This window comes from Aeromicrobium sp. IC_218 (genome assembly GCF_004336805.1).
GTDB lineage: Bacteria > Actinomycetota > Actinomycetes > Propionibacteriales > Nocardioidaceae > Aeromicrobium.
In genome coordinates this window covers 1-107547 of the sequence record NZ_SJXM01000006.1, presented here as the reverse complement: position 1 = coordinate 107547, position 107547 = coordinate 1, and the positions used below count along the sequence as shown (strand labels likewise).

Annotated in this window: 129 protein-coding genes, 2 pseudogenes and 1 riboswitch (1 of these 132 only partly in view); of the genes and pseudogenes, 60 read left to right on the top strand and 71 right to left on the bottom strand. The window is 72.1% G+C overall.

Translation table 11 applies throughout. The features are described from left to right. Positions 1–228 carry the end of a DEAD/DEAH box helicase gene (locus E0W78_RS09180; protein WP_131403574.1) on the top strand. It extends 1182 nt beyond the left edge of the window, so only the last 228 of its 1410 coding nucleotides appear in the window; the start codon falls outside the window, past its left edge; the stop codon is at positions 226–228. A 57-nt stretch (positions 229–285) separates the two neighbouring features. On the opposite strand, the gene E0W78_RS09175 is transcribed toward E0W78_RS09180, so the two are convergent. After that, positions 286–1062 carry a ParA family protein gene (locus E0W78_RS09175; protein ID WP_131403573.1) on the bottom strand — a complete coding sequence of 259 codons (777 nt, stop codon included), beginning with the start codon at positions 1060–1062 and terminating at the stop codon, positions 286–288. Between the two features lie 62 nt (positions 1063–1124). On the opposite strand from E0W78_RS09175, the gene E0W78_RS09170 reads away from it, so the two are divergent. The 4 genes from E0W78_RS09170 (at position 1125) to E0W78_RS09155 (ending at position 4165) form a co-directional block, all read left to right on the top strand. Beyond that, positions 1125–1880 (top strand): SDR family NAD(P)-dependent oxidoreductase, encoded by a 756-nt coding sequence (locus E0W78_RS09170; RefSeq protein WP_131403571.1) that lies wholly within the window; start codon positions 1125–1127, stop codon positions 1878–1880. Further along, positions 1877–2716 carry an alpha/beta hydrolase gene (locus tag E0W78_RS09165; protein ID WP_131403569.1) on the top strand — a complete coding sequence of 280 codons (840 nt, stop codon included), beginning with the start codon at positions 1877–1879 and terminating at the stop codon, positions 2714–2716. The genes E0W78_RS09170 and E0W78_RS09165 overlap by 4 nt, the downstream gene beginning before the upstream one ends. A gap of 142 nt (positions 2717–2858) precedes the next feature. Then, positions 2859–3470, top strand: coding sequence for a sulfite oxidase-like oxidoreductase (locus E0W78_RS09160; protein ID WP_131403568.1), 612 nt, complete (start codon positions 2859–2861; stop codon positions 3468–3470). Next, entirely contained in the window at positions 3467–4165 is a 699-nt protein-coding gene (locus tag E0W78_RS09155) for an FAD-binding oxidoreductase (RefSeq protein ID WP_242686290.1), read from the top strand. Before E0W78_RS09160 ends, E0W78_RS09155 begins: the two co-directional genes overlap by 4 nt. Here the strand turns inward: E0W78_RS09155 and E0W78_RS09150 are convergent. The 9 genes from E0W78_RS09150 to E0W78_RS09110 form a co-directional block, all read right to left on the bottom strand. After that, positions 4155–4565, bottom strand: a complete 411-nt coding sequence (locus tag E0W78_RS09150) for a hypothetical protein (protein WP_131403566.1) — start codon at positions 4563–4565, stop codon at positions 4155–4157. The genes E0W78_RS09155 and E0W78_RS09150 overlap by 11 nt on opposite strands. Before the next feature lie 58 nt (positions 4566–4623). Continuing rightward, positions 4624–4959 carry a TfoX/Sxy family protein gene (locus tag E0W78_RS09145; RefSeq protein ID WP_131403565.1) on the bottom strand — a complete coding sequence of 112 codons (336 nt, stop codon included), beginning with the start codon at positions 4957–4959 and terminating at the stop codon, positions 4624–4626. Positions 4960–4994: 35 nt separating this feature from the next. Then, on the bottom strand, positions 4995–5444 hold the full coding sequence (locus E0W78_RS09140) for a DUF4442 domain-containing protein (RefSeq protein ID WP_242686289.1): 450 nt from the start codon (positions 5442–5444) through the stop codon (positions 4995–4997). Then, a complete protein-coding gene (locus E0W78_RS09135) occupies positions 5441–6274 on the bottom strand; it encodes a PHP domain-containing protein (RefSeq protein ID WP_131403563.1) in 834 nt (277 codons plus the stop codon). The genes E0W78_RS09140 and E0W78_RS09135 overlap by 4 nt, the downstream gene beginning before the upstream one ends. Positions 6275–6279: 5 nt before the next feature. Further along, on the bottom strand, positions 6280–6873 hold the full coding sequence (locus E0W78_RS09130; protein WP_207392698.1) for a histidine phosphatase family protein: 594 nt from the start codon (positions 6871–6873) through the stop codon (positions 6280–6282). Then, the gene (locus tag E0W78_RS09125) at positions 6870–7904 is read right to left on the bottom strand and encodes a MaoC family dehydratase (protein WP_131403560.1); all 1035 of its coding nucleotides are present in this window, start codon (positions 7902–7904) and stop codon (positions 6870–6872) included. Before E0W78_RS09125 ends, E0W78_RS09130 begins: the two co-directional genes overlap by 4 nt. A gap of 84 nt (positions 7905–7988) precedes the next feature. Then, entirely contained in the window at positions 7989–8468 is a 480-nt protein-coding gene (locus E0W78_RS09120) for a general stress protein (RefSeq protein WP_131403559.1), read from the bottom strand. A gap of 73 nt (positions 8469–8541) precedes the next feature. Beyond that, positions 8542–9732: an acyl-CoA dehydrogenase family protein gene (locus E0W78_RS09115; protein ID WP_131403557.1), complete on the bottom strand. Its 1191-nt coding sequence runs from the start codon at positions 9730–9732 to the stop codon at positions 8542–8544. 81 nt (positions 9733–9813) lie between these two features. Then, the gene (locus E0W78_RS09110; RefSeq protein ID WP_207392697.1) at positions 9814–10692 is read right to left on the bottom strand and encodes a DMT family transporter; all 879 of its coding nucleotides are present in this window, start codon (positions 10690–10692) and stop codon (positions 9814–9816) included. A gap of 159 nt (positions 10693–10851) precedes the next feature. Here E0W78_RS09110 and E0W78_RS09105 point away from each other — a divergent pair, with 159 nt between their 5' ends. The 3 genes from E0W78_RS09105 to E0W78_RS09095 are packed head-to-tail and all read left to right on the top strand — an operon-like array spanning position 10852 to position 14776. Further along, positions 10852–11913: an alpha/beta hydrolase fold domain-containing protein gene (locus E0W78_RS09105; protein WP_131403555.1), complete on the top strand. Its 1062-nt coding sequence runs from the start codon at positions 10852–10854 to the stop codon at positions 11911–11913. Between the two features lie 56 nt (positions 11914–11969). Continuing rightward, positions 11970–14351 (top strand): FdhF/YdeP family oxidoreductase, encoded by a 2382-nt coding sequence (locus E0W78_RS09100; RefSeq protein WP_207392696.1) that lies wholly within the window; start codon positions 11970–11972, stop codon positions 14349–14351. Beyond that, positions 14348–14776, top strand: a complete 429-nt coding sequence (locus tag E0W78_RS09095) for a DUF1810 domain-containing protein (RefSeq protein ID WP_131403552.1) — start codon at positions 14348–14350, stop codon at positions 14774–14776. The genes E0W78_RS09100 and E0W78_RS09095 overlap by 4 nt, the downstream gene beginning before the upstream one ends. A gap of 63 nt (positions 14777–14839) precedes the next feature. On the opposite strand, the gene E0W78_RS09090 is transcribed toward E0W78_RS09095, so the two are convergent. Further along, on the bottom strand, positions 14840–16357 hold the full coding sequence (locus E0W78_RS09090) for an OFA family MFS transporter (protein WP_131403551.1): 1518 nt from the start codon (positions 16355–16357) through the stop codon (positions 14840–14842). Between the two features lie 176 nt (positions 16358–16533). On the opposite strand from E0W78_RS09090, the gene E0W78_RS09085 reads away from it, so the two are divergent. Genes E0W78_RS09085 through E0W78_RS09070 form a run of 4 tightly spaced genes read left to right on the top strand, consistent with a single transcriptional unit; the run spans position 16534 to position 19841 of the window. Continuing rightward, the gene (locus E0W78_RS09085) at positions 16534–17802 is read left to right on the top strand and encodes a CBS domain-containing protein (protein WP_242686287.1); all 1269 of its coding nucleotides are present in this window, start codon (positions 16534–16536) and stop codon (positions 17800–17802) included. Then, entirely contained in the window at positions 17795–18298 is a 504-nt protein-coding gene (locus tag E0W78_RS09080) for a DUF1003 domain-containing protein (RefSeq protein ID WP_131403549.1), read from the top strand. Before E0W78_RS09085 ends, E0W78_RS09080 begins: the two co-directional genes overlap by 8 nt. Positions 18299–18356: 58 nt before the next feature. Then, the gene (locus E0W78_RS09075) at positions 18357–19496 is read left to right on the top strand and encodes an Mrp/NBP35 family ATP-binding protein (protein WP_131403548.1); all 1140 of its coding nucleotides are present in this window, start codon (positions 18357–18359) and stop codon (positions 19494–19496) included. A 9-nt stretch (positions 19497–19505) separates the two neighbouring features. Continuing rightward, positions 19506–19841: a sec-independent translocase gene (locus tag E0W78_RS09070; RefSeq protein WP_131403546.1), complete on the top strand. Its 336-nt coding sequence runs from the start codon at positions 19506–19508 to the stop codon at positions 19839–19841. Between the two features lies 1 nt (position 19842). Here the strand turns inward: E0W78_RS09070 and E0W78_RS09065 are convergent, their stop codons facing one another. The 3 genes and pseudogenes from E0W78_RS09065 to sigE all read right to left on the bottom strand — a co-directional run. Then, entirely contained in the window at positions 19843–20196 is a 354-nt protein-coding gene (locus E0W78_RS09065; protein ID WP_131403545.1) for a DUF2200 domain-containing protein, read from the bottom strand. 29 nt (positions 20197–20225) lie between these two features. After that, entirely contained in the window at positions 20226–21077 is an 852-nt protein-coding gene (locus E0W78_RS09060) for a zf-HC2 domain-containing protein (protein ID WP_131403544.1), read from the bottom strand. Further along, positions 21077–21658: pseudogene (gene sigE, locus E0W78_RS09055) on the bottom strand (RNA polymerase sigma factor SigE); the annotation flags it as partial. The gene E0W78_RS09060 and the pseudogene sigE, both read right to left, overlap by 1 nt. 91 nt (positions 21659–21749) lie before the next feature. Between sigE and E0W78_RS09050 the strand changes: the two are divergent. Both E0W78_RS09050 and E0W78_RS09045 read left to right on the top strand, forming a co-directional pair. Then, on the top strand, positions 21750–21971 hold the full coding sequence (locus E0W78_RS09050; protein ID WP_131403542.1) for a hypothetical protein: 222 nt from the start codon (positions 21750–21752) through the stop codon (positions 21969–21971). Between the two features lie 69 nt (positions 21972–22040). Further along, positions 22041–22694, top strand: a complete 654-nt coding sequence (locus E0W78_RS09045) for an O-methyltransferase (RefSeq protein WP_242686286.1) — start codon at positions 22041–22043, stop codon at positions 22692–22694. Here the strand turns inward: E0W78_RS09045 and E0W78_RS09040 are convergent. After that, a complete protein-coding gene (locus E0W78_RS09040) occupies positions 22691–23035 on the bottom strand; it encodes a hypothetical protein (protein ID WP_131403541.1) in 345 nt (114 codons plus the stop codon). The genes E0W78_RS09045 and E0W78_RS09040 overlap by 4 nt on opposite strands. Beyond that, positions 23035–23196, bottom strand: a complete 162-nt coding sequence (locus E0W78_RS09035) for a DUF3117 domain-containing protein (protein WP_019145023.1) — start codon at positions 23194–23196, stop codon at positions 23035–23037. Before E0W78_RS09035 ends, E0W78_RS09040 begins: the two co-directional genes overlap by 1 nt. A 98-nt stretch (positions 23197–23294) precedes the next feature. Here E0W78_RS09035 and E0W78_RS09030 point away from each other — a divergent pair, with 98 nt between their 5' ends. After that, the gene (locus E0W78_RS09030) at positions 23295–24014 is read left to right on the top strand and encodes an enoyl-CoA hydratase-related protein (protein WP_165570451.1); all 720 of its coding nucleotides are present in this window, start codon (positions 23295–23297) and stop codon (positions 24012–24014) included. 1 nt (position 24015) lies between these two features. On the opposite strand, the gene E0W78_RS09025 is transcribed toward E0W78_RS09030, so the two are convergent. After that, positions 24016–24666, bottom strand: coding sequence for a hypothetical protein (locus tag E0W78_RS09025; protein WP_131403539.1), 651 nt, complete (start codon positions 24664–24666; stop codon positions 24016–24018). A gap of 208 nt (positions 24667–24874) precedes the next feature. Then, positions 24875–25438 (bottom strand): hypothetical protein, encoded by a 564-nt coding sequence (locus E0W78_RS09020; RefSeq protein ID WP_131403538.1) that lies wholly within the window; start codon positions 25436–25438, stop codon positions 24875–24877. Positions 25439–25940: 502 nt separating this feature from the next. On the opposite strand from E0W78_RS09020, the gene E0W78_RS09015 reads away from it, so the two are divergent. Beyond that, a complete protein-coding gene (locus E0W78_RS09015; RefSeq protein ID WP_131403537.1) occupies positions 25941–27251 on the top strand; it encodes an HNH endonuclease signature motif containing protein in 1311 nt (436 codons plus the stop codon). Between the two features lies 1 nt (position 27252). On the opposite strand, the gene E0W78_RS09010 is transcribed toward E0W78_RS09015, so the two are convergent. The 4 genes from E0W78_RS09010 to E0W78_RS08995 form a co-directional block, all read right to left on the bottom strand. Then, positions 27253–27825: a DNA-3-methyladenine glycosylase I gene (locus tag E0W78_RS09010; protein ID WP_278249429.1), complete on the bottom strand. Its 573-nt coding sequence runs from the start codon at positions 27823–27825 to the stop codon at positions 27253–27255. Further along, positions 27822–28559 (bottom strand): TIGR00730 family Rossman fold protein, encoded by a 738-nt coding sequence (locus E0W78_RS09005; RefSeq protein ID WP_131403536.1) that lies wholly within the window; start codon positions 28557–28559, stop codon positions 27822–27824. The genes E0W78_RS09010 and E0W78_RS09005 overlap by 4 nt, the downstream gene beginning before the upstream one ends. Beyond that, positions 28556–29617 carry a succinyl-diaminopimelate desuccinylase gene (gene dapE / locus E0W78_RS09000; RefSeq protein WP_131403535.1) on the bottom strand — a complete coding sequence of 354 codons (1062 nt, stop codon included), beginning with the start codon at positions 29615–29617 and terminating at the stop codon, positions 28556–28558. The genes E0W78_RS09005 and dapE overlap by 4 nt, the downstream gene beginning before the upstream one ends. Positions 29618–29698: 81 nt before the next feature. Further along, the gene (locus tag E0W78_RS08995; protein WP_131403534.1) at positions 29699–30388 is read right to left on the bottom strand and encodes a VOC family protein; all 690 of its coding nucleotides are present in this window, start codon (positions 30386–30388) and stop codon (positions 29699–29701) included. 70 nt (positions 30389–30458) lie between these two features. On the opposite strand from E0W78_RS08995, the gene dapD reads away from it, so the two are divergent. Both dapD and E0W78_RS08985 read left to right on the top strand, forming a co-directional pair. Beyond that, the gene (gene dapD, locus E0W78_RS08990) at positions 30459–31406 is read left to right on the top strand and encodes a 2,3,4,5-tetrahydropyridine-2,6-dicarboxylate N-succinyltransferase (RefSeq protein ID WP_131403533.1); all 948 of its coding nucleotides are present in this window, start codon (positions 30459–30461) and stop codon (positions 31404–31406) included. Continuing rightward, entirely contained in the window at positions 31406–32233 is an 828-nt protein-coding gene (locus E0W78_RS08985) for a hypothetical protein (protein WP_131403532.1), read from the top strand. The genes dapD and E0W78_RS08985 overlap by 1 nt, the downstream gene beginning before the upstream one ends. Here the strand turns inward: E0W78_RS08985 and E0W78_RS08980 are convergent. Together E0W78_RS08980 and E0W78_RS08975 are read right to left on the bottom strand one after the other, a co-directional pair. After that, a complete protein-coding gene (locus tag E0W78_RS08980) occupies positions 32230–33024 on the bottom strand; it encodes an ABC transporter permease (RefSeq protein WP_131403531.1) in 795 nt (264 codons plus the stop codon). The two genes, E0W78_RS08985 and E0W78_RS08980, sit on opposite strands and share 4 nt — an antisense overlap. Next, positions 33021–33923, bottom strand: a complete 903-nt coding sequence (locus E0W78_RS08975; RefSeq protein WP_131403530.1) for an ATP-binding cassette domain-containing protein — start codon at positions 33921–33923, stop codon at positions 33021–33023. Before E0W78_RS08975 ends, E0W78_RS08980 begins: the two co-directional genes overlap by 4 nt. A gap of 191 nt (positions 33924–34114) precedes the next feature. On the opposite strand from E0W78_RS08975, the gene E0W78_RS08970 reads away from it, so the two are divergent. Then, entirely contained in the window at positions 34115–34933 is an 819-nt protein-coding gene (locus E0W78_RS08970; protein WP_131403529.1) for a methyltransferase domain-containing protein, read from the top strand. A 1-nt stretch (position 34934) separates the two neighbouring features. On the opposite strand, the gene dapC is transcribed toward E0W78_RS08970, so the two are convergent. Next, positions 34935–36032: a succinyldiaminopimelate transaminase gene (dapC, locus tag E0W78_RS08965; protein ID WP_131403528.1), complete on the bottom strand. Its 1098-nt coding sequence runs from the start codon at positions 36030–36032 to the stop codon at positions 34935–34937. Further along, positions 36029–36352, bottom strand: a complete 324-nt coding sequence (fdxA, locus tag E0W78_RS08960) for a ferredoxin (RefSeq protein ID WP_131403527.1) — start codon at positions 36350–36352, stop codon at positions 36029–36031. Before fdxA ends, dapC begins: the two co-directional genes overlap by 4 nt. A gap of 97 nt (positions 36353–36449) precedes the next feature. Here fdxA and E0W78_RS08955 point away from each other — a divergent pair, with 97 nt between their 5' ends. Further along, a complete protein-coding gene (locus E0W78_RS08955) occupies positions 36450–37403 on the top strand; it encodes a GNAT family N-acetyltransferase (RefSeq protein WP_131403526.1) in 954 nt (317 codons plus the stop codon). A 25-nt stretch (positions 37404–37428) separates the two neighbouring features. On the opposite strand, the gene E0W78_RS08950 is transcribed toward E0W78_RS08955, so the two are convergent. The 3 genes from E0W78_RS08950 to E0W78_RS08940 form a co-directional block, all read right to left on the bottom strand. Further along, entirely contained in the window at positions 37429–38133 is a 705-nt protein-coding gene (locus E0W78_RS08950; RefSeq protein ID WP_131403525.1) for a VOC family protein, read from the bottom strand. 64 nt (positions 38134–38197) lie between these two features. Further along, positions 38198–39166 carry a hypothetical protein gene (locus tag E0W78_RS08945; protein WP_131403524.1) on the bottom strand — a complete coding sequence of 323 codons (969 nt, stop codon included), beginning with the start codon at positions 39164–39166 and terminating at the stop codon, positions 38198–38200. Positions 39167–39256: 90 nt separating this feature from the next. Continuing rightward, positions 39257–39745, bottom strand: coding sequence for an SRPBCC family protein (locus E0W78_RS08940; RefSeq protein WP_131403523.1), 489 nt, complete (start codon positions 39743–39745; stop codon positions 39257–39259). Positions 39746–39813: 68 nt separating this feature from the next. On the opposite strand from E0W78_RS08940, the gene E0W78_RS08935 reads away from it, so the two are divergent. Further along, positions 39814–40308 (top strand): VanZ family protein, encoded by a 495-nt coding sequence (locus E0W78_RS08935; RefSeq protein WP_131403522.1) that lies wholly within the window; start codon positions 39814–39816, stop codon positions 40306–40308. Positions 40309–40450: 142 nt separating this feature from the next. Here the strand turns inward: E0W78_RS08935 and E0W78_RS08930 are convergent, their stop codons facing one another. The 4 genes from E0W78_RS08930 to mshB are packed head-to-tail and all read right to left on the bottom strand — an operon-like array spanning position 40451 to position 44044. Further along, a complete protein-coding gene (locus tag E0W78_RS08930; protein ID WP_131403521.1) occupies positions 40451–42253 on the bottom strand; it encodes a VanW family protein in 1803 nt (600 codons plus the stop codon). Then, on the bottom strand, positions 42250–42801 hold the full coding sequence (locus E0W78_RS08925) for a flavin reductase family protein (RefSeq protein WP_207392695.1): 552 nt from the start codon (positions 42799–42801) through the stop codon (positions 42250–42252). The genes E0W78_RS08930 and E0W78_RS08925 overlap by 4 nt, the downstream gene beginning before the upstream one ends. Further along, positions 42798–43139, bottom strand: coding sequence for a hypothetical protein (locus E0W78_RS08920; RefSeq protein WP_131403520.1), 342 nt, complete (start codon positions 43137–43139; stop codon positions 42798–42800). The genes E0W78_RS08925 and E0W78_RS08920 overlap by 4 nt, the downstream gene beginning before the upstream one ends. After that, positions 43136–44044, bottom strand: a complete 909-nt coding sequence (mshB, locus tag E0W78_RS08915; RefSeq protein ID WP_131403519.1) for an N-acetyl-1-D-myo-inositol-2-amino-2-deoxy-alpha-D-glucopyranoside deacetylase — start codon at positions 44042–44044, stop codon at positions 43136–43138. Before mshB ends, E0W78_RS08920 begins: the two co-directional genes overlap by 4 nt. Before the next feature lie 37 nt (positions 44045–44081). Here mshB and E0W78_RS08910 point away from each other — a divergent pair, with 37 nt between their 5' ends. Next, positions 44082–46163 carry a prolyl oligopeptidase family serine peptidase gene (locus E0W78_RS08910; protein ID WP_131403518.1) on the top strand — a complete coding sequence of 694 codons (2082 nt, stop codon included), beginning with the start codon at positions 44082–44084 and terminating at the stop codon, positions 46161–46163. Positions 46164–46180: 17 nt separating this feature from the next. Here E0W78_RS08910 and E0W78_RS08905 read toward each other — a convergent pair whose 3' ends face one another. Then, positions 46181–46465, bottom strand: coding sequence for a hypothetical protein (locus tag E0W78_RS08905; RefSeq protein WP_131403517.1), 285 nt, complete (start codon positions 46463–46465; stop codon positions 46181–46183). Between the two features lie 189 nt (positions 46466–46654). Between E0W78_RS08905 and E0W78_RS08900 the strand changes: the two genes are divergently transcribed. Continuing rightward, a complete protein-coding gene (locus E0W78_RS08900; RefSeq protein WP_131403516.1) occupies positions 46655–48220 on the top strand; it encodes an ATP-binding cassette domain-containing protein in 1566 nt (521 codons plus the stop codon). On the opposite strand, the gene E0W78_RS08895 is transcribed toward E0W78_RS08900, so the two are convergent. Beyond that, positions 48210–48866 carry a TetR/AcrR family transcriptional regulator gene (locus E0W78_RS08895; protein ID WP_131403515.1) on the bottom strand — a complete coding sequence of 219 codons (657 nt, stop codon included), beginning with the start codon at positions 48864–48866 and terminating at the stop codon, positions 48210–48212. The genes E0W78_RS08900 and E0W78_RS08895 overlap by 11 nt on opposite strands. Positions 48867–48967: 101 nt before the next feature. On the opposite strand from E0W78_RS08895, the gene E0W78_RS08890 reads away from it, so the two are divergent. After that, positions 48968–49417, top strand: coding sequence for a nitroreductase family deazaflavin-dependent oxidoreductase (locus tag E0W78_RS08890; protein WP_131403514.1), 450 nt, complete (start codon positions 48968–48970; stop codon positions 49415–49417). Between the two features lie 143 nt (positions 49418–49560). Here the strand turns inward: E0W78_RS08890 and E0W78_RS08885 are convergent, their stop codons facing one another. After that, the gene (locus E0W78_RS08885; RefSeq protein WP_131403513.1) at positions 49561–50844 is read right to left on the bottom strand and encodes an alpha-hydroxy-acid oxidizing protein; all 1284 of its coding nucleotides are present in this window, start codon (positions 50842–50844) and stop codon (positions 49561–49563) included. Positions 50845–50953: 109 nt separating this feature from the next. Between E0W78_RS08885 and E0W78_RS08880 the strand changes: the two genes are divergently transcribed. Then, entirely contained in the window at positions 50954–51541 is a 588-nt protein-coding gene (locus E0W78_RS08880; RefSeq protein ID WP_165570450.1) for a TetR/AcrR family transcriptional regulator, read from the top strand. On the opposite strand, the gene E0W78_RS08875 is transcribed toward E0W78_RS08880, so the two are convergent. Next, entirely contained in the window at positions 51538–51849 is a 312-nt protein-coding gene (locus E0W78_RS08875) for a cupin domain-containing protein (protein ID WP_242686285.1), read from the bottom strand. The genes E0W78_RS08880 and E0W78_RS08875 overlap by 4 nt on opposite strands. Positions 51850–52032: 183 nt before the next feature. Beyond that, entirely contained in the window at positions 52033–52788 is a 756-nt protein-coding gene (locus tag E0W78_RS08870; protein WP_131403511.1) for a phosphotransferase, read from the bottom strand. A 120-nt stretch (positions 52789–52908) separates the two neighbouring features. Between E0W78_RS08870 and E0W78_RS08865 the strand changes: the two genes are divergently transcribed. Further along, positions 52909–53169, top strand: a complete 261-nt coding sequence (locus E0W78_RS08865; RefSeq protein ID WP_131403510.1) for a GlsB/YeaQ/YmgE family stress response membrane protein — start codon at positions 52909–52911, stop codon at positions 53167–53169. Between the two features lie 54 nt (positions 53170–53223). Here E0W78_RS08865 and E0W78_RS08860 read toward each other — a convergent pair whose 3' ends face one another. Then, complete coding sequence (locus E0W78_RS08860) at positions 53224–54327, bottom strand: crosslink repair DNA glycosylase YcaQ family protein (protein ID WP_131403509.1); 1104 nt, start codon at positions 54325–54327, stop codon at positions 53224–53226. 48 nt (positions 54328–54375) lie between these two features. On the opposite strand from E0W78_RS08860, the gene E0W78_RS08855 reads away from it, so the two are divergent. Further along, on the top strand, positions 54376–54849 hold the full coding sequence (locus tag E0W78_RS08855) for a GNAT family N-acetyltransferase (protein ID WP_131403508.1): 474 nt from the start codon (positions 54376–54378) through the stop codon (positions 54847–54849). Between the two features lie 55 nt (positions 54850–54904). Continuing rightward, on the top strand, positions 54905–56125 hold the full coding sequence (locus E0W78_RS08850; RefSeq protein ID WP_131403507.1) for a YibE/F family protein: 1221 nt from the start codon (positions 54905–54907) through the stop codon (positions 56123–56125). Positions 56126–56318: 193 nt separating this feature from the next. Here E0W78_RS08850 and E0W78_RS08845 read toward each other — a convergent pair whose 3' ends face one another. From E0W78_RS08845 to E0W78_RS08825, 5 genes are all read right to left on the bottom strand, one after another. Beyond that, a complete protein-coding gene (locus tag E0W78_RS08845) occupies positions 56319–57461 on the bottom strand; it encodes an EAL domain-containing protein (protein WP_131403506.1) in 1143 nt (380 codons plus the stop codon). 3 nt (positions 57462–57464) lie between these two features. Continuing rightward, a complete protein-coding gene (locus tag E0W78_RS08840; protein ID WP_131403505.1) occupies positions 57465–57641 on the bottom strand; it encodes a DUF1059 domain-containing protein in 177 nt (58 codons plus the stop codon). A 93-nt stretch (positions 57642–57734) separates the two neighbouring features. After that, complete coding sequence (locus tag E0W78_RS08835) at positions 57735–58877, bottom strand: EAL domain-containing protein (protein WP_131403504.1); 1143 nt, start codon at positions 58875–58877, stop codon at positions 57735–57737. Beyond that, a complete protein-coding gene (locus tag E0W78_RS08830) occupies positions 58852–59028 on the bottom strand; it encodes a DUF1059 domain-containing protein (RefSeq protein WP_131403503.1) in 177 nt (58 codons plus the stop codon). Before E0W78_RS08830 ends, E0W78_RS08835 begins: the two co-directional genes overlap by 26 nt. A gap of 122 nt (positions 59029–59150) precedes the next feature. Further along, positions 59151–59456, bottom strand: coding sequence for a hypothetical protein (locus E0W78_RS08825; protein WP_131403502.1), 306 nt, complete (start codon positions 59454–59456; stop codon positions 59151–59153). Between the two features lie 203 nt (positions 59457–59659). Between E0W78_RS08825 and E0W78_RS08820 the strand changes: the two genes are divergently transcribed. Beyond that, a complete protein-coding gene (locus tag E0W78_RS08820) occupies positions 59660–60097 on the top strand; it encodes a hypothetical protein (protein WP_131403501.1) in 438 nt (145 codons plus the stop codon). An 85-nt stretch (positions 60098–60182) separates the two neighbouring features. Here the strand turns inward: E0W78_RS08820 and E0W78_RS08815 are convergent, their stop codons facing one another. Genes E0W78_RS08815 through E0W78_RS08790 form a run of 6 tightly spaced genes read right to left on the bottom strand, consistent with a single transcriptional unit; the run spans position 60183 to position 66900 of the window. Continuing rightward, positions 60183–61199, bottom strand: a complete 1017-nt coding sequence (locus tag E0W78_RS08815; protein ID WP_131403500.1) for a nitronate monooxygenase — start codon at positions 61197–61199, stop codon at positions 60183–60185. Between the two features lie 39 nt (positions 61200–61238). Next, positions 61239–61856 carry a maleylpyruvate isomerase family mycothiol-dependent enzyme gene (locus E0W78_RS08810; RefSeq protein WP_131403499.1) on the bottom strand — a complete coding sequence of 206 codons (618 nt, stop codon included), beginning with the start codon at positions 61854–61856 and terminating at the stop codon, positions 61239–61241. Between the two features lie 58 nt (positions 61857–61914). Next, positions 61915–62910: an agmatine deiminase family protein gene (locus E0W78_RS08805; RefSeq protein WP_131403498.1), complete on the bottom strand. Its 996-nt coding sequence runs from the start codon at positions 62908–62910 to the stop codon at positions 61915–61917. Beyond that, the gene (locus tag E0W78_RS08800) at positions 62907–63830 is read right to left on the bottom strand and encodes a nitrilase-related carbon-nitrogen hydrolase (protein ID WP_131403497.1); all 924 of its coding nucleotides are present in this window, start codon (positions 63828–63830) and stop codon (positions 62907–62909) included. Before E0W78_RS08800 ends, E0W78_RS08805 begins: the two co-directional genes overlap by 4 nt. After that, entirely contained in the window at positions 63827–65434 is a 1608-nt protein-coding gene (locus tag E0W78_RS08795; RefSeq protein ID WP_131403496.1) for an amidohydrolase, read from the bottom strand. Before E0W78_RS08795 ends, E0W78_RS08800 begins: the two co-directional genes overlap by 4 nt. Next, entirely contained in the window at positions 65434–66900 is a 1467-nt protein-coding gene (locus tag E0W78_RS08790) for an APC family permease (protein ID WP_131403495.1), read from the bottom strand. The genes E0W78_RS08795 and E0W78_RS08790 overlap by 1 nt, the downstream gene beginning before the upstream one ends. A gap of 128 nt (positions 66901–67028) precedes the next feature. Here E0W78_RS08790 and E0W78_RS08785 point away from each other — a divergent pair, with 128 nt between their 5' ends. Next, positions 67029–67622, top strand: coding sequence for a TetR/AcrR family transcriptional regulator C-terminal domain-containing protein (locus E0W78_RS08785; RefSeq protein WP_165570449.1), 594 nt, complete (start codon positions 67029–67031; stop codon positions 67620–67622). A 10-nt stretch (positions 67623–67632) separates the two neighbouring features. Here E0W78_RS08785 and E0W78_RS08780 read toward each other — a convergent pair whose 3' ends face one another. Both E0W78_RS08780 and E0W78_RS08775 read right to left on the bottom strand, forming a co-directional pair. Continuing rightward, on the bottom strand, positions 67633–68013 hold the full coding sequence (locus tag E0W78_RS08780; RefSeq protein ID WP_131403493.1) for a hypothetical protein: 381 nt from the start codon (positions 68011–68013) through the stop codon (positions 67633–67635). A 2-nt stretch (positions 68014–68015) separates the two neighbouring features. Next, complete coding sequence (locus E0W78_RS08775; RefSeq protein WP_131403492.1) at positions 68016–68399, bottom strand: hypothetical protein; 384 nt, start codon at positions 68397–68399, stop codon at positions 68016–68018. Positions 68400–68479: 80 nt separating this feature from the next. On the opposite strand from E0W78_RS08775, the gene E0W78_RS08770 reads away from it, so the two are divergent. Beyond that, a complete protein-coding gene (locus tag E0W78_RS08770; protein ID WP_131403491.1) occupies positions 68480–69733 on the top strand; it encodes a histidine kinase in 1254 nt (417 codons plus the stop codon). Further along, positions 69730–70395: a response regulator transcription factor gene (locus E0W78_RS08765; RefSeq protein ID WP_131403490.1), complete on the top strand. Its 666-nt coding sequence runs from the start codon at positions 69730–69732 to the stop codon at positions 70393–70395. The genes E0W78_RS08770 and E0W78_RS08765 overlap by 4 nt, the downstream gene beginning before the upstream one ends. 304 nt (positions 70396–70699) lie before the next feature. On the opposite strand, the gene E0W78_RS08760 is transcribed toward E0W78_RS08765, so the two are convergent. Next, entirely contained in the window at positions 70700–71137 is a 438-nt protein-coding gene (locus tag E0W78_RS08760; protein ID WP_131403489.1) for a hypothetical protein, read from the bottom strand. A gap of 139 nt (positions 71138–71276) precedes the next feature. On the opposite strand from E0W78_RS08760, the gene E0W78_RS08755 reads away from it, so the two are divergent. From E0W78_RS08755 to E0W78_RS08705, 11 genes are all read left to right on the top strand, one after another. Next, a complete protein-coding gene (locus tag E0W78_RS08755; protein WP_131403488.1) occupies positions 71277–71462 on the top strand; it encodes a hypothetical protein in 186 nt (61 codons plus the stop codon). A gap of 3 nt (positions 71463–71465) precedes the next feature. Then, complete coding sequence (locus E0W78_RS08750; RefSeq protein WP_131403487.1) at positions 71466–71996, top strand: hypothetical protein; 531 nt, start codon at positions 71466–71468, stop codon at positions 71994–71996. Between the two features lie 264 nt (positions 71997–72260). Then, positions 72261–73034 carry an ABC transporter ATP-binding protein gene (locus E0W78_RS08745; RefSeq protein WP_207392693.1) on the top strand — a complete coding sequence of 258 codons (774 nt, stop codon included), beginning with the start codon at positions 72261–72263 and terminating at the stop codon, positions 73032–73034. Further along, positions 73031–74890, top strand: a complete 1860-nt coding sequence (locus E0W78_RS08740; protein WP_131403486.1) for an ABC transporter permease — start codon at positions 73031–73033, stop codon at positions 74888–74890. The genes E0W78_RS08745 and E0W78_RS08740 overlap by 4 nt, the downstream gene beginning before the upstream one ends. A 232-nt stretch (positions 74891–75122) precedes the next feature. Next, positions 75123–75764, top strand: coding sequence for a hypothetical protein (locus E0W78_RS08735; protein ID WP_131403485.1), 642 nt, complete (start codon positions 75123–75125; stop codon positions 75762–75764). After that, a complete protein-coding gene (locus tag E0W78_RS08730) occupies positions 75761–76300 on the top strand; it encodes a hypothetical protein (protein WP_131403484.1) in 540 nt (179 codons plus the stop codon). The genes E0W78_RS08735 and E0W78_RS08730 overlap by 4 nt, the downstream gene beginning before the upstream one ends. Beyond that, a complete protein-coding gene (locus E0W78_RS08725; protein ID WP_131403483.1) occupies positions 76297–78672 on the top strand; it encodes a hypothetical protein in 2376 nt (791 codons plus the stop codon). Before E0W78_RS08730 ends, E0W78_RS08725 begins: the two co-directional genes overlap by 4 nt. A gap of 114 nt (positions 78673–78786) precedes the next feature. Beyond that, positions 78787–79596, top strand: a complete 810-nt coding sequence (locus E0W78_RS08720) for an ATP-binding cassette domain-containing protein (RefSeq protein ID WP_131403482.1) — start codon at positions 78787–78789, stop codon at positions 79594–79596. Position 79597: 1 nt separating this feature from the next. Continuing rightward, positions 79598–80365, top strand: coding sequence for an ABC transporter permease (locus E0W78_RS08715; RefSeq protein ID WP_131403481.1), 768 nt, complete (start codon positions 79598–79600; stop codon positions 80363–80365). 14 nt (positions 80366–80379) lie between these two features. Further along, the gene (locus tag E0W78_RS08710; RefSeq protein WP_131403480.1) at positions 80380–81153 is read left to right on the top strand and encodes a MerR family transcriptional regulator; all 774 of its coding nucleotides are present in this window, start codon (positions 80380–80382) and stop codon (positions 81151–81153) included. A 104-nt stretch (positions 81154–81257) separates the two neighbouring features. Beyond that, on the top strand, positions 81258–81524 hold the full coding sequence (locus E0W78_RS08705; protein ID WP_131403479.1) for a hypothetical protein: 267 nt from the start codon (positions 81258–81260) through the stop codon (positions 81522–81524). A gap of 207 nt (positions 81525–81731) precedes the next feature. Here E0W78_RS08705 and E0W78_RS08700 read toward each other — a convergent pair whose 3' ends face one another. The 4 genes from E0W78_RS08700 to E0W78_RS08685 form a co-directional block, all read right to left on the bottom strand. Beyond that, positions 81732–82697: an MsnO8 family LLM class oxidoreductase gene (locus E0W78_RS08700; protein ID WP_131403478.1), complete on the bottom strand. Its 966-nt coding sequence runs from the start codon at positions 82695–82697 to the stop codon at positions 81732–81734. 42 nt (positions 82698–82739) lie between these two features. Beyond that, a complete protein-coding gene (locus E0W78_RS08695; RefSeq protein WP_131403477.1) occupies positions 82740–83870 on the bottom strand; it encodes a hypothetical protein in 1131 nt (376 codons plus the stop codon). 70 nt (positions 83871–83940) lie between these two features. Beyond that, on the bottom strand, positions 83941–84867 hold the full coding sequence (locus tag E0W78_RS08690; RefSeq protein WP_131403476.1) for an alpha/beta hydrolase: 927 nt from the start codon (positions 84865–84867) through the stop codon (positions 83941–83943). A 42-nt stretch (positions 84868–84909) separates the two neighbouring features. Then, positions 84910–85494 carry an ATP-dependent Clp protease ATP-binding subunit gene (locus E0W78_RS08685; protein WP_131403475.1) on the bottom strand — a complete coding sequence of 195 codons (585 nt, stop codon included), beginning with the start codon at positions 85492–85494 and terminating at the stop codon, positions 84910–84912. 73 nt (positions 85495–85567) lie between these two features. Between E0W78_RS08685 and E0W78_RS08680 the strand changes: the two genes are divergently transcribed. Continuing rightward, positions 85568–86002: a hypothetical protein gene (locus E0W78_RS08680; RefSeq protein WP_131403474.1), complete on the top strand. Its 435-nt coding sequence runs from the start codon at positions 85568–85570 to the stop codon at positions 86000–86002. Then, on the top strand, positions 85999–86439 hold the full coding sequence (locus tag E0W78_RS08675) for a VOC family protein (RefSeq protein ID WP_131403473.1): 441 nt from the start codon (positions 85999–86001) through the stop codon (positions 86437–86439). The genes E0W78_RS08680 and E0W78_RS08675 overlap by 4 nt, the downstream gene beginning before the upstream one ends. A gap of 2 nt (positions 86440–86441) precedes the next feature. On the opposite strand, the gene E0W78_RS08670 is transcribed toward E0W78_RS08675, so the two are convergent. The 3 genes from E0W78_RS08670 to E0W78_RS08660 are packed head-to-tail and all read right to left on the bottom strand — an operon-like array spanning position 86442 to position 87519. After that, positions 86442–86645, bottom strand: a complete 204-nt coding sequence (locus E0W78_RS08670) for a hypothetical protein (RefSeq protein WP_131403472.1) — start codon at positions 86643–86645, stop codon at positions 86442–86444. Positions 86646–86692: 47 nt separating this feature from the next. Further along, complete coding sequence (locus tag E0W78_RS08665; protein ID WP_131403471.1) at positions 86693–87184, bottom strand: SRPBCC domain-containing protein; 492 nt, start codon at positions 87182–87184, stop codon at positions 86693–86695. Further along, positions 87181–87519 carry a metalloregulator ArsR/SmtB family transcription factor gene (locus E0W78_RS08660; protein WP_131403470.1) on the bottom strand — a complete coding sequence of 113 codons (339 nt, stop codon included), beginning with the start codon at positions 87517–87519 and terminating at the stop codon, positions 87181–87183. Before E0W78_RS08660 ends, E0W78_RS08665 begins: the two co-directional genes overlap by 4 nt. A 101-nt stretch (positions 87520–87620) precedes the next feature. On the opposite strand from E0W78_RS08660, the gene E0W78_RS08655 reads away from it, so the two are divergent. Genes E0W78_RS08655 through E0W78_RS08640 form a run of 4 tightly spaced genes read left to right on the top strand, consistent with a single transcriptional unit; the run spans position 87621 to position 90047 of the window. After that, the gene (locus E0W78_RS08655) at positions 87621–88199 is read left to right on the top strand and encodes a helix-turn-helix domain-containing protein (RefSeq protein ID WP_131403469.1); all 579 of its coding nucleotides are present in this window, start codon (positions 87621–87623) and stop codon (positions 88197–88199) included. After that, complete coding sequence (locus E0W78_RS08650; protein WP_131403468.1) at positions 88196–88987, top strand: SRPBCC domain-containing protein; 792 nt, start codon at positions 88196–88198, stop codon at positions 88985–88987. The genes E0W78_RS08655 and E0W78_RS08650 overlap by 4 nt, the downstream gene beginning before the upstream one ends. A gap of 3 nt (positions 88988–88990) precedes the next feature. Beyond that, positions 88991–89407: a DUF6069 family protein gene (locus E0W78_RS08645; protein WP_131403467.1), complete on the top strand. Its 417-nt coding sequence runs from the start codon at positions 88991–88993 to the stop codon at positions 89405–89407. A 58-nt stretch (positions 89408–89465) separates the two neighbouring features. Beyond that, complete coding sequence (locus E0W78_RS08640; RefSeq protein WP_131403466.1) at positions 89466–90047, top strand: hypothetical protein; 582 nt, start codon at positions 89466–89468, stop codon at positions 90045–90047. A gap of 7 nt (positions 90048–90054) precedes the next feature. Here the strand turns inward: E0W78_RS08640 and E0W78_RS08635 are convergent, their stop codons facing one another. From E0W78_RS08635 to E0W78_RS08625, 3 genes are read right to left on the bottom strand one after another with little or no spacing between them, the layout of a single operon-like run. After that, the gene (locus E0W78_RS08635) at positions 90055–90468 is read right to left on the bottom strand and encodes a VOC family protein (RefSeq protein ID WP_131403465.1); all 414 of its coding nucleotides are present in this window, start codon (positions 90466–90468) and stop codon (positions 90055–90057) included. Between the two features lie 26 nt (positions 90469–90494). Continuing rightward, the gene (locus E0W78_RS08630; RefSeq protein WP_131403464.1) at positions 90495–91550 is read right to left on the bottom strand and encodes a tocopherol cyclase family protein; all 1056 of its coding nucleotides are present in this window, start codon (positions 91548–91550) and stop codon (positions 90495–90497) included. Positions 91551–91597: 47 nt separating this feature from the next. Then, the gene (locus tag E0W78_RS08625) at positions 91598–92023 is read right to left on the bottom strand and encodes a universal stress protein (RefSeq protein ID WP_131403463.1); all 426 of its coding nucleotides are present in this window, start codon (positions 92021–92023) and stop codon (positions 91598–91600) included. 144 nt (positions 92024–92167) lie between these two features. On the opposite strand from E0W78_RS08625, the gene E0W78_RS08620 reads away from it, so the two are divergent. Continuing rightward, positions 92168–92464 carry a DUF2277 domain-containing protein gene (locus E0W78_RS08620; protein ID WP_131403462.1) on the top strand — a complete coding sequence of 99 codons (297 nt, stop codon included), beginning with the start codon at positions 92168–92170 and terminating at the stop codon, positions 92462–92464. Here the strand turns inward: E0W78_RS08620 and E0W78_RS08615 are convergent. Both E0W78_RS08615 and E0W78_RS08610 read right to left on the bottom strand, forming a co-directional pair. Then, positions 92461–93714, bottom strand: a complete 1254-nt coding sequence (locus E0W78_RS08615) for a threonine/serine exporter family protein (protein ID WP_165570447.1) — start codon at positions 93712–93714, stop codon at positions 92461–92463. The genes E0W78_RS08620 and E0W78_RS08615 overlap by 4 nt on opposite strands. A 62-nt stretch (positions 93715–93776) precedes the next feature. Beyond that, a complete protein-coding gene (locus tag E0W78_RS08610; protein ID WP_131403460.1) occupies positions 93777–94676 on the bottom strand; it encodes a macrolide 2'-phosphotransferase in 900 nt (299 codons plus the stop codon). Positions 94677–94724: 48 nt separating this feature from the next. Between E0W78_RS08610 and arr the strand changes: the two genes are divergently transcribed. Both arr and E0W78_RS08600 read left to right on the top strand, forming a co-directional pair. Further along, on the top strand, positions 94725–95150 hold the full coding sequence (arr, locus tag E0W78_RS08605; RefSeq protein ID WP_131403459.1) for an NAD(+)--rifampin ADP-ribosyltransferase: 426 nt from the start codon (positions 94725–94727) through the stop codon (positions 95148–95150). A gap of 113 nt (positions 95151–95263) precedes the next feature. Then, positions 95264–96151 (top strand): hypothetical protein, encoded by an 888-nt coding sequence (locus E0W78_RS08600; RefSeq protein WP_131403458.1) that lies wholly within the window; start codon positions 95264–95266, stop codon positions 96149–96151. Between the two features lie 10 nt (positions 96152–96161). On the opposite strand, the gene E0W78_RS08595 is transcribed toward E0W78_RS08600, so the two are convergent. From E0W78_RS08595 to E0W78_RS08580, 4 genes are all read right to left on the bottom strand, one after another. Continuing rightward, on the bottom strand, positions 96162–96986 hold the full coding sequence (locus tag E0W78_RS08595) for a formate/nitrite transporter family protein (RefSeq protein WP_131403457.1): 825 nt from the start codon (positions 96984–96986) through the stop codon (positions 96162–96164). A 279-nt stretch (positions 96987–97265) separates the two neighbouring features. After that, complete coding sequence (locus E0W78_RS08590; RefSeq protein WP_131403456.1) at positions 97266–97634, bottom strand: hypothetical protein; 369 nt, start codon at positions 97632–97634, stop codon at positions 97266–97268. 65 nt (positions 97635–97699) lie between these two features. Then, entirely contained in the window at positions 97700–98788 is a 1089-nt protein-coding gene (gene ychF / locus E0W78_RS08585) for a redox-regulated ATPase YchF (protein WP_131403455.1), read from the bottom strand. Between the two features lie 11 nt (positions 98789–98799). Beyond that, a complete protein-coding gene (locus E0W78_RS08580; RefSeq protein ID WP_131403454.1) occupies positions 98800–99342 on the bottom strand; it encodes a GNAT family N-acetyltransferase in 543 nt (180 codons plus the stop codon). Between the two features lie 53 nt (positions 99343–99395). Between E0W78_RS08580 and E0W78_RS08575 the strand changes: the two genes are divergently transcribed. The 5 genes from E0W78_RS08575 to E0W78_RS08555 all read left to right on the top strand — a co-directional run bounded on the left by E0W78_RS08575 (position 99396) and on the right by E0W78_RS08555 (position 102319). Continuing rightward, on the top strand, positions 99396–99833 hold the full coding sequence (locus E0W78_RS08575; RefSeq protein WP_131403453.1) for a hypothetical protein: 438 nt from the start codon (positions 99396–99398) through the stop codon (positions 99831–99833). Continuing rightward, on the top strand, positions 99827–100219 hold the full coding sequence (locus tag E0W78_RS08570) for a hypothetical protein (protein WP_131403452.1): 393 nt from the start codon (positions 99827–99829) through the stop codon (positions 100217–100219). The genes E0W78_RS08575 and E0W78_RS08570 overlap by 7 nt, the downstream gene beginning before the upstream one ends. A 22-nt stretch (positions 100220–100241) precedes the next feature. Beyond that, positions 100242–100601 carry an antibiotic biosynthesis monooxygenase gene (locus E0W78_RS08565; RefSeq protein WP_131403451.1) on the top strand — a complete coding sequence of 120 codons (360 nt, stop codon included), beginning with the start codon at positions 100242–100244 and terminating at the stop codon, positions 100599–100601. 190 nt (positions 100602–100791) lie between these two features. Continuing rightward, positions 100792–101862: a DNA recombination protein RmuC gene (locus E0W78_RS08560; protein ID WP_131403450.1), complete on the top strand. Its 1071-nt coding sequence runs from the start codon at positions 100792–100794 to the stop codon at positions 101860–101862. Position 101863: 1 nt separating this feature from the next. Next, on the top strand, positions 101864–102319 hold the full coding sequence (locus E0W78_RS08555) for a DUF6542 domain-containing protein (RefSeq protein ID WP_131403449.1): 456 nt from the start codon (positions 101864–101866) through the stop codon (positions 102317–102319). On the opposite strand, the gene E0W78_RS08550 is transcribed toward E0W78_RS08555, so the two are convergent. Continuing rightward, the gene (locus E0W78_RS08550; RefSeq protein ID WP_131403448.1) at positions 102316–102657 is read right to left on the bottom strand and encodes a hypothetical protein; all 342 of its coding nucleotides are present in this window, start codon (positions 102655–102657) and stop codon (positions 102316–102318) included. The genes E0W78_RS08555 and E0W78_RS08550 overlap by 4 nt on opposite strands. Before the next feature lie 118 nt (positions 102658–102775). Between E0W78_RS08550 and ggt the strand changes: the two genes are divergently transcribed. After that, complete coding sequence (gene ggt, locus E0W78_RS16855) at positions 102776–104614, top strand: gamma-glutamyltransferase (RefSeq protein WP_131403447.1); 1839 nt, start codon at positions 102776–102778, stop codon at positions 104612–104614. A 12-nt stretch (positions 104615–104626) separates the two neighbouring features. On the opposite strand, the pseudogene E0W78_RS08540 reads toward ggt, so the two are convergent. Next, positions 104627–105454 (bottom strand): annotated as a pseudogene (locus E0W78_RS08540) (4-hydroxy-3-methylbut-2-enyl diphosphate reductase); the annotation flags it as partial. Between the two features lie 150 nt (positions 105455–105604). Then, positions 105605–105789, top strand: a riboswitch (cyclic di-AMP (ydaO/yuaA leader). On the opposite strand from E0W78_RS08540, the gene E0W78_RS08535 reads away from it, so the two are divergent. Both E0W78_RS08535 and xseA read left to right on the top strand, forming a co-directional pair. Next, complete coding sequence (locus E0W78_RS08535; RefSeq protein WP_131403446.1) at positions 105790–106236, top strand: C40 family peptidase; 447 nt, start codon at positions 105790–105792, stop codon at positions 106234–106236. 83 nt (positions 106237–106319) lie between these two features. Continuing rightward, on the top strand, positions 106320–107547 hold a 1228-nt coding region (xseA, locus tag E0W78_RS08530; RefSeq protein ID WP_131403445.1), incomplete at its 3' end, for an exodeoxyribonuclease VII large subunit.

The following is a 107547-nucleotide window of genomic DNA, read 5'->3' as shown; positions in this document are numbered from 1 at the left end:
CGCGGCGGCAACGGTGGTCGTGACGGTGGCCGCGGCCGCTCCGGCGGCGGACGTCCGCAGGGCGAGCGCACCGACGCTCCCCGGACCGAGCGCGCCGAGGCCGGCGACCAGCCGGCCGGCGAGGGCACCAGCACGAGCGCACGACGTCGTCGTCGCCGCCGCACCCGCAGCGGTGCCGCGGTCGAGGGCGGCCAGCAGCCCTCCGGCGAGAGCACTCCCGCCGAGTAGCACCCCGCACGTGAGCGAGCCCCCGGACCACGCGGTCCGGGGGCTCGCTGCGTCAGGTCAGACGACGGCCGGCGCGGGCGTGCGGTCGACGAGCCGCGCGGCCACCGCCCGGTAGGCCTCGGCGCCCTTGTGCCGGGGCGAGGTGCCCAGCACCGAGCGGCCGATCGCCGGGGCCTCGGCGAACCGCACGGACTTCGGGATCGCCGGCTCCAGCACGTCCAGCCCGTAGGTCTCGCCGATCGTCTCCAGCACCGCGCGAGCGTGCCGCGTGCGTCCGTCGTAGGCGGTGGGCAGGACGCCGAGCACGCGCAGCCGGGGGTTCAGCAGCTGCTGGACGTCGTGGATGGTGTCGAGCAGCTGCCCGACGCCGCGGTGCGACAGCGTCTCGCACTGCAGCGGCACGATCACCTCGTCGGCGGCGGCCAGGGCCCCGACGGTCAGCACGCCGAGGGTCGGCGGGCAGTCGACGAGGATCCAGTCGTAGTCGGCCGCGACGGCGTCGAGCGCGACCGAGAGCCGGCGCTCGCGTCCCGTGCGTCCGACCAGCTGCTCCTCCGCGCGGGTCAGGGCGATGCTCGAGGGCAGCAGGTGGACGCCCTCGTCGGTGACGACCAGCGCCTCGGTGACCCGGTGGCGGCCGAGCATGACGTCGCCCGCGGTCAGCTCGACGTCCTCGGGGTCGATGCCCAGCGAGAACGTGAGGCCGCCCTGGGGGTCGAGATCGACCAGCAGCACCCGCAGCCCCCGCTCGACGAGCGCGATGCCCAGCGAGGCGACGGTCGTGGTCTTGCCGACGCCGCCCTTCTGGTTGGCCACGGCGAGCGTCGTCGTCATGGCCTCAGCATGCCACCGCCGGGTCCCGCCGCGGGGGTGTCTCGCCGTGGCATGCTGAGCGCATGCCCCGTGCCCTCGTCACCGGTCCCACGGCCGGCCTCGGCCGCGCGTACGCCCTCGAGCTGGCCCGTCGGGGCTACGACCTCGTGCTCGTCTCGCGCGACCAGGCCCGGCTGGACGCCCTCGCCGCCGAGATCCGCCGCGACCACCGCGTCGACGTGGACGTCCAGGCGGCCGACCTCGCCACGTCCGAGGGCATCGACCTCGCCGCCGGCCTGGTCCGCTCCAACGCCCGGCCCGTCGACCTGCTGGTCAACAACGCCGGCGCGTCGCTGGCCGGCTGGTTCGGCACCACCGACGTCGCCGACGAGGACCGCCAGCTCGACCTGCTCGTCCGTGCGCCGATGCACCTGAGCGACGCCGCGATCAAGGCGATGACCGGACGCGGCGGCGGCCAGATCCTCAACGTCTGCAGCGTCGCCGCCTGGACCCCGCGCGGCGCCTACTCCGCCCACAAGGCGTGGCTGCTCAACCTCACCCGCTGGATGAGCTGGCAGTACGCCGACGCCGGCCTGCAGGTCACCGCCGTGTGCCCCGGGTTCGTGCGCACCGAGTTCCACCAGCGCATGGGCGCGGACGTCAGCACGGTGCCGCGCTGGATGTGGCTCAAGGCGCCCCAGGTCGTCCGCGCGTCGCTGGACGACCTCGACAAGGGCAAGCCGGTCTCGGTGCCGTCGCTGCGCTACAAGGTGCTGGGCGCGCTGGCCCGGCACGCGCCGGCGCCGCTGGTGGCCCGCGCGGCGAGGCGGGGCCGATGAGCACGCCGCGCACGCTCCGCCTGCCCGAGCACGTCGTCCCGGTCACCCTGGCCACCGACCGCGGCACGTTCGCGGCGCTCGCCACCGAGCCCGAGGACGTCCCCCGCGCCCACGTCGTCCTGGTGCCCGGCTGGACCGGCAGCAAGGAGGACTTCGCGCCGCTGCTGCCGCTGCTGCGCGCCGCCGGGTACAGCGCCACGGCCTACGACCAGCGCGGCCAGCTCGAGACCACCGGCCTGCCCGAGGACGACTACACGCTGGCCGGGTTCGCCGAGGACGCCGTCGCGGTGGCCGCGTCGGCCGGCGCCGGCCCGGTCCACCTGCTCGGCCACTCCTTCGGCGGGCTCGTCGCCCAGACCGCGGCCGCGGCCCAGCCCGAGGCGTGGCGCTCGCTGTCGCTCCTGTGCACCGGCCCCGGCGCGCTCGGCGAGGACCCGCAGCGTCCGCTGTCGCACCTGGTCGAGGTGCTCGACCGCGACTCGCTCGAGGAGGTCTACGGCCAGCTGCAGGCCGCGCGCGGACGCGACGAGCAGCCCGCGGACGTCGAGGAGTTCACCCGGCGCAAGTTCGTCTCCAACGCGGTGGCCTCGCTGCGCGCCATGACCGTGCACCTGCTCGAGGCGCCCGACCTGGTCGAGGCGGCGCAGAAGTCCGGCCTGCCGGTGTTCGTGGCGCGCGGCGCCGACGACGACGCGTGGCCCTTCGACGTCCAGGACGAGATGGCCCGGCGCTACGGCACGCAGGTGCACGTCGTCCCCGACAGCGCCCACTCCCCCGCGATCGAGAACCCCGACGCGCTCGCCGCCGCCTGGCTCCCCTTCCTCGCCGACCACTGACCGTCCCTCACCCGAGCCCCGCTCCGCCGCGAACTGTGTCGAGTCGGACGGGGTCGGGCGTGATCGGACGTGCGGGACGTCACACATCGCGGCGGCGCGGGGCTGCGGTGAGCCGGACCCGGAGCGGTCCTAGGCTGGCCCCATGCCCGTGACCCGAGGCTTCATCGGACGGCGCCGCCCCGAGCGGCCCGACCGCCTGCCCCCCGGCCAGTACGACGCCGGCACCTCGTGGCCGACGCTCACCGCCGAGGTCACCCCGCACCTGGACCCCCAGGCCTGGACGATCGCCGTCGACGGCCTCGTCGAGCGCCCGACCACGTGGTCGTGGGACGAGGCGCACGCGCTGCCGCAGTCGACCTACCTCGGCGACATCCACTGCGTCACCACCTGGTCGCGCCTGGACATGACCTTCGCCGGCGTCAGCGTCGACACCCTGCTCGAGGCCGCCGGCCCGCTGCCCGAGGCCGCGTACGTCATGGCCCACTCGACCACCGGCTACACCACCAACCTGCCGCTCGAGGACGTCACCGGCGGCAAGGCGTGGGTGGCCTGGGAGGCCGACGGCAAGCCGCTCACGCCCGACCACGGCGGTCCCGCTCGCCTCGTCGTCCCGCACCTGTACTTCTGGAAGTCGGCCAAGTGGGTCACCCGGCTGGAGCTGATGGCCCGCGACCAGCCCGGCTTCTGGGAGCGCAACGGCTACCACGACCGCGGCGACCCGTGGCTCGAGCAGCGCTACCAGGGAGACCCGTGAGCACTCCGCCCACCGGCGGCTGGACGACCGGCCGCATCATCGAGAAGGACCAGCCCAGCGAGCGGCTGGTCCGGCTCCGTCTGCACGTCGAGGACCGCGTCGGGCACCTGCCCGGCCAGCACTACGTCGTGCGGCTGCGCGCGCCCGACGACTACACCGCCCAGCGCTCGTACTCGGTCGCGTCCGACCCGGACGACCCGTTGCTCGAGCTCGCGGTCGAGCTCATGCCCGGCGGCGAGGTGTCCGGCCACCTGCACGACGTGGCCGAGATCGGTGACGTCCTGGAGCTGCGCGGACCCATCGGCGGCTACTTCGTCTGGGAGGGCGAGCAGCGGGCCATCTGCGTCGGCGGCGGCACCGGCGTCGTCCCGTTCGTGTCGATGCAGCGGTACGCCCGCCGCACGGGGCAGGACGACCGGCTGAACGTCGTCGCCGTCGGACGCACCGGCAGCCAGCTGCCCTACTTCGCCGAGCTGCGCCGGTACGGCGCGTTCACCGCGCTCACCCGCGAGAACCTCGGCGACCGCGTGGCGTCCCCGCCGTACCCGGACGAGGTCGCGCCGCTCGTGGAGAAGGCGGAGGTCGCGTACGTGTGCGGCTCCCCCGGCTTCGCGACCTACGCGACGCGGCTGCTGCAGGAGTCCGGCATGCGCGCGGACGCGATCAAGGTCGAGCAGTTCGGCGTCACGGGCTGACGGTGGCGCGGCGCTTCTCGGCCCGAACCGTCAGGGCGATGGGGACGAGCGCGACCAGCGCCGCAAGCCCGGCGTAGGGGATGCCGAACGGTCCGAAGCCCAGCAGCCAGAGCAGCACCGTCGCCGCCAGCGTCACGCTCGCCGTTCCGATCGCGGTCCCGACCACGCTGTGCCCGCCGCGGGCCGCGTGCATCCACAGACCCAGGACGAGACCCGTCGGTGCGCTGACCACGATGCCGGCCACGGCGCCGACGACGCCGATCCATGCGACGGCCCCGAGACGCTCGAGCGGGCTGCCCGAGATGCCGCCGCCCGCGAGGATCAGGCCGCCGAGAAGCAGACCTCCCGCACCGCCGAGCGCCGCGCCCCAGCACAGCGCTCGAATCGTCATCCGCAGCATCAGACCGTCACGTCCCACGGGCACACCCTAGAGACGTCGGCGCGGGGCCGTGGCCGATCTACTTTTTCGGCGGGAGGCTGCGGGCGTGGTCGAGCCCGCGCGCGACCCACGCCTCGAGCTCGGCGTCGTCCTCGCAGCCGGCGGCGTCGACCCGCACCCACCCGCGCGTCGGCCGCCCGCTCATGACCATCGGCCCGGCGTGCGGCAGCACCGTCACCTCGTCGGTGTGCTCCGGCGGTACCCGCAGCATGAGCCCGCCCTGGCCGCTCACCGCCACCGCCATGTGCCCGTTCACCAGGAAGGCGAGCCCGCCGAACATCGCCTTCTCGGACGTGCCGGGCTCGAAGCAGACGAGCTGGCGCACCCTTTCGGCGAGCTGGAGGTCGTAGGCCATGCCTCCAGGGTGCACCCGGGCGGGGACAGCGGGGGTCAGCGCTTGCGGCGCACGTACAGCTGGCGGCGCAGCCGCGCGACGACCTCGCCGGACTCGTCGACCAGGACGTCCTCGAACCACGGCAGGTGCTTGTCGCCGTCCGCCGTCGCCTTGCGCATCGCCTCGACGTCGTCGGCGCCGAGCCGGAAGTGCCCGCGCACCGTGCCGCGTCCGGGCTTCACGAAGTCGATCGACGCCTGCTTGTCCCACACGACGTAGTCGGGGCCGAGCTGGCGCATCGCCATGAGCATGAGGAACGGGTCGCCCATCGCGAACAGCGAGCCGCCGAACGCGGTGCCGACGGCGTTGCGGGCCAGTCCGCGGACGCGCAGCCGGACGTCCACCGCGGTCCAGTCCGGCGCGATGCGCTCGATGCGGATGCCGGCGAAGCGGTAGGTCGGCCACAGGTTCATGACCAGCCGCTGCTGGTTCGCGCTGACGCTCACGCGAGCACGCCGGGCAGCAGGCGCTCGAGCTGCTCGGGGTCGGTCGTGTGGCAGCCCAGCGGGAAGCCGATCTTGCCCGTGCCGTGGTAGTCGCTCGACCCGGTGACAGCGAGGTCGAGGTCGGCGGCGAGGGCGCGCAGGCGGGCCCGCTGGTCCTCGTCGTGGTCGTTGTGGTCGACCTCGAGGCCGGCCAGGCCCAGGCCGGCGAGCTCGGCCACGGCGTCCGGGGTCATGACGCGGTCGGAGCCGCGCGACCACGGGTGGGCCACGACGGCGACGCCGCCGGCCTCGCGCACCAGACGGACGGCCTCGTGCAGCGGGGCCGCGTAGCGATCGACGTACGCCGGGCGGCCGGGCTTGAGCAGCGTGTCGAACGCCTCGTCGCGGTTGGCGACGACGCCCTTCTCGACCAGCGCGTCGGCGACGTGCGGACGTCCGGACGCGGCGGCGTTGCCCGACCAGCGGGCGACGTCCTCGGCGGTGACCTCGATGCCCAGCGCACCGAGCCGCTCCAGGATCAGCGGCAGCCGGTTGTCGCGCCCGTCCAGGACGCGCTGGAGCTCGGCCAGCAGCGGGCCGTGCGTGGGGTCGACCTCGTAGCCGAGCAGGTGGACGCTCTTGCCCTGCAGCTGGGTGGAGATCTCCAGGCCCTTCACGAGCCGGACGCCCACGCGGTCGGCGGCGGCCTGCGCCTCGTCCCACCCGACGGTCGCGTCGTGGTCGGTCAGCGCGACCACGTCGAGGCCGGCCCGCGCCGCGTTCTCGACCAGCTCGGTCGGTGAGTCCGTGCCGTCGGAGCGGTCCGAATGCGTGTGGAGGTCGATGCGCACGGGACTCAGGCTAGCGAGCCCGGGCGCGCCTGGTCCGGCGAGACGTTCCAGTGCCGGACGACGCGCTCGCCGCGGTCCTCCCCCAGCACCGAGATCGTGGCGGTGCTGAGGAAGAAGTGACGGCCCCGCTGCGGCGTGAGGCCGAGCCAGCGGGCAGCCAGCACGCGCAGCGCGTGGCTGTGCCCGAACACGAGCGTGCGCCCGCCCTCGGTCACGGCGCGCTCGACGACCCGGTCGAGCCGCGCGGCGACTTCGGCGGGCGTCTCGCCGTTCGGCGTGACGCCGTCCCAGACCGTCCAGCCCGGGTCGCGCTCGCGGATCTGCGGCGTCGTGATGCCCTCGTAGTCGCCGTAGGCCCACTCGACGAGGTCGTCGTCGACCTGCGCGTCGGGGAACCCGGCGAGCTCGGCCGTGCGACGCGCCCGCAGCCGCGGGCTGGTGTGCACGTGGTCGAAATCGACCAGGCCGAGCGCCGGACGCAGCGCCCCGGCGACCTCGACGCCCTCGTCGGTGAGGTCGAGGTCGGTCACGGACGTGTGCTTGCCGGTCGAGCTCCACTCGGTCTCGCCGTGGCGGACGAGCCAGATCTCGGCGCTCACCGCGGCACCAGCGCCCACAGGTCGAGGTCCAGCAGGACGCCCTCGGCGTACTTGCCGGAGTCGCCGCGCAGCGTCATCGACTCGTCACGCCCCTTGGTCGCCACCAGCCGCAGGCGCAGGGCGCCGACGCCCGGCGCGGACGTCTCGGCGGTGTCGAGCACCTCGGACCACGCGTGGATCGTGTCGCCGGCGTAGGCCGGGGCCGCGTGCGAGCCACCGTTGATCGCGGCCACGAGCTGGGCGTTGGCCAGCCCGTTGAACGACAGCGCGCGGGCCAGCGAGATGACGTGACCGCCGTAGACCAGGCGCCGGCCGTCGGGGCGGGCCTGGACGTCGAAGTGGACCTTGGCGGTGTTTTGCCACAGCCGGGTCGCCATCATGTGCTCGGCGTCGGTGAGCGTGACGCCGTCGACGTGGTCGATCTTCTCGCCGACCTCGTAGTCACCGAGCCGGTGCGGCTCACCCGCGGCGGCGACGTCGTAGCCGGAGAAGTCGAGACCCTCGGGCAGCACGAGGTCGGCCGGGTCGACGACCTTCGCGAGGTCGGGCACGACGGTCTCGGGCGCCGGGGCGTCCTGGTCGCGCTTGTGCACCATGACCCAGCGGACCCAGTCCAGCGCCACCTCGCCGCGCTGGTTCGTGGCCGTGGAGCGCACGTAGACGACGCCGGTGCGTCCGTTGCTGTTCTGCTTGAGGCCGATGACCTCCGAGCGGGTGCTGAGGGTGTCGCCGGGCACGACCGGGCGGTGGAAGCGGCACTCGGCGTAGCCCAGGTTCGCCACCGCGTTCAGCGACACGTCCGGGACGGTCTTGCCGAAGGCGACGTGGAAGGCGAGCAGCTCCTCGACCGGCGCGGGCGAGAGCCCCACGGACGCGGCGAACGGCGCCGACGACGGGATCGCGAACCGGGTCGGGTACAGCGCGCCGTACAGCGCCCGGTCGCCCTCGGTGATCGTGCGCGGCGTGGCGTGCTCGATCACCTGGCCGACGGTGAAGTCCTCGAAGAAGTTGCCCGGGTTCGTCTTGCCCATGGATGTCCTCACGCTCGCGGGTGTGCCCTCGTCATCCTGGCGCACGGACGTCCCGCGGTGCGTGTGGACCACCCCACACGCGGGTCAGAGATCGGTGGCGCGGTACCCGGGCAGCTGGCCGAGCAGCTGCTGGGCCTGCGGCAGGTGCTTGTGCTCGACCAGCACCTCGTAGCGCGAGGGACGGATCTGCTGCACCGAGCTGAAGTCGCGCCGACCGCGGGTGAACGCGTAGCCGATCGCCGCCCAGACCGCGCCGAACACGGCGCCGAAGGCGGCCGCGCTGGCCACGGTGCCCAGCCAGCTGCCGGGCTCGGCGAACAGACCGAGCAGCAGGCCGACGAACAGGCCCAGCCAGACGCCGGACGCGATGCCGGCCAGGATGACCCGGCCCCAGGTGAGCCGACCGGTGATGCGCTCGACCTGCTTCAGGTCGGTGCCGACGACCAGCACGTTCTCGACCGGGAAGTCGTGGTCGGCCAGGTGGTCGACGGCCTTCTGGGCGTCCGCGTAGTGCTCGAACGTGCCCAGCGACTGCGGGAACTGCAGGGAGAAGATCTCAGCCATGGCGCCACCGTAGACCCGGCGGACGACGACGGCCCGGCGGAGCGTGTGCTCCACCGGGCCGTCGGGACGGTCGTCAGGCCTTGTACTGCTTGAGCAGGTTGCGCCCGATGATCATCTTCTGGATGTCCGAGGTGCCCTCGCCGATGAGCATGAACGCGGCCTCGCGGTACAGCCGCTCGATCTCGTACTCCTTGGAGTAGCCGTAGCCGCCGTGGATCCGGAACGACGCCTCGACGACCTCGTTGCAGTACTCCGAGGCGAGCATCTTGGCCATGCCGGCCTCGACGTCCATGCGCTCGCCGGCGTCCTTGAGCCGCGCGGCCCGGACGACCATGGTGTGCGCGGCCTCGACCTTGGTGGCCATCTCGGCCAGGCGGAACAGGATGGCCTGGTGCTGGGCGATCGGCTTGCCGAACGTCTCGCGCTGCTGGGCGTACGCGATGCCGAGCTCGAAGGCGCGGTTGGCGATGCCGACGGCGCGGGCGCCGACGTTGACGCGGCCGACCTCGACGCCGTCCATCATCTGGTAGAAGCCCTTGCCGGGCTCGCCGCCGAGCACCTGGTCGGCACTGATCCGGTGCTTCTCCAGGATCATCTCGGTGGTGTCGATGCCCTTGTAGCCCATCTTGTCGATCTTGCCGGGCACCGTGACGCCCTGAGCCGTCTCGCCGAAGCCGGGCTCCTTCTCGACCAGGAACGTCGTCATGTTCCTGTAGACCGAGTCGGCGCCCTCGTCGGTCTTGCACAGCACCGCGACGAGGTTGGACGAGCCACCGTTGGTCAGCCACATCTTCTGGCCGGTGATCTCGTAGCCGTCGTCGGTCCTCGTCGCCTTGGTCGAGATCGCCGAGACGTCCGAGCCGAGCGACGGCTCGGACATCGAGAAGGCGCCGCGGACCTCGCCCGTGGCCATCTTGGGCAGGTACTTCTGCTTCTGCTCCTCGGTGCCGTGCTGCTTGAGCATGTAGGCCACGATGAAGTGCGTGTTGATGACGCCCGAGACGCTCATCCAGCCGCGCGCGATCTCCTCGACCACGAGGGCGTAGGTCAGCAGCGACTCGCCCAGTCCCCCGTACTCCTCGGGGATCATGAGGCCGAAGATGCCGAGCTCCTTGAGCCCCTCGACGATCTCGGTCGGGTACTCGTCCTTGTGCTCCAGCTCGGTCGCGACCGGGATGATCTCCTTGTCGACGAACTGTCGGACGGTCTTGAGGATCTCCTGCTGGATGTCGGTCAGTCCGTCGGTGCTCACAAGGCGTCCCACGAGGGCCTCCGCTGTCTGAGGGGTCGGTGCTCCGGCAGGTTACCGCCAGTTAACCGGCGCTGCCGTGCGGCTCAGGTCACATCACTCGGCGAGCGGCACCTCGGCCGGCTCGGGCCGGCGGGCCAGCGTGACCACGGCCAGGCCGGCGAGCATGAGCGCCAGCCCGACGTAGACGCCCCACGCCGGCGTCTGGCCCAGCAGCAGCGCGGCGAGCAGGGCGGCGCCGGGCACCTCGAGCAGGATGAACAGCGACACCACCGTGGGGCTCATGACCGCGAGCAGGTGGTTGAAGATCGAGTGGCCGCCGAGCTGGGCCACGACGGTCACGGCGGCGATGAGCAGCCAGTCCTCGGCGTCGAACCCGACGAGCGGGACGAGCCCGACGGCGCAGGCGACGGCCAGCGCGACGGCGCAGATGCCGTAGCAGACGAAGGTGTAGGCGGTGGTCGACAGCGAGCGGCGCACCGACTCCCCCGCCACGAGGTAGAGGGCGGCGAACATGCCGCCGAGCAGCGCGCAGAGGTCGCCGAGCAGCGCCTCGGGCGAGACGCTGAAGTCGACGCCCGACACCACGAGCACGCCGGCGATCGCGACCGCCGAGCCGAGCGCGACCGGACGTGCGACGGGCGTGCCCCGCAGCCGCTCGACCAGCACGACCCAGACCAGCTGCGTCGCGACGAGCGCCGTGGCCGCCGCGACGGACGTGAGGGTCAGCGCGGTGATCCAGGTGGCGAAGTGCAGCGCGAGCATGAGCCCGGCGAAGGCGGTCGTGCGCCACCCGCGGGCGTCCAGGGCACGCAGCTCGCCCCGGCTCCGGGTGAGCGCGAACGGTCCGAGGGCCGCGGTGGCCAGCGCCGTCCGCCAGAACGCGATGGCCATCGCCGGCGCGGCGGTGGCGGCCATGATCGGCCCGGACAGCGAGACCCCGACGACCCCGAGCATGGCGAGCAGCACGTTCACCGCCCCAGTGTGGGGCCGGACGGGCGGACGCCCGGCACGGGCCCGCCCGCGGACCTCTCATGTGACGCCCGACACGGTCGATGTCACCGTTCGACGGGCGACCGGCCCGTGACGGGTCTACCGTGACCCGGACGTGGCCCACGTCACGAGGAGGACGTCATGCGCAGCCGCACCCGCCGTCCCGCCACGCGCCCGGCCCACCTGCAGGTGGCCGCCGAGCCGGAGGTGGTGGTCGGACGCAGCCTGCGCTCGCGCGCGCTCGGACTCGGCCTGCGCACCACCGTCCGTCCGCTCCTGGACGTCTGGGCGCTGACCCCGTTCCGCGTCGTCCCGCCCAACGTCCTCGAGCACGGTGCCCGGCTGCTCCCGGTTCCCCAGGGCACGGTCAGCGAGCGCGTCGACCTGCCCGAGTGCCACGGCGAGTGGGTGCGCGGCCGCGACGTCCCGGCGGCCGAGCCCGGCGGACGCGTCGTCCTGTACCTGCACGGCGGCGGCTTCCTGTCCTGCGGGCTCACCACGCACCGCGGCCTCGTGTCGCGACTCTCCACCCGCACCGGCCAGCCCCTGCTGAGCGTCGCGTACGGCCAGATGCCCCGGCACTCGATCGCCGACTCCGTCTCCCACTGCGTCGCCGCCCTCGGCTGGCTGCGCGAGCAGGGCGTCCGCACCGAGGACGTCACCCTCGTGGGCGACTCGGCCGGCGGCTACCTCGCGTTCTGCGTCGCCCGCGCCGCGATCGACGCCGGGTGGGGCACCCCCGCCGGGGTCGTCGGCCTGTCGCCGCTGCTCGACCTCGACCCCACGCGCAAGCTCGCCCACCCCAACGCCCGCACGTGCCACACGTTCTCGGCCGCGGCCATCGCCCGGCTGATCGACCTGGCCGACCACGTCGACACCCGGCTCAAGATCACCGCTCCGCGGCTCTCGCCCGTCGACATGCGCCTGGACGACATGCCGCCGGTGCTGCTGCAGGTCGGCTCGCGCGAGGTCGTCCTGGCCGACGCCGAGCTCATGGCCAACCGGCTGCACGCGGCCGGGGTCCCGGCGACGCTGCAGGTCTGGGACGGCCAGGTGCACGTCTTCCAAATGGCCGCGTTCCTGCCCGAGGCCCGTCTCGCGCTGCACGAGATCGGCGAGTTCGTGCACTCCCTGGCCCGCCGTCCGGCCGCCTCGCGAGGCGCCGCACCGGTGCGCGTGGCCGCCGTCCCGCAGGCCGGCTGACTCGGGACGCGCCGACCCGGCCCGCACGTTAGCGTGGACGGCAGGAGGCGATTCCCGTGAGCGACGACCGCATCGACGAGTCCCAGCTGAAGGTCCACGACCCCAAGGACGCCGCGGCGGGGGTGACCGGCGTGCGCGTGGCGATGGAGCGCTCGCTGTCGCTCATGGGACCCAAGCGCTCGGCGCAGACGCTGCTGAAGCTGAACCAGGCCGACGGCTTCGACTGCATGAGCTGCGCCTGGCCCGACCCCGCGCCGAAGGACCGCCACACGGCCGAGTTCTGCGAGAACGGCGCCAAGGCGGTGGCCTGGGAGGGCGACACCGACCGGGCGACGCCCGAGCTCTTCGCGCGGCACAGCATCGCCGACCTCGAGCAGCACGACGACATGTGGCTCGAGCGCCAGGGCCGGCTCACGCACCCGATGGTCAAGCGCTCCGGCGGTACGCACTACGAGCCGATCTCGTGGGACGAGGCCTTCCGCGAGATCGCCACGACGCTGCGCAGCCTGCCCTCGCCGGACATGGCGTCCTTCTACACGTCCGGACGCGCGTCGAACGAGGCCGCGTTCCTGTACCAGCTGTTCGTCCGGGCCTACGGCACCAACAACCTGCCCGACTGCTCGAACATGTGCCACGAGTCCACGAGCATCGCGCTGCAGGAGTCGATCGGCATCGGCAAGGCGAGCGTGACGATCAGCGACGTCTACAACGCCGAGCTCATCATCATCGCCGGGCAGAACCCGGGCACGAACCACCCGCGCATGCTGTCCGCGCTCGAGGTGGCCAAGCGTCGCGGCGCCAAGATCATCGCGATCAACCCGCTGCGCGAGGCCGGCCTGGTCAACTTCCGCAACCCGCAGAAGCCGCGCGGCGTCGTCGGCCGCGGCACCGACATCGCCGACCTGCACCTGCCGGTCAAGCCCAACGGCGACCTGGCGCTGCTGCAGGCCATCGGCTCCCTGATCGTCGAGTGGGACGCCCTCGACCACGACTTCATCGACGCCCACACGACCGGGTTCCAGGACTGGGCCGAGCACGTGCGCCAGGTCGACTGGGCCCAGGTCGAGGCCGCCACCGAGCTCACCCGCGACCAGATCACCGAGGCCGCCCGCATGCTCGCGGCGTCCAAGGCGACGGTCTGGTGCTGGGCCATGGGCATCACCCAGCACCGCAACGCGGTGGCCACCATCAAGGAGCTGTGCAACCTCGCCTTCGCCCGGGGCGACCTGGGCAAGAAGGGCGCCGGCCTGTTCCCGGTCCGCGGACACTCCAACGTGCAGGGCGACCGGACGATGGGCATCTGGGAGCGTCCGCCGCAGAAGTTCCTGGACTCCCTGCAGGCCGAGTTCGGCTTCGACCCGCCGCGGCACGAGGGCCTCGACACCGTCGACACCATCCGCGCCCTCCGCGACGGCAAGGTCGAGTTCTTCATGGGCCTGGGCGGCAACTTCGTCACCGCCTCCCCCGACACCGACGTCACCCGCGACGCCATGCGCCGCGCCCGGATGACCGTCCACGTCGCGACCAAGCTCAACCGCTCGCACCTGACGTGCGGCGACGTGGCCCTGCTGCTCCCGACGCTCGGCCGCACCGAGAAGGACGTCCAGGCGTCGGGCGAGCAGATCATCACGGTCGAGGACTCCGTCTGCGCGGTCCACGCCTCGCACGGACCGCTCGAGCCGGCCAGCCCGCACCTGCGCTCGGAGGTCGCGATCGTCGCCGGCATCGCCGCCGCGACCCTCGCCGACACCGAGGGCGGCGCCGACCGCCTCGGCATCGACTGGCTGTCGATGAAGGACGACTACGACATCATCCGCGACCACATCTCGCGCGTGGTGGCCGGCTGCGAGGACTACAACGCGCGCTGCCGCAAGCAGGGCGGCTTCCTGCTGCCCCACCCGCCGCGCGACTCGCGCTCGTTCGAGACGGAGTCCGGCAAGGGCGAGTTCGAGGTCTCGCCGATCGAGGTGCTCAACGTCCCCGAGGGCCACCTCCTGCTGCACACGATGCGCAGCCACGACCAGTTCAACACCACGATCTACGGCACCTCCGACCGCTACCGCGGCATCGAGGGCGGCCGCCACGTGGTGTTCATGCACCGCGAGGACGTCGCCGCGCACGGCCTGGAGCCGGGCGACTTCGTCGACATCCACACGTGCTGGGAGGAGGACGACGTCGAGCGCTGCGCCGACCGCTTCCGCGTCGTCGAGTACGACGTCCCGCGCGGCACCGTCGGCGCCTACTACCCCGAGGCGAACGTCCTGGTGCCCCTGGACTCCACGGCGCTCAAGAGCAACCAGCCGACCTACAAGTCGGTGGTGGTGTGGCTGACCCCGTCGGTCCCGCACTCTCACGGGGGTGCCGAGGGCGGCGAGCAGGACCAGGTGCGCTCCGACGACTCGCACAAGACCCACCCGCAGCCCACGCACCTGTCGTGACCGACTCCTTCGACCTGCAGCGCTTCGTCGACGCCCAGGGCCGCGACGTCCACGACCGGGTGGTCGCCGAGCTCACCGAGGGTCGCAAGCGGACGCACTGGATGTGGTTCGTGTTCCCGCAGATGGCCGGTCTCGGCCGTAGCGAGACGTCGATGCGTTTCGCGATCAGCTCGCCCGAGGAGGCCGAGGCCTACCTCGCCCACCCCGTGCTCGGACCCCGGCTGGTCGAGGTGACGATCATCGTCCGCGACCTCGACCGGGCGCCCGAGGACGTCCTGGGGCCGGTCGATGCGCAGAAGCTGCACTCGTCCATGACGCTGTTCGCCCGCACGGCGGCCGACGAGCCGGTGTTCGGCCAGGTGCTCGAGCGCTGGTACGCCGGGTGCCCGGACGCGGCCACCGACCGGCTGCTCAGCCTGGCCTGAGGCCCACGGACGCAGCGAGCCCGCCCGAGGACGTCCCCGGGCGGGCTCGCTGCGTGCCGGCGGTCAGCCGAACAGGTCCACCGCCTTGGCCGCGGTCTCGTAGATGCCGTAGCCGAGCGGGATGCCCACCACCGCCCAGGCCAGCACGAGCAGCGGCGTGCGGCGGTCGACGTCGTGGGCCTCGACGACCTCGCCGTGGGTGTCGGTCGCCGTCGGCTCGACCCGGTCCGGCTCGTGGAAGCGGTCGGCCACCGGACGCACGAGCAGGTTGGCCACGAACCCGACCGCGAGCAGCGCGGCCATGGTCAGCAGCGCGGGTCGGTAGTCGGCCGCCTGCAGGTTGCCGGGCTCGCCGCGGGCGTCCAGGAAGCCGTTGACGATGAGCGGTCCGGCGACGCCGGCCACGGACCACGCGGTCAGCAGCCGGCCGTGGATCGCGCCCACCTGGAACGTGCCGAACAGGTCGCGCAGGTACGCCGGCGCGGTGGCGAACCCGCCGCCGTAGAAGCTGAGGATGATGCCCGCCAGCACGACGAACAGCACGACCGAGGCCGACCCCTGCAGGGCCAGCACGAGGTAGAGCACGACGCCGGCGCCGAGGTAGAGCATGTAGATCGGCTTGCGCCCGACGACGTCCGAGGTGGACGACCACACGAACCGGCCGGCCATGTTGCACAGCGACAGCACGCCGACGAACCCGGCGGCCGACGCCGCGGCCACGGTCGACTCGCCGTTCTCGCGGAAGAAGTCCTGGATCATGGGCGCGGCCTGCTCGAGGATGCCGATGCCGGCGGTGACGTTGCAGAACAGCACGACCCACAGCAGCCAGAACTGCGGCGTGCGGATGGCGTTGTTGGCGGACACGCTCTCGGTCGTCACGAGCGACTTCTGCTTGACGGTCGACGGGTCGAACCCGGCCGGACGCCAGCCCGGCGGCGGCACCTTGATCAGCCACGCGCCGAAGGACATGACGAGCAGGTGGACGATCGCGAAGGTGACGAACAGCTTGGCGACGGCGGAGCCCGACGCGACGCCGCTCGCGGTGTCGAAGGCGCTGTCGTAGCGCTCCAGCAGCCACGACGAGGCCGGGCTGGCGATCATCGCGCCGCCGCCGAAGCCCATGATCGCCATGCCGGTGGCCAGGCCCGGACGGTCGGGGAACCACTTGATGAGCGTGGAGACCGGCGAGATGTAGCCGATACCGAGCCCGATGCCGCCGATGACGCCGTAGCCGAGGTAGACCAGCCACAGCTGCTCGCTCACGATGCCGAGCGCCGCCACCAGGAACCCGGTCGTCCAGCACGCGGCGGCCGCGGCCATGGCCCGGCGCGGGCCGCCCGTGTCGACCCACGTGCCGAAGATCGCGGCCGAGACGCCGAGCATGACGATGGCCAGCGAGAAGATGAAGCCGATCGCGGTGAGCGAGGAGTCGAAGTGCTCGACCAGCGAGCTCTTGTAGACGCTGGTCGCGTACACCTGGCCGATGCACAGGTGGACCGCGAGCGCGGCGGGCGGGATGAGCCAGCGGTTGAACGTGGGTCCGGCGACCGTCCGGTCGCGGTCGAGCACGGCGAGCGCCATGGATGTACCCCCTAGGTGACGTGCGTCTCACCGTACGCACCGGTGGCCCGGTCGGCTCGTCGGGCGGGTCGCGGCGGGCCCGGGGCCGCGGCGGTAGGGTCGGGCCGGGAGCGACCGGCCGGCCCGGGACCTCCCGCGACCCGGTCCGCCCCCGTCCTTTCGCAGGAGGTCTGCTCGTGAGCACCACGCCCGGACGAGTCTTCCTCTCCCGCCTCGTGGGCCTGGCGGTCTTCGACCCCGCCGGCGATCAGGTGGGCAAGCTGCGCGACGTCGTCATCGCCGTCCGCTCGGCCCGCCAGCGTCCGCGCGTCCTCGGCGTCGTGGTCGAGGTGCTGGGCCGCCGCCGGGTCTTCCTGCCGATCACCCGCGTCACGTCCGTGGACGCCGGGCAGGTCATCACCACCGGCCTGCTGAACGTGCGCCGGTTCGAGCAGCGCCGCACCGAGACCCTCGTCTTCGGCGAGCTGCTCGACCGCACCGTCACGCTGCCCGACGGCACCACCGGCACCGTCTACGACGTCGCGATGGAGCAGGACGCGCGCCGTGACTGGTACGTCGGCCAGCTCGCCGTGCGCGAGGCCGGCAAGCGCTTCGGCCGCCGCGGCGCCAGCCACGTGGTCGAGTGGGACGAGGTGTCGGGCCTGTCGAGCGAGGAGCCCGGGCAGGGCGCCACGCACCTGCTGGCCACCATGGACGACATGCGCCCGGTCGACGTGGCCAATGCGCTGCGCGAGCTGACGCCCAAGCGCCGCACCGAGATCGCCGCCGAGCTCACCGACGAGCGGCTGGCCGACATCCTCGAGGAGATGCCCGAGAAGCTGCAGGTCGAGATCCTCGGCGTGCTGCACCCCGAGCGCGCCGCCGACGTGCTCGGCCAGATGGACGCCGACGACGCCGCCGACCTCATGGGCGAGCTGCCCGCGGCCACCGCCAACCACCTGCTCGGGCTCATGGACGAGGACGAGGCCGAGGACGTCCGCCGGCTCATGACGTACGAGGACCGCACGGCCGGCGGCATGATGACGCCCGAGCCGATCGTCCTGCCGCCCGACGCGACGATCGCCGAGGCCCTGGCCCGCGTCCGCGCGCCCGAGCTGCACCCGGCCCTGGCCAGCACCGTCTACGTGTGCCGTCCGCCGCTGGAGACGCCCACCGGACGCTTCCTGGGCGTCGTCCACTTCCAGCAGCTGCTGCGCGAACCTCCCTCCACGCTCGTCGGCGCCGTCGTCGACAACGACATCGAGTGGCCGCGCGCCGAGAGCAGCCTGGAGGAGGTCTCGAGCCTGCTCGCGGCCTACAACATGGTCGCCCTGCCCGTGGTCGACGACGCCGCGCACCTGCTCGGCGTCGTGACGATCGACGACGTGCTCGACCACCTGCTCCCCGAGGGCTGGCGCGAGAGCGAGACCCACGGCCTGGCGTCGAGGGCGGTGACCCGTGGCTGAGACCGGATTCCGACTCGACCAGCCGCGCGACCCGTCGCGCCGCCGCCTGCCGCGTCCGCGCGGGGGTCGCGAGACCTTCGGCCGCTTCGCCGAGGAGTTCGCCCGCTTCATGGGCACGCCGCGGTTCCTCGGCGGCATGACGGTGCTCATCGTCCTGTGGGTGCTCTGGAACCTGCCGGCCGGCCCCGACCGTCCGCGCTTCGACGAGTACCCGTTCATCTTCCTGACGCTCGTGCTGTCGCTGCAGGCCTCGTACGCCGCGCCGCTCATCCTCCTGGCGCAGAACCGCCAGGAGGCCCGCGACCGGGTCCAGCAGGAGCAGGACCGCCAGGCCAGCGCGCAGTCGCACGCCGACATGGAGTTCCTCGCCCGCGAGGTCGCCAGCCTGCGGCTGGGCATGGGCGAGGTCGCCACCCGCGACTTCCTGCGCTCGGAGCTGCGCGACCTGGTCGAGGAGCTCGACCGACGCCGCGACGAGGACGCCCCCGACCGCTGACCCGGGTGAGGTGACGCTGCCCTGAGGGCGTTACGCGCCGGTACGTACCATGGGGGCCATGGCTTCCGTCACCCGTGAGCAGGTCCTCGAGGCCCTCGCCACCGTCAACGACCCGGAGATCAAGCGACCCATCACCGAGATCGGGATGGTCGACGACGTCGTCATCGACGGCTCCAGCGTCACGGTCAAGCTGCTGCTGACGGTCGCCGGCTGCCCGCTCAAGGACACGCTGACCCGCGACACGACGAACGCCGTCACGAAGATCGCGCCGGACGCGCAGGTCACGGTCGACATGGGCGTGATGAACGAGGAGCAGCGCAAGAACCTGCAGGAGGTGCTGCGCGGCGGCGTCACCCAGCGCGACATCCCCTTCGCCCAGCCCGGCAACCTGACCAAGGTGTACGCCATCGCCTCGGGCAAGGGCGGCGTCGGCAAGTCCTCGGTGACGGTCAACCTCGCGCTGGCCATGGCGCGCAGCGGCCTCAAGGTCGGCATCGTCGACGCCGACATCTACGGCCACTCGATCCCCGACATGCTGGGCGCCGGCGACGCGCGTCCCACGCAGGTCGAGGACATGATCATGCCCGTGCCGCTGCACGGCATGAAGGTCATCAGCATCGGCATGCTCAAGCCCGCGCGCGACCAGGTCGTCGCCTGGCGCGGCCCGATGCTCGACCGCGCCCTCGTCCAGATGCTCAGCGACGTCTACTGGGGCGACCTGGACGCGCTCTTCCTCGACCTGCCCCCGGGCACCGGCGACATGGCGATCAGCCTGGGCCAGCACCTGCCCGGGGCCGAGGTCGTCGTCGTCACCACGCCGCAGCAGGCCGCCGCGACCGTCGCCGAGCGCGCCGGCACGATGGCCTCGATGATGCACCAGCGCGTCGTCGGCGTCGTCGAGAACATGAGCTACCTCGAGCTGCCGTCCGGCGAGCGCATGGAGGTCTTCGGCTCCGGCGGCGCCGAGCAGGTCACCAAGACGCTCGGCGCGCGGCTCGGCTACGACGTCCCGCTGCTGGGCAAGGTGCCGCTCGACGAGAAGCTGCGCGTCGGCGGCGACACCGGTGAGCCGATCGTCGTCTCCGACCCCACGTCGGTCGCCGCGCAGGAGCTGCAGAAGATGGCCGACCGGCTCAGCGGCCGCACCCGCGGCCTGGCCGGCATGCAGCTGGGCCTGGCCCCCGCCGGCCGCCTGTAGGCTCCAGCCATGTTCGGCATGGGATGGCCCGAGATCGCCGTCATCCTCGTGGTGGCGCTGCTCGTCTTCGGGCCGGACAAGCTGCCGGAGATCGCCAAGCAGGCCGGCCGGGGCATCCGCACCGTCCGCCAGATGGCCGAGAACGCCAAGAACGACCTGGGCCGCGAGATGGGCCAGGACCTCTCCGACCTCGACCTCGCCTCGCTCGACCCGCGCGAGGTCGTGCGGCGGACCTTCCTGGACGACGAGGCGTCGCCGACCAAGCCCCGGCTGAACCCGGACGTCGCGCTGCCGTCGGTGCTGCCCGTCGGCGCCCGTCCCCCGTTCGACGACGAGGCGACCTGAGCTAGGCCGCCGGGGTCCGCAGCACCTTCTCCAGCGCCTTGCCCTTGGCCAGCTCGTCGACGAGCTTGTCCAGGTAGCGGATGCGCCGCATGAGCGGGTCCTCGACCTCCTGGACCTTGACTCCGCACACCGAGCCGGTGATGAGCTCGGCGCCCGGGTTCAGCCGGGCCTCGGCGAAGAAGTCCTCGAACGTCGTGCCCGCCGCCAGGTGTCGCTGCAGCTCGTCGGCGTCGAAGCCGGTCAGCCAGCACGTCACCGCGTCCAGCTCGTCGCGCGTGCGTCCCTTGCGCTCGACCTTGGTGACGTAGTGCGGGTAGACGTCCGCGACGGCGGTGGTGAAGATGCGGTGGCCCATGGGGCCAGCCTAGGCCCGTGGACGACCGCTCAAGCGGCGTCGGAGAGCCAGCCGGCCATGCGTGCGAACCCGTCGCCCACCCGCTCGGGCACGCTCGGGTCGTCCGTCGCGACCGGCGTCGGCAGCTCGGCCAGGGTGCGGCCGATGCGGTCGGTGCCCGCGTCCGTCACCACCGTGTAGACGAGGCCGTCGGCGTCCCAGGTGAGGATCGTCGGGCGGCCGGCGCTCATCCACACCGGCGAGCCCGCGACCGTGGTGCGGGTGAATCCGCGCACGGCGGCCTCGCTCAGCGCGCCCTGCTGCTCGTACAGGTCGAGCCGGTGGGTGCCGTTGCCGTAGCTCAGCGCGACCGTGGACGCGTCCTGGCTGCCGTGCTCGCGGCGCAGGTCGCCGGCCAGCGTGTGGTGGCACGGCCAACCCTCGGCCGTGAGCCGCTCGGCCTGCACGTCGTCGATCGGGCTGCCGGTGGCCAGCACCGGGGTCGCGCTCGCGCCGGCGAACGCGGCGACGTACGCCTCGAACGGCGGCGAGACCTCGTCGACGCCGTCGTCCGGGGCACCGAGCGCGAAGGCGACGGCGAGCAGGGCCACGCACGAGCCGAGCACGCCGACCGAGACCCGTGCGGTGCGTGAGCGCCGCAGCCGTGACGACCACGGCTCGTGCTCGATGCGGGCGTCCGGGAGCTGGGCGAGCGACGCCATGAGGGTGTGCGGGACGGCCGGTCCCCCGGCCTGGCGCATGCGCTCCTTGAGCGCCTCCTGCTGGGCCACCGCCCAGCGGCACGGCTCGCACACCTCCAGGTGGCGACGGGCCGCCAGCGCCGCGGACTCGGGCAGCTGCCCGTCCACGTACGCGGCGACGTCGTCGTCCAGGTGCCCCATCAGACCTCGACCGGGCCCCCGACACGGGTGCGTCCGGCCCGCGGCGCGCGGTGCGCCAGGGCCTGGCGCAGCTGCGTGCGTCCGCGGTGGATGCGCGAGCGGACGGTGCCGAGCTTCACGCCGAGCACGTCGGCGATCTCCTCGTACGACAGGCCCTCGACGTCGCACAGCACGACGGCGACACGGAAGTCCTCGGACAGCGACTGCAGGGCGTTCTCGACGTCGGGGTCGAAGCCGGCCTCGTGCACGGACGTGTCCGGCTGCACCTCGCGCGAGAGCAGCCGCTCCTCGGCGCCCTCGGCGAAGCCGTCCATGCGGATGCGCGACCGGCGACGGGCGCGGTCGAGGAAGAGGTTCGTGGTGATGCGGTGGATCCAGCCCTCGAAGTTGCCCGCCTCGTAGCGGTCGAGGGAGCGGAACACGCGGACGAACACGTCCTGGGTCAGGTCCTCGGCGTCCTGGCGGTTGCCCGTGAGCCGGTACGCCAGGCGGTAGACGCGGGCGGAGTGCTGCGCCACCACGTCGTGCCAGTCGAGCGTCTGCGTCACGGGCTCCTGAACCTCGTTCATGGCCCGATCCTTTCGGGCCTTGCTGAGAGAACGCCGAGAGCCCGCTGATGGTTCCCTGCGGGAAAGCGCTCCGCGTCCGGCGGCCGGCCCCTAGTCTGCTGCGGTGAGCGACGACGCGCGACTGGTGACCCGGCTCCTCAGCATCGGGGGCTTCGTGGTGATGGTGCTCAGCGCCGCGATCCTCGAGAAGTCCCTCGACGACGCGAGCACGACCGGGGTGGCCTGGTCGCTCCTCGGTCTCGTGACGGGTGCGCTGGGCGTCGCCGTGGGCGTCGTCGTCCTCGGCATCACGCTGACGCAGAGCCGCGACGAGGCGCGACGCTGATCACCGGGCAATGTGTCCGGCACCGCGTGTCGCCCGTGATTCCAGGGCTGACGCGGGCCTAGTCTGGGCTTGACCAGACGAAGGAGCCCTCCGATCACCACGTCAGCCAGCCTCGAGCTCTCCGAGCGCCACGTCCCCGAGGACGAGCACCTCGCCACCGCACGCGACCGCGCGCGGCAGGTGGGCGTCACCCCGCTCTCGCAGGGCGCGGCCAGCACGCTCGCCCTGCTCGTCTCGACCCTGCAGGCTCGCGCCGTGGTCGAGGTCGGCACCGGCACCGGCGTGTCGGGGCTGACGATGCTGCGCGCGATGGCCGACGGCGGCGTGCTCACGTCCGTCGACCTGGAGGCCGAGCACCAGCGCCTGGCCCGCGACACCTTCCGCGAGGCCGGACTCCCGCCGCAGCGCTTCCGGCTCATCGCCGGCGCCGCCCTGGACGTGCTGCCGCGCCTGACCGACGGTGGCTACGACCTCGTGCTCATCGACGGCGACAAGGTCGAGTACCTGGACTACCTGGCCGAGGCCAAGCGCCTCGTGCGTCCGGGCGGCCTGGTCGTCATCGACAACGCGCTCTGGCACGACCGCGTGGCGGACGCCGACCAGCGCGACCCGGAGACGACCGCGATCCGCGAGACGATCGCCGCGGTGACGGCCGACGACTCGCTGCGCAGCTCGCTGCTGCCGGTGGGCGACGGCCTGCTCGTCGCCCAGCGCCTGGCCTAGCGCTCGAAGCGGGAGGCCGAGCGGAAGCCGCCGGGTCCGCGCACGACGGCGACGGTCTCGAACGGCTCGATGAGCACGGGGGCCGAGCCGATCAGCTTCGACCCGGGGAGCTCTGGAGCCTGCTGCTCCATCTTCGCCTGGAACTCGGCACGGGCGGACTCGCTGACGAACACGTACGTCCCCTCGAACCACTCGCCCTCACGGGCGCGCCAGGTCTTGAAGCGCAGGCCCTCGAGGGCTGCGAAGCGTCGGAAGGACTCCTCCTCGACGTACTCGCGCAGCGCCTCGAGGGTGCCGTCCGGCGTGCCGGTCAACGACCAGCGCACGGACAGTCCCAGCATCAGACGGCTTTGAGGGCGTCGCCGAGCGTGGCGGCTTCTTCGTTGTTGAGCTCGACGACGAGTCGTCCGCCGCCCTCGAGCGGGACACGCATCACGATGCAGCGCCCCTCCTTGGTGACCTCCATCGGTCCGTCGCCGGTCCGTGGCTTCATGGCCGCCATTGAATCCCCTCTCGTCCTGGCACCCCCGGTGGAGAGCGCCCGGCCTATTATCCCCCATGACCGTGTGACGCGGCCAACGGATCGTCAGGAGGCGCCCGGTGACCCACGAGGACGACGCGCTCGACGCGCGAGAGACGACCGGCGTGCGGGTGCTGACGGTTGCACGCGGCGGCGGGCTGGACGCGCTCGCGGAGGGGCTCCACGGCGTCTCCACCGACACCTCGGCGCGCTGCGTCGTCCTGACCGGCGACCTGGACCTGCCTGTCAGTGACGCGGCGGACGAAGCGGTGGTCCCGACCGTCGTCACCGCCCTCGCCGCGCTCCCCCAGCCCGTCGTGGTGGCGGTGGCCGGCACGGCGCGGGGCGCCGGCCTGGCGCTCGCCTGCGCGGCCGACCTGCGCGTCCTGGCGCACGACGCGTGCCTGGACACGGGCGTCGACGCCGACGCGCTGCCGCCGCTCGGCGGGCTGTCCTGGACGCTTCCCCGGCTGCTCGGACGGGGACGCGCGACGGACCTGCTGCTGCGTCCTCGCGTCGTCGGCGCCGGCGAGGCGCTCACGCTCGGGCTCGCGACCTACGTCGTCCCGGCTCCGGAGCTGGACGACGAGGTGCAGGCGCTCGCCGAGGAGCTCGCGGCCCGTCCGCCGCTGGCGGTGGCCGCGACCAAGCGGTCGCTGTCGCACGCGGCCGACGACGGGCTGGTGGGCACGATGCAGGTGGAGGCCCAGCGGGCGGCGATGCTGCGGCGCTCGCGCGACCACGCGGAGGCGCGGGCCGCGACCGCCGAGGGTCGTCCCCCGGTGTTCGAGGGACGCTGACTCAGGCCAGGCGGTCGGCCTGCTCGCGGCGCAGGACGTCCGCGTGCTGGGCGACGAGCTGCTCGCGCAGCTCGGCCTCGGCGCTCTCGATGGTGGTGAGCTCGGCCTGCAGGCGACGGACCTCGGCACGGACGCGCTCGAGCTCCGTGCGCACGGACGACAGCTCGGCCTCGGCCTGGACGAGCGACTCGCGCTCGGCGGCGAGCTGGGCGTCCAGCGCCTCGCTGCGCTTGCGCTCGTCGGCCAGGCGGGTGCGGGTCTCGTGGACGGCCGACTCCAGCGCGGTGACCTGCTCGACGAGCTTGGTCTGGCGCTCGACGCCGGCGCGGACGCGGGCGCCCATGGTCTCGGCGAACGCCGCCTGCTCGTCGGAGCGGGCTGCGGCGGTGCGGGTGTAGGACTGGGCGGTGGCGGCACGGTCCTGGGCCCACGAGCGGCGGACCTGGGCGGTCTCGTCGCTCAGCAGGCGCGCGGCGACCGAGCCGGCGACCACGGCGTAGACGACGGCGGCCACGAGCAGGCCGGTCGAGCCGGCGGAGATCGCGGCGACACCGACGACGGCGGCGGTCAGCAGCAGCGCCACCGCGGCGATCGTCCGGGTGGAGCGACGAGCACGACGGTCGGTGCGGGGGGCGTCCGAGGTCTTGGCCATGGCGCCAGGCTAGGCGGGCAGGACCGGTTTTCCGCGGAGGCGCGCGGGCGCCGGCGGTGCGTCGTCCACCTCCATCGTCGGCGGGCGGTGCGCAGGCAACCCTTCCGCCTCGGGAGCGGTGAGCCCGCAACCGCACGGGTCGTCCATTCGGTTGCGGGGTCACCGCTCAGGCGAGGGTCGGGCGGCAGGAGGCGCGGCGACCGGTCGGTCAGCGCAGCCAGCGGCTGTACTGGCCCGGACGACGGAACCAGTCGTGGCGGGTGCTCGGGTCGTCGCCGTGGTCGGTGTTGACCGCGAGCCGGACCCGCGTCGCCCCCTCGAAGCAGCTCATCGGGATGCGGACCCGGATGGTGTCGCGCGTCGGGCTGTACGCGTAGGGACGGCGACCGCCCAGGCAGGCACCCCAGTCCCCGTACACGTCCTCGGGCTCGGTGCCGGCACGTACGCGGAACCAGCCGCGGGCCGAGCCGGCCAGCCACTCGGCGCCGGGCACGGCGAACAGGTAGTCGGGACTGCGGGAGCCGGTGGTGTCGTAGTGGATCCAGAACAGGCTCTCGTCGTCCCGGCCCGGCCGGACGACCTCGCGCAGCCGGATCGTGGTGACGAGCCAGCGCTTGGACTTGTTGATCTTCACCCAGCGGATGTCGGCGTGGCTGGGTGCGTCGCCGACCCGGTCGCGGTACCGGACGCTGGTGGCGGCGTCGGCCGACGTCGGCACGGCCACCAGGACGGTGGCGGCGACGGCGCTGGCCAGCACGGACGAGATGCGCATGATCCCTCCCTCGGACGAGGCCGCCCCGGGCGGCCGGTGCAGATCATCCAGCGTAGATCCGGGCTCCGGGGTTCCCCGTCGGTCGGTCGTCGATGGTGCGGGGTTCTTGCCGGGGCGTAGGAATGACGACACGGTGGGGAGCGTGGCGGGTTGGTTCGTCGACTCGCGCGAGCCCGCTCCTTGAGCTTGTCGAAAGGAGCCTTGGTTGCGTGGTCGGCCCAGGGGCTCATGACGACGTGGTGGGGTGTGGGCGCCCCTGCGTTGTCGGCTCGCGCGAGCCCGCTCCTTGAGCTTGTCGAAAGGAGCCTTGAGCGGGCGGTCACCCGAGGGGCTGATGACGAAGCGGTTGAGTGCGTGCGGGGGTCGGCCTGTCGGCTCGCCCGAGTCGCGCTCGCTGAGCTTGTCGAAGCGCCGAAAACATCTTCGATTCCAGTGGATATCGCGTTGTTCCTGTCAGTCCCCGGAGGTAGACTAGAACAAACGTTCGACACGGGGGTTTCGGATGATCAGCGACCAGGTTCAGGCACTGCTGGAGGAGTCCAGCGCGCTCGAGCCCTGGACGCTGACCGACCGCGAGATCCGGGCCGAGCTGCAGGCCGCCGCCCAAGCCGCGTCCGCGCTCCAAGCCTTGACGGTGAAGCTGACGGCGGCAGCGGAGGGTCGAGGCCTCCCTCGAGAAGATGGCTGCACCTCCCCTGCCGTGTGGCTGGCCAGCACCACCAACGTGTCCAAGCGCGAGGCGTCCAAGCTGGTCTCGCTGACCCGGCTCGACCCGACACGTGGCGCCGCCACCCGCGAGCGGTGGGATGCCGGGCAGCTCACCACCGAGCAGGCCCACATCATCCTCAAGGCCCTCGACGCCCTGCCGGAGTGGTTCGTGGACGAGCAGCACGACGACGCCGAGGCCACCCTGCTGGAGCACGCTCGTGAGTTCGGCGCGGACGACCTGCGGCGACTGGCGAACCGGATCGTGGAAGTGGTCGACCCCGACTCCGCGGACGAGATCATCGGCGCGCAGCTGGAGCGCCAGGAGAAGCAAGCGTGGGACGAGACCCACCTGTCGATCACCCGCATGGGGAAAGGCCGCTCCAGCATCCGTGGCGTGCTGCCCGACGTGCAGGCCGACATGCTCAGGACCGTCCTCGAAGGCCTCGCCTCACCGCGACGGGACGGCGCGATCTTCCGCGACGTCGACGGCGACCACTCCGACCACGAGATCGGACGCCTCGACCACGCCCGCCGGATGGGACTCGCGCTGTGCGAGCTGGTCGAGCACCTCCCGCAGGATGCGTTCCCGAAGGCCGGTGGTGTTGCGGCGACCGTGACCATCTCGATGAAGCACGACGACCTGGTCCGCGACCTCGGACGGGCGATGCTCTCCACCGACACCGGGCTCTCCGCCTCCCAAGCACGGCGCCTGGCCTGCAACGCCCACCTGATCCCGGTCGTCCTGGACGGTGCTAGCCAGCCCATGGATGTCGGCCGGCAGAAGCGTCTCCACGAGAGGTCCCAGCGCATCGCCCTCGCCAAACGGGACGGCGGCTGCTCGTGGAAGGGATGCGACCGGCCACCCGGCTGGTGCGAGGCCCACCACCTCGTCCCTTGGAGCGAAGGCGGAACCACGTCCGTCGACAACGGCGCACTCTTCTGCTTCTTCCACCACCACCTGCTCCACGACTCCGACTGGTCAGCGCGCTTGGCGAGGGACGGAGTCGTCGAGGTCGTCCCACCACCCCGGATCGACCCTCAGCAGCGACCCCTGCGTCACGCCCGCCACGTCAAGCACCGACCGAGAGCGCTGGAACCCGCCTGACCTAGCCCTGGCGGACGACGCAGTCGGCGAGGTGGTCGTCGACCATGCCCGTGGCCTGCATGAGGGCGTACGCCGTCGTCGGTCCGACGAAGCGGAAGCCGCGCTTCTTCAGCGCCTTCGCCAACGCCGTCGACTCCGGGGTCACGGCCGGGACGTCGGCAAGCGTGCGCGGCGCGGGGTGGACGTCCGGGGCGAAGGACCACAGCAGCTCGCCGAACGGCTCGTCCAGCGCCAGGTACGCCCGGGCGTTCGCGATGGTGGCGTCGATCTTGGCCCGGTTGCGGACGATGCCCGCATCCCCGAGCAGCCGGGCCCGGTCGTCCTCGCCGAAGCCCGCGACGACGGCGGGGTCGAAGCCGGCGAACGCGGCCCGGAAGCCCTCACGCTTGCGCAGGATGACCGCCCACGACAGACCCGACTGGAACGCCTCCAGGCTCACCCGCTCGAACAGTCCGCGGTCGTCGCGGACCGGCCGGCCCCACTCGGTGTCGTGGTACGCCGTCATGTCCGGCGCGTTGCCCCACGGGCAGCGCAGCTCCCCGTCGGGCCCCGGCTCCGCTCCGCGCTCGGTCACGACTTCTTGGGGAAGGCCTCGAGCGCCTCCTCGACGTCGTCGGTGAGGACGATGCGGTCGAGGTCGGCGGCGACGATGTTGCCGGCCGTCAGCATGGTGCTGCGCATCCACTCGATCAGGCCCGACCAGTAGTCGACGCCCACGAGGACGACCGGGTACTCGGTGATCTTGTGCGTCTGGGCCAGCGTCAACGCCTCGAACAGCTCGTCCATGGTGCCGAAGCCGCCGGGCAGCACGAGGGCGCCGTCGGTGTACTTCACGAACATCGTCTTGCGCACGAAGAAGTAGCGGAAGTTGATGCCGAGGTCGACCCAGTCGTTGAGGCTCTGCTCGTGCGGCAGCTCGATGCCCAGGCCGACGGACGTGCCGCCGCACTCGGACGCGCCGCGGTTCGCCGCCTCCATGATGCCGGGACCGCCGCCGGTGACGACGGCGTAGCCGCGCTGGCACAGGCCCTGGGCGATCTTCTCGGCCATGAGCGAGTGCGGATCGTCCTGGGGCGTGCGCGCGGAGCCGAAGACCGCGACGGCCGGGCCGAGCTCGGCCAGCGCGCCGAAGCCCTCCACGAACTCGGACTGGATGCGCAGCACGCGCCACGGGTCGGTGTGCAGCCAGTCGGTGTCGCCGTGGCTGTCGAGCAGGCGCTGGTCGGTGGTCGTCTCCTTGACCATCTTGCGGCGCAACCGCACCGGGCCCAGGTGCGTGTCGCCGTAGGTCCGCTTCTCGTCGCTCATGCGCCCAACCACCTGTTCATCCGCTCCTCCACCTCTCGCAGCTGCGCCACCGGCACGTGCTCGTCGGCCTTGTGGGCGTACAGCGGGTCGCCCGGGCCGTAGTTGACCGCCGGGACGCCCAGCCTCGTGAACTGCGAGACGTCCGTCCAGCCGAACTTGGGCCGCACCTCGCCGCCGACGGCGGCCACGAAGTCCTGCACCGCGGGCCGCGAGAGGCCGGGCAGGGCGCCGGGCGAGGAGTCGGTGACCTCGAGCTCGAAGCCCTCGAACACGTCCTGGACGTGCGCGAGCGCGGCGGGCTCGTCGCGGTCCGGCGCGAAGCGGTAGTTGACCGTCACGCGGCACTCGTCGGGGATGACGTTGCCGGCCACTCCCCCGGTGACCATCACGGCGTTGAGCCCCTCGCGGTACTCCAGACCGTCGATGTCGACCCGGCGCGGCTCGTACGCGTTCAGGCGGGCGAGCACCTGGTGCGCGGCGTGGATGGCGTTCGAGCCCATCCACGAGCGGGCCGAGTGCGACCGCTCGCCGCGGGTGACGACGTCGAAGCGCATCGTGCCCTGGCAGCCGGCCTCGATGCCGCTGTCGGACGGCTCCATGAGGATCGCGAAGTCGCCGGCCAGCAGCTCGGGACGCTCGCGGGCCAGGCGGCCCAGGCCGTTGTGCACGGCCGCCACCTCCTCGGCCTCGTAGAAGACGTAGGTGACGTCGCGGCTCGGCTCGGTCAGGTGCGCGGCCAGGCGCAGGGCGACGGCGACGCCGCCCTTCATGTCGCACGAGCCCAGGCCCCATAGCACGTCGCCGTCGAGCCGGGAGGGGAAGTTGCCGGTGACCGGCACGGTGTCGAGGTGGCCGGCGACGACGACCCGCTCGGCCCGGCCGAGGTTCGTCCGGGCCACGAGGGTGTGGCCGTCGCGGACGACGTCCAGGTGCGGGGCCGCGCGCAGGACGGCCTCGACGGCGTCGGCGATCGCCTGCTCGTCGAAGCTCTCCGAGGCGATGTCGACCAGGTCGGCGGTCAGCGCGACGACGTCGCGCGAGGGGTCGAGGGAAGGCACGCCCTCATCATGGCAGCCGGTGCGGGGAGGCCCCGGCGGACGGGCTCCCTTCGACAGGCTCAGGGAGCGGGTGAAGCCGCGTCAGTCGTCGAAGACGCAGAACTCGTTGCCCTCGGGGTCGGCCATGACGGTCCAGTCGACGTCGTCGCCCTTCTCGCGCAGCACCGTGGCGCCCTTCGCGACGAGGTCGGCGACCGTCGCGCCGTCGACGAGGTCGACGTCCCAGTGGATGCGGTTCTTGACCGTCTTCGGCTCGGGCACCGGCACGAAGTCGAACGACTCGAACGGCACGCCCGGCGCGTCGTCGAGGTAGGAGTACCCCGAGTCGTCGTGGGTGAGGGTGCCGCCCAGGACGTCGGCCCACCAGCGCGAGATCGCGACGTGGTCGACGGCGTCGACGATGACGTCCTTGAGCCGGTACTCGGGCAGCTCCTCGTCGCGGTTCCACTCGAACACGCAGAACTCGTCACCCTCGGGACCGGCGAACACCGTCCACGGGAAGCGTCCGTCCTCGGTCAGCTGGTCCAGGTCACGGAAGTCGTCGAACGAGCGGCCCCAGACGTCCAGGTGCACGCGGTTCTTGACCGTCTTGGGCTCGGGCACCTTGTTCGGCCACACCGTGTGGTGCACCGACGCGCCGACGAGCTTCACGTCCTCGGGGTCGAGGTCGGGGCGGGCGGTCTGCAGGCCGAGGATGCGCGTGTAGAACGTGCCGCCCACGTGCAGGTCGTTGACGTCGACGCACAGGTCCTTGAAGGTCACCAGGCTCATGGGACGAACCTAGGCCGAGGAGCGGACCGACGCGACCGGTCCGTCGGGTCGGCCCGATACCGTAGGACGCATGACGGATGCTGCTGCGAAGACGGGTGCGTACGCCTGGGGCGTCGCCACGGTGACCGACGAGGGCGACGTGCTGGATGTCTGGTACCCCCAGCCCCACGTCGGCGCGCCGGCCGAGCACGACCTGCAGCCCGAGGGGCTGGACGCGCTCGAGGGCCGGGACGAGGTCCGGGCCGTCACCCGCGCGGTCGTGCACACGGTCGTCGACGACCTGTCCGCCGCCCCGGCCGACGCCTACGACGCCTACCTGCGCCTGCACCTGCTGTCGCACCGCCTGGTGAAGCCGCACGGCCAGAACCTCGACGGCATCTTCGGCCTGCTCAGCAACGTCGTCTGGACGACCGTCGGCCCCTGCGCCGTCGCCGACTTCGAGGCCACGCGCCTGCGCGCCCGGGCCGCCGGCCTGGTCGTCAACGTCACGAGCGTCGACAAGTTCCCGCGCATGACCGACTACGTCGTCCCGTCCGGCGTCCGCATCGGCGACGCCGACCGCGTCCGCCTCGGCGCGCACCTGGCGGAGGGCACCACGGTCATGCACGAGGGCTTCGTGAACTTCAACGCCGGCACGCTCGGCACCGCGATGGTCGAGGGCCGCATCTCGGCCGGCGTCGTCGTGGGCGACGGCTCCGACGTGGGTGGCGGCGCCTCGATCATGGGCACGCTGTCCGGAGGCGGCAAGGAGGTCATCTCGGTGGGCACCGGCTGCCTCATCGGCGCCAACGCCGGCATCGGCATCTCGCTCGGTGACGACTGCGTCGTGGCCGCCGGCACCTACGTCACCGCGGCCAGCAAGGTCACCCTGCCCGACGGCCGCGTCGTCAAGGCCGCCGAGCTGTCCGGCCAGGACGGCCTGCTGTTCCTGACCAACAGCGAGACCGGACGGCTCGAGGCTCGTCCCCGTGCCGGCCGCTCGGGCGTCGAGCTCAACGCGGCGCTGCACGCCAACTAGTGCGGGCGGCGAGCTGGGTCGTCGCCGGGACGGCGGTGGCGGCCTGCGCGGTCGCCCTCGTCTCCCTGCGTGAGGACGAGCCCGACCGCGCCGAGTACTGCGTCGCCCAGGTCGACACCCTGCGGGCGGAGGTCGACCTGGAGCAGGCGCGCTGGTCGTCGCTGATGGCGGCGATCGCGGCCGAGCGCGGCCTGCCCGCGCGGGCGACGACCATCGCGATCGCGACCGCCTACCAGGAGTCGCGCATCCACAACATCGACTACGGCGACCGCGACTCGGTCGGGCTGTTCCAGCAGCGTCCGTCCCAGGACTGGGGCACGGTCGAGCAGATCATGGACCCGGCCTACGCCACCGGCGAGTTCTTCGACGCGCTGGTGAAGATCGACGGCTACACCGAGCTCGAGATCACCGACGCCGCGCAGCGGGTGCAGCGGTCGGCCTACCCCGAGGCGTACGCCGACCACGAGCCGTTCGCCCGTGCGCTGGCGTCCTCGCTCATGGGGTACAGCCCGGCCGCGTTCAGCTGCCAGGTCAACGTGCGCGAGGGCGGAACGCTCAGCGAGGTCGAGGAGCTCGTCCGCCAGTCGTTCGGCGCCCAGGACGTCGACCGTCGTCGCGAGGCGCTCGACTACCCCGTGCGCGGCGCGGCCGACGAGCGCGCCCGGCGCGGGTGGCGCCTCGCGCAGTTCCTCGTCGCCAACGCGGCCCGGCTCGAGCTCACCTCGGTGAGCTTCGACGGACGCACCTGGACGGCCAAGGACTCCCCCGACGGCTGGGTCGAGGACGCCAAGGCGCCCGCCGACCGCGTGCGGGTGACCGTCTCCTAGCGGACGTCGCGGCGCAGCGTGGTGAGCCGGGCGACCACGCCGAGCACGACCACGTAGGCGAGCATCACCAGGATGCCGCCCCAGCGCGGCAGCATGTCGCCGTCGTCGCCGAAGGCGCCGAACGCCGAGGCGCCCACCACCGCGTCCGCCGCCGCTCCGGGCAGCACCTGGGCCACGCCCGAGAGCGCGTCGACGGCGCCGAGCGCCAGGCGGGCGATCGGCTCCACGAACTGGGTGAACGCCAGCACGGCCACGATGGCCACGACCTGGTTGGTCACCAGCGCGCCGAGGACGACGCCGAGCACCGCCCACACCGCCATGACCGCGACGCTGAGCAGCAGCACCGCGACGACGTCCGGGTCGGTCAGGTACGCCCCGTCGCCCTGCCACACCAGCAGGGGCGCGCCACCGGCGACGATCGACAGCACGGCGACGACGCCGAACACCAGGCCCAGCAGCAGCGTCGCCGTGGTCTTGGACGCCAGCAGCACGTCGCGGTTGGGCTCGACCAGCAGCGTCTGCTCGATCGTGCGGTGCCGGTGCTCGGCGGTGAACGCGAGCGTGCCCAGCAGCAGCGGGAACACGTAGCCGATCGCGTTGGTGCTGGAGTACACCGCGACCGCCGCGTCGACGCCGCCCATCATCCGGGTGCCGTCCGGGGTCTCGATCGTGAGCGAGAACGCCATGACGACGCCGATGAAGACCAGGTAGACGACCATGACGCCGAGCAGGATCCACCACAGACGGGTGCTCAGCAGCTTGCGCAGCTCGGACTTCAGCGCGGCGGTCATCGCGGGACCTCCTGGTCGGCGGTGAGGCGGAGGAAGACGTTCTCCAGGTCGACGACCCGGTCGGTGAGCTGGCGCAGCTCGACGCCCGCCGCGAACGCGCCGGCCCCGACCTCGTCGGCGGTCACGCCGCGCAGCAGGACGCCGCCGGCCTCGCCCTCGGCGTGCCAGCCACGCTCGGCGACCAGCGCGTCCAGGCGTCCGGCGTCGGCGGCCCGGACGAACGTCTCCGGCTCGGCCAGGCGGGTGAGGTCGCCGAGCGGCGACGCGTGCACGAGACGTCCGCGGGCGATGACGACGACGTCGTCCACGGTGTGCTGCACCTCGCCCAGGACGTGGCTGGAGACCAGCACCGTGCGTCCCTCAGCAGCGAAGGCGCGCAGCAGCGACCGCATCCAGACGATGCCCTGCGGGTCGAGCCCGTTGGCCGGCTCGTCGAGGATGACGACCTGCGGGTCACCGAGCAGCGCGGTGGCCAGGCCCAGCCGCTGGCGCATGCCGAGCGAGAACCCACCGACGCGGCGCTTCGCGTACGGCGCGAGCCCGACCAGCTCGAGCAGCTCGTGGCAGCGGCGGTCGTCCACGCCGACCTGCGGCGCATAGACCCGCAGGTGGTTGAGGGCGCTGCGGCCGGGGTGGAACGCCGCCTCGAGCGAGGTGCCGACGAGCCGCGCCGGGTGCGGGTGGTCGGCGTAGGGACGTCCGCCCACGAGTGCGCGGCCCGCTGTCGGCCGGGCCAGACCGGTGACCATGCGCAGGGTCGTCGTCTTGCCCGAGCCGTTCGGGCCGAGGAAGCCCGTGACCCGTCCGGGCTCGACGGTGAAGGTGAGGTCGTCGACGGCGGTCACCGCGCCGAAGCGCTTCGTGAGTCGTTCGACCGTGATCGGCGGCGCGGAGACCATGCGGTCCTCCTGGGCGTCGGGGATGCGGTGCCTCGACCCTATCGACGCACCACCGGGGCCCGGCCCGGGCCTCCCTGCGGGGTCCGCAGACCTTCCGCCGAGCCGGCGGCGAGCGGCGTCCACGGGCCTACGATCGCTGCACGACACGGGGCCGAGACCCCCTCGCAGCCCCGCTCGCCGGAGGAGGAGCCATGTCGTCGACCACCCCGGACCGGGAGCTCAAGGACCGTCACCGCGCGCTGTGGGCGCTCGGTGACTACCCCGCCATCGCCGACCAGGTCATCCCCGAGCTCGGCCGGGTGGTGGTCGAGGCCGCCCGGGTGGGGCCGGGCGAGAAGGTGCTCGACGTCGCCGCCGGGTCCGGCAACGCGTCCCTCCCTGCCGCCCAGGCCGGTGCCGACGTCGTGGCCAGCGACCTGACGCCCGCGCTGCTGGACGTCGGACGGTCCCGCGCCGAGGAGCTCGGGCTCGCGCTCGACTGGCGCGAGGCGGACGCCGAGGAGCTGCCCTTCGACGACGCCGCGTTCGACGTGGCGCTCTCGTGCGTGGGCATCATGTTCGCCCCGCACCACCAGGACGCCGCCGACGAGCTCGTGCGCGTCGTGCGTCCGGGTGGCCGCATCGCGCTGGTCTCGTGGACGCCGACCGGGTTCATCGGGCAGATGCTCACGACGATGCGTCCGTTCGTCCCGCCGCCCCCACCCGGCACGCAGCCGCCCCCGCTGTGGGGCGACGAGGAGCACGTCCGGACGCTGCTCGGCGACCGGGTCGAGGACGTGCGGGCCGAGCGCCGGCTGCTGCGGGTCGAGCGGTTCGCCGGCGGGCAGGAGTTCCTGGACTACTTCAAGACCGCGTACGGGCCGACGATCGCGGCCTACCGGGCCGTCGCCGACAACCCGATGCGTGAGGCCGAGCTCGACCAGAGCCTCGTCCGGCTCGCCGAGCAGTACGCGCCCGAGCCCGGCGTGCTGGAGTGGGAGTACCTCCTGTTGACCGCGACGAGGCGCTAGCTCAGGCCAGTCGCTCGACCGCGGCGGCGACCCGCTCGTCGGTCGCGGTGAACGCGACGCGGACGTGCTGGGCGCCCTTGGGTCCGTAGAAGTCGCCGGGCGCCACGAGGATGCCGCGCTCGGCGAGCCAGGCGACGGTGTCGCGGCACGGCTCGTTCCGCGTGGCCCACAGGTAGAGCGCGCCCTCGGAGTGCGTGATCTCGAAGCCCGCCCCTTCCAGCGCCGTCCGCAGGGCGGCCCGGCGGGCGCGGTAGCGCTCGCGCTGCTCGTCCACGTGGGCGTCGTCGGCGAGCGCGGCGGCCATGGCCCGCTGCACCGGCGTCGGCACCATGAAGCCCAGGTGCTTGCGCACCGCGAGCAGCTCGGCGACGACGTTCGGGTCACCGGCGACGAACGAGCCGCGGTAGCCGGCCAGGTTCGAGCGCTTGGACGTCGAGTGCACCGCGAGCAGCCCCTCGAAGGAGCCGCCGCAGACGTCCGGGTGCAGCACCGAGACCGGCTCGGCGTCCCAGGCGAACTCCAGGTAGCACTCGTCGGAGACGAGGAGCGCGCCGCGCTCGCGGCACCACTCGACCACCTTGCGCAGGTGCTCGAGGCCCAGGATCTGGCCGTGCGGGTTCGCGGGGCTGTTCACGTAGACCAGGGCCGGACGCTGCGGACCGAGCTGGGTGAGCGAGTCGGCCGCGACCGGCGTCGCCTGCGCGTAGCGGGCGCCGACCTCGTAGGTCGGGTACGCCCGCTCGGGGAAGACGACCAGGTCGCCCTCGCCCAGGCCCAGCTGGGTCGGCAGGTTGGCGATGAGCTCCTTGGAGCCGATCGTCATCAGCACGTGCTCGGGCCCGACGCCGACGACGCCGAAGCGGCGAGTCATCCAGTCGGCCGCGGCCTGGCGGACGTCGACCGGGCCGAGCACCGTCGGGTAGCCGGGGGCGTCCGCCGCGGCGCACAGCGCGTCCTGGACGACCTGCGGCACCGGGTCGATCGGTGTGCCGATGGACAGGTCGACGATCCCGCCGGGGTGCTCGGCGGCTCGTGCCTTGGCCGCGGCGAGGGTGTCCCAGGGGAAGTCCGGGAACCGCGACGAGACCGGGGCGCTCATTCCTGGTTCTGCGGCGGGAGGGCGGCGATCATCGGGTGGTCCTTGTCGATGACGCCCATCTTCGCGGCGCCACCGGGCGAGCCGAGGTCGTCGAAGAAGTTCACGTTCGCGTCGTAGTAGTCCTTCCACTCCGGCGGCGTGTCGTCCTCGTAGAAGATCGCCTCGACCGGGCAGACCGGCTCGCAGGCGCCGCAGTCGACGCACTCGTCGGGGTGGATGTAGAGCATGCGGTTGCCCTCGTAGATGCAGTCGACCGGACACTCGTCCACACAGGCGCGGTCCTTGACGTCCACACACGGCTGGGCGATCACGTAGGTCACTTGCTGTCTCCTTCGATGGGCGTACGCCTCAGTATCTACCGTGCGACCGGTGAGGGCCCACGGAGGCTCGCCTCATGGACGTCCGTAGGTTGTGCGCATGCCCCTGGACGTCAGCATGCTCGGGTCCCGCGTCGTCGTGCGCCACCGCGTGGGCGGCACCGGGCCGGGCGGGGGCCCGGCGATGACGGACGTCGTCGGACGCCTGCTCGCGCTCGACGAGGCGACGGCCCGGGTGGAGCGGCGCGACGGCACCGCGGTGGACGTCCCGCTCGCGTCCGTCGTCGCGGCCAAGACGGTTCCGCAGCGTCCGTTGCGCCGTCGAGGCGCGGCCGCGACGGACGCCGAGGAGCTCACCCGCATCACGTCCCGCGGCTGGCCCGCGACCGAGAGCGTCCCGCTCGGCGGGTGGGAGCTTCGCGCCGCCGGCGGCTTCACCGGGCGCGCGAACTCCGTCGCCGTGCACGGTGACCCGGGCGTGGCCGTGGACGAGGCGCTCGTGCTCGTCGAGGCCTTCTACGCCGCGCGCGATCTGCCCGCTCTGGCGCAGGTCGTCGCCGGCTCCGCCTGGGACCGGGCCTTCGCCGAGGCGGGCTGGGTCGGCTACGGCGGCGCCCGACCCGGGGCGATCGTGCAGGTGGCCGACCTCGAGCCCGCGTACGTCGCGGACTCCGACGCGCTCGTGGAGTCCCACGCGTCCGAGGGGTGGATGCGGATGTACCACCGCGTCGAGGACCTGCGCCTGGCTCGCGCCGTGCTCGAGGGGCCGGCCACGGTCGGCTTCGTCAGCATCGGCTCCCCCGCCGTGGCGATCGGGCGGGTCGTCGTGACCGGCGAGTGGGCCGGGCTCGCCGCCGTCGAGGTCGCGCCCGAGGCCCGTCGTCAGGGACTGGCCCGCCGGATCGTGCAGACGTCCCTCGCCTGGGCGGTGGAGCACGGCGCCGACAAGGCCTACCTGCAGACGATGCGCGACAACGACCCGGCCATCGCGCTGTACCGGCCGTTCGGCTTCACCGACCACCACGAGTACCGCTACCTCACGCCCGGCCGCTGAGAGCACCTACGACGTCGGGAGCGTCCTAGGGCGCGCGGCGGAGGCGGAGCTCGTTGTCGTCGGGGTCCGCGAGCATCACGCCGTTGTCCTCGCGACCCACGCGCCTGGCGCCGAGGCGCTCGAGCCGGGCCACCTCGGCGTCCGGGTCGTCCGCGACGAGCTCGGGACGCAGCCGGTTCGTGCCGCGCTTGGGATTCACTGGCTCCCCGCCCCAGGCCAGGAGCAGGTCGCCGCGCGGTGACCGGATCGCGGTCTCGCCGTCCTCGTCCCACACGAGCGGCCAGCCGAGCACCTCGCTCCAGAACACGCCGGTCGCGCGCGACCCGTCGCAGGCCAGCTCCCCCAGCAGGCCGCAGCCGGCGAGCCATCGGTTGCCCGGCTCGATCACGCAGAGCTCGTTGCCCTCGGGGTCGGCGAGGACGACGTGCGTCTCCTCGGGCAGCTGGCCGACGTCCAGGTGCCGGCCGCCCAGCTCGAGCGCCCGAGCGACGCGGGCGTCACGGTCGTCGACCGACGTGCTGGTCAGGTGCAGGTGGATCCGGTTCAGACCGGTGCGGGGCGCGGACGACGACGCGAACCGCAACGGCAGGCCGCTCCCGTCGTCCGATCGCGCGACGGGTGCGCCGGACGCGTCTGAGCCGACCCTCCAGCCGAGCAGTCCGGCCCAGAACCCGGCCAGCCGGTCGGGGTCGGCGGCGTCGATGGTCAGCGCGTCCAGTCGTGCCGTCATGGAACCTCCCCCGGTAGCCGTGCGTCCCGACGCTACGACTGGGCCCGGTCCACCTCGAGCCGGCTCAGCGGACCCGCACGTCCAGGTGCTTCATCGCGGTCGGGCGGACGTCCTTGCTGCCGGCGTACTTGATCCGGAGACGGTGCTCGCCCTTGGGCAGACGAACGCGCAGTGACTGGGTCGCCCCGGTGGCACGGACCTTCGTCAGCAACGTGCGTCCCTCGTAGACGCGGATCGTGCCACCCGGCTTGCTGATGCCGAAGCGCTGCACCAGCAGCTTCGCGCGCACCACCGCGACCCCACGACGCGCCTTGGTGCGGGCGACGCTCATCGTCGGCTGCACGCGGACGCGGATGTCGGGCACCTGGTAGGTCGTGCCGGGCTGGGTCACCACGACCTTGCCGCGGCGCGACATGAGCGGCCACCCGTCCATCAGCCGCTCGCCCGTGGTGAGTTCGTAGGTCGCGCGCCCGAGACCGTGCAAGGCGTAGCTGCCGTCGCTGCGCGACGAGTCGACGCCGTTCTCGTCCATCGCGACGGAGAAGCCCAGCGACGTCTCCCCGCGGACGGCCATCGCCGCCACGTCCACGTTCTTCAACGGCAGGCCCGACGGCGTCAGCAGTCGTCCGCGCGCCGTGGAGGCGGGCTCCATCACGGCGTCGGCGAGCGTGTTCGTCCCGGCCGTCAGCGTCACGGTCCGGAAGACGGTGCCGTGCTCCTCGGCGTGGTCGACGAAGGCGAGCTCCCAGGTCCCCGGCTCCAACGTGCGCGGGGTTCCCCAGAACCGCGACCCCTTGCTCGGCCGGACGACGCCGTCGGACCCGCTGACTCCCAGGTAGGCGGTGTACCCGTTGAAGTCCTCGTCGACCTTCTCGGCGATCAGGTCCACGCCGCGCTGCGGCGCTCCACCGGCGGTCACGCGGACGGAGACGCGGGTGTCGGCCGTCTCGGCCTGCACCGAGGTGACGGAGCCGGCCACGAGGGCGGCGGCAGCGACGGCGACGCCGGCCAGACGCGGGGACAAGAGCTTCAAGACGGACTCCGAGGTCGGGACGAGGGCAGCGGCTCATGCTAGGCCGCGCCGACCCGCCGCGTCCGGCGTTCGGGACAGGACGCACCCGGGTCAGTCCGTCGTGCTCGCTGGCCGGGGGTAGCCGCGGACGACGGCGCGCTCGAGCAGCCCGAGGGACGCTCGCAGGGCGGTCTCGCCGACGACCGGGAAGATCGGCTTCCACTCCGGGGCGGCGTCCGACCAGTCGCAGTACGACGTCACGCGCGTTCCGCCCTCATCGGCGGGCTCGAGGTCGTAGCCCCAGACGTGGCCGATCGGCGGCTTCACCGTGCCGTGGATCGTCCACTCCACGCCGCGGGCGTCGTGCCGCGTGATGATCACCGTGACGTCGTAGCGGCCCATCGGCAGGTCCCCGAGCGCCTCGCGGTCCATATGGACGACGAACGAGTCCCCCACCGAAGACACCGGACGTCCGGTCGCACCCTGCAGCATCCCGCTGGCGTCGATCGCGACGTGCCCGTCGGGGTCCGAGAGCACCGACCGGATCGTCGCCGGGTCGGCCGGCACGAGCCGGGTCGCGCTGATCCGCTCGTCGCTCATGGCGTCACCGTAGACCGCCGCCGGACCCCGACCGGCCGGGCGACGAGCGTGGACGAGAGACTTCGCCGGTGATCAGCACCTTTATCGCCGGGCACCAGACACTCATGGCCTTACTCGTCGGGGCCGCCCTGGTCGTGTGCGTCGCGCTCGCGGCCGTGCTCGTCCGTGCCGGAGACACCGGCCGTCGCGTCGCCGGCGTCCTGGCCGCGCTGGGCCTGCTCGGCATCGTCGGCCTGACGCTGGTGCCGGACACGGCGCGGCCCGCCGACGTCCGGTGCAACCTCGACCCGATCTACTTCCTGCGCGACCACGAGAACATGCTGCTGTTCCTCGTGCCGGCGCTGTTCGCCATCGTGGCCCTGCGTCGTCCGCTGCTCGTGCTCGCCGTGGGCGTCGGCATGTCGCTCGCGATCGAGGCCGTCCAGGCCGCGGTCCCGGCGGTGGGACGCCGCTGCGACGTCGACGACTGGCTCGCGAACGGCATCGGCACCCTCGTCGGCATCGCGGTCGCCGCGGCGCTCGTCGCCGTCCTCGACCGCCGCCGATCCGCCGTCCCGCGCTGAGCGGCCCGCGCCCGGCGAGCAAGCTCCGACTCAGCCGGGCCGGTGACCTGTGGTCACTCTCCGGCGGGAAAGTGACCACAGGTCACCGCCCACGCTCGTGGAGTGACCGCCACTCACCGCCCCGCACGGAGCGGTGGTCCGACTAGCCGGCGTTGGCCGCGTCCTCGGCGGCGCGGCGCTCGGCGCGCTTCTTGCGCTGCTCGGCCTTCTTCTTGGCCGGGTCCTCGCCGCAGATCACGTGGTCGGCGGCCTGGTAGGTCGTCGTGTACTTCTCGGACTTCTTGCGCTGCCCGTCCTGGACGAAGTAGCGGTAGATGTCGATGTCGAAGCCGGTGATCGGCGACTGCGGGACGCACTTGTCGCTCGTGTCGTAGCGCTTGCCCGGGGTGCGGAAGTTGTAGCGGCCGGACTTGCCCGCCTCCACCTCGTCCCAGACCTTCGTCGAGAACATCTGCACGTGCATCTCGCCCTGGCGGCCGGGCGCGCTCTTGTCGACCCAGGCGTTGATGAGGACGCCGTGGTCGGTGTTGTTCTTGAACTTCATGTCCAGGCTGCCCCAGTAGACCGTCGCCTCGCGACCGACCGGGTAGCGGTCGATGTAGAACGTGTGGGCCTTGTGGTGGACGTCCTCGAGCCCGGCGAAGAAGGCCGCGTTGTACGTCGTGGTGACGACCTGCGAGACACCTCCGCCCGGCTCCTCGCGGAACTGGCCGCCGTTGATGACCGAGCCGGTGGTGAAGCCGTTCTCGACGGTGCGCTCGCCGACCGTGTCGTTGAAGCTGAACGTCTCGCCGGGCATCACCAGGGTGTCGTCGAGCAGCTCGGCGGCACGGCCCTGGTTGATGTTGCGGTACTCCGCGTGCGGGAAGTACGTCGTGAACTCGCTGACTTTCTCCTTGACGCCCAGCTTCTCGGCGTCGGCGGTCGTGAACTCGGGCTCGACGACCTTGGCCTCGACCGTGACGGTGCGCGCGGCGCCGCTCTCGGTCAGGACCGGGACGATCTTGGTCGCCATCTCCTGGGGCTGCAGGCCGATGCCGGTCTTGCTCGGGACGATGCGCGGCTTGCCGCTGTCGACGACGATGCGCGCGTCGACCGCCTTGCGACCGACGCCGCTGGTCTCGGCCGCGAGCGCGCCGGAGAGCTTCTCGGGGTCGATGACCGCGGTCATCGTGCCGTTGACCGGCTCGATCTTGAGCGCCGGCGCGTAGGCCGACACCGGCAGCGCGACCTTCTTCTCGCCGACCGCGATCGTCACCGGCGCCGAGACGGCGGGCTCGGCGAGCTCGGTGACGGCCTGCTGCAGGCCGGCCTCGTCGACGTCGGGCTCGACGACGTTCGTCTCGACGTCCACGACCGGCTCGTCGGTGGTGCCGTAGACGGCCTCGACGGCACGGGCGGTGGCGTCACGGTCGACGGCCACGCCGTCCTCGGGCGAGCGGGGGCGCGGCTTGCCCTTGGGGAAGGTGATGAGCGGCTGGACGACCTCGACCTCGACGTCCTCGGCGACCTTGTCCAGCGCCGAGGCCATCTTCGTCGGGTCGGACGTCACGACGAGGTCGTGCTCGTCGCTGCCCAGGACCAGCTCGGCCATGCGCACGGGGTTCCAGGTGCGCTCGCCACCGGCCTGGTCGACGCTCTCGGCGGCGTCCACCTCGAGCCCGACGTCGGCCGGGCTGACCTGGACCGTCTCGGTCTCGCCGTCGACCTCGTACTGCAGGCCGATCTCCGCGTCCTCGCGCGCCTGCACGGCGTCGGCGACGGTGCGCTCGGCCTTCGCCGGGCTCATGCCGCCGACGTCGATGCCGCCGATCGTCGCGTTGGCCGGCAGCCGCGATCCGGTGAGGAAGAAGCCCGCCAGGTACAGGCCGGCGAGCACGACGACCACGCCTCCCAGGCCCCACGACAGCTTCTTGTGGCTGCGGACGAACGAGGCGACACTCATGCGGGCTCCTGCGTGGTCGGGGGACGGTAGACCGTCTTCTCCGAGGCGTCGGTGTGGACGAGACGTCCGTAGTGCGAGCGGTAGTACAGCAGCGGGTCGTCGATCTCGTCGCGGACGCGGGCGAAGACCACGCTGCCCACCAGGATGGAGTGGTCACCGCCGTCGTGGACAGCATGCGTCTCACACTCGAGCCAGGCCAGACCCTCGTCCATCAGCGCGACCCCGGTCTCGGGGCCGCGGTGGTGCTCGACGCCCTCCAGCTGGGACTCCAGCGGACGTCCGCGGTGGGCGAACCAGGCGGACGTCTCGCGACCGCCCTCGGCGAGGATCGAGACGCCCCAGACACCGCTCTCGAGCACGGCCTCGTGGAAGCGGCTGTTCTTGTGCGAGCAGACCAGGACGAGCGGCGGGTCGATCGACACCGAGCAGAACGCGCTCGCCGTCATGGCATGGTCGATGCCCTCGTGGACGGTGGAGACGACGGTGACGCCGCTGGCGAACCTGCCCAGCGCACCGCGGAACGCCTTGTCGTCGATCGGATCCCTCACGGCACGAGTTTAGGTTTCCACTGGGAGGCCACCACGAGCGCCCCGCCGCCACCGAGGGTGAAGACCCATCCGAGGGCGTCGTCGGCGACCAGGTAGCTGTCGCTCCCGGCCACCATCGGGGCCAGCACGGCGACCGCCCAGCCGACCGCGAAGCAGGCCGTGCCGAGCGGCACCAGAGCCTCCGCGCCGCGGGCGGCCAGGAACGTCGCGACGACGCCCACGGCCAGCCCCCACGGCAGCTCGAGCCCGCCGACGTCCAGCAGGTGACGGTGCACGAAGGACGCCATGAGCCCCGCCCACAGGCCGGCCAGCCCGGCGACCACCCGCCAGGCGGTCACAGCCCGGCGAAGAGGTCGTCCTCGAGCCCGGAGGGGCCGACCGGACCCCGGGTGCCGCGGGCGAGGCGGTAGTACTCGGTGCCCCACACCGTCTGGCCGACGTTGTTGGACAGCGCGAAGAACGGGCCGTCGACCTCGACCTGCGAGGCGTGCGCGCGCAGCGCCGCCGACTTCGCGTCGAGGAAGGCGGTGCCGTCGATCGCGGCGTCGAGCTGGTCGTCCTCGAAGGCCATCGGCGGCAGGTTGTCGGCCTCCCACCCCTCGAAGGACGTCGTGTCGCCCGCCTCGCGCAGCGCCGTGAGGCCCTCGCGGAAGGCGCGGGCCGACATGGCCGACCAGTAGACCTTCGCGATCTCCCATGGCTCGCCGAGCTCGGGCTTGTACGAACGGACACCGGCCAGGCTCGCGGCGTACATCGCCACGCGGTGGGCCTGGACGTGGTCGGGGTGGCCGTAGCCGCCGAACTGGTCGTAGGTGACGAGCACCTGCGGGCGGACCTCGCGGATGACCTCGACGAGCAGGTCGGCGGCCACGAGCAGGTCGGCGGCCCAGAACGCGTCCGGACGCACGTCGGCGCCGGCGGTGGCGTTGCCGTCCTCGCCCCAGACCATGCCGGAGTCGCGGAAGCGTCCGGGCCCGCCGAGGAAGCGGTGGTCGGTGACTCCCAGCTCCTTCATGGCGGCGGCCAGCTCACCGATGCGGTGCTCGCCGAGCCGGTCCTCCTGGTCGCTGGCGTAGTGCGCGATCTCGGGGACGAGGATCTCGCCCTCCTCGCCGAGCGTGCAGGTGACGAGGGTGACGTGCGAGCCCTCCGCGACCAGGCGGGCCATGGTGGCTCCGTTGCCGATCGTCTCGTCGTCGGGGTGCGCGTGCACGAGCAGCAGCCGCTTGTCGGCAGAGTCCATGGGTCACAGGCTAGCCACGCTGTGATGAGATCGGGGCGTGACCGTCTCGTACCCCCGCCTCGCCGCCCGCACCCTCCGCTTCACCCTCGGGGTGCCGCGCAACGTCACCGTCTCCCCCGACGGCACCACCGTCCGGTTCATCCGCACGCCCGACGGCGTCACCCGCACCGGGCAGCTGTGGGCGCTGGACGTCGCGTCCGGCGAGGAGACGCTGCTCGTCGACCCCGCCGACCTGCTCGGCGCGGGGCCCGAGGAGCTCACCCCCGAGGAGCGCGCCCGCCGCGAGCGCAGCCGCGAGGGCTCGGCCGGACTCGTCTCCTACGACGTCGACCCGACCGGACGCTGGGCCTGCTTCCCGCTGTCCGGGCGCCTGTTCACACTGCACCTCGGCGCCGGGGCCGTCCGTGAGCTGCCGACCCCCGGCGGCGTCATCGACCCGCACCTGGACCCGACCGGCCGCCGCGTCGCGTACGCCACCGCCGGCGCGCTGCGCGTCGTGGGCGTCGACGGCGAGGACGACCGCGCGCTGGTCGAGCCCGACGGCGACCACGTGACCTGGGGCCAGGCCGAGTTCATCGCGGCCGAGGAGCTCGACCGCTACCGCGGCTTCTGGTGGGCGCCGGACGGCCGGTCGCTCGTCGTGCAGCGCACCGACGAGTCGCCGGTCGACGTCTGGCACGTCGCCGACCCCGAGCACCCCGAGCGCACGCCGGTCCCCCAGCGCTACCCGGCCGCCGGCACGCCCAACGCCGACGTGACGCTGTGGATCGTCGGCCTCGACGGCTCCCGCACCGAGGTCGTCTGGGACCGCGAGGCGTTCGAGTACGTCCACCAGGTGTCGTGGAACGAGCACGGCGACCCGGTCGTCCAGGTGCTCGGCCGCGACCAGCGCCGCTCGCAGGTGCTGGCCGTCGACCCGGCCACCGGCGCGACCCGCGTGCTGCGCGACCTGACCTCACCGGCGTGGGTCGAGCCCAACGCGTCCCCGGCCCGCTTCGCCCCGGGCGGACGTCTCGTCACGCTGGAGGACGCCGACGACAAGCGCCGCGTCCTCGTCGACGGCGAGCCGCTGGGCGACGCCACCTGGCACGTCCGCGGCATCGTCTCGGTGCACCCGGACGCCGTGGTGGTCACCGCCTCGGACGACCCGACCCAGGTGCAGGTGGTGCGGCTCGGGCTCGACGGCTCGGTCGACCCGGTCACGTCCGGCGCGGCCGTGCACGGCGCGGTGATCGGCGGCGGCACGACCGTCGTCACCCGCGCCTCGCTGGAGTCGGCCCGCCCCACCGTCACCGTCTTCCGCGACGGCACCGACCCGCGCGAGCTGCGCGTCGTCGCCGAGGACGCCCCGTTCCAGCCGCAGGTCCGGCTCCTGACCGTCGGCGAGCGCGAGCTGCGCGCCGCCGTCGTCCTGCCCCGCGAGCACGTGCCCGGCTCGCGCCGCCTGCCCGTGCTGCTGCTGCCCTACGGCGGCCCCGGCGCCCAGATGGTGCTGAGCTCGGCCCGCATGTTCCTCGAGGCCCAGTGGTACGCCGACCAGGGCTTCGCCGTCGTCGTCGCCGACGGCCGCGGCACGCCGGGCCGCTCGATCTCGTGGGAGCACGCGATCCTGCACGACTTCGCCGGCCCCACCCTGCAGGACCAGGTGGACGCGCTGCAGGGCGTGGCCGCCGAGCTGCCCGACGACCTGGACACGTCCCGCGTGGGCATCAGCGGCTGGTCGTACGGCGGCTACCTGGCCGCGCTCGCCGTGCTGGCCCGACCGGACGTCTTCCACGCCGCGGTCGCCGGTGCGCCGGTCACCGACTGGCGGCTCTACGACACCGCCTACACCGAGCGCTACCTCGGCCACCCGGACGAGCGCCCCGAGGTCTACGACGAGAACTCGCTGACGCACCTGGCTCCCGACCTCGAGCGTCCGCTGATGATCATCCACGGCCTGGCCGACGACAACGTGGTGGCCGCGCACACGCTGCGGCTGTCGTCCGCGCTGCTGGCCGCCGGACGTCCGCACACGGTGCTGCCGCTGTCGGGCGTCACGCACATGACGCCGCAGGAGACCGTCGCGGAGAACCTCAAGCTGCTCCAGCTCGACTTCCTGCGCACCCACCTCGGCTGAGCCGGGCGGGCCGGTCGTCAGGCGCGCGGGCGCTTGAGCCGCTTGGGCTGGGTGGGCAGCTCGAGCGGCACGACCGGTGCCGCCGGCGCGTCGGGCTCGGGGGGCACCCAGCCGCCGGACTCGTCGGCCAGGTCGGCGGCCACGGCGTCCCAGGGGTCGACCGCCACGACCGCGGCGAGGTCCTCGTCGTCCTCCTCGCCGGCGAACATCTCGCGGCGCACGCTGCTGCGGTAGCCGGCCTCGTCCAGCGCGGCGACGAACGCCTCGGCGTCGTCCATCTCGTCGAACCACACGTCCTGCACGCCCCGAGCGTAGGATGGGGTCGTCCCGTCGCCCACCACGAGGTACGCATCCGTTGAAGAGCTGAGGTCCGAGACCCTGCGCGGCACTGCCGCGCGTCCTCGTCGACCTCTGCCCTCCGGCACCCTCGACCGCGCGTCGTCCACGCAGCGTCTCCACGCATCCCGTCCCTGTGACTGCCTGGAGGCCCCATGCCACACCTGTCCCTGCACGACCTGACCCTGACCTGGCCGGACGGCCGCACCGTCCTGGACGGCGTCACCCTCGACCTGTCCCCCGGCCGCCACGGCCTGGTGGGCGACAACGGGTCGGGCAAGTCCACCCTGCTGAGCGTCCTCACCGGCCACCTCGAGCCGACCGCGGGCACGCGGCGCGTCGAGGGCCGGCTCGCGCACCTGCCGCAGGACCCCCTGCCCGAGGACGGCGCGACCGTCGCCGACGTGCTCGGCGTCGCCGAGCGGGTCGCGGCACTGCACGCGGTCGAGGCCGGCAGCGTCGACCCGGACGTCTACGACACCATCGGCGACGACTGGGACGTCGAGGCGCGCACGACCGCGCTCCTCGGCCGGCTCGGGCTCGACCGGCTCGGGCTCGACCGCGACGCGTCCACGCTGTCCGGCGGTGAGCTGACGCTGCTCGCGCTCGCCGCCCGGCTGCTCGACGAGCCGGACGTGCTGCTGCTGGACGAGCCGACCAACAACCTCGACCGACCCGCCCGCGAGCGCCTGCTCGCCGTGGTCGACGACTTCCGCGGCGTGCTCGTCGTGGCCAGTCACGACCGCGAGCTGCTGGACCACGTCGACGCCGTGCACGAGGTGCGCGACGGCGGCGTGCGGACGTTCGGCGGCGACCTGACGGCGTACGAGGCGACGGTCGCGGCCGAGGAGGCCGCGGCCGAGAAGGAGGTCCGCGAGGCGCAGTCCGAGCTGCGCAGCACCCGGCGCCGGCTGGCCGAGGCGCAGACGGCGATCGCCCGCAGCGACCGGGCCGGGCGGAAGGCGGCGGCGAACGCGGTCGCGGCACCGATCGTCCTGGGCATGCGCAAGCGCGCGGCCGAGGAGTCGGCCGGCAAGCTGCGCGGCAAGCACGAGGGCCAGGTCGAGGCGGCGCGCCAGCGGCTGTCCGAGGCCGACGCCCGGCTGCGCGACGACGAGCCGATCCGGGTCGACCTGCCCGGGACGCGCGTCCCGGCGACGCGCGAGGTGGTGTCGACCTCGGGACTCGTGCTGGCCAACGGGCTCGCGATCGACCTGCACCTGCGCGGGCCCGAGCGGGTGGGCCTGGTGGGCCGCAACGGGTCGGGCAAGTCGACGCTGCTGCGCACGCTGGTCGGCGAGCTCGAGCCGCTGGAGGGCGAGGTGCGGCGGCACGTCCCCGCCCGCCTGCTCCCCCAGCGGCCGCGGCTGCTCGTGGCGGGGACGTCGGTGGCCGAGAACGTCGAGCGGCTCGCGCCGACGGCGTCCCGGCAGGAGGTGCGGTCACGTCTGGCCCGTTTCGGCCTGCGCGGCGCCCGGGCCGACCAGGACGCCGGCACGTTGTCCGGCGGCGAACGCCTGCGGGCCACGCTGGCGTGCCTGCTGCTCGCCGAGCCGTCGCCGCAGCTGCTGTGCCTGGACGAGCCGACCAACGACCTCGACATGCGCAGCGTCGACCGGCTGGTCGAGGCGCTGGCGGGCTACGAGGGCGCGCTCGTGGTGGTCAGCCACGACGAGCGGTTCCTGGAGGCGCTGGGCCTGGACCGCACGATCACGACGTGAGGCCGAGGGCGCCCAGGGACTCGGCGACCTGGACGTCCAGCAGCGCGACGGGGTCGACCACCGGGTCGGGGCCGAGCTGGCCGAAGACCTCGAGGCTGGTGAGCCCGACGATGGTCGTCCAGATGCCCAGGGCGTGGCGCAGCGCGCCGTCGTCCAGGGCGACCCCGGACTCGTCGCGCAGCCGGGAGAGGTCGAGCCCGGGCGGGGCCGGCGCGGTGGCGCCGGACCCGTCCAGGGTCGTCAGCAGCAGGCCGATGACCCGCGTGCCGGGCCCGCTGGTGCGCTCGGCCGGTGCCGCGTAGCCGGGCACCGGGCTGCCGTAGAGCAGCGCGTACCGGGCGGGCTCGGCCACGGCCCAGGCCCGGAACGCCCGCGCCACGGCGAGCACCTGATCACGCGGCCCGGACGCCGTGGCGTGCGCGGCCTCGGCGGCGTCGGCGAGCTCGTCGTACGCGTCGACCAGCAGCCGGGTCAGCAGCTCGTCGCGGCCGTCGACGTACCGGTAGACCGCCGACGACACCATCCCGAGGTCACGGGCCACGGCGCGCAGCGACAGGGCGGCGGCGCCGTAGGTGGCGAGGTGCTCGCGGCCGATCTCGAGGATGCGCTGCTCGGTGCGGGCTCGGGTCTCGGCGCGGGTGGGCATGACGCCATCGTGACATATCGAGAGCAGTGCTCTTGCTTTCTCGTCCTCGACGCGCCATCCTGAATCCGAGAGCACTGCTCTCCGAATCGAAGGGAACCGTCGTGGACGCACTCGCCTACCGGCCGCCGGGCCGTTTCTCCACCCGCTTCAACCGCCTGGTCGGGTGGCTCGCCGACCGCGGCGTCGGGATCGCCGGCGCCCGCACGCTCGAGGTGGTCGGACGCGCCAGCGGCCAGCCGCGCACCACGCCGGTGAACCCGCTGCGCCTCGGCGGTCACACCTACGTGCTCGGCGCGCGCGGCCACACCCACTGGACCCGGAACCTGCGCGCGGCAGGCACGTGCACGCTGCGCCGCGGTCGCTCGGTCGTCCCCTACCGGGCCGACGAGCTGGCCGACGCCGACAAGATCCCGGTGCTGCGCGAGTACCTGCGCAAGTGGGAGTGGGAGGTCGGCGCGATCATGCCGGTCAGCATCTCCAAGTCCTCCACCGACGCCGAGCTGCTCGCCGCCGCTCCGGCGCTGCCGGTCTTCGAGCTCCACCGCGCCTGAGATCGGTCCCTGAGCCGGCACCCCGCTCCCTGAGCCGCCTCCCGCTCCCTGAGCCTGTCGAAGGGACTCCTCTCGACAAGCTCGAGGAGCGGAGCACGGCACTCGAGGAGCGGAGCACGGCGCTCGAGGAGCGAGGAAGGGGCCTAGTCCTGGCGGACGAGGAGGTCGGGGGTGATGGCGCCGATGCTCCGCACACCGGTCAGCGCCATGGTCAGGTCGAGCTCGGCGAGCACGCCGGCGATGACGTCCTCGACACCCTGCTGCCCGTCGATCGCCAGTCCGTACACGTGCGGACGTCCGAGCAGCACCGACGACGCCCCGAGCGCGAGCGCGGTGAAGACGTCGGCGCCGGTGCGGATGCCGCTGTCGAGCAGCAGCGTCGGCTCGGGTCCGACCACCTCGCGGATCGCCACCAGCGCGTCGAGCGAGGCGACGGCGTTGTCGACCTGGCGCCCGCCATGGTTCGAGACGACGATCGCGTCGACGCCGAGCTCGAGCGCCCGGCGCGCGTCGTCCGGGTGCAGGATGCCCTTCAGCACGATCGGCAGCCGGGTGCGCGAGCGCAGGGTCGCGAGGTGGTCCCACGACAGCCCCGGGTTCGTGTAGACGTCGGTGAACGTCTCGGCGGCCATGCGCGGGCGCGGCGACCGCAGGTTCGACCAGAAGCCTCCCGGGTGCTGGCGCGACAGCGACACCAGCGTGCGGATCGCGCCGAGCGTCACCTTGGGCTTCTCGCCGGACGCCGGCGCGGCCAGGCGCTCGTCGACCAGGGCGTTGAACCGCGGGTCGGACGTGTACTGCGCGATGCCGATGCCCTGGACGAACGGGAGCGAGCCGAGGTCGAGGTCCTGCGGGCGCCAGCCGAGCACGGTGGTGTCGAGGGTGACGACGAGCGCCTCCGCGCCGGTGGCCTCGGCCCGCTGCACGAGGCTGTCGACCAGGCCGTCGTCCTTGCTCCAGTAGAGCTGGAACCAGTGCCCCGACCCGCCCATCGCGCGGGCGCTGTCCTCCATCGTGCTGCTGCCCTGGTTCGAGAAGACGTACCGGACGCCGGTGGCCGCCGCGGCGCGCGCGATGGTGACGTCGGCGTCCGGTGCGACGAGCCCAGCGGCCCCCACGGGCGCGAGCATGAGCGGGGCCGCGTGCCGGGTGCCGAGCAGGTCGACGGACAGGTCGCGCTCGGCGGCGCCGGCGGCCATCCGGGGCAGGATCGCCCACCGCTCGAACGCCCGGCGGTTGCGCTCCATCGTGCGTCCGGCACCCGCGCCTCCTGCGACGTACGCCCACGCCTTGGCCGACATGGCGCGGCGGGCCCGGCGCTCCAGCTCGTCGGGGTCGGCCGAGACCTTGGGTCGGGCGCCGAGCGCTCCGGCGCGGTAGACGGCGGACTGGCGGTGCAGCCCGATGCCGGGCACGGGGACGGTCATGGGAGGTCCTTCGGTACGGCCGGCGAGCACCGGCGCGGTGAGCCTAGGTCGCGTGGACGGCCTTGACAAGTCACCTGACTTGCGAACGTCCGCCTGCCAGGATGGCCCGGTGACCACGACCGGCAGCCGCAGCGCCCAGCGGGCCGCGACCATCGACGCGCTGCTCGACGCGACGATCGACAGCCTCGGCCGGGTCGGCTTCGCCGCCACGACGACGCGCGGCGTCGCCCGGGCGGCCGGCGTGAGCCAGGGCGCGCAGCAGCACCACTTCCCCACCAAGGCGGCGCTCGTCGACGCGGCCATCAACCGCGCGGCCCAGCGGCTGCTCGACGAGGTGGCGGTGCGGCTCACCGCCGGCACCGAGCGCGAGCGGGCCCGGATGCTGCTGCAGCACCTGTGGGACGCCTACCACCTGCCGGTCTTCGCCGTGGTCGCCGAGCTGGTGAGCCTGGGTCGCACCGACCCCGACACCGCAGCCAAGACCGCGGCGACGCTCACCGCCGTCACCGACGGCGTCGTCGCCACCGCGAGCGAGGCGCTGCCGACCTACGCGTCACGGCCCGGGTTCCGTCCGGCGGTGCTGCTGGCCGTGGCCGCGATCCGCGACACCGCGGCGGTCGACCGGGTGCCGGGCACGCAGGCGGCGCTGCCCACGCTCGACGACGTCGTCGAGGCGTTCCTGCGCGCCGTCGACTAGTCGAGCAGCGTGAAGTCGGCGAAGTCGAAGCCGGGCGAGACCACGCAGCTGACCAGCGCGTCCTCCTCACGCGGCACCGTGCGCTGCCAGGTGCCGGCCGGGACGAGGACCTGCGTCTCGTGGCCGACCTCGACGTCCAGGCCGACGGTGTGCTGGGTCTCGGCCTCGGGCTCCTCGCCGGAGCCACCGAGCTCGAGCACGACGACGCCCTGCTGAGCGATCCAGATCTCGTCCGAGGCCACCTTGTGCCAGCCGGACGCGTCGCCGGCCGGGAGCAGGAAGTGGATGAGCGTGGCGGTGGGACGCACGCGGCCGTCGGCCAGCTCACGTCCACGCCGGACGCCCAGCTCTGCCGGTACCAGCCGCCCTCGGGGTGCTGGACCAGCCCGAGCGCGTCGATCAAGGGGTGCTTCACGGGCAGACCTCCGAGAAGAGCGCAGGGTACGGACGTCCGCCCGTGAGGGTCCTCATGCTTCGCTCGCTCCGCTCGCTCACAGGTGCTCCTCGATGGCCGGGCGGCGGGCGGCGAAGGCCTCGACCCGCTCGCGGGTGCGTTGCGGCTCGCCACGCAGGCGGGCGAGGTTGAGCATGCCTTCGTCACCGCGCTCGACGCCGGCCTCGATGCGGTCGGCGGCGGTGCGCATGCGGCGCTCCACGGCGTCCAGCAGCGTCATCGGGCCCCACTCGCCGTAGGCGTCCACGAGCAGGTTGATCCGCTCGGCCGCCAGCGCCGGGTCGATCTCGCGGTAGAGCGGGATCGCGGTCCAGGCCATGAACGCCAGGTCGTCGATCGGGTCGCCCGGGCCGGCCAGGTCCCAGTCGATCATCGCGACGAAGTGCCCGGACTGGATGATCCAGTTGTAGGCGCCGGGGTCGTTGTGGCAGATCACCTGGCCGGGCGCGAGCTCGACCTCCCCGGTCTGGCGCCACGTGCGCGGGCCGTCGGGACGGAAGCCGTCGACCAGGTCATGGAAGTCGCGCAGCCAGGCGACGGCCTCCTGCAGCACCTCGGGCAGCACGACCTCGTCGTCGACCGGGACGCCGCGTCCCTCGACGTACGTCAGCACCTCGCGACCCTGCTCGTCGGTGCCGTGCGCCTGCGGGATGCCGCGGAGCCCGGCCTCGTGCAGGTAGTCGAGCAGCTCGTGCACGGCGGGGGTCCACGGACCGGTGGGGCGGCGGACGGTGCGTCCCACCCGGGTCGCTCCGCCGGTGGCTCCCCCGGTCAGCTCTTCCTCGTCAGCCATGGCCCCGATCGTGGCACAGCCCACCCGCGCTCGAGAGGCGGACCGCCCCGGGCTCCCCTACGGTGACGGGCGAGACACCGCCAAACGCCGGCCGCCCGGCCGGCTGAGAAGGAGAATCACGTGGGCATCATCGGCTTCATCATCGTCGGCCTCATCGCGGGCTTCCTGGCGCGCGCCGTCGTGCCCGGCAAGGACAGCATGGGCATCCTCGCCACGATCCTGCTGGGCATGGTCGGCTCGTTCGTCGGCGGCCTGCTGGGCAGCCTGATCAGCGGAGACGGCATCGACTTCTCCGCGGCCGGCATCATCGGCTCGATCATCGGCGCCATCATCGTGCTCATCGCCTACAACGCGATCACGGGCCGCAAGAAGCACGCCTGACACGCAGACGTCCGACGGGGCCCGGGGAGCACGTCTTCCCGGGCCTCGTCGCGTCTAGGGACGCGCGACGGACACGTCGGCGACGGTGACGTCGAGGACGCTGCCGAGCGCCCGCGCCGGCTCGTCCAGCTCGTCGTCGGTCAGCGGACGCTCACCGGGCAGCATGACGACCTCCAGCCGGGTGGCGCGCGCCGCGCCGGTGACCCGCCACGTGGCGACCATGCGCCCGTCGGCCAGCACCGTGGGCGAGTAGATCCCGTTCGCCCGCCCCCACACGGCGTCGAGCTGCTCGGCCCGCAGGAACCGGGTGCGCCCCGGGCCGGCGTAGCCGACGACGAGCGCGTCGAACTCTGGCAGCAGCCGGACGTCGTCCGGCGCGTCGCCCCCGGGCGGCTCGGCCAGGTCGAGGTAGGGCTCGTCGCCGGGACCCTCGAGACGCTCGAGCGCGTCGCCCAGCCGGGCGACCGCCGCGTCGACGCGTCGCAGGCCGTCGCCGAGGAAGTAGGCGAGGTCGCGCCGGGTGACCGGGCCGCAGGTGGCGACGTGTCGCAGCACCAGGCGGTCGAGCGCGGCGTCGGCGTCAGGCGGCCCCGCGCCCAGGAGCTCGGACGCCGTGCGGTGGAAGGCGTCGGTGCGCTTGTCCCAGCGCTCGTCGCGCGGGCGGCGCACCAGGCCCGGGTGGCCCCAGACGAGGTTGCGCACGTACGGGGTGTCGACGACCGGACGCCCCTCGCCGGCCTCGACGAACGCGAACACCGCCTCGACCACCTCGTCGCGCGGCACGAACCGTCCGGAGCAGACCCGCTCGACCTCGGCCGTGACGTCGTCGACGGTGAGCCGGCTCAGCCCGAGCTCGCGACGCAGGTCGTTCTCGCGCGTGCGCCGCGCGACCGCGTCGAGGTCGGGCCACAGGGTCGCCGGCGCGGTGTGCACGGTGCCGCGCAGGCACGTGCCCTTGACCAGCACGTGGCTCTCGAGCAGGTCGTTCACCTCGGCGTACGTCGTGCCCGGACGCCGCGACGAGGCCAGCACGAACGGGCTGCGCGGCACCTGCGACTGGATCGGCGCGAGGCGCTCGAACAGGTCCAGCACGTCGGTGGCGTTCGGGAGCTGGCGCGCGAGCGTGCGCAGCCGGAGGTCCTCCTCGCTCAGCCTCATGGCCGAAGGCTAGGCCCTGCCGCCGACACCGCTCGTACGCTGAGCGCCATGACGCCGCTCGAGCTCGCCGACCGCACCGTCCACGTCGACCGCGCCCGGCGCGAGGACGTGCCGGCGGTCGTGGCGCTGCTGGCCGACGACGTCCTCGGTCGCGAGCGCGAGGCCACCGACCTCGAGCCGTACCTGGCCGCCTTCGACGCGGTCGACGCGGACCCGGCGCACCTGCTGGCCGTGGTGCGCGACGGTGACGAGCTGGCCGGCACGCTGCAGCTGACCTTCCTGCCTGGCCTGTCGCGCGGCGGTGCGCTGCGGCTGCAGGTCGAGGCGGTGCGCGTCGCCGCCACCCACCGCGGCACCGGTCTGGGCACGGCGATGATCGGCTGGGCGGTCGAGCACGGACGCGAGCGCGGCGCCACGCTCGTCCAGCTGACCACCGACAAGCAGCGCGCCGACGCCCGCCGGTTCTACGAGCGGCTCGGCTTCGTCGCGTCCCACGAGGGCATGAAGCTCGCGATCGACTGAGCGGCGCGGCCGGTCCCGGGGGCTCCCCGCGACCGGACCTGGCACGATCGGGGCCGTGAGCCACAGCCACTCCCACGCGACCCCGCCCTCCGACGGACCCCCGCGCCGCACCCTGGCCCTCGCCCTGGGCGCGGTCGTCGGCGTCATCGCCGTCGCGACCCTCGTCGCCATGGCGCTGCTGTGGCCCGCGTCCGAGGACGTGCCGCAGGCCCAGGACCCGTACGCCGCCGAGGGCGTCAGCCGGGTGCCGGCCGTCGTGGAGTCGGTGCGCGCGTTCGACTGCGGCGGCGACGGGCTCGGCCCCGACCAGACCCAGGCCCGCGCCGGCGACTGCGCCGAAGTGACGGCGAAGGCCGGCGACGAGACCGCCACCTTCACGCTCGACCCGACCCGCTGGGCGTCCGGCATGAAGGTCGGCGACGAGATCCAGGTGCTGCGCATCGCGCCGGACGGCCAGCCGGCGTCCTGGGAGTTCTACGACTTCGAGCGCGGCTTCCCGCTCGCCGCCATCGCCGCGGTGTTCGGCCTGCTCGTCGTGGTCGTCGCCCGCTGGCGCGGCCTGTTCGCGATCGCCGGCATCGGCGTCACGCTCGTGGTGCTGCTCAGCTTCGTCATGCCCGCCCTGCTGTCAGGCACGAACGCGCTGCTCGTGGCCGCGGTCGGGTCGGCGGCGATCATGATCGTCGTCCTCTACCTCGCGCACGGCGTCTCGATCCGGACGACGTCCGCGCTGTTCGGGACGCTCGTCGGACTCGGGCTCACCGCCGTGCTCGGCGCTTGGGCGACGGACTGGTCGCACCTGACCGGCGTCGCGTCCGACGACGACCGGCTGCTCGCCGCCGTCGCCACGAGCGCCGACCTGTCCGGCATCGTCGCGGCCAGCATGGTGATCGCCGGCCTCGGCGTGCTCAACGACGTCACCGTCACGCAGGCCAGCGCGGTCTGGGAGATGCGCGCCCTGCAGCCGACCGCGAGCCGCGCGCAGCTGTTCGCGTCGGCGATGCGCATCGGCCGCGACCACATCGCGTCCAGCGTCTACACGCTGGTGTTCGCGTACGCGGGCTCGGCGATGACGATCCTGCTGCTGGTGTCGGCGTACAGCCAGAGCCTGACCCAGGTCGCGACCAGCGAGGAGATCGGCTCGGAGGTGGCGCGGACGCTCGTCGGCGCGATCGGCCTGGTGCTCGCGGTGCCGATCACCACCGGCTTCGCGACGCTGCTCGCGCCGCGCGGCGAGGACGTCCCCGAGCCCGGCCCCGACGCCGTCACCGCCTGACCCACGCGCACCCTGGGCCATCCCGCTCCCTGAGCCTGTCGAAGGGAGCCGCCCGAGCCGCACCCCGCTCCCTGATCCCGCACCCCCGCTCCCTGAGCTTGTCGAAGGGAGGCTTCGACAAGCTCAGCCAGCGGGTCGCGGTTCGACGAGCTCAGCCAGCTGTCGGGCTTCGACAAGCTCAGCCAGCGGTGGCTCAGCCGGCCGCGGGCTCCGTCGTCGCCGGGGTGCCGGCGAGCGACTCGACCAGCCGCTCCATGCGGACGATGCCGGCGAGCCGGCCCTGAGTGTCCACGCACACGAGCGGGCGGAACCGCAGGTCCGGATGCCGGACGATCGCCCGGCGCGCGGCCTCGGCCGGGTCGGTGTCGACCGGCAGCCGCAGCCCCGCCTCGCGCACCGGCTGCACGTCGCCGGACGCGTCGACGGTCCAGGTGGGCGCCTGCGCCGCGTCCAGCACGACGACCAGGTCGACCTCATCCCGGGCGACGACCTCGCGGGCGGCCGCGACGTGTTCGGCGGTCGGGACGCGCTCGAGCAACGGGCTGAGGCCCTCCCCGGCCCGGTGCAGCGTGCGGTGGGACAGCATCTGCCGCGCCACCTCCGCGCCGGGCGGTGCCGGCTCGGCGGCGGGCCGCCCGAGCAGGTAGCCCTGGCCCAGCGGCACGCCGAGCTGCATGAGCGCCTCGAGCTCCTCGGGCGTCTCGATGCCCTCGGCCAGCAGCCAGGCGTCCACCCGGTTGCCGAAGATGCCGAGCATCTCGATGAGGGCGCGCTTGCCCTCGTCCTGGTCGACGCCGGCCACGAGTCCGCGGTCGATCTTGATGAAGTGGGGACGCACGACGAGCAGGCGGTGCAGCCCGGCGTAGCCCGAGCCGGTGTCGTCGATGGCGATGAACGCGCCGGCGGCCCGCAGGGCGGTCAGCTCGGCCTGCACCTCGCGCTCGTCGAACTGGCGCTGCTCGGTCAGCTCGACCACGACGCCGCGCAGCGGGGACGCCTCGCGCCACACCTGCTGCATGCACGGCGCGCTGAGCACGTCCGGCGAGACGTTGACGGTGAGGAACCGCATCGGCGGCAGCGTGGCGCGGCGGGCGAGCGCGGCCCGGACGGCGGCCGCCTCGAGCTCGGCGGCGCGACCGCACGCGTACGCGGCGTCGAACCAGGCCTCGGGGCTGCTGACCGGGCCGTCGAAGCGCGCGAGCGCCTCGTACCCGACGACCGTGGCGCGGGTCAGGTCCAGGATCGGCTGCAGGTGGATCCGCAGCCCGTCACCGTGGACGGCACGGTCCAGGTCCTCGGGCCCGACGACGTGTCCCGCCGCGGTCCCGGAGGTCATCGGTCAGGCGACGGTGGTGACGAGCCCGCGGGCGTGGTCCATGGTCTCCTCGGAGACCTCGGTCATGCCGTGGGCGTCGGCGGCGTGCTGGAGCGCCTTGTCCAGCACCTCGTCCTCGGTGGCACCGAGGAACACGTCCTCGCAGCCGGGGACGACGTCACCACACGCAAATCGCTTCACTACTGCTCCTCGGGAGGGGGTCCGGGGCGGGCATGACGCCGGACTGATCGGCCGCATCCCCGACGACGTGAGCGAAACCGCCCGCCCGTCGGGTCACGCGTGCAGCGCCGGTGCCGCGGCCCGGGCGAGCGCGTCGAGCAGCCGCTCGACGCGGACGATCCCGCAGTAGCGACCCGCGTTGTCGGTGCACACGATCGGGTGGAAGCGCGACGACGCCGGACGCACGATGGCGCGCTGGGCGGCCTCGTCCAGCGGGGTCGTCACGTTCATCCGCAGGCCCGAGTCGCGGATCGCGTGCAACGCGCCCCAGCCGTCGACCGTCGACGACGGACGTCCGTGCCCGTCGAGCATGACGACCACGTCGTGCCGGTCGTCGCCGAGCAGCACGCGGGCGGCGTCCACGTCGACGGCGGTGGGCGCGAACTCGATCAGCGGGCGCAGGCCGGGGTGCTCCCCCGCCTGCTGCTGGGTCAGGACGCGCAGCACGGCATCGGGGTCGGCGGTGGCGAACTCGGCCGCCGGCCGCCCGAAGAAGTAGCCCTGGCCGAGCGGCACGCCGAGCTGCACGAGGACGTCCAGCTCCTCGCCGGTCTCGATGCCCTCGGCCAGCAGCCAGGCGTCGACCCGGCTGCCGAAGGTGCCCATCATCTCGACGAGCGCGCGCTTGGCCTCGTCGCGGTCGAGCCCGGCCACGAGGCCGCGGTCGAGCTTGACGAAGTCCGGGCGCAGCGACAGCAGGTGCTGCAGTCCGGCGTAGCCCGCGCCCGCGTCGTCGATGGCGACCAGCGCGCCCTGGGCCCGCAGCGCGTTGAGGCTCGGCTCGAGGTCGACGTACGACTCGATGCGGTGCTGCTCGGTCAGCTCGATGACGACACCGGCCAGCGACTCGGCCGAGGCCCAGACCTCCTGCATCTCCGGCGACGTGAGCACGTCCGGGCCGACGTTCACCGTGAGGAACGTGTTGACCGGAAGGTTCGCGCGGCGGGTCAGGGCTGAGCGCACCGCGGCCGCCTCGAGCGCGGCACCCAGGCCGAGCTCGCGGGCCCGGGCGAACCAGACCTCCGGGTTGCGCTCGGCGGCGTCGAAGCGCGCGAGCGCCTCGTAGCCGACGACCGTGCCGCGACGCAGGTCGACGATGGGCTGGTAGTGGGTCGTCAGCCCCTCGCCGCCCAGCACCCGGGCCAGGTCGGCGGGGCTGACGGTCGCCTGGTCAGGCGACGGCGACGATGTGTCCACGGACCTGGTCCACCAGCTCGGCGGGGACCTCGGTCATGCCGTGGTCGTCCTGGGCGTGACGCGCGACGGCGGCCAGGACGTCGTCCTCGGTGTCGCAGACGAAGGTGGCGTCACAGCCGGGAACGACGTCGCCACAGGCGAAGCTCTTCATGGTGCACTCCTTTGCAGTCCCCCGATGCCCGATCCGTCGGGCGGGACGTGGTACCGGTTTGGCACCTCCTGAAGGGTAAGCGGCGCCCGCCGCCCGTGCACCGCGAACGGCGGAGTTCTGCGTCACGCCTCCGGCAGCGTGGGCAGCCGGTGGAAGTAGGCGGCGAGCCCGGCGGCCGCAGCGACGGCGCCGAGCACCATCGCGCGGCGCTCGGCCGGGGTGGTGACGCCCCGCCTGAGCCACGATCCGCCGGCCAGGTTCGCGGCGCTCCACAGCACGTTCGGCACCGGTCCGGACAACCCCACGCCCGGCGGCGTCGCGAACGGGGACGGGAACGACTGGCCGGTGATGCCCTTGACCCCGTGCGGGACGGCGTTGACGAGCAGCGCTCCCGCGGCGGCGGCACGGACGGTGGACAGGACGGTCATGGGATCCCCTTCGTCGATTCCCGCCATCCTCCGCCGAGCCAGCCCGAGAGGCACCTCGTCCTGCTGGGTCACCCGCTCCCACTGGGTCACCTCCTCGCTGGGAGTGACGTTGTGTACGCCCTTCTCGGCGTGTCGCGTGCACAACGTCGCCCTCAGCGAAAAGCAGAGCCGAGACGACCCGGCCGTCCATGACATGGGTGGGCATGACTGCTGTCGGACGTCTCGCCGGGGCCCTGCTGCTCGTCGCCAGCGTCGCGGCCGGGTGCGGCCGCGTGCCGGACGTGACCACGCTGCCCGCGCCCTCTCCCTCCCCGCGCCCCGTGCTGCTCGTCGACGAGCCGACCACGGCGAGCATGAATGCCTTGGGCGGAGGACGGATCGAGGTGGTCGGCGGCTGCCTGGGCGCGGACGGCGGGGTCATCGTCTGGCCGCACGGCACCCGGTTCGTCGGCGACGACCCGTTGACCGTCGAGGTGCCCGGACACGGACGGTTCGCGCTCGGTGACCGGATCAGCCTCGGCGGCGGCTGGATCGTCGAGCACGTCGGCGGCACGGTTCCCGACGCGCCGTGGACCTTCCGCGGCCAGCGGGTTCCCGACTCCTGCCTGGCCCACGACGTCTTCCTCGCCGGCCCGTACTAGGTCCCGTTGTCGCTGAGGGTGACGTTGTTGCGGCGACACGCCGAGGATCACCGCAACAACGTCACCCTCAGCGACGAAGGGACGCCTACAGATCCCGGCTGAGCGCCCGGACGACGTCGGCGGCGGGTCCGGTCGGCGCGTGCCGGTAGCCGGTGCCCGCCCACAGGTGGACGTGCTCGGCGTCCCCCTGACGCGCGGCCGTCGCGCGCAGCTCACGGGTCAGGTGGTGAACGGCCGGGTATCCGACCGGCGCCGTCGCCCCGTGCCGGTCGGCGAACGCGTTGCGCAGCGCCCGGGCCGGACGTCCGGTGAACGCGTGGGTCACGACGGTCTCGGTGAACCGCGGGTCGGTGAGCGCCTCACGATGCGTGGGGCCGGCGCCGGACTCGTCGGAGCGCAGCAGCAACGTGCCGACCTGCACCGCCTCGACTCCAGCCTCCAGCAGCGCGCGGACGTCCGCGGGTCCGGCCACACCGCCGGCGGCCACGAGCGGCAGCCGGGTCGCGGCCCCCACGGCCCGGACGACGTCGGCGGTGGGCACGTCCTCGATCGTCCGGCGCGGGTCGAAGGTGGCGCTGTGCCCACCCGCCGACGGGCCCTGCACGACGAGGCCGTCCACCCCGAGCTCCTCAGCCTCGCGCGCCTCGTCGGCGGTGGTGACGGTAGCGAGCACTCGGGTGCCGGCCTGCTGCAGCCGGCGGACGTCCGCGGCTGGTGGGAGCCCGAACGTGAGCGAGACGAACGGCACCGGGTCGGATACCAGCAGGTCTACCTTGGCGTCCCAGTGGTCGTCGTCGACGAGCGGCGGGTCGGTGAGCGTGACGCCCAGGGCGTCCGCCTCGGGACGCAGCCGCTCGGCGTACGCGCGCACCTCGGCGACGTCGGGACGCTCGTCGGAGGGCACGAACAGGTTGACCCCGACGGCGTCCGTGCGCTCGCGCAGCGCGGCGACCTGCGCCGCGAGGTCCTCGGGGGTCCGATAGCCGGCGGCGAGCAAGCCGATCCCGCCCGCCCCAGTCACGGCGGCGGCGAGGTCGACGGTGGTCGTGCCCCCGGCCATGGGGGCGCCGACGAGCGGCAGGTCGGTCCCGAGCAGCGTCATGCGCCCATCGTGCCCCGCCCTCGCCGCCGGTCCAACGCCTCAGCGGGCGGCAAGCACCTCGACGCCGTCGCCCTCGAGCTCGTCCAGGCCGGCCCGGCGGCCGGACAGCACGAGCAGCAGCGAGCTCGCCGGCCCGGTGACCACCGGGCCGGCGCCGTGCGTGAACCCGGTGTCGGGCGCCTCGACGCGCAGCCCCTCGACCCGCTGGCGTCCGCCGCCGATCTTGGTGGACGCGCCCACGAGGTAGCCGAGCGCGGCGTTCATGGCGTCGGCCGGGTACTCGCCGCGGGCACCGAGCGGGCGCCGGACGTCCTCGCCGTGGGCGAACGCCTCGACGAGCCGGGTCTCCAGCTTCACCGGCGGCGTCTTGGTCAGCGGCACGACGTCGCGCAGCCGCTGCAGCGTCTCGGCCGGGGTGCCCTTCTCGTGCTCGAGGCCGAGCTGGTTCTGCCGGTCGAAGTCGAAGCGGGCGCGGACGACGCCCTTGGCCAGGTGCCAGGTGTCGGTGCGGGCGCAGTCGACCAGGTGCGCGACGACGTCGTGCACCGTCCAGCCGTCGCACAGCGACGGCGTCGACCACCGCTCGTCCGGGACCCGCTCCAGGAACGACACGAGCGAGGCACGCTCGGCGTGCACGACCTTCCAGACGTCGACCACGGGCGTCCCTTCCTCGATGACGGAGCCCCCAGCGTAGGGACCGCCACCGACGTCCGGGCTAGATCGCGGGCTGCTGCTGGGTGATGCAGTGGACGCCGCCGCCGCGCGCGAACAGCGGACGGGCGTCGACGCGCACGACCTCGCGGCCTGGGTAGACCTCGGCGAGCACCTCGGCGGCGCGGTCGTCGTGCGGGTCGTCGAAGCCGCCCATGACCACGCCGCCGTTGCAGGCCAGGTGGTTGACGTAGCTGTAGTCGACCGGCCCGGCCTCGTCCACCAGCTGCTGTGGCGCCGGCAGGTCGACGACCCGCCACTCCTGCGGCAGCGCGGCCCGCAACGTCACGTCGAGCGAGTGGTCGGGGTGGCGCGGGTCCAGCTGGCGGTGCAGCAGGACCACCCCGGGCTCGGGCATGGCGGCGACGATGTCGACGTGCCCGCGGGTGCCGAGCTCCGCGTAGTCGCGGGTCAGGCCGCGGGGCAGCCAGACGACGTCGCGGACGCCGAGGGTGCGACGCAGCTCGGCCTCGACGTCGGCGGCGGTCAGGTCGGGGTTGCGGCCGACGTCGAGCTGCACGGTCGTCGTGACCAGCACGGTGCCGGCGCCGTCGACGTGGATGCCGCCGCCCTCGTTGACCAGGTCGGACGGCACGAGCGTCGCGCCGGCCCACTCGGCGACCCGTCCGGCCACCTGCGCGTCGTGCTCCCAGGACGCCCAGGCCTGCCCGCCCCAGCCGTTGAACGTCCAGTCGACGGCGCCGAGCCGGTCGCCGTCGACGACGAACGTGGGGCCGATGTCGCGCATCCACGCGTCGTCCAGCGGCGCCTCGAGCAGCTCGACATTCGCGCCGAGGTGGTCGCGGGCGACGCCGACCGCGGACGGGTCGACGACCATGCGCACCGGCTCGAACGCCGAGATCGCGTGCGCGACGGAGGCCCAGGTGCGACGGGCCTCGTCGGCGTCCGCGTCGGTCTCGCCGAGCGTGTAGCCCGACGACGGCCAGGCCATCCAGGTGCAGGAGTGCGGCGCGGTCTCGGCCGGCATCGTCCAGGTCATCGGGCGAGCCCCGCGTACGTGTCGGGGCGGCGGGTGCGCAGGAACGGGAACAGCGTCAGCCAGTCGCGGCGCTGGTCGAGGTCGAGGTCGACGACGAGCACGGCCTCCTCGTCGCGCGGCGCCTCGGCGAGCACGCGTCCGTACGGATCGACGACGAAGGACGAGCCGTAGAACCGGATGCGGCCCTCGTCGCCGGTGCGGTTCGGCACGACGATGAACAGCCCGTTGGCGATCGCGTGGCCGACGATCACCTGGCGCCACAGCGGGGCGGTGTCGAAGCCGGGGTGGTCGGGCTCGGACCCGATCGCGGTCGGGTACGCAAGCACGTCCGCGCCGCCGAGGGCGTACATGCGGGCGACCTCGGGGAACCACTCGTCCCAGCAGGTCGGCAGGCCGAGCGCGGCGGGCAGCCCGTCGAGGTGGTGGACGGGGTAGGCGTCCTCGGCCGGGCCGGGGCGGAAGTACTTGTCCTCGACGTAGCCCTCGGTGACCGGGATGTGTGTCTTGCGCGTGCGGGCCACGAGCCGTCCGGACGGGTCGACGACCACGGCGGTGTTGAAGCCGAGCCCGTCACCGGCGTCCGCGCGCTCGTACAGGGACGCGTGCACGTGGACGCCGTGCTCGCGCGCGACCCGGCCGGCGAACGTGACCGTCGGGCCGTCCTCGAGGCTCTCGGTCAGGTCGGACGTGGCGCCGGTCGGCTCCTCGAACGCCGGGTAGCGCGACAGCGTCAGCTCGGGCAGGAACACCGCGGTGGCGCCCTCGGCGGCCGCGGCGGCGACCCCGTCGGCGAGCACCTGCTGCAGCTCGTCGGCGTCCTCGCGCCAGTGGTGCTGGACGAGCCCGACGCGCAGCGGCTCGCGGGTCGGCGCGTCGACGCGGGCGGGCGACTCCAGGGCGGGGCCGTGGACGAGCTTCATCGGTGGGTCCTTCCGGTCGGGCGGTACGACGGCGTGCCGTCGACGAGGGTGAGGACGACCTCGGCGGTCGCGAAGTCGTCCGGGTCGCTGGTCAGCGGGTCGAGCGCGAAGGCGGACAGGTCGGCGACCTTGCCCACCGCGATGGTGCCGGTGCGGTCGTCATGGCCGACCGACCAGGTGGCGTGGGTGGTGTACCCCTCCAGCGCCATGAGCGCGGAGAGCGACTGGTCGGGCTGCACCGGCGCGCGGCTCGGGTCACCGCCACGTCGGCGCAGCTGGGCGGCGGCGATGACGCCGCGCGGGTCGCACGCGGCGATCGGCCAGTCCGAGCCGAGCGCCACGCGGACGCCGGCCTCGCGCAGGTCACGGGTGCGCCAGCCGTGCGCGGCACGTCCGGGGCCGAGCCGGCGCGACCAGTTGTCCGTGCCGTCGGCGAGCGTGTACTCCGTGGCGTGGGTCGGCTGCATGCTCGCGGTCACGTCGAGCCGCGAGAACGCCTCGACGAGGTCGTCGGGGATCGTCTCGATGTGCTCGACGCGGTGACGCACGCGTCCGCTCGTCCGGGCCAGGGCGTCCAGCACGTGCCGCACCCCGTGGTCGCCGATCGCGTGGGTCGTCGTGGGCACGTCATGGGCGTCGAACCAGGCGATGGCCCGCGAGTACGAGGCCGGGTCGGGCCAGTACGGGCGGGTCGACTCCCCCAGCGTGTCCGGCTCGAGGAGCCAGGCGGTGCCGTTGTCGATGGTGCCGTCGATGAACAGCTTGACTCCCTCGACCGTCCAGCGTCGCCCACCCGTGCCCTGCAGGTCGGCGATGGCCTGCCAGTCGGACTCGTCGGTGCCGGGCAGGCACCACGGCGAGCAGCGCAGGCGCACCGGGAGGTCGCCGTCGCGCTCGATCAGGTCGTAGACCGCGGACGCCTGGGCCTCGTGCTCCAGCGAGTGCGCGGCGGCGATGCCCTGCTCGGCCATCGCCGCCAGCGCGTCGCGGGTCGCGGCGGCGAGCTCGTCCAGGCTCGGCTGCGGCACGTGCCGCTCGACGAGCTCGATGGCGGCGGACTCGAGGAGCATCCCGGTCGGGGTGCCGTCGGGCGCGCAGACGACCTCGGACTGCTGGTCGAACGTCCGAGGTCCCGTCACGCCGGCCAGCGTCAGCGCGGCGGTCGAGGCGAGGGCGGAGTGCCCGTCGAACAGTCGCAGCAGCGCCGGACGTCCACCGACCGCCTCGTCGACCAGGCTGGAGGTCAGCACGCCGTCGGGGACGATGTTGGGGTCCAGGCCCCAGCCCAGCACCCAGGCGTCGTCGGGCAGGCCGGACGCGCGCTCGGCCAGCGCGGCGCGGACACCCTCGAGGTCGAGCTCGAGCAGGCCGACGCCGAGGGTCATCCGCGCGCCCATGACCGGGTGGACGTGGGCGTCGACCAGGCCGGGCACGAGCGTCGCGTCCCCCAGGTCGAGCACGGTCGTGGCGGACGTCGTCCAGCCGGGCACGTCGTCGCGGGTGCCGACGGCGGCGATGCGTCCGTCACGGACCCCCACGGCGGTGACGGCGCCCGCGCCGGGCTCCAGGGTGTGCACCGTGTCGGCGCAGATCACGAGGTCCATCAGCGGACCACCTCCTCGTCCTCGCCCTCGTGGGCGAGCTCGGCGATGACGTCGGGTCGCACGCGGCGCATCACCAGGCCGGCGACGACCGCGAGCACGACCACGACGGGGATGACGGACACGAGCACACGGTTCATCTCCGGCGGAGCACCGGTGAAGACGGCGATGTGGTCCAGGAACTGCCAGATCACCAGCAGCATGAGGACGGCCGCGAGCACCGACGAGCCGATGACCAGGGGCCGGCGCGGCACGTCGCGATGGCGGAGGAAGAAGCGCACCGCGGCGAGCGACGCCACGGCCTGCAGCAGCACGACGCCGACGACGCCGGGCGTGTTGACGCCGATGAGCAGGTCGGTGAACGGGTCGGCGCCGAACGCGGCGAACCCGAGCACGACGACGAGCGCGAGCACGGTCTGCACCGTGCCGGCGACGACCGGGCTGCCCGCCCGGTTCGTGCGGGCGAAGGCCGCGGGCAGCGCGCCGTGGCGGGCCATGCCGTGCACGTAGCGGTTGATCGCGTGGTGGAAGGCGAGCTGCGAGGCGTACACGCTGGTCACGACCAGGACGTACATCGCGTGCTCGGCCCACGGGCCCAGGTAGGTGTTGATCGTGGTGAAGAACAGCGCCGGGCCGGCCTCGCCCGCCCCCGCCTCGACGTTGTCCTGGCCGAGTGCCTGCACGATCGTCCAGACCACGAAGCAGTAGAACAGGCCCATGAACGCGACCGCGAGGAACGTCGCGCGCGGGATGGTGCGGCGGGCGTCCTTGGCCTCGGCGCGGTAGAGCGCGGTGGACTCGAAGCCCATGAACGCGGCGAAGCAGATGCCGATCGTCGCCATCGTCCCCTCGGTGAAGACGTTGGACGGATCGAACGAGGCGACACCGAGACCGTCCGCACCGCCCTGGAACACGATGGCCAGCGCGAGCAGCGAGAGGATGCCGGCCTCGAGCACGATGAGCACGGTCAGCACGCGGGCGCCGAGGTCGATGCCGCGGATGCCGAGCAGGTAGACGGCGACCACGGCCACCACGGTGATGACCGGCCACGGGACGTCCAGCCCGAACAGGTCCTGCAGCGCGGCCTGGGTCTGGACGCCGAACAGCCCGTACACGCCGATCTGCAGGCAGTTGTACGACACGATCGCCACGACGGCGGCGGCGAACCCGGCGGTGCCACCGAACGCGTGGCCGATGTAGACGAAGAAGCCGCCGGTGCGCGGGATCGAGGAGGCCATGGCCGTGAACCCGATCGCGAAGACGGTGAGCACGACGCCGGCCAGGAGGTACGCGCTCGGGACGCCCACGCCGCCGACGGCCAGAGCCACGGGGGCGACGCCGGCCATCACGGTCAGCGGAGCCGCGGCCGAGACGACCGTCATGGTCACGCCGAGCACGCCGAGCGAGTTGGTGCGCAGCGACGTGTCGTCGGACGTGCCGACGGGAGCGTTGGTGGGTGGAGCGGTCATGGCAACCTCGCGGACCTAAAACGAATGGTGTTCGTTGAGTATGCTGGTGACCGGGATCACTGACAATGGATTCCGTGTAAAGAATGTGTTTCACGAAGGGATTCCGTGTGGCGAGGCCCGCTGTACCCGTGCTTTCCGTAGCCAAGATCGCGTCCGCCGCGCTGGCGATTGTCGACCGCAAGGGCGAGTTCAGCGTCAACGAGGTCGCGAGAGCGCTCGGCGTGCGTCCCTCGTCGCTCTACAACCACCTCACCGGCAAGGCCGAGATCGTCGAGGCGATGCGCTCGCTCGTCTTCCAGGAGCTGGACCCGCCGCCGCTGGACGACACCGACGACTGGGAGTCCCAGCTGCGCGAGCTGCTGCGCCGCTACCGTGACGCGTTCGCCGCGCACCCCCGGCTCGTCCCGCTGCTGACCGCGTACACGGTCTCCTCCCCCGACGTCATGGCGCTGTACGAGCAGATGGCCGCCGCCCTCGCCCGCGCCGGCGTCCCCGACGACGAGCTGCTGACGGTCATCACGGTGCTCGACAACGTCGTCATCGGCTCCGCGCTTGACCTCGCCGCGCCCGAGGAAGTCTGGAGTCGCGACGCCGCCCAGGGCCCGCTGCTCGCCGCGGCCATCGAGGCGTCCGCCACGGGACGCGAGCGCGCCGACCGAGCCTTCGAGCTGGGCATCGACCTGGTGCTCGGGAGCCTGGTGCGGCGGCTGGCCGCGGGGTGAGGAGCGCGATTCAGCCCCAGTAGGTCACGGCGTAGCGCGGGCCGAGCTCGTCCTGGACCCGTCGGGCGAGCTGTTCGCCGAGCTCGTGCATCGCAGCGGCCTCGGCCTTGTCACGGCTGCGACGTCTCGGGTTCAGCAGCCTGAGCAACGGCCACCTCCAGCTAGCCAGCGTCTGCATGATCGGAACACCGTCCCACCGGTCCTCATAGACCTCTGGGACGTCCCATGCCTGCCACCGTGCCGCGAACGCCTCCAGGTCCTGGGTGAGCTGCGGGCTGAGCTCGACCTCGTCCGGGTCGTCCGGACCGTCCTCGTCGTCGAACCACAGTGGGAAGTCGACGCCGTACTCATTCATGACCCGGACCTCGATGACGTCCTCGCGCTCGTCCACGCTCAGCCCCAGTAGGTCACGGCGTAGCGCGGGCCGAGCTCGTCCTGGACCCGGCGGGCGAGGTGCTCACCGAGCCCCTTGATGGCGGCCGCCTCGGCCTCCCACCGCTGGACGGCAGCCGCTCGGTCTGCCGATGCGCGGCGCCGACGCCACCGGTCGACGAGCGCCGGCAGCACCGGGAACCGGTCGAAGCGGTCGTCGGAGCCGCCCGGGCCCAGGTGCGCCTCCCAGCGCGCGGCGAGGGCCTCGAGGTCGGCGGTGAGCTGCGGGCTGAGCCCGACCTCGTCCGGGTCCTCCGGCCCGATGCCGCCGTGGCCCCACAGCGGGAACTCGACCCCGTAGTCGTTCATGACCCGCACCTCGATCGGGTCCTCGCGCTCGTCCACGGCCCGATCCTGGCCGACGGACGCTCGTCCGCGCAGGCGTTCGGGCAGGACCAGGGCCGGCGCGCGGTAGCGTCGCGGTCGTGACCCGCCTCCCCCGACCGAGCGCCGCCGACCGTCGCGTCGCGCTGGTGACCGGGGCGCTGGCGCTGGCCGCGCTCGTCGCTGTCGCCGTCGCCGCCCACGTGGCGCCCGAGTCGGACGTCGTCACCCCGGTGCCGTCCACGACGTCCTGGGTGCTCGGCGGGATCGTGCTGGTGGCCCAGGCGGTCGCACTGCTGTGGCGTCGCGCCGCGCCCGAGATCGTCCTGCTCGCCGCGTCCGCCGGGCTGCTGCTCGCGGCCCTCGCCGGGCTCGGGGACGCGACCGGGCTCGCCCAGCTCGCCGTCCTCGTCGCCGCGTTCACGCTCGGGCTCGCCAAGCCGCCCGCCCGCGCGTGGCCGACCTACCTCGCCGCGGCCGTGCTGCTCGCGGTCGGCGGGACGATCAGCACGCACGCCGGGGGTGACACGTTCGGGGCGTCGCTCGGCATCGGCGTGCTGCAGGCGATCGGGACGCTGGCGCTGCCGGTCGTCGTCGCGCTGGTCGTCGCCTCCCGCCGCGAGGTGCGCCAGGCCCGCGAGGGACGCGAGGCCGCGCTGCTGCGCGAGCGGGACGCGCTCGTCCAGGCCGCGATCGCCCGTGAGCGGACGGCCATGGCGCGCGAGCTGCACGACATCGCGGCGCACCACCTGTCCGGCATCGCAGTGATGACCGCGGCGATCGGCACCCAGATCGACACCGACCCCGAGGCTGCGAAGGCGTCCGTCGCCCAGGTGCGTCGGTCCAGCACGTCCGTCCTGCGCGACCTGCGCAGCCTGGTCGGCCTGCTGCGCGAGGGGGACGTGGGTGAGACCCGTCCGGAGTCGCTGGCCGGCGTCGCCGCGCTGGTCGACGACGCCGTCGCGGCCGGACGCGACGCGGGCCTGACGGTGCTCACCGGCGAACATCCGCTCGGGCACGGCGTCGGACCGCTCGCCCAGCTCGCCGCCTACCGGATGGTGCAGGAGTCGCTCGCCAACGCGGCCCGGCACGCCCCCGGCTCGCGGGTCGAGGTGACCGTGGACGACCGCGACGCGTCCGCCGTCGTGGTGACGGTGGCCAACGACCGCTCCCCCGTCGCGTCCGTCGACGCCGGCGGAGGCGGGTTCGGGCTGGTCGGCATGCGCGAGCGCGCCGACCTCACCGGCGCGAGCCTCGTCGCCGGACCCACGGACGACGGCGGTTGGCGCGTCGTCCTGCGCGTCCCGCGCGACCCCGACGCCGACACCGAGACCGATCCGAGGGAGGACGCATGATCCGCGTCGTCATCGCCGACGACCAGGCGCTCGTCCGCGCCGGGCTGCGGACGCTGCTGGACGCCGAGCCCGACATCGAGATCGTCGCCGTGGCCGCCGACGGACGCGAGGCGGTCGAGGCGGCACGCGAGCACCGGCCGGACGTCGTCTGCATGGACATCCGCATGCCCGGCCAGGACGGCATCAGCGCCACCCGCGAGCTGTGCGGCCCGGGCGTCGCCGACCCGATCCCGGTGCTCGTGCTGACCACGTTCGACATCGACGACTACCTGTTCGGCGCGCTCGAGGCCGGCGCGTCCGGCTTCCTGCTCAAGGACTCCGAGCCCGAGGTGCTGGTCGGCGCCGTGCGCTCCGTCGCGGCCGGCAACGGGACGCTCGACGACGCGCTGACCAAGCGGGTGCTGCGCGAGGTGGTGACCCGCCGCGAGATCGTCCCGGTGACGGCCGGACGCGCGTCCGACCTGCTCACCGCCCGCGAGCTGGACATCCTGCTGTTGCTCGCCCAGGGCCTGTCGAACGACGAGATCGCGGCCGAGCTGGTGCTCGAGACGTCCACGGTGAAGTCGCACCTGGCCCGCATGATGCCCAAGCTCGGCGTCCGCTCGCGTCTCCAAGCGGTCGTGTGGGCCTACCAGAACAAGGTCGTCGCGGTGCCGGAGTGAGGGAGCCAAGCAATGCGCCTACTGGGACCTCGTCGCCCATCACTTCCAGCTAACGCTCGCCACAAGCAGAACCAGCATTCCAGTTAGGGGACGTGAGCCTGACGCCACCGCTCCCCGACCGATCACGAAGGCGAAGCCGATCTCGTTGGACCACGCCTCCCAAGAATCGGTGCTCGTCCCTTGAGCCCACGGCGAGATTCCCGTTAGGTCGCCGGACTTCGAACTTTCTTCAAAGTGACGAAAACGCCCTCGGACGCTTTCTCAGCGCCCCAGCCTTCAGACGAGCCGCCGCTGCGCTGCGGCCTCAGTTGTCGGCTGTGATGGCCCGCCGGCCAAGCGTCCACCCATCAACTGACGACAGTGCGCCCCGCCAGAATGCGAGGGTCGTCCCCTTGCTGTCAGCGTCCAGAAAACTGACCTGGCGTAGGTGGAGGAACTCCGGCTCGGGAGGCCGCTCAGTGCGCTCTTGCGCAGGAACCGGTTCCGGGAACCGTTGGTCGAACAGCACGGTGAACGATTCCAGTATTGCCCCGTTGTCGATCACGGCGGCACGCTGCCGCAGGGCGCCGCTGACGCCCTGTCCGTAGGCGTGCGAAGCGATGAGGTCGCCGCTGACAACCTGCCCATGCACCCAGAGCGTGATCCCGATGTCGAACGAGTTGACGGCATCGACTGCAGCGACGATGTCCCGCAGTACGAGGTCTGGTAGCGCCGATGAGTGCGGTACGGGGGCTTCTGTCATGGCGCCGACCGTACTTCGCCAACAGGGCCACCCGCTGCCAGACGAAACCACGGCCGGAAGCCGCCGACTTTCCACCACGTACTGTCCCGCCCGCGGGTACGCTCGAGCGTCCGAACGAGGCAGACCAGGTGGGGCGAACGTGAGCGCAGCAGACCGGCACGTCCAGACGCGGCTGGACACCCTCAACGAGCAGACGGCGAGGACCAACGCACTACTCGGCCGGCTGCTGCAGCAGGTCGAGTACCAGTCCGAGCTCGCGTACCGGGTGACCCCGGATAGCCCGCCGCCGCCCCACCTCGCGCGCCGACAGCCGGCCACCAGCTAGACCGTGTTCGGCATCCCGGACGAGTACGTCCCGTCGCTAATCGCCCTCGCGGGCGCGTTGTTCACCGGCCTGGTCGGTCTCGCCACCGGACTTCGCAAGAGCGACAGCCGCCGTGCCCGCCTCGAGCGCGACACCGCCTTGCTCGAGCAGATCCCGGACAGCGCGGCGCGTACGCGGCTGCTCAAGACCATCGACTGGCAGATCGGCGAGATCCACGAGGTCGACAAGCACGGGGAGCGGGACTGGCTTGGCGCGCTGTATGTGGTACTGATCGCTGGCACTTTCTTGCCTTTCGTCTGGACCACGCTCCGTGACGACAACCCTGGCGTTTGGAGGGCCCTCCTCGCGATCTTCATGCTGCTTCTCGTAGCCGGATTCGTGCTGGCCGCGATCGGGGGCCTGCAGAAGAAGCCGTACTACCAGCGCCGCAATGTGCTAATCGAGACAGGCAGTCTTCTGGTCCGATGGATGCTGCCTTCGGTAGCTGAGAATCGGCGCCGTCGACGATTGGCTGAAACTAAGCCGAACGCCTAGGACGGATCACACGTTGCGGGTGGCAAGCAACGAGCGTCGGGCAGTATCGCGCAACAGTTTGGGCAGACCGCTCCAGACCCGGATGAACTCATGTTGGCTGTCCATTCGACGCACAGGAATCGAGTGTTAGCGGTTTCCTGGACCAGTCCCGGAGCCCTTCCATCGAAGGATGCAAGTCCCGGATCTCCGTCCTGAGCGGCTCGATGCGGAGGGTGCCAGATTCCTAGGTTCGTGTTGTCCCACCACCGCGACCGAGGAGCCCTCGTGTTCACCTCCACGTCCGACCCCAGCACCGCCGCGCCCGTGCCGCAGAGCACGGCCGCGCTGCGCCTGCTGGACGTCCACAAGTCCTACCCCGGCCCGGCCGGTGCGGTCGCCGCGCTGCGCGGCGTCTCGCTGACCCTGCCGGCCGGATCGTTCACCGCCGTCATGGGTCCGTCCGGCTCGGGCAAGTCGACGCTGCTGCACTGCGCCGCCGGCCTCGACACCCCCACGAGCGGACGCGTCATCGTCGGCGACCGCGACATCAGCACGCTGAAGCCGGACGACCTGACGCGCTTCCGCCGCGACCACGTCGGCTTCGTCTTCCAGGCCTACAACCTCGTGCCGCACCTGAGCGTGGCCGACAACGTCCGGCTGCCGATGATCCTGGCTGGACGCGACGCCGACCCGCGCTGGCTCGAGGACCTGCTGGACGCCGTCGGGCTCAACGGCAAGGCCGACCGGCGTCCCGGTGAGCTGTCGGGCGGGCAGGCGCAGCGGGTCGCGATCGCGCGGGCGCTGTACTCGCGGCCGACGGTCGTGTTCGCCGACGAGCCGACCGGCGCGCTGGACGCTCGCACCGGCGAGGCCGTCCTGACGCTGCTGCGCGACACCGCCCACCGGCTCGGCCAGACCGTCGTCGTCGTGACCCACGACGCGAAGGTCGCGGCGGCCGCCGAGCAGGTGCTGTTCCTGTCTGACGGACGCCTGGTCGACATGCTCACCAGCCCGACGGCGCAGGCCGTCGCGGACCGCATGCTGGGGCTCGAGCGATGAGCGCGACGTGGCGGCTGGCCCGCTCCGGTGCGATGGCGCACCTGCCGAGCCTGGTCGGCCCGTTCGTGGTGCTGGCCCTGGCCGGCGTGCTGGTGTCGGGCGCGGGCGTGCTCGTCGAGTCCGGGCTGCGGACGGGCGGTGACGCCGGGTTCCTGGTCGCGCTGGCCAGCTCGTTCTCGGGCACGGCGCTGCTGCTGGTGATCTTCGTCGTGTCGTCGACGGTCTCGCTCGCTCTGCGCCAGCGGCAGCGCGACTTCGCGCTGCTGCGTGCGGTCGGCGCGACGCGCGGCCAGGTGCGGCAGCTCGTGAGCCGTGAGGTCACGCTGATCACGCTGGTCGCCGCGCCCCTCGGCGGGCTCGTCGGGCTGCTCGCTGTCGGACGCCTGACGCCGATCCTGGAGTCGTCCGGCATGGTCGATCCCGGCTTCGAACTGTCCCTCTCCCCCGTGCCGGTGCTGAGCGCATTCGTCCTGCTGCTGCCGGTCGCGTACCTCGCGGCGCGGCTGGCGACCCGCGGCACCCTGCGCACGTCCCCGACGGCGGCTGTGGCGCAGAGCGTCGTGGAGCCGGCCGGCATCGGACCCGTTCGCCGCACGTCCGCGCTCGTCGTGGCCGGGCTCGGGCTCGCCGCCGCGTTCAGCCCGGTGTTCATGCCCGGGACGATGGGCGCCGCGCTCGCTGCGGTGTCGGCGTTCCTGCTCATCAGTGCCGCGGCGCTGGCCGGACCGGTGCTCGTCGCCTGGCTCGTCCGCGTCCTGTCGCGCCTGCCCGGCGGACCGGCCACGCAGCTCGCGCTCGCCAACACGCGGGGCTTCTCGCGCCGGCTGACGCTGGTGGTCGTCCCGCTCGCACTGGCGCTCGGCGTCGGCACCGTCCAGGCGACGGTCGACGAGACCGTCGCGGTCGCCGGCACCCGCCAGCTCGAGGACGGACTGAAGGCGGACGCGATCGTCACCGGCGACCTCGACGCCATCACGGTGGACGCGGTGTCGTCCGCCCCCGGCGTGGACGCCGCGGTGCCGCTCGCCTCGGTGCCGGCGCAGGTGATGCTCGACGAGGAGGACGCGTTCATGGGCGCCCTCGCCTGGGAGCCGCTGCAGGTGCGCGCGCTGCCCGCCGCTGGCGTCGACGGACTGTTCGATCCGGACGTCGTCGACGGCTCGCTGGCCGCGCTGAACGAGCCGGACACCGTCGCCATCAGCCGTGACGCGAAGTTCGAGGCGATGAAGGGCATCGGCGACGAGCTCACCTTCCGCTGGGACGACGGCAAGCCCGTGCGCGCGACGATCGTGGCGGTCTACGAGCGCGGACTCGGCTTTGGCGACTACCTGACCGGCGAGGCGACCCCGGCCGCGCACGGCGTGAACGTCCGTCCGGACACCCTGCTGCTGCGCACGTCCGACGCCGGCGCTGCTGCCGTCGCCGACCTGGGCGTCACCGTCACGGATGAGCAGAAGTACGTCGCCGCCGCGGTGTCGGCCGGCGACGGGCAGCGCGACCTGTCGACCGTCCTGCTGCTGTGCCTGTTGGTCTTCGTCCTGGTCGCCGCCGCGAACGCCCTGGTGCTCGCCACCGCCGGCCGCCGCGACGAGTTCACCCTGCTCTGGCGCACGGGCGCCACCCGCCGCCAGCTCCGCCGGATGCTCCTCGTCGAGTCCCTGGTGATCGCGGTGTGCGCTTGGCTCATCGGCACCCTGGCGATCATCCCGGCCGTGATCGGCGTCAGCGCCGGGTTGCTGGGCGCCGCGGTGCCACCAGTGGCGTGGACGACCTACGGAGGAATGGCGGCGGTCGTCGCCGCAACGCCCGTCTCAATCGCCCTGACCGGTAAGACGCAGCCCATCACGTCCCAATGAAACAGCACACCAACTACGAGCGAGCTCGCACCGTCGTCCCCCACTGGCATTCCTCGGACGAACGACGTCAGTAGCTCAACCGAACGCGAAGGGGCGCCGCGCTCAACTCGGCGGCCCGCATCCACTGACCAGTGAGTCGTGACTCACGGAAGACACGCTGCACTCAGCGCTCGCATCTATCGAATGTTCGGGATTCAGTGCGCTGAAGCCTGGAACTTGGCATCATGGCGGCGTGGCCAACGGGGATCAAGCCGAGAATGAGATAGCCCGGCAGCTCTACTGGGCACGAATTGTCTCTTCTCCCGACTCATGGCGGACCCGCGCCACCTCGGCGGGCGGATTCCTGAGTGCGGCGGCCGCGGCGTCGCTACTCGGCCTGGGAACTGTTGACGATCCGAACGGCGCCCAAGCAGTCAGCGTCAGCCTCGCAACCATTTTGTACGTGGCAGCAGTAGGTAGCTTTTTGGCGGCGAGCGTCTGGCCTTCCCCAAGTCGCACAATCAGCCTCGCCGACGACAACTGCGCGAATGAAGTGTTCGAGTACGTCGCAGACGAATCGAAGCCTATACGAAAGCTTGTAATCGGCGGCGGAATCGCATCAGTTCTCGCCCTATTGGCGACGGCCGTCTCGGCGATGCTGATTGTTCTGGGCGATCAGAGTTCAAGTGTCCAGGTCACTTTTCGCGACGATCCCGAGCGAACAGCGGCGCAACACCTTTGCTCGAAGCTACCGGAAACATTCCGCGCGGAGATGGCACGCGGGGCAACCGATGACCTTGCTGAGATCACGCTTCAGCCATCCCATTGCGCTGGTCGCGCTGTCACAATGACGATACCAAGGCAGTCAATTATCGTTAGCGAAGCCCACCAGTGAACTCGCTCATTGTTGAGTTTACCGCGCGGAACGACATAGCCTTCGATGCCGCGTATCAGCAAGCCTGCGCCGACGCCGTAGATGTCCGTGACGTCGAAATTTCCGACACGCGGCATTTGCCGCGCGAATCAGGTCACATAGTTGAACTGTCGATGTATGCGGCTCGCCACACGGAAATTGAACTCGAACCGTGTATGTCCGTTCTGGGAGAGCTCGGAACTCGCCAAGATTTGGATCGGCGATTGACGGTGGGCGTTGCTGCGGTAGGCGACGATGGCACGGCTGCTCAAAGGGTGGATGAGGCACTCGGGCCGGAGCCACTAGGCGCCTCCCGATGGATCGTTGGCGTCGCTGATACAGAACAATTGTATGAAGTCATCTTTCGATGGCTCATCCACGTAATCGATCGCAAGAAACTTTTCGCCGTTCCGTCGCCGGACAGCGCTCAAGCCGCATCAGAATTGATTGACCAAAGCCTTTCGAGTCCCGCGCCCACCCCTGACTCTGTTATCCGCCGCGATCGGAGAATTCCATGACCTCGCTCCTCTGGCTCGTGTCACTTCTCTCGCCCCAATCCGTGGCACCTCATCCAAACTTTGCATCGACCGATCGAGTGACGGGTCCTGGACTTCTTGCATTGGTTTTGCAGCAGCGACCTCACGAGATCGAGAGCTTCCTATCGCGCAAGGAGACCGAGGCGACGCGCGACGAAGCCCTCCTGTTGCAGTCAACACGTGACAGTCTTAGCGACAAAGGATTCCAGAGTGCTTTGGAGAATTTCCGACAGTTAGCCCAAGAAAGCGCCGACGCAGGTCTGGGCGCCGCCGCTTCGCTTGTAGCAGCAGTGGGTCTGAGCGAACGCGACCGCTTCGACGAAGCGCTCGAGATGCTTGAGGTTGCGAGAGAGCGGTTGGGAAATTCTGGTGACGACGAATTGTGGAGGGCCGCGATCGAGCAACAGTTGGCGATGCGCCTCACTGAAATGCGGCGAGACGCCGATCCCATGTTGGAGTCGGCACGGAACCTGCTCGAAGAGTTTTCCCCCATGCGGGCGAGCCCGTTCCCCACAAGCAAAGGGTCACGTTGGGACTCTGGCGAAACTGTGCGAAACATTCAAGGACTGTTGCTCGACGCTAACCAGGACCTGCGGGACCGCCGCGTGCGATTTCCAGACGAACATCAGATTACGCAATGGATTCGGAGGACGGAGTCCCCCTTAACGATTTCGCTGCGCCGAGAGGCAGGGCGTAGCGGCGCGGCATTCATAGATGAGCGATTCAAGAAGCAAACGCTTAGTCGAGAGGTAACTTTTCGAGCCGACGACCCAGTCGACACGCCGATTTGGCGTTCCCTAACCGCGTTCGAGTTAGCAGGGCATCTCACGGAATCACAAAACCTGCGTCGAAGGCTCGGGGAGCTGCGCCTTATGCGCTCCGGCGCGTCAGAGATCTCTGACGCTCTCCGACTCATTCGCCAGTCCGGGGACATGAAGACGGTTCGTTTGGCGCTGAACCATCTCCGCAGTGCGGGACCCATCGCGATGATTCGTTCGGAGCTCGAAGGGATCATTGAGCGCCGAAACAAGCCCGAATTGCTCCGCGATGTGGATTTGGCAGTCATTTCCGCTGGGGCTCAGACCCTCGACGAGGCGGAAGCCAAGCGGACGCTCAAAACATTGATTTCGGCTCTAACCGCTACGCCTCCGCAAAACACAAGGGTGACACAAGCGCCATTCGTACGAATTGAACAAGTGCTTGCAGCCGTGGCTGCTGTCGCACCGTTGGCTAATTCAGACGACTGGCTCGCCGGCTCGCTACTGGACGTGGTGGAAGCCGCAGGGACGGCGCCCGACGAACTCGTCGCACGCGCGTTCGCGCGGTGCGTTAACGCTCTAGAATGGCGGAGGCTGGACGAATCCGTCACCCAGCGGTGGGCATCCTGGGTAGCGGACGCTCAAGGCCGCCAGTCGACTTCGTGGAGTCCGCTTCTCGAGTCACTAGACTTCCTCCTTGTCCCTCCGTCTGAGAAGAACGAACCTGCCCCGAACACGTTGTCATTGGAAAGTATCGCCAGAGAACTCAACGCTGTTATAGATGGGGCAGCTCCGGCTACCGACTTTGTCGACGCGGCGACCGAACAGGTGAAACAGGTACTGATCCGGGCGAGGCACGAAGCCTTAGCCGGAGAATTCACTCAGTATGCGACGGACCCAGCCGATCTCGCCGCGGGACTTTGCGTATATTTGGGCGCCGATCTATGGACGCATCTGGTCGAGCTAATCGCTCTCCCCATCCCTCGCCGGTTCAAGTCGAACGCAATCGACCGCCTTGCTGCGAACTATAAAACAGTCCCGGATGATGTCCGCGCTTACATCGAGTCGCATCGTAAGCAGATTCGCACGTCTATCAGTGATCCCTTCGAAGGCGAGGAGGTTCAGCCATTTCCTGGACCCGTCCGCCTCTTCGGAATGCTGCGCATTTCGAGCACCTCCGAGGAGGTATCGGCCGTAGCCGAGATGCTCGGCGGTAATGAAGTCGCTAGAACAGAGGCCGCGAAGACCGTAGCATCGTTTTGCAGACGCGGCCCTGCCGCGGATTGGCTGGCTTTTGCTGCGATCCAATTGTCGCGAGACACAAATGCGAACGTCCGCGCACACGCTGGCCGCGCGCTTGCCGAGCTCGTCACAAAGACCCAGTTTGCCCAGCCTTTGGTCAAGGAGCAACTGATTGCATTGGTGTCGGAAGAGGGAATGTTAGTGCCGCTGCTGATTCTACAGAGCCTGGCTATGAGCGAACATGCTCAAAGTTTGCCCAGCAGTCTAAGAGACGCCATTTCGCATGCTGCGCAAAATCACGTTGCACATGGGGTCCGGTCACAGGCTCGTCGTGTCCTGTCGATGATGGACTGATTCGTGCCTTAGACAACAGGCGGTCTTTGAAGTGCTGGTCTCGACTAGCCATGCGGCGCACTGAACGATCCCACCCTTGACCTTGACGCAGGGGCAACCCTTCACGCTCCTCGCATGACCACTGAGACACGCACTTCCGCCATCGCGGTCCGGGGCCTGGAGAAGTCGTTCGGGGACGTCCACGTGCTGCGTGGGGTCGACCTCGACGTCGCTCGCGGCAGCGTCTTCGCCCTGCTCGGCTCCAACGGTGCCGGCAAGTCCACGCTCGTCAAGATCCTTGCGACGCTGCTGAAGGCCGATGCCGGCACCGCCCGCGTCGCGGGCTTCGACGTCGCTACCGATCCCGCTCGCGTCCGTGAGTCGTTCAGCCTGACCGGGCAGTTCGCCGCCGTGGACGAGATCCTCACCGGACGCGAGAACCTCGCCCTCGTCGCCCGGCTGCGGCACCTCCCCGACGCCGGTGCCGTCGCCGACGACCTGCTCGACCGGTTCTCGCTCACCGAGGCCGGCGGACGCCGCGCGGGGACGTACTCCGGCGGCATGCGGCGCCGGCTCGACATCGCCATGAGCCTCATCGGCGACCCGCCGGTCGTCCTGCTCGACGAGCCCACCACCGGGCTGGACCCGCAGGCCCGGCAGGAGGTCTGGGCCACCGTGGAGCGGCTCGCGTCCGGCGGCGCCACCGTGCTGCTCACCACCCAGTACCTCGAGGAGGCGGAGCGGCTCGCCGACCGCATCGCGATCCTGCACCGCGGCCGCGTCATCGCCGACGGCACGCTCGCCGAGCTCAAGGCGCTGCTGCCGCCCGCGCGCGTCGAGTACGTCAAGAAGCAGCCGACGCTCGAGGAGGTCTTCCTCGCCATCGTCGGCGACGACCCCGAGAACGAGCCCGCGGATGCAACCACCACCACGAAGGAGCAGTGACATGACCACCCACTCCGCCGGCGACACCGCCGCCCTAACCGGCCGGTCGCTGCGCCACGTGCTGCGCAGCCCCGACACGATCATCACCACCGCGGTCATGCCCGTGGCGATGCTGCTGCTGTTCGTCTACGTCTTCGGGGGCGCGATCGAGGCCGACACCGGCAGCGAGTCATACGTCTCGTACCTGCTGCCGGGCATCCTGCTGATCACCGTCGTCTCGGGCATCTCGTACACCGCGTTCCGGCTGTTCGTGGACGTGTCCGCGGGGATCTTCGAGCGCTTCCAGACCATGCCGGTCGCACGCTCGTCCGTGCTGTGGGCGCACGTGCTGACGTCCCTGGTGGCCAACGCGGTCGCGCTCATCGTCGTCATCGCGGTGGCGCTGCTGATGGGCTTCCGTTCCGGCGCCAGCCCGCTCGCCTGGCTCGGCGTCATCGGCATCCTGGGCCTGTTCACGCTCGCGCTGACCTGGCTGGCGGTCATCCCCGGCCTCACCGCCAAGTCCGTCGACGGGGCCAGCGGCTTCGCCTACCCGCTGCTGTTCCTGCCGTTCCTCAGCTCGGCGTTCGTCCCCACCGACACCATGCCCGCGCCGGTCGCCGCGTTCGCCGAGCACCAGCCCGTGACGTCCATCGTGGACGTCCTGCGCAGCCTGCTCGCCGAGCAGCCGGTCGGGGACGAGCTGTGGGTCGCTCTGGCCTGGTGCGTCGGACTGCTCGCGGTGGCCTACTGGGGCGCGATGGCGGTCTTCCGCCGGCGCTCGGCCTGAGGCAGGGTGTCGCCATGCTGACGATCGGACAGCTCGCCACCTACGCCGGCGTCACGCCGCGCGCGGTGCGGCTGTACCACCAGAAGGGCCTGCTGCCCGAGCCCGAGCGAGACGTCTCCGGGTACCGCCGCTACGGCGCCGACGCGGTCGTCGAGCTCATCCGCATCCGGGCGCTCGCGGACGCCGGGGTGCCGCTGGCCCGGGTGCGCGAGCTGCTCGCGGCGGACGAGGCGACGTTCGCGGCGGCCGTCGACGACATCGACCGCCGTCTGCGTCGCGAGATCGCCCAGAAGCAGGAGCACCGCCGGCGCATGGCCCGGCTCGCCGCCGGCGACAGCCTCGCGTTGCCCGCCGAGGCCGTCGCCTACCTGGACCGGCTGCGCAGCCTCGGCCTGCACGACCGCATGGTCGACGCCGAGCGGGACGCCTGGATCCTCGTCGCCGCCCAGCTGCCCGAGCACATGGGGCTGCTCATGGACATCAAGCAGGCCCAGCTCGACGACCCTGACGTCGTGCGGATGTACCGCGACCTGTGGGACATCGTCGACTGGACGCCCGACGACCCGCGCCTGCCCGCCGTCGCCGACCGGCTCGTGGCGATCTTCGAGGCGTCCCCGGACTCCGGCAGCAGCGAGGACGACTTCCCGCTCGCCCCCGAGCTCGTCGCGTTGCTGGATCGCGTGTTCATCGACTCCGTGCCGTGCGGTGCGGCGCTGATGCGGCTGATCCACCAGAAAGGTTGGACCGGCTGGACCCGGTTGCAGAGGGTGGGTGCGCAGGTGGGGTGAAACGGTAAGCGGCTGCTTCCTGGGATGTCAGACCTGAGGTTCATGATCGAAAACGTCGGTTCGTAGCTGCGAGACATCAATTCTGAGGACGAATGGAGCGGGCAGTGAACATCCAGGTCACGAGGCAACGATTCCTCAACAATCAACTCATCGAGCCCGGAGCCTCGTTCGTGGACCCAAGCTTCGATTTACGATTCCAGATCGTTGTGATCTGTGATGCCGTCAGTCCTGACAAGTGGCACGGCGAGGTCCGTTTCGGCCAGCACTGTCTGATCCGCACCGCAGGCGAGGCTTCGGACGCGGCCGCGCGGGCGGCTGCCCGGACAGCCTTCGACGCAAGAGTCGTGGCCCTCTTTGGTGGGGAGGCCTAATCGGTGAGACCGCCTCGGGAGGCGTGGCAACCGATTCCGTGCTGGGCCTGCGGAGACCGGATCGAGATCGGCGATCCCGTCCAATGGTCGGGCGAGTTCTGGCGACATCCAGAATGTGCCACGACGTACGAGTCGTCACGAGGCACTGCGCGAACTTCGACACCTAGGAAGACCCGTCGGCGGCGGCGCTGGAAATCCTGAGCCTTACTAGGTCATCAGCTCCCGCAGCCTCGCATCGGACGCGAACAGGGCGTCGCGGTCGTAGGTGGACGTGCTGGCCATGAGCTCGTCCGCACCGGTGCGGTCGGCGAGCTGCTCGAGCCGCTTGCGGACGGTCGCAGGGCTGCCCGCGACGGCGCGGTCGAGCGACTCCTGGACGCGACGGCGGACGATGTCCGGCCACTCGCGCGAGCGGATGTCGGCGACCGACTCGAGCGGTCCGAACTCGCCAGTTTGCCGCGACATCGCCATCGCGTACGCCTCGGGCAGCGCGAGCTCACGGGCGGTCGCGTCGTCGTCGGCAACCGTGACGTCGAGCGAGATCGTCACCGACGGCGCGCTCCCGTCGTGCGGCTGGAACGTCCGGCGGTAGCGCGCCAGGACGTCCGGCAGCTCATCCGAAACGAGCACCGGTCCGCCGAGGACGACCGGGAGCCCGAGTCGCGCGGCGATGTCGATGCCGCGTCCGGTCGCCAGCAGGTGCATCGGCACGGGTCCGGCGGCGGGGCGCGCCGTGACGCCGCCGGTGCCGTCGAGGTACGAGCGCAGCTCGACCAGGTCGTCCTCGAACTCGTCGACAGCACCCATCTCGCGACGCAGCGCGCGCCGAACCGGCGGCGTGAAGCCGAGCGAGCGGCCGAGCCCGAGGTCGACGCGTCCGGGGTGCAGCGCCTCCAGGACCAGGAACTGCTCGGCGACCACGAGCGGCTGGTGCAGCGGCAGCATGACGCCGCCCGAACCGATGCGGATGTGGGACGTCGCCGCGCCGACCGCCGCCAGTACCACTGCGGGCGTGCCCGACGCGATGCCCGGGACAGCATGGTGCTCAGCGACCCAGAAGCGCTCGTAGCCGAGCTGCTCGGCGTGCACCGCGCGGGCGATCGTCCCCTCTAGCGCCTCGGCGTCGGGACGTCCGGCACGGGTCCGGGAGCGGTCGAGCAGCGAGAGCCTCACGCCAAGGGCAACGCTCACCCCGTCGCGAGGCTTCCCCATGGATCACGGCTGACTCTCCGACAGGTAGGACAGGGTCGCGTCCAGGAGCCGCGCGACGTCACCAGCGCCAGCGCGCGAAAAGTCGATCTCGGCGATCGCTTGGTAACGGAGAGCCCCGTCGCCGAAGAAGGCAGGGGAAGTCCGCTGTCGGTTGTTCTTCTTGTTTCCGTCGAGAGGCGCTCCAGCAAATCCAAACTTTATGACGCGGTCCCACTGCCCCTTCGCCGTCGGACGACTTCGCCCCTCTCGCGCCAGCAAGCCCGCGATTCGGGGCTCGACCGCGCTCAAGTGCTGTCGCAACGGACTGAAGTCGATCACGTCATCCATGCTCAAAGCCAAGTCATACGCGGCAGTCCGCAACTGCCGGTCCTCCGCCTCCCCCTCCTCCGGCTCGAAGTCCACACCGAACCGAAGCTCGCCGTCGGCCTTTGTCTCCCGCCACCGGACTTCGGCCATGAAACTGCGGGTCAAGGTTGCGTCACGTACGGGCGTCCACGCTTGAACCAGCGTAAGACCACCACCGATCGTCACGCCCGCCCGCACACACCGAGACGGGCCATCGAGATTCGCGGCAATGCGTCGTGTCACGACGCGCGCAAGGAATTTCTGATTCAACACGTTTAACGGCTTGAACTCGGGGGTTGCAGGATCCTCAAAGACTGCGGCTACGTCTGAATCCCACTGGCCTAGAGTCTCGGACACCTGGGTGGCTAGCGATCTCCCGAAGTCGGAGTCCATCCGAGAGAACGCGCTGAAGATGTTGATCAGGCTGAGGAACCCCCATCGTTCACTGGACGGACTCGTGATCCGAATCGCGTCCGCAGACAACGCGGCCAAGTACAACGCGGGCCTAGGCCGGAGACCCTCGTAGGCCTCCTGTTGTTTCCGGCTCATGAGGTGGCCTAATTTGACCTCCACAACCGCACGACTCCCGTCGTCCGACACGAGCAACAGGTCAGCGTTGTTGACTCCGCGAGCCTCGCGTAGTGCGGCGGCGGGCACAAAGCCGATCAGGGACGACCATGGCGTGGGGTCCAGGTCCGTAAGAAACTGCAGCAGGTCTGAGACGTTCGTTTCTTGAGCAATCAGCCGACCTAGACCACGGCTTCTGACCCACGGGGCTTCGGTTGGCATGTCTTGACCTTCCCAAAACGCGCGCTTTTCCGCTGGAACTTCAACCAGACCGTGCCCAAGACCAGCACAATCACCACTGGTTGGCCTCGACGTCAGTTCCGGCTGTTCCTGCACGCCGCCTCCACCTGGAGACGTTCCTCCCCGCCGACGCCACCACCCGCGCCGCCTTCAGCTGAGGGTTACTCCCCCGCGTGGACGCGGTGGGACCAGTCGCGCAGGGCGTCCGCGACGAGCACCGGCGCTCGAGCTGCGGGTTGTGGCCGGCAGCGTCCAGCAGCAGGTACGTCGCCCGCGGGTAGTGCTCGAGCAGCGCGAGCTGGTCGACGTACCCGACGATGTGGTCCTGCCGGCCGGTAACGACGAGCGTCGGCGCCTCGCACGGCTGCGCGAACGAGTCCTCGGGCGCGGCGAGCGCGTAGTTCTCCCACAGCCGTGCCATCGCCTCGGCGTTCGCCGTCCGGACACCGGGCATCACCCCGTCGCGGAACAGGTCCCACACCTCACGGACCTGCCGCGTCGTCATGCCCTCGAACTCGACCCGGTCGGCGTCGTCCAGGGACGCGAGCAGCTCCTCATCCCGCTCGAGCACGCGGAACGGCGGCAGGGTGCGCCCCGACGGCACCGGGTCCACGACCGGCGCGAGCAGCGCGATCCCACGGACCTGCTGCGGCATCGCGGCCACGACGTGGCGGGCCAGGAGCCCGCCGAGCGAGCTGGCCAGGAGCGCGAACGGGCGCTCGCCGACGAGGTCGCGCACCATGGCGACGACCCAGTCGGCCAGCTCGGGCAGGCCACCGGCACCCTCCAGCGCCGGCGTGCGTCCGAAGCCGGCCAGGTCCGGGTAGATCCGCTCCCACGGACCGGTCCCGGCCAGGACGTCGTCGAGCCCGAGCAGCAACCGGTGGTCCACGCCGTTGCCGTGCAGCGTCACGAGGGGCATCCCCTCACCGCGGCGCACCACGTACGGGACAGGCAGGACTCCGGGCTCGACCGTCATGACGCCATCGTGCCGTGCCGAAGGGGTGCTAGGTCCAGCACCTCACTCGGCCTGCGGCACGAAGTCCTCGCCCAGAGCGGCGACGACGTGCGGGACGTCGACCATGTCGGCGTCCGCCGCGATGGCCACGTCGAAGGCGCGGGACAGCACCTGCTGGGCGGCCTCGTCGTAGGGCACCAGGTCCTGCGCCTCGTCCGCGGGCTCGGGAAGGCGGGCCGACGCCGACTCGATGCCGGCGGCGACGGCGAGGCGGCCCGGCGTGACGAACGGCTCGCGCCGCACCCGCGCAGTCTCGTGCGCCGCCATGACCAGGTTGCGCGCCTCGATCGTGAAGCGCGTGAACCCCTGCTCGGGGCTGAGCGGATCGAGCTCGACCTGCGACGCCTTGGCGATCCGCTGCTGCGCCGCCTGCTTGGAGACGCCCATCCGCGTCCCGATCTCGGACCAGCTGACCCCCTGGGCGCGTGCCGTCGCGACGACGTGGCCGATGAGGTCGTCCCCGAGACGGTCGAGGTGCTCGGCGACGACCATCGCGTCGGGGATGCGGTCGCGCACGTCCGGGTGCGCGGCCTCCAGGGCGGCGACGAGGCGGTCGAGGGTGACTCCGGAGAGTCGATCGGGTTCCATGCGTCAACCGTAGGTTGACGCACCGTGTCGCGTCAACCGCTGGTTGACGCCTCCCACGTGTCAAGATCGCTGCGTGACCGCGCTCGAGCACTTCGGCTTCGCCCCAGGAGACGTGTACCTGTACGAGTTCGACACGGCCGCCGGGTTCCGCGTGAACCTGCACGCCTCGACGTGCGTCGCGGTCGACCACCGCCCGGTCGCACGGACGGCCACGCTGAGGTTCGCGCTCGACACCCTCGGCGAGGACCTCCACCCCGACACCCTCGTCGCCGTGCTGTCGTTCGACGAGGTGGAAGGCTTCGCCGTCGAGGCCGACGCCGAGCCCGCTCAGAACCTGCCGCACCCGACGGTCCGGGGGCAGGTCACCGACCTGAACGCGCACGACGGCCACGTGGAGCTCGCGCTGCTCGACGAGGTGGTCACGTTCCGCGCCCGCCGGGTCACGTGCACCATCGAGACGCTCGCGTCCCTGACCCGACCCACCGGCGCGCGCAGCATGGCGACATGACCCGCATCCGGTTCGACCACGTCGGCATCACCGTCGCCGACCTCGACGCCGCCCTCGCGTTCTTCGAGAAGCTCGGGCTCGAGGCCGAGGGCCGGACGTTCGTCGAGGGCGAGTTCCTCGACACCGTCATCGGCATCCCGGACTCAGAGACCGAGATCGTCATGCTGCGCCCGCCGGGCGGCGAGACGACGCTCGAGCTGTCGACCTTCGTACGTCCGGACCACCAGCCCGGCTCCCCCGCGGCCATGGCCACCGAGCTCGGCCTGCGCAACGTCTGCTTCGAGGTCGACGACCTGCAGGCGACGCTGGACGAGCTCGCCGCCGACGGCTTCGGACTGGTCGGCGGCGTCGGACGCTACGAGGACGTCTGGCTGATGGCCTACGTGCGCGGGCCCGAGGGGATCATCGTCTCGCTCGCCCAACGACAGCGACGCTGAGCTCAGACCTGCTCGGCGCCCTCGGGGCCGACGGCCTTGGCCGGGCAGTCCGGGTTCGGGCAGACGTCCTGGGCCAGGACGGGGACCGGCGAGCCCTCGTTCCAGTCGTTCGTCACGACCGACTCGATCACCTCGGACCGCAGCTCGGTGCCGCACACGGGGCAGTGAGTCGGCCATTCCACCTGGGCGTCAGCGTCGGTCGTCATGCCGGCACGCTACGCCGAGCAGCCCGGGTCCGCCCGCGGGACGAGCCTCAGGCTCGCGGCACGGGCGACGCCTCGGCGACCGCGGCGAGCTGTGCCGTGACCGTGCCCCAGCCGTCGTGGAACCCGAGCTCCTCGTGCAGCGCGCGGGCGCTCGGGTCGGCGTGCCGGACGACGGCGCGGTACTGCGTCCCGTCGGGGTGGTCGGCGAACGTCGTCGTGGCCGTCATCGCGATCGGCGCCGGCGTCGTCGGACGCCAGCTGCTGTCGATCGCGTTGGTGAACACGATGCGCTCGCCGTGCTGGACGTCCAGGAAGCAGGCGTCCAGGTGCGGGACGAACTCGAGGCCGTCCTCGGACATCTGCGTGACGAAGCCGCCGCCGGCGTGCAGGTCGAGCCGGGTGACGCGGCACGCCGTCGGCGCCGGCAGCCACCAGCGCTCGAGGTTGGCCGGCTCGGTCCAGGCGGCCCAGACGCGGTCGCGCGGTGCGCGGATGACCCGCTCGACGACCAGGTCGAGCGTGGGATCGAAGTCGTTCATCGGTGGTTCTCCTCGGTCTCGGTGACGAACTGCTCGAGCCGGTCGGTGTGCGCCTCCCAGGTGCGGCGCTGCTCGGCGAGCCACCCGTCGACCAGGGCCAGCCGCTCGCGGTTGAGCACGCAGTGGCGCACCCGTCCACGCTTGACCGTCCGGATCAGCCCGTGCGACTCCAGCGTGCGGACGTGCTTCATGAACGACGGCAACGTGATCGGGAACTCGCGCGCGAGGTCGCCGACGCTCGCCGACCCCCGCCCGAGGTGGTGCACGACCGCGCGCCGCGTCGGGTCGGCCAGGGCCGCCAGCACGCCGTCCAGCTCGGCAGATAACTGTTCCATGCGGCTAAGTATTGATCGCCCGGACACTTAGCGCAAGGGCTAACTTTTGGTTCCATCGCGAACCCTTGACAACTTTTCTTGTCAAGGCGCACGCTGGGGACATGCAGGACGTCGAAGTCATCGAGGACGCGAGCGCCGCCGCCGCCGCGCTGGACCCGATCCGGGCCCGGCTGCTCGGCGAGCTGGCCACGCCGGCCTCCGCGGCCGAGCTGGCCGGGCGCGTGGGCATCGCGCGGCAGAAGGTCAACTACCACCTCAAGGCGCTCGAGGCCCGCGGCCTGGTGACGCTCGCCGAGGAGCGCCGCCACGGCGGCATCACCGAGCGGTTGCTGCAGGCGTCCGCCGCGTCCTACGTCGTCTCCCCCACCGTCGTCAGCGCGTCCGCCGCCGACCCGGACGCGAACGCCGACCAGCAGTCCGCCGGTTACCTCGTCGCCCTGGCCGGACGCCTCGTGCGCGAGGTCGGGGCGCTCGCCCGCCGTGCCGGGTCGTCCGGGAAGCGGCTGCCGACCCTGACCATCGACACCCAGATCGGCTTCCGGTCCGCCGAGGACCGCGCCGCCTTCGCCGACGAGCTCACCGCCACGGTGCTCGACCTGGCCGCGAAGTACCACCACGACGACGGACGTCCGCACCGGCTCGTCCTCGCCTCCCACCCACTCCCCGAGGAGAACCGATGAGCACCACCCCGAACGTCCCCTACCGTCTCGAGTTCACCGTCGAGGTGCCCGGCACGCCCGAGCAGGTCTGGCAGGCCATCGCCACCGCCAAGGGCATGAGCGCCTGGTTCCTGCCCACCGAGCTGGACGAGCGCGAGGGCGGCTCCCTGCACTTCGCCATGGGTCCCGAGATGGGCTCGGACGGCGAGGTCACCGCCTGGGAGCCGCCGCGCCGCCTCGCCTACGAGGAGGACTGGGCCTCGCTCATGGGCAAGGAGCCCGACGAGCTCAGCCCCATGACGTCGGAGTTCCTCGTCGAGGCGCAGTCCGGCGGCACGTGCGTCGTCCGCGTGACCACCAGCGGCTACGGCACCGGCGCCGACTGGGAGTCCGAGTGGTGGGAGGACATGGACGTCAGCTGGCGCCCCTGGTTCGAGAACCTGCGCCTGTACCTGTCGCACTTCCCCGGGCAGGAGGCCACGCGGCTGGAGGTCAGCTCGACCCACCGGGGCGACCCGAAGACGCTGTGGTCGACGCTGCACGAGCGGCTCGGACTCACCGACGTGGGCGAGACCGTGGACGTCCGCGGCTCGGCCGGCGTCGTCGAGCGCATCGGCGACCGGCAGTCGCTCGTCCGGCTCACCGACCCTGTGCCCGGGATGCTCAGCCTGTTCACCTACCCGATGGACGACGACGAGGCCCTGGTCGGCGTCCGGGCGTACCTCTTCTCCCCCGACGCGGCGGCTTACGCGCAGCGCGAGGAGCCCGCCTGGCAGCAGTGGCTGGACGGCCTCCCCGACGAGGCGTGACCGATGCGCACCGAGACCGGACACACCCAGGGCGTCGGCGGACTCGTCGGCACGGGCCTGCTGGCCACGGTCGCAGCGGTGGCGGCGACCACGGTGGTCGCCGCCATCGCTCGCGGGCTGGGCGCCGAGCTCGAGGTGCCCGCCGACAGCGGCGAGCCCATCCCGCTGGCCGGAGTCGCCTTCGTGACCGGCGCCTGCTCGCTGGTCGGTCTCGTGCTCGCGGTCGCGCTGCGGCGCTGGAGCGCACGGCCCGCTCAACGCTTCGTGCAGGCCACCGTCGCGCTCACCGCAATCTCGCTCGTCCCGCCGGTCGTCTCGGGCGGCACGGCCGGGACGGTCGTCACCCTGGTCGTCCTGCACCTGGTCGCCGCCGCGATCGTCATCCCGGCCCTGGCCGCGCGCCTGCGGACGTCCACCTGAGGACGTTGTCGGCAAGTTGAGCCGTCGGGATGACGTTGCTGCGTGGCACCATGCCGACGTGACCGACTCCGAGTGGTTCTCCGCTCCGCCTGCGACGCCCGTCAACGGCTCCGAGCCGTTCTCAGGACTCGACGCGACTGTGCTCGACTTCTGGCGGTTCGCGATGAGCGACCTGCGCATGAACAACGTCCGTGGCTACCTGGCCGAGTTCCTCGTCGCTCGAGCGGTCGGCTCGCGCAGCCCGCGGGTGGAGTGGGACGCGTACGACGTCCTGGCTCCGGACGGAACGCGGATCGAGGTGAAGTCGTCCGCGTACATGCAGGTGTGGGACCAGCGCCAGCCATCACGCATCGTGTTCACCGGCCTGGTCGGTCGGACCTGGACGCCCCAACAAGGTGAAGCGCCGACGGCCACGTTCAACGCGGACGTCTACGTGTTCTGCGTACAGACGGCGCAGTCGCACGACGTGTACGACGTGCTCGACTCGAATCAGTGGTCCTTCTACGTCGTGGACCGGGAGACGCTGGAGGGGCTCGGATACAAGTCCATCAGTCTCTCCAGCCTGCAACGACTGACGGCCGGACCGATCAGCTACGCGGACCTGAACAGCGCGATCAAGGCCGCGGCAGGCACCGCGTAGACGGGTATCAACCGCCGAGGCCCTGCGCGGCCATCCAGGCGGGGTCCGGGTCGACCGGCTGCACGAGCTCGACCACCAGGCCGTCCGGGCCCGCGACCTGCACGCGCCGCTGGCCCCACGGCTCGGTTACCAGCGGCTTCAGCACCGAGGCGCCGCCCGCGACGAGCCGCTCGTGCTGGGCGTCGACGTCGGTGACCACCAGCGCGAGCATCGCGCCCGCGACACCGGGCACCTGCTCGGGCCACGTCTCGTGGTCGGACCGGACGAAGTCGATGCGGAGCTCGGGATGGTCGGGGTGCTGCGTGCTCACGTACCAGCCGAGGTCCACCAGCACGCCGAATCCGAGCTGCTGCTCGAACCATCTCCCGGCGGCCGTGGGGTCGCCGACCGAGTAGGCCGTGCCGATCTGCGTCACCTGCATGCGAGTCCTCTTCCTGTCGGGCTGAGCTACTGGACTGGAGGCGCGTCGACGGCCTCCGGGGCGTGTCCGCGGCGGACGACCTCGGCGCGAGCCCTGGCGATGCCGCCGTGCTCGAGCGCGGCGACGTCGGACGTGCCCTCCCAGACCAGCCGGCCCCGGCGCCGCACCGTGACGTGCATGGACGCGCCGAGGTGCTCGATGGCACCCGCGATGTTGCGTCGTTGGGCGGGCAGCGGCACCGGCAGGACGTGCGCGCGGTCGAGTCTGCCGACGCCCTCGACGTCGATGCGCCACTGCGCACTGCGCCCACTCACCAGCCACCGCTCGTCGCTGACCTCGGCCCGCACCGGCGAGACCACCGGGTCGCCGAGCCGGACCAGCCGTCCGTTCGGCAGCAGCACCACGAGCGCGGTCACCGTGGTGCGGAGCGGACCCGCCGTCACCTCGCCGCCGGCGAACGCGACGCAGACGGACGGCTCGGCGAAGCCCTGCGCCTGGCCCCACCACCACGAGTCGGGGAAGCCGCCCTTGCCCCAGTTCTTCTCGGCGTAGACCGACCAGCCGTCCAGGTCCCACGTGTCGTCGCCGACCACGGCGCGGCCGTGCGCGGACCCACCGAGCAGCCACGGGTGCCAGTACTGGTTCAGCCCGGGCACGGACTGGAAGATGCTCGATCCGCCGACGCTGCGCCGCGGCCACGGCACCGCGTCCCGGACCTCGACGTCCACCTGCGCGTCCGGGCCGAGGTCGACGCGCAGCCGGCCCGGGCTGCCGAAGAACACGTCGCCCGACCGCACCCCGAGCGCGTCCGGGGCGGCCCAGCCCGCGGGGTGCACGACGGTGCGCAGCGCCCCGTTCGGGTGGGAGGCGACGCCGAGCGTCGACCAGGTGCCGTCGGGCGCGCGGTTGATCCCGTTCAGCGCGATGACGACGCGTCCCTGGTCGGGATCGGTGAAGCGCCAGAAGTAGCCCTCCATCGCGACGCCGTGCGCCGGCAGCGGGTCACCGAACGGACGATCGGCGCCACTGGACCGGTACGCGCGTCGCACCGACGACAGTGCGTCGACCAGCAGGGAGGTCATACCGAACTGTCGCAGCCCAGGGGTGCGACAGCTCGGTCAGAGAGACGTCAGACGGTCTTGACGATGTAGACGTCGCAGGGCGCGTGCTGCGCGACGTCCGTGGCGATGCTGCCGAGCACGCGGGCGATGCCCTGGACGCGGCGGTTGCCGACGACGATCAGGTCCGCGCCGACCTCGTTGGCCACGGCGACGAGCGCCTCGCCGGGACGGCCCGGGTGCGGCGAGGAGTGCACCTCGGTCGTGATGTCGCTGAGCGTGCTGGCGACGCGTCCGGCGATCGCCTCGGCCTGCTCGCCCGGGGTGGTGCCGACGCCCTCGGGCAGGTTGTCGGACTCGCTGATCGTGCGTCGGTTGTCGACCGCCGAGACCACGTGCAGCACGGCACCGGTGGACGCGGCGAGCTCGGCGGCGCGCTGAGCGGCCTTGAGCGCGCTCTCGCTGTCGTCCACTCCGACGACGATGTTCTTCAGCATGGGTTCCTCCTCCGTGACGGTCCGTGAAGGCTAGCGACACGGCCGACCTACCGACGGGTACGACGCGTTCGTCCTACCCGCTGGCGCCGGCGGGAATCGGCTCGGACCTGTCCGGATGCGGCCAGTCGGGACTACCGTCGATGCATGTGCAGGAACATCCGACAGCTCCACAACTTCGAGCCGCCGACCACCGATGACGAGGTCCGCGAGGCGGCGCTGCAGTTCGTGCGGAAGGTGAGCGGCTCGACGAAGCCGTCCAAGGCCAACACCGAGGCGTTCGAGCGGGCCATCGACGAGATCGCGGCCGCGACGCGCCGCATGCTCGACGACCTCGTGACGAACGCGCCGCCGAAGAGCCGCGAGCTCGAGGCGATCAAGGGACGCGCGCGCCACGAGAAGCGGATGGAGCGCGAGGTCCGGATCCGCACCGCGAGCGCCTAGCTGTCCCCGGGCCGGACGACCGACGACCGTCCGCGCAAGCCGTGGATCGTAGGCAGCCACCGGTGCTTGTCGCTGAGCACGACGCCGAGGGCCAGGGCGACCGCCACGATCGGCACCTGCAGCCCGAACTCCGCCAGGTCCTGCACCCCCGAGACCGCGTCGCCGCCGAACAGCGCCGCCGCCCCGCGGACGCCGAGGCCGCCCACGGTGAGGACGAAGAACCCGCCGAGCACCAGGATCAGCCGGGGCGGACGCCGGTGGTTCGCGTCCACGAGGTTCGCGAACGCACCCAGCACGATGCCCGCGAGCAGCGTCCCGGCCACGGTCCCGGCCGCCTGCGTGCCCGCCTGCTGCAGCAGGAAGGTGCCGATGACGCTCGGCACGAGCCACCAGAACACCGTGGTCTCGGCGTTGAACGCGAGCACCAGGCCGGCGCAGAACACCACCCATCCGCCGAGGATCCCGAGCAGCGACAGCTCCGGCTCGGGCAGGGTCTCGGTGAGCAGGTCGGCGTCCCCGCTGAGGTTGGTCGCCGCGACGACGCCGACGACGACGAGCCCGAGCACGAACAGCCCCATGACCAGACGGATCGCCCCGGCCGTGATGCGTCCCCCGAGCAGCTCGGCCGCCGCGGCCGACAGGGTGTCGCCGGGGACGGTGATGAACAGGGCAGGCAGCACGAGCAGCGTGACGCCGTTCGTCGCGGCCAGCCCCGACAGGACGGTCAACCCGACCAGCGTCACGACGAACGCCCCGACGAACGGCACCAGTCCCTCGAACGGCGTGCCGCCGGCCGCGACGACCAGGACGCCCATGAGCAGGCCCAGGATTGCGGCCGCCCCGACCTCGCCCCAGGACGCGACGACGCTGGGCGCGAAGCCCGCCGCGAACAGTGCGACGCCGCCGACGCGCGCCCACCACGGCCACAGCGGACGCCGGTCCGCGATCGCGTCGAGCCGGCGGCAGGCCCCGTCGGCGTCCAGCCCGTCCTCGATCTCGACCAGCGTCCGCTTGAGGTCGGCGACCTGGTCGAGCCGGAAGATGCCGGGCGCCGCACGGATCACCGCCGACCGCGGCTCGGGCGCGGTCGCCTCCTGCACCAGGATCTGCTCGGGCAGCACCATCAGGGCGACGTCGAGGCCGTACGCGGTCGCGGCCCGGCGGACGTACGTCTCGAGCAGGGTGACGCCCTCTGCGCTCGAGGCAAGGCCCAGCCGGGCGACTCGGACCGCCACGTCGAACCCGTCCACGAGCGCCATCGTCGGCGCTCAGAGCGGCCGGACACCTCCCCCGTTTCGGACCCGGCCGACCCTCAGCCCTGCGGGTCGAGCAGTGCCGCGGCGACGTCGCGGTCGGGCGCGGCGCCGGTCGTCAGCGCGTACAGCGCGTACCCGAGCGGGGCGGCGTCCCAGAGGTGCTTGGCCTGCACGGCCAGCCCCGGGTGGACGTGCCCGCCGGCGTCGGCGTAGCTGTGCAGCGTCGCCTGCAGCATGTCCTCACCGCCCGCGCCGTACTGGGCGGACAGGTCCCGCGCCGGGTCGTCCACGCGGGCAGTGGTCCAGTCCAGGACGCCGGTGAACGTGCCGTCCTCGGCAAGCAGGACGTGGGCGGGGTAGATCTCGCCGTGGGTCATCACCGTCCGCGTCGGCCAGCAGACGTCGTCGTCGAGCCACGCCTGCCAGCCGCCGGCGACGGACGGGGCGACGGTGAAGTTCTCGCGCACGCGGGCGACGTCGTCGGCCCAGGCCTGGCGCACCTGGTCCGGGCTGCGCACCTCGACCCCGGCGGCCTCGGCCGCGCCGACGTCGACGGAGTGCAGGCGCGCGAGCAGGCGTCCGAGCCGGGCGGCGTAGTCGGGGCTCGCCGGGTCCATGTGCCAGACGGGCTCGCCCGCCTCGCTCAGCGTCAGGCCCGGCGACCCGGGCAGCGCACGGTAGGCGATCAGCTCCGGCGTCCGCACCTGCCAGTCGGGCACCGCGATGCCGTCGCCGGCGAGCACCGGCGCGACGAGGTCGAGGATGCGCACCTCGGCGGCCATGCCGGCAGACACGTCGTCGCGGCGCGGCACCCGCAGCACCCATCGGACTCCGTCGCCGTCCGACGCCATCACCACCCGGTAGTCGAGCCCGGCCTCGTTCACGGTGGCGTCGTGCGCGGACAGCTCCAGTCCGTGCTTCGCGGCCAGGGCGAGGGCTTCATCGACGGCGCTCATGCGTCCACGCTCTCATCCGGACGAGCCAGCCCGTGCGACGATCGACCGATGCCGACGACGCAGCCACTCGAGGACGGACCCTTCTTCCACGGCACCCGCGCGATCCTTCGCCCCGGTGACCGGCTCACCGCGGGACGTCCGTCGAACTACCGGCCCGAGGTGGTCATGAACCACGTCTACTTCACGGCTCTGCTCGACGGCGCCGGCCTGGCCGCCGAGCTCGCCGCCCACCTGGGGCCGGACGGCTCGGAGCCGCACGTGTACGTCGTCGAGCCGACCGGACCGTTCGAGGACGACCCGAACGTGACCGACAAGAAGTTCCCCGGCAACCCGACCCGGTCCTTCCGCACGAGCGAGCCGCTGGTCGTCGTCGAGGAGGTCACCGAGTGGACGCGGCTGACGCCGGAGGCCCTGGCGACCTGGGCCGAGCGGCTCACCGTCATGCGCGAGACCAAGGCCGAGATCATCAACTAGCCGGGCAACCGCGCCTCGTCGGCCGGACGTGCGAGTGCAGGGATTCCTGACATCCTCGTCGGAACCCGCGACCGACGCGCCGCGTCGCGCGCTCGCCCGACCGGAGGACATCTGTGACATCCCGCTTCGAGCTCGCGCCGCTGCGACGCAAGCTGGAGGTGGGGCGGCTCGTGAGCGGCTCGCTCCTGGAGCTCGGCATCAAGGCCTACGGCGCGGCCGCGGTGGTGAGCGTCCTGATCAGCGACGCGGAGACCACGGGCGGCAAGGCGCACGCCGCCGTCGCCGCCGTGCCCAACCTGGTCGACCAGTACCACGATGCGAAGTACGTGTTCGACCACCGCGAGGAGATCCAGGGCGCGATCGACTACCTCGACCGGGAGACGCCGTCGCAGGCCGAGCTGCAGCAGGCGGCCGACGAGGGCGCGGCGACCCTCCGGGACGTCGAGGCCACGTTCGACTCGGTCGGGCAGGCCAGGGACGCGGTCACCGACCTCGACCTGCGTGAGGCGGCCGGGCACGTCGGCGACGCCTGGAGCGGACGGCCCGAGCTGGACTCGCTGCGCGACCTCGCCGACACCGCCGAGCAGCTCGGTCCGCTCGCCGACCAGGCCGGGGTGCTGGTGCCGGTCTACTACAGCGGCTTCTCGGCCGCGTCCGACAACCTGGCAAGCGACGAGATCGTGGGCACGGTCCTCGTCATCGTCGCGGCGCTGGTGATCGCCTCCGTGCTGGGCCGGACGATCGGGTTCTGGGTCCGCCGCGGCCGGCCCGGGATCGTCGCCCAGGCCTTCCAGCAGCTCGGGGCGCGCGTCTTCCGTCGCTGGTACGTCCGCAACCTGCCCTTCGCCGTCGGCTCCGAGGTCTACGCCGTGGCCCGCGAGCACGTCCAGCGCGACATCGCCGCCGACCCCGAGACCGCGCTGGACCCCGAGACGCTCCGCGCGCTCGAGCAGCACTTCGCCCGCCAGCGAGCCGAGCACGCACCCGAAGAGGCCCGCTGACCTTCGGGACTCAGCCGGTCTGGCCCTCGTCGCGGCTCTCGGCGACGCGGTGCGAGATGCGCAGCAGCCGGATGCCGGTGACGAGCACGAGTCCGCCGACCAGGTTGCCGAACGCCGACCACCCCAGGGCACCCAGCCAGTCGAGGTAGCCGTAGTCGGCGTCGCCGGTCAGCAGCCCGGCGAACATGAGGATCGAGTCGAGCACCGAGTGGAAGAGCTGGGCACCGACGAGCACGAACGACATCAGCACCGCCGCGACCACCTGGACGCCCTGGCTCTCGGTCGCGTTCTGCATGCGGGTGAGCAGCGTGATGACCGCACCGGCGAGCACGGCGAGGAAGAACGACCGCCACGACACCCCCAGATGGGCGAAGTGCGAGCCGGACTCCACCGCCACCTCGTGCACGTCCGGCAGCGCCACGACGATCATCCCGGCCATGACGAAGCCGCCGGCGAGGTTGGCCGCCAGCGAGACGCCCCACAACCGCACGAGCTGCGTGAACGTCCCGACCTTGGCCACCACCGCGATCACCGGGACCAGGAAGTTCTCCGTGAACAGCTCGCTGTTGGCCAGCAGCAGCGCCACGAACCCGATCGTGAACGCGACCGACGCCAGCAGGTGGTTCCCGGTCTCGGCCTGCACCACGAGGAACGCGAGCACGCCGACCCCGACGTCGATACCGCCCAGGAACGCGGTCGCCACCAGGGCGAGCAGCGGCCGGTCGAGTCGTTCATGTCCTTCGTCGACCAGCCGCTCGTAGGTCTCCTCGAGCTCGGGCTCCTCACGAGCACCCTTCGGCGCGACGACGTCGCCGGAGCCGCCGTCCCCGCTCATGCTCGAAGCCGGACGGTCGAGGGAGGCGTGTTCATCCCACGACGCTATGCCGCGCTGGGCGTCCCCGCTGACTGACGGCGGGTCGACCCGAGCCCCAGCTCCGTCATCGACGCCCACGCGGATGCACGAAGCGGTGAGCCTGCAACCGGATCAACCACCGATTCGGTTGCGGACCCACCGCTCGGTCAACGGAAAGGCTGCGGACTCACCGGCCTGCGAGCGCGCCGCCTCCCTCAGACGTTGAAGCGGAGCTCCACCGGGTCACGTTGCGAGAAGTCGTCAGGACCAGTGGAACCACGCGCGCCATTCCGCTGCGGCGTGGGCGCACCCATCGTTGTCCTTCTCGAGCACGTGCAACGCCCGCCGGATGAAGGCCTCACCTTCGCCTTGCATCCGCCCGACGAACCCGTCTACTGCGTCGCCGATCCAGTCTCGCTGGTTGTCGTCTGCATCTGCGCTGGCCAGGACAAGCAATCGGAACGCCGCAGTGGTGCGTTGGTCGAGCAGAGCGACAGCAGTCCGGAAGGTCACTGCCGTGTTCTCGGGATCGAGCAGGAGCTCGATCAGACGCGCATCAGTGTCGGGAACGCCAGCACCTGGAGCCAGCGCCTCTCCGGCCGCAGCGCGTTCTTCCCAAGACCCCGTCACCACCGCATCATCGCCCGGGCACGGCCTCCTTGCCTCGACCGATCTCGCGTGAGCTTGAACCGGAACTACACGTTGAAGCGGAACTCCACGACGTCGCCGTCGGCCATCACGTAGTCCTTGCCCTCCATGCGCACCTTGCCGGCGGACTTCGCCGCGGCCATGGTGCCGGCCTCGACCAGGTCGTCGTACGAGACGATCTCGGCCTTGATGAAGCCGCGCTGGAAGTCGGTGTGGATGACGCCGGCGGCCTCGGGAGCGGTGGCGCCCTTCTTGATCGTCCAGGCGCGCGCCTCCTTCGGGCCCGCCGTCAGGTACGTCTGCAGGCCGAGCGTGTCGAAGCCGACGCGCGCGAGGGCGTCCAGGCCGGGCTCGGTGATGCCCATCTCCTCGAGCATCTGGCTGCGCAGCTCCTGCGACTCCTCGTCGTCACCCAGCTCGGCCAGCTCGGCCTCGCTCTTGGCGTCCAGGAAGATCGCCTCGGCCGGCGCGACGATCTCGCGCATCTTCGCCTTGAGGTCCTCGTCGGCGAGCTCGTCGAGGTCGCAGTTGAAGACGTACAGCAGCTTCTTGCCGGTCAGCAGGTGCAGGTCGCGCAGCAGCTCCAGGTCCAGGCCGGCCTGGAAGACGCCGGTGCCCGCCTCGAGGGCCTCCTTGGCCTTCTCGACCTCGGCCACCTGGGCGGCCAGCGACTTGTCGCGACGCGCGTCCTTCTCCAGGCGCGGCAGCGCCTTCTCGACGGTCTGCAGGTCGGCGAGGATCAGCTCGGTCGAGATCGTCTCGATGTCGCTGCCCGGGTCGACCTTGCCGTCGACGTGCGTGACGTCCTCGTCGCGGAAGACGCGCGTGACCTGGCAGATCGCGTCGGACTCGCGGATGTGGCTGAGGAACGCGTTGCCCATGCCCTCGCCCTCGGACGCGCCACGGACGATGCCGGCGATGTCCACGAACTGCACGGTCGCGGGCAGGATCTTCTCGGACCCGAAGATCTCGGCCAGCTTGTCCAGGCGCGAGTCGGGCACGCCGACCACGCCGACGTTCGGCTCGATCGTCGCGAACGGGTAGTTCGCCGCGAGGACGTCGTTCTTGGTCAGGGCGTTGAAGAGCGTCGACTTGCCTGCGTTCGGGAGTCCGACGATGCCGATGGAGAGAGCCACGGGAGGCAAGCCTACGCGGAGCGGCGCGCCTGCCACTCGTCGCGGGTGACGTGGAACATCAGCGACTCCCCGCCGTACCAGGGGTCGGGCCGCACGCCGAGCTCGCGCAGCCCGAGCCGGCGCGCGACGGCGGCCGACGGGGCGTTGTCGGCGAACATGTCGCACCACAGGTTGCCGACCAGCGGCAGGACGTGGTCGAGCAGCGCGGACGCGGCCTCGGTGACGTACCCGTGGCCGACGCAGTCGGGGTGCAGGTGCCAGCCGACCTGCTTCTCGCCGTGCTGCGCCTTGGGCAGCGGGACGGCCATGATCGTCCCGGCGACGACACCGGTCTCACGCACCTCGATGGCCAGGCCGACGTCGCGCTCGTCCTTCTCGTGGACGCGCTGCCAGTTGGCGATCCAGGCCCGCGCCTCGTCCAGGTCGGCCATCGGCGTCCACGGCGGGTCGTCCAGCCAGCGGATCACTTCGAGCCGCGAGTGGATGTCGAGCACGCGCTCGGCGTCCGCGTCGGTGAACGGCCGCAGGACGAGTCGCTCGGTCTCAATGATCACCCGCCGAGCGTAAACGCCTGCGCCCGGACGTCCGCGGGTGCCACGATGCGCGCATGACGAGCGCAGGGGACCGGGTCACGACGACCGCCATCGTGTCGGTCGTCGCCCAGGTGGTCGTGGTGCCGGTCGCGTTCGTGCCGGCGTACATGCTCAACGAGTCCCCCTCGTTCGGGGACCACCTGCAGTTCGTCACGCTCGTGGCTGCGGCGTCACTCGTCGTCGGGCTCGTGTGCGGCACGTCCATCGGCTGGCGGGCTGACGTCCCGGAGGCGCGCGCCGTTCCCGGCGGCCTGCTCGCCGCCCTGGCACCGCCGCTGCTGGTTGGTCCGGTCTGGGTCTTCTCGATCCTGCCCTTCGACCGGTGGGACGACCCGGCTCCGGACACTGCGCTGCAGAACGTGGCGCTGTCACTCGCCTTCCTCCTGGCCGGCGGCCTGTGCCTCTGGGGCGCCCTGCGGCTGCTCCGCGACGCGACGGTCCCGTCGTGGTGACGACTCGCTCGTCGTCCGCCGTCGTCCTGACGTTGGCGCTCAGCAGCGCCGCGATGGTCGCGATCGCGCCGTGGCTGTTCATGTCGTCGTACTTCATGAACGACACCGCGGACGGCGGCACGCTGGTGGGGCCGCTCGCGCTCGTGGCCCTGGGCGTCGGGCTGGTCGCCGGCGTCCTGTCCCGCGTGGTGATGAAGGTGCCGACGGTGCGTGCTGTCGCCGCCGGCGTGCTGGTCGCGGCCGCTCCCCCACTCGTGGTCGGTCCGGTCGTCACGCTGCTGACCGGGGACCTCGCCGACCTGCCCGGGCACGTCCTCGGCGTCGCCCTGCTCGGCGGGCTGGCCGTCCTGTGCTTCCGCGCCGGCCGCAACCTCCTCGAGGACTGACGCCCGTCGGTAGCCTCGGGGCATGAGCATCGTCAAGATCAACGCGATCACCGTCCCGGCCGACTCCGGCGACGAGCTGGCCCACCGCTTCGCCGCGCGCGGGGACTCGATGGACGGCACGCCCGGGTTCGAGGGCTTCGAGCTCCTCAAGCCGACCGACGACCGCCACGTCTGGCTCGTCGTGACCCGTTGGGCCGACGAGGAGTCGTTCCAGGCGTGGACGGCGTCGGAGTCGTTCGGTCGCAGCCACGGGCACGGCGGCGCGGACGCGGGTGCGCACGGCGGCGGCACCGACGAGAACGGCGAGGGGCACCGCCGCAAGCCGGTCGGCACCGGCGCCGAGCTGTGGTCGTACGAGACCGCGCTCGACCGCCGCGCCTGACCCACCTCCCTGCCCGTCCTCACCCCAGCCCGGCTCCGCCGCGATTCGTGTCGCTTCGGACGGGGTCGGACGGCGTCGGCGGTCCGTCTCGTCACACTTCGCGGCGGCGCGGGGCTGGGGTGAGAACACGCGGGGGTCGGGTGGACTCGGGGTCCGCGGTTCTGTCGGTGGGGACGGGCATCCTGACGCCATGGATGCCTTCCCCCTCCTGCTGACCGCCGTCCTCGCGCTCGCCGCGGGCCTCGGCCTGGGCCTCGCGATCGGCCGCCGCTCTCCCGTGGCGCCGCCGCCGGACGTCGCCGAACCCGCCGCCGAGGCCACCGCCCGCGCCGTCGCCCCCGTGCGCGAGAGCCTCGACCGCTTCGACGCCCGCCTGCGCCAGCTCGAGGCGAGCCGCATCGAGTGGCACAGCCAGCTGCGTGAGCAGGTCGAGGCCGTGCGCACCACGTCCGACTCGCTGCGCCGCGAGACCGCCTCGCTGGCCACCGCGCTGCGCCGTCCTCAGGTGCGCGGACGCTGGGGCGAGATGCACCTCAAGCGCACCGCCGAGCTGGCCGGCCTGGTCGAGCACTGCGACTTCGACCTGCAGGTCACCACCGCCGACGGCACGCTCCGCCCCGACATGGTCGTCCACCTGGCCGGGGGCAAGAACGTCGTCGTCGACGCCAAGGTGCCGCTCGACGCCTACCTGGACGCCGTCGAGGCCAGCGAGCCCGACGTCGCGCAGGTGCACGTGCAGCGCCACGTCCGCCAGCTGCGCACCCACGTCGACCAGCTCGCGGCCAAGTCGTACTGGAGCCGGCTCGAGCACTCCCCCGAGTTCGTCGTCCTGTTCGTCCCGGCCGAGGCGTTCCTGGCCGAGGCGCTGGCCCACGACCCGTCGCTGCTCGAGCACGCCGCCGCCAAGCAGGTCGTCCTGGCCACCCCCACGACGCTGATCGCCCTGCTGCGCACCGTCGCCCACGCCTGGACCCAGGAGCGGCTGGCCGACAACGCCCGCGAGATCCAGCGCGTCGCCGCCGAGCTGTACGAGCGCATCGGCGTCGTCGGCGGCCACGTGGACGCGCTCGGCAAGGCGCTGGCCAACGCGGTCACCAGCTACAACGACACGGTCGGTTCGGTCGAGTCCCGCCTGCTCGTCACCGCGCGCCGCCTGCATGACCTCGACATCGGCACCCGCGAGGTCACCGCCCCGCGCCGGGTCGAGACCGGCCACCGTGCGCCTACGGCTCCCGAGCTGGTCGAGCGGCTATCTTCCTGACATGTCGACGGCGGCACGGCCTCCCCGCCCCCGCGGCAGCCTGGCCTCCCAGGACCTGCTGCCCGGGCAGGCCGTCGTGCTCGCCGTGCTGTCGCTCGCGCTCGTCATCGCCCTCGAGCTGCTCGTCGAGGGCCGACTCTCGGTGCTGTTCGGCGTCGCCTTCGTGCTCGTGGCCTGGACCGTGCCGCTGACCGTCCGCCCGCGCGGGTTCTTCGTCGCCGGCATCCTGCCGCCGCTGCTCATGACCGTCGTCGTCGTCGGCTTCGGCCTCGTCGCGCCCGACCACCTGCACGGCCAGGACGTCGAGGCCGGCGCCGGCGCGTTCGAGCACGTGCTCGCCGGGTTCATCGACCACGCGACACCGTTGGTCGTCGGCCAGATCGGCGCCCTGCTCGTGCTCGCGCTGCGGGCCGGCAGCCTCAAGGCCGCAGCTGCCGAGCCGTCCGCCGACGGCTAGACGACGACCTTGCTGTAGCCCTCCAGCTCGCGCACCTGCGTGGTGATCTGCGTGCCGGCCGGATACGTCGCCGCCATCGCCACGGCCTCGGTGATCGCCTGCGACGTGCGCAGCCGCAGCTCCTCCGAGCGTCCGGGCAGGATGCTCAACGTCACCGCGACGAAGGCACCGCCGGAGTCGGGCCGGTCCACGGAGTAGGCGTCGAGCCGGCGCACCCGCGCCTTCGTCGACGCCATGTCGTACTCGCCCAGCTCGGCGAGGGCGCCCACGGCCGCGGCGAGCAGCCGATCGGCGACGAGGTCGATGTTGTCGGTGTGCTCGATCTCCAGGTGAGGCATCGCCCCAGCATGCCCGCACGTGGTCCGCACCGTCACCGCCAGGTCCGCCCGTCCCGTTGCCGACCGGCGCCGGCTGTGCCTACGGTCGAGGTCCACGCTGCTTCCGGGGGGATGACAGATGACTGCTCGCACTCGACTGCGCGCCACCAGCACCGCGGCCGTCGCCGCGCTCACCGCCGCGCTGCTCGTCAGCACCGGCACGACCGCGGACGCCGACCGGCGAGACCCACGGCCACCGCTGCCGGACTCGGCCACGGCGTATGGCTACGGCGGCGCCGTGACGTCCGTGGACGCCAACGCCACGCGCATCGGCCTGGACGTCCTGCGTCGCGGCGGCAACGCGGCCGACGCCGCCGTGGCCACCGCGTCCGCGCTCGGCGTCTCCGAGCCGTACAGCGCCGGCATCGGCGGTGGCGGCTACTTCGTCCACTACGACGCCCGCACCGGCAAGGTCTCGACGATCGACGGGCGCGAGACCGCGCCGGCCGGCATCACGCCGGACGCCTTCGTCGACCCGGCCACCGGACAGCCGTACCGGTTCACGCCCGAGCTGGTGAGCTCCGGCGTCGCCGTCGGCGTGCCCGGCACCGTCGCCACCTGGGACCGCGCCCTGCGGCGCTTCGGCCGGCTCAGCCTGAAGCAGGCGCTCGAGCCGTCCATCGACCTGGCCCGGCGCGGCTTCGTGGTCGACCAGACGTTCCGCGGCCAGACGCTCGACAACGCCAAGCGCTTCGCCGCCTTCCCCGACACCGCCGCGCTCTTCCTGCCCGGAGGGGATGCCCCGCAGGTCGGCACCCGCTTCCGCAACCCCGCGCTCGCCCGCACGCTCGAGTCGATCGCCAAGCGCGGGCCCGGCGCCTTCTACCGCGGCCCGCTCGCGGCCGAGATCGCGGACGTCGTCCAGTCCCCGCGGGTCGACCCCGCGTCCGGGCTGCCCGCCCCAGCCGGCTCCATGACCACCCGCGACCTGGCCCGCTACCGCGTCGTCGACCAGAAGGCCACGTCCACGCAGTACCGCGGGCTCACCGTCCACGGCATGGCGCCGTCGTCGTCCGGCGGCATCGCGGTCGGCGAGGGCCTCAACATCCTCGAGAACTACGACCTCGGCGCGCTGCCGCTCCCGCAAGCGCTGCACCTGTACCTCGAGGCGTCCGCCCGCGTGTTCGCCGACCGGGCCGAGCACGTCGGCGACCCGGCCTTCACCGACGTCCCGACCCGGACGCTGCTCAGCCAGCGGTTCGCCGACAGCCGGGCCTGCACGATCGACCCCGAGCAGGCCAGCCCGCGTCCGGTCGCGCCGGGCGCGCTCGACGGCGCCGCGTGCACGCCGGCCCAGCCGACGGTGGACGAGAGTGACACCGAGAACGTCTCGACCACGCACCTGTCGGTCGTCGACCGCTGGGGCAACGCCGTCGCCTACACGCTGACCATCGAGCAGACCGGCGGCTCGGCCATGACCGTGCCCGGTCGTGGCTTCCTGCTCAACAACGAGCTGACCGACTTCAGCACCGTCTACGACCCGGACGACCCGAACCGCATCGAGCCGGGCAAGCGTCCGCGCTCGTCGATGTCGCCGACGATCGTCACCGACCGGCGCGGCGTCCGGCTCGTCGTCGGATCGCCCGGCGGCTCGACGATCATCACGACCGTCCTGCAGGTGCTGCTGAACCGGCTCGACCTCGGGATGACGCTGCCGGAGGCCGTGGCCGCGCCGCGCGCGTCGCAGCGCAACACCGCGTCGACCACCGCCGAGCCGGCGTTCATCGAGGCCTACGGCGACGCGCTCGCCGCGTTCGGCCAGACGCTCACGCCGTCGGGCGACTCGTTCACCTCGGCCAGCGAGATCGGCGCCGTCGCCGCGATCGAGGTCGACCGGCGCGGACGCCTCACCGCCGCGGCCGAGCCCACCCGACGGGGCGGTGGCAGCGCAGCGGTGGTGAAGCCCAGCCGCCGGTAGGCCGCACGGTCCGGACACGACGACGGTCTCGACGCCGTCGAGCCAGCGCTCGTCGATCTCGCTCACGTCGTCGATGCGGTAGGACGCCTTGGCACCGGCCTCGAGCGCGACCTCGACCAGGCGTACCGAGTTCGACGAGTTCGCCGAGCCCACGACGATGACCAGGTCGGCGTCCGCGGCGATCTGCTTCACCGCGACCTGACGGTTCTGCGTGGCGTAGCAGATGTCGTCGCTCGGCGGGTCCTCCAGGTGCGGGAACTTCGCGCGCAGGCGGCGGACGATCTCCATCGTCTCGTCGACGCTCAGCGTGGTCTGCGACAGCCAGGACAGCTTGACCCCCGGGTCGATCTCGAGCGTGTCGACGTCCTCGGGGGTCTCGACCAGCGTGATGTGCTCCGGCGCCTCGCCCGCGGTGCCCTCGACCTCCTCGTGGCCGGCGTGGCCGATGAGCAGGATGCGGTAGTCGTCGGCGGCGAAGCGGCGCGCCTCGTGGTGCACCTTCGTGACCAGCGGGCAGGTGGCGTCGATCGTCTTCAGGCTGCGCTCGGCGGCCTCGGCGTGCACCGCCGGCGAGACGCCGTGGGCGGAGAACACGACCGTCGCACCCTCGGGCACCTCGTCGAGCTCCTCGACGAACACCGCGCCGCGCTCGGACAGGTTCTGCACGACGTGCTTGTTGTGCACGATCTGCTTGCGCACGTACACCGGGGGCCCGTAGAGGTCGAGCGCCTTCTCGACGGTGATGACGGCGCGGTCGACACCGGCGCAGTAGCCGCGCGGGTCGGCCAGCAGCACGCTGCCGCCGATCGTGGGCATGCCGAGGGTGACGGAGGAGGACATGGCGCCCATCCTACGGGCCCGAGAAACCTGAGTCCTGCGTCACACTCACGCTCGGGTTTCATGAGGGCCTTGTCACAAAATCGGTTTGGCGCTTGGTCGTCGTTGAAACGTGTATGTAACGTCACCGCGGCGCCCCCCACCGGGGGCGTTGTCGTGTCCTCGCCGAGGCCCATCAGGACGCGACGTTCCGCAACACAGGGATGGGCACGGAAGACCCAGCAGTGCGGCTCCTCCCCCTGAGGAGCCTTTGGGGTGAACCGCTCGTGTCGAGCGGCAGGCAACCTTCACGCCTGAACCCGACAGGTCATCTTTCGCAGGCGGATCTGAAGGAACTCATGCGCTTCATTCGTCTCATCACCACTGCCATGCTCGCGGGCGGTCTCGTGCTCGGCGGCCTCGCCGGACCGGGTGCCGACCACGCCGACGCCGCCTCGAAGAAGACCGCGGCCAAGGCGCTCAAGGTCGCCGCCAAGCAGAAGGGCGACCCGTACCGCCGTGGCGGCAACGGTCCCAGCGCGTTCGACTGCTCGGGCCTGGTGCAGTACTCCTACAAGAAGGCCGGCAAGAAGCTCTCGCGCACGTCCGCGTCGATGCTGAAGTACAAGAAGGTCTCGAAGAAGCACCGTCGCGCCGGCGACATCCTGGTGTTCCTGAAGAACGGTCGCGCCTACCACGCGGCGCTGTACGCCGGTCACGGCAAGATCTGGGAGGCCCAGCGTCCGGGCACCTCGGTCAAGAAGACCAAGATCTGGAGCTCGCGGTACGTCGTGCGTCGCCCCTGACGACACACGCACTGCACGGAGCCGCAGCTCACTCGCTGCGCTCGCTCGCGGGGGTGTCGGCCCCGGCCTCTAGGGTGATCACCATGCCCTTGGAGACCACGGCCGACGCCCCCGCGCCGTTGCGGCAGGTCTCGCAGCTCATCGAGGGCTACGTCGGCCGCCTCGGCGCCATCTGGGTCGAGGGCGAGATCGCCCAGATGACCCGTCGCCAGGGCATCAGCTTCCTGACCCTGCGCGACCTGCAGGCCAAGATCTCCATCGGCCTCAAGTGCCACAGCCGGGTGCTGGACGCGTGCGTCGCCCCGGTCACCGAGGGCAGCCGCGTGGTCGTCCACGCCAAGCCCACCTTCTACTCCCCCAACGGCTCGCTGTCCCTGGACGTCCGCGAGATCCGTCCCGTCGGCGAGGGCGAGCTGCTCGCCCAGCTCGAGCGGCGCAAGCAGCTGCTCGCCGCCGAGGGCCTGTTCGACCCGCGGCTCAAGCGTCCGCTCCCGGTGCTGCCGCGCGGCATCGCGCTCATCACCGGCAAGCAGTCCGCCGCCGAGCGCGACGTCGTCGAGAACGTCCGTCTCCGCTGGCCGTCCGCCCCGCTGCACGTGCGTCACGCGCTCATGCAGGGCGCTTCGTCCGCGCGCGAGGTCATCGCCGCGCTGCGCGAGGCCGACGCGGCGCCGGGCATCGACCTCATCGTCATCGCCCGCGGCGGCGGCTCGGTCGAGGACCTCCTCCCGTTCTCCGACGAGGCCCTCGTACGGGCCGTGCACGCGGCCACGACGCCGGTGGTCAGCGCCATCGGCCACGAGCCCGACACCCCGCTGCTCGACCTGGTCGCCGACCTGCGCGCGTCCACCCCCACCGACGCGGCCAAGCGCATCGTCCCCGACGTCGCCGAGGAGCTCGCCGGCGTCGAGGCGATGCGTGAGCGCGCCCGCTTCGCCCTGCACCACTTCCTGCAGCGCGAGCACCACGGCCTCACCGCGCTGCGCTCCCGACCGGTCATGGCGACCCCCACCACGCTGGTCGACCTGCAGCAGAAGGTCGTCCTGGACGCTCGCGACCGGGCCCGCCGCTCGCTGGGCCACCGGCTCGACCGGGCCCACGACGAGGTCGGCCACCACCTGGCCCGCGTCCGCGCGCTGTCCCCGCTGAACACGCTGCAGCGCGGCTACGCCGTCGCGCAGACCCCCGACGGCCACGTCGTCACGTCGATCGACCAGGCGCCGGCCGGCACCGAGCTCGTGCTGCGCCTGGCCGACGGCCACGTGAGCGTCACCAGCACCGCCGTCACCCCCGACCCCCACCCCGCCCCGG

What these genes read in the sequence shown, in the direction of transcription:
- E0W78_RS09175 (WP_131403573.1), bottom strand. Translation starts at nt 1,062, where the DNA reads ATGACGACGACGCTCGCCGTGGCCAACCAGAAGGGCGGCGTCGGCAAG.
- E0W78_RS09170 (WP_131403571.1), top strand. Translation starts at nt 1,125, where the DNA reads ATGCCCCGTGCCCTCGTCACCGGTCCCACGGCCGGCCTCGGCCGCGCG.
- E0W78_RS09165 (WP_131403569.1), top strand. Translation starts at nt 1,877, where the DNA reads ATGAGCACGCCGCGCACGCTCCGCCTGCCCGAGCACGTCGTCCCGGTC.
- E0W78_RS09160 (WP_131403568.1), top strand. Translation starts at nt 2,859, where the DNA reads ATGCCCGTGACCCGAGGCTTCATCGGACGGCGCCGCCCCGAGCGGCCC.
- E0W78_RS09150 (WP_131403566.1), bottom strand. Translation starts at nt 4,565, where the DNA reads ATGCTGCGGATGACGATTCGAGCGCTGTGCTGGGGCGCGGCGCTCGGC.
- E0W78_RS09145 (WP_131403565.1), bottom strand. Translation starts at nt 4,959, where the DNA reads ATGGCCTACGACCTCCAGCTCGCCGAAAGGGTGCGCCAGCTCGTCTGC.
- E0W78_RS09125 (WP_131403560.1), bottom strand. Translation starts at nt 7,904, where the DNA reads ATGGGCAAGACGAACCCGGGCAACTTCTTCGAGGACTTCACCGTCGGC.
- E0W78_RS09120 (WP_131403559.1), bottom strand. Translation starts at nt 8,468, where the DNA reads ATGGCTGAGATCTTCTCCCTGCAGTTCCCGCAGTCGCTGGGCACGTTC.
- E0W78_RS09105 (WP_131403555.1), top strand. Translation starts at nt 10,852, where the DNA reads ATGCGCAGCCGCACCCGCCGTCCCGCCACGCGCCCGGCCCACCTGCAG.
- E0W78_RS09090 (WP_131403551.1), bottom strand. Translation starts at nt 16,357, where the DNA reads ATGGCGCTCGCCGTGCTCGACCGCGACCGGACGGTCGCCGGACCCACG.
- E0W78_RS09075 (WP_131403548.1), top strand. Translation starts at nt 18,357, where the DNA reads ATGGCTTCCGTCACCCGTGAGCAGGTCCTCGAGGCCCTCGCCACCGTC.
- E0W78_RS09070 (WP_131403546.1), top strand. Translation starts at nt 19,506, where the DNA reads ATGTTCGGCATGGGATGGCCCGAGATCGCCGTCATCCTCGTGGTGGCG.
- E0W78_RS09065 (WP_131403545.1), bottom strand. Translation starts at nt 20,196, where the DNA reads ATGGGCCACCGCATCTTCACCACCGCCGTCGCGGACGTCTACCCGCAC.
- E0W78_RS09060 (WP_131403544.1), bottom strand. Translation starts at nt 21,077, where the DNA reads ATGGGGCACCTGGACGACGACGTCGCCGCGTACGTGGACGGGCAGCTG.
- E0W78_RS09040 (WP_131403541.1), bottom strand. Translation starts at nt 23,035, where the DNA reads ATGCTGGGACTGTCCGTGCGCTGGTCGTTGACCGGCACGCCGGACGGC.
- E0W78_RS09035 (WP_019145023.1), bottom strand. Translation starts at nt 23,196, where the DNA reads ATGGCGGCCATGAAGCCACGGACCGGCGACGGACCGATGGAGGTCACC.
- E0W78_RS09025 (WP_131403539.1), bottom strand. Translation starts at nt 24,666, where the DNA reads ATGGCCAAGACCTCGGACGCCCCCCGCACCGACCGTCGTGCTCGTCGC.
- E0W78_RS09020 (WP_131403538.1), bottom strand. Translation starts at nt 25,438, where the DNA reads ATGCGCATCTCGTCCGTGCTGGCCAGCGCCGTCGCCGCCACCGTCCTG.
- E0W78_RS09015 (WP_131403537.1), top strand. Translation starts at nt 25,941, where the DNA reads ATGATCAGCGACCAGGTTCAGGCACTGCTGGAGGAGTCCAGCGCGCTC.
- E0W78_RS09005 (WP_131403536.1), bottom strand. Translation starts at nt 28,559, where the DNA reads ATGAGCGACGAGAAGCGGACCTACGGCGACACGCACCTGGGCCCGGTG.
- E0W78_RS08995 (WP_131403534.1), bottom strand. Translation starts at nt 30,388, where the DNA reads ATGAGCCTGGTGACCTTCAAGGACCTGTGCGTCGACGTCAACGACCTG.
- dapD (WP_131403533.1), top strand. Translation starts at nt 30,459, where the DNA reads ATGACGGATGCTGCTGCGAAGACGGGTGCGTACGCCTGGGGCGTCGCC.
- E0W78_RS08980 (WP_131403531.1), bottom strand. Translation starts at nt 33,024, where the DNA reads ATGACCGCCGCGCTGAAGTCCGAGCTGCGCAAGCTGCTGAGCACCCGT.
- E0W78_RS08975 (WP_131403530.1), bottom strand. Translation starts at nt 33,923, where the DNA reads ATGGTCTCCGCGCCGCCGATCACGGTCGAACGACTCACGAAGCGCTTC.
- E0W78_RS08970 (WP_131403529.1), top strand. Translation starts at nt 34,115, where the DNA reads ATGTCGTCGACCACCCCGGACCGGGAGCTCAAGGACCGTCACCGCGCG.
- dapC (WP_131403528.1), bottom strand. Translation starts at nt 36,032, where the DNA reads ATGAGCGCCCCGGTCTCGTCGCGGTTCCCGGACTTCCCCTGGGACACC.
- E0W78_RS08955 (WP_131403526.1), top strand. Translation starts at nt 36,450, where the DNA reads ATGCCCCTGGACGTCAGCATGCTCGGGTCCCGCGTCGTCGTGCGCCAC.
- E0W78_RS08950 (WP_131403525.1), bottom strand. Translation starts at nt 38,133, where the DNA reads ATGACGGCACGACTGGACGCGCTGACCATCGACGCCGCCGACCCCGAC.
- E0W78_RS08940 (WP_131403523.1), bottom strand. Translation starts at nt 39,745, where the DNA reads ATGAGCGACGAGCGGATCAGCGCGACCCGGCTCGTGCCGGCCGACCCG.
- E0W78_RS08930 (WP_131403521.1), bottom strand. Translation starts at nt 42,253, where the DNA reads ATGAGTGTCGCCTCGTTCGTCCGCAGCCACAAGAAGCTGTCGTGGGGC.
- mshB (WP_131403519.1), bottom strand. Translation starts at nt 44,044, where the DNA reads ATGGACTCTGCCGACAAGCGGCTGCTGCTCGTGCACGCGCACCCCGAC.
- E0W78_RS08900 (WP_131403516.1), top strand. Translation starts at nt 46,655, where the DNA reads ATGCCACACCTGTCCCTGCACGACCTGACCCTGACCTGGCCGGACGGC.
- E0W78_RS08895 (WP_131403515.1), bottom strand. Translation starts at nt 48,866, where the DNA reads ATGCCCACCCGCGCCGAGACCCGAGCCCGCACCGAGCAGCGCATCCTC.
- E0W78_RS08885 (WP_131403513.1), bottom strand. Translation starts at nt 50,844, where the DNA reads ATGACCGTCCCCGTGCCCGGCATCGGGCTGCACCGCCAGTCCGCCGTC.
- E0W78_RS08870 (WP_131403511.1), bottom strand. Translation starts at nt 52,788, where the DNA reads ATGGCTGACGAGGAAGAGCTGACCGGGGGAGCCACCGGCGGAGCGACC.
- E0W78_RS08860 (WP_131403509.1), bottom strand. Translation starts at nt 54,327, where the DNA reads ATGAGGCTGAGCGAGGAGGACCTCCGGCTGCGCACGCTCGCGCGCCAG.
- E0W78_RS08855 (WP_131403508.1), top strand. Translation starts at nt 54,376, where the DNA reads ATGACGCCGCTCGAGCTCGCCGACCGCACCGTCCACGTCGACCGCGCC.
- E0W78_RS08845 (WP_131403506.1), bottom strand. Translation starts at nt 57,461, where the DNA reads ATGACCTCCGGGACCGCGGCGGGACACGTCGTCGGGCCCGAGGACCTG.
- E0W78_RS08830 (WP_131403503.1), bottom strand. Translation starts at nt 59,028, where the DNA reads ATGAAGAGCTTCGCCTGTGGCGACGTCGTTCCCGGCTGTGACGCCACC.
- E0W78_RS08825 (WP_131403502.1), bottom strand. Translation starts at nt 59,456, where the DNA reads ATGACCGTCCTGTCCACCGTCCGTGCCGCCGCCGCGGGAGCGCTGCTC.
- E0W78_RS08820 (WP_131403501.1), top strand. Translation starts at nt 59,660, where the DNA reads ATGACTGCTGTCGGACGTCTCGCCGGGGCCCTGCTGCTCGTCGCCAGC.
- E0W78_RS08815 (WP_131403500.1), bottom strand. Translation starts at nt 61,199, where the DNA reads ATGACGCTGCTCGGGACCGACCTGCCGCTCGTCGGCGCCCCCATGGCC.
- E0W78_RS08805 (WP_131403498.1), bottom strand. Translation starts at nt 62,910, where the DNA reads ATGACCTGGACGATGCCGGCCGAGACCGCGCCGCACTCCTGCACCTGG.
- E0W78_RS08800 (WP_131403497.1), bottom strand. Translation starts at nt 63,830, where the DNA reads ATGAAGCTCGTCCACGGCCCCGCCCTGGAGTCGCCCGCCCGCGTCGAC.
- E0W78_RS08795 (WP_131403496.1), bottom strand. Translation starts at nt 65,434, where the DNA reads ATGGACCTCGTGATCTGCGCCGACACGGTGCACACCCTGGAGCCCGGC.
- E0W78_RS08790 (WP_131403495.1), bottom strand. Translation starts at nt 66,900, where the DNA reads ATGACCGCTCCACCCACCAACGCTCCCGTCGGCACGTCCGACGACACG.
- E0W78_RS08765 (WP_131403490.1), top strand. Translation starts at nt 69,730, where the DNA reads ATGATCCGCGTCGTCATCGCCGACGACCAGGCGCTCGTCCGCGCCGGG.
- E0W78_RS08760 (WP_131403489.1), bottom strand. Translation starts at nt 71,137, where the DNA reads ATGACAGAAGCCCCCGTACCGCACTCATCGGCGCTACCAGACCTCGTA.
- E0W78_RS08740 (WP_131403486.1), top strand. Translation starts at nt 73,031, where the DNA reads ATGAGCGCGACGTGGCGGCTGGCCCGCTCCGGTGCGATGGCGCACCTG.
- E0W78_RS08725 (WP_131403483.1), top strand. Translation starts at nt 76,297, where the DNA reads ATGACCTCGCTCCTCTGGCTCGTGTCACTTCTCTCGCCCCAATCCGTG.
- E0W78_RS08720 (WP_131403482.1), top strand. Translation starts at nt 78,787, where the DNA reads ATGACCACTGAGACACGCACTTCCGCCATCGCGGTCCGGGGCCTGGAG.
- E0W78_RS08715 (WP_131403481.1), top strand. Translation starts at nt 79,598, where the DNA reads ATGACCACCCACTCCGCCGGCGACACCGCCGCCCTAACCGGCCGGTCG.
- E0W78_RS08710 (WP_131403480.1), top strand. Translation starts at nt 80,380, where the DNA reads ATGCTGACGATCGGACAGCTCGCCACCTACGCCGGCGTCACGCCGCGC.
- E0W78_RS08695 (WP_131403477.1), bottom strand. Translation starts at nt 83,870, where the DNA reads ATGCCAACCGAAGCCCCGTGGGTCAGAAGCCGTGGTCTAGGTCGGCTG.
- E0W78_RS08690 (WP_131403476.1), bottom strand. Translation starts at nt 84,867, where the DNA reads ATGACGGTCGAGCCCGGAGTCCTGCCTGTCCCGTACGTGGTGCGCCGC.
- E0W78_RS08685 (WP_131403475.1), bottom strand. Translation starts at nt 85,494, where the DNA reads ATGGAACCCGATCGACTCTCCGGAGTCACCCTCGACCGCCTCGTCGCC.
- E0W78_RS08675 (WP_131403473.1), top strand. Translation starts at nt 85,999, where the DNA reads ATGACCCGCATCCGGTTCGACCACGTCGGCATCACCGTCGCCGACCTC.
- E0W78_RS08670 (WP_131403472.1), bottom strand. Translation starts at nt 86,645, where the DNA reads ATGACGACCGACGCTGACGCCCAGGTGGAATGGCCGACTCACTGCCCC.
- E0W78_RS08665 (WP_131403471.1), bottom strand. Translation starts at nt 87,184, where the DNA reads ATGAACGACTTCGATCCCACGCTCGACCTGGTCGTCGAGCGGGTCATC.
- E0W78_RS08660 (WP_131403470.1), bottom strand. Translation starts at nt 87,519, where the DNA reads ATGGAACAGTTATCTGCCGAGCTGGACGGCGTGCTGGCGGCCCTGGCC.
- E0W78_RS08655 (WP_131403469.1), top strand. Translation starts at nt 87,621, where the DNA reads ATGCAGGACGTCGAAGTCATCGAGGACGCGAGCGCCGCCGCCGCCGCG.
- E0W78_RS08650 (WP_131403468.1), top strand. Translation starts at nt 88,196, where the DNA reads ATGAGCACCACCCCGAACGTCCCCTACCGTCTCGAGTTCACCGTCGAG.
- E0W78_RS08645 (WP_131403467.1), top strand. Translation starts at nt 88,991, where the DNA reads ATGCGCACCGAGACCGGACACACCCAGGGCGTCGGCGGACTCGTCGGC.
- E0W78_RS08635 (WP_131403465.1), bottom strand. Translation starts at nt 90,468, where the DNA reads ATGCAGGTGACGCAGATCGGCACGGCCTACTCGGTCGGCGACCCCACG.
- E0W78_RS08630 (WP_131403464.1), bottom strand. Translation starts at nt 91,550, where the DNA reads ATGACCTCCCTGCTGGTCGACGCACTGTCGTCGGTGCGACGCGCGTAC.
- E0W78_RS08625 (WP_131403463.1), bottom strand. Translation starts at nt 92,023, where the DNA reads ATGCTGAAGAACATCGTCGTCGGAGTGGACGACAGCGAGAGCGCGCTC.
- E0W78_RS08620 (WP_131403462.1), top strand. Translation starts at nt 92,168, where the DNA reads ATGTGCAGGAACATCCGACAGCTCCACAACTTCGAGCCGCCGACCACC.
- E0W78_RS08610 (WP_131403460.1), bottom strand. Translation starts at nt 94,676, where the DNA reads ATGAGCGCCGTCGATGAAGCCCTCGCCCTGGCCGCGAAGCACGGACTG.
- arr (WP_131403459.1), top strand. Translation starts at nt 94,725, where the DNA reads ATGCCGACGACGCAGCCACTCGAGGACGGACCCTTCTTCCACGGCACC.
- E0W78_RS08595 (WP_131403457.1), bottom strand. Translation starts at nt 96,986, where the DNA reads ATGAGCGGGGACGGCGGCTCCGGCGACGTCGTCGCGCCGAAGGGTGCT.
- E0W78_RS08575 (WP_131403453.1), top strand. Translation starts at nt 99,396, where the DNA reads ATGACGAGCGCAGGGGACCGGGTCACGACGACCGCCATCGTGTCGGTC.
- E0W78_RS08565 (WP_131403451.1), top strand. Translation starts at nt 100,242, where the DNA reads ATGAGCATCGTCAAGATCAACGCGATCACCGTCCCGGCCGACTCCGGC.
- E0W78_RS08560 (WP_131403450.1), top strand. Translation starts at nt 100,792, where the DNA reads ATGGATGCCTTCCCCCTCCTGCTGACCGCCGTCCTCGCGCTCGCCGCG.
- E0W78_RS08555 (WP_131403449.1), top strand. Translation starts at nt 101,864, where the DNA reads ATGTCGACGGCGGCACGGCCTCCCCGCCCCCGCGGCAGCCTGGCCTCC.
- E0W78_RS08550 (WP_131403448.1), bottom strand. Translation starts at nt 102,657, where the DNA reads ATGCCTCACCTGGAGATCGAGCACACCGACAACATCGACCTCGTCGCC.
- ggt (WP_131403447.1), top strand. Translation starts at nt 102,776, where the DNA reads ATGACTGCTCGCACTCGACTGCGCGCCACCAGCACCGCGGCCGTCGCC.
- E0W78_RS08535 (WP_131403446.1), top strand. Translation starts at nt 105,790, where the DNA reads ATGCGCTTCATTCGTCTCATCACCACTGCCATGCTCGCGGGCGGTCTC.